The 115,343-nt window shown below is 71.8% G+C and carries 74 protein-coding genes (2 of these 74 only partly in view); 40 read left to right on the forward strand and 34 right to left on the reverse strand.

Translation table 11 applies throughout. The annotated features are described in order from the left end of the window. From WMF28_RS13940 to WMF28_RS13955, 4 genes are all read left to right on the forward strand, one after another. Positions 1–1,552, forward strand: partial view of a hypothetical protein gene (locus WMF28_RS13940; protein ID WP_437602688.1) — the 3' portion only. It extends 71 nt beyond the left edge of the window; the window shows 1,552 of its 1,623 coding nt (coding positions 72–1,623); its start codon lies off the left edge, out of view; the stop codon is at positions 1,550–1,552. A 9-nt stretch (positions 1,553–1,561) separates the two neighbouring features. Beyond that, positions 1,562–2,422: a hypothetical protein gene (locus tag WMF28_RS13945; RefSeq protein ID WP_437602689.1), complete on the forward strand. Its 861-nt coding sequence runs from the start codon at positions 1,562–1,564 to the stop codon at positions 2,420–2,422. 132 nt (positions 2,423–2,554) lie between these two features. Beyond that, on the forward strand, positions 2,555–4,585 hold the full coding sequence (locus WMF28_RS13950) for a DUF2169 domain-containing protein (RefSeq protein ID WP_437602692.1): 2,031 nt from the start codon (positions 2,555–2,557) through the stop codon (positions 4,583–4,585). Positions 4,586–4,736: 151 nt separating this feature from the next. After that, positions 4,737–6,197, forward strand: coding sequence for a serine/threonine-protein kinase (locus WMF28_RS13955; protein WP_437602694.1), 1,461 nt, complete (start codon positions 4,737–4,739; stop codon positions 6,195–6,197). A 448-nt stretch (positions 6,198–6,645) separates the two neighbouring features. Here WMF28_RS13955 and WMF28_RS13960 read toward each other — a convergent pair whose 3' ends face one another. Together WMF28_RS13960 and WMF28_RS13965 are read right to left on the reverse strand one after the other, a co-directional pair. Continuing rightward, entirely contained in the window at positions 6,646–7,455 is an 810-nt protein-coding gene (locus WMF28_RS13960; protein ID WP_437602695.1) for a fumarylacetoacetate hydrolase family protein, read from the reverse strand. A 109-nt stretch (positions 7,456–7,564) separates the two neighbouring features. Continuing rightward, complete coding sequence (locus tag WMF28_RS13965) at positions 7,565–8,149, reverse strand: class I SAM-dependent methyltransferase (protein ID WP_437602697.1); 585 nt, start codon at positions 8,147–8,149, stop codon at positions 7,565–7,567. 156 nt (positions 8,150–8,305) lie between these two features. Between WMF28_RS13965 and WMF28_RS13970 the strand changes: the two genes are divergently transcribed. After that, positions 8,306–8,998, forward strand: coding sequence for a DUF2293 domain-containing protein (locus WMF28_RS13970; RefSeq protein ID WP_437602698.1), 693 nt, complete (start codon positions 8,306–8,308; stop codon positions 8,996–8,998). Here WMF28_RS13970 and WMF28_RS13975 read toward each other — a convergent pair. After that, on the reverse strand, positions 8,995–9,591 hold the full coding sequence (locus WMF28_RS13975; RefSeq protein WP_437602699.1) for an HAD-IA family hydrolase: 597 nt from the start codon (positions 9,589–9,591) through the stop codon (positions 8,995–8,997). The two genes, WMF28_RS13970 and WMF28_RS13975, sit on opposite strands and share 4 nt — an antisense overlap. A gap of 316 nt (positions 9,592–9,907) precedes the next feature. On the opposite strand from WMF28_RS13975, the gene WMF28_RS13980 reads away from it, so the two are divergent. Next, entirely contained in the window at positions 9,908–11,116 is a 1,209-nt protein-coding gene (locus WMF28_RS13980) for a vWA domain-containing protein (RefSeq protein ID WP_437602700.1), read from the forward strand. Positions 11,117–11,206: 90 nt separating this feature from the next. Here WMF28_RS13980 and WMF28_RS13985 read toward each other — a convergent pair whose 3' ends face one another. The 6 genes from WMF28_RS13985 to WMF28_RS14010 form a co-directional block, all read right to left on the reverse strand. Continuing rightward, positions 11,207–12,262 carry an LNS2 domain-containing protein gene (locus WMF28_RS13985; RefSeq protein ID WP_437602701.1) on the reverse strand — a complete coding sequence of 352 codons (1,056 nt, stop codon included), beginning with the start codon at positions 12,260–12,262 and terminating at the stop codon, positions 11,207–11,209. An 85-nt stretch (positions 12,263–12,347) separates the two neighbouring features. After that, positions 12,348–13,520: an acyl-CoA dehydrogenase family protein gene (locus WMF28_RS13990; RefSeq protein WP_437602702.1), complete on the reverse strand. Its 1,173-nt coding sequence runs from the start codon at positions 13,518–13,520 to the stop codon at positions 12,348–12,350. Between the two features lie 223 nt (positions 13,521–13,743). After that, a complete protein-coding gene (locus WMF28_RS13995) occupies positions 13,744–15,249 on the reverse strand; it encodes a serpin family protein (protein WP_437602703.1) in 1,506 nt (501 codons plus the stop codon). A 102-nt stretch (positions 15,250–15,351) separates the two neighbouring features. Continuing rightward, positions 15,352–16,263 (reverse strand): hypothetical protein, encoded by a 912-nt coding sequence (locus WMF28_RS14000; protein ID WP_437602704.1) that lies wholly within the window; start codon positions 16,261–16,263, stop codon positions 15,352–15,354. 317 nt (positions 16,264–16,580) lie between these two features. Further along, a complete protein-coding gene (locus WMF28_RS14005; protein WP_437602705.1) occupies positions 16,581–17,288 on the reverse strand; it encodes a hypothetical protein in 708 nt (235 codons plus the stop codon). A gap of 163 nt (positions 17,289–17,451) precedes the next feature. Beyond that, positions 17,452–19,110, reverse strand: coding sequence for an aminotransferase class I/II-fold pyridoxal phosphate-dependent enzyme (locus WMF28_RS14010; protein ID WP_437602707.1), 1,659 nt, complete (start codon positions 19,108–19,110; stop codon positions 17,452–17,454). A 378-nt stretch (positions 19,111–19,488) separates the two neighbouring features. On the opposite strand from WMF28_RS14010, the gene WMF28_RS14015 reads away from it, so the two are divergent. The 4 genes from WMF28_RS14015 to WMF28_RS14030 all read left to right on the forward strand — a co-directional run bounded on the left by WMF28_RS14015 (position 19,489) and on the right by WMF28_RS14030 (position 24,176). Continuing rightward, the gene (locus tag WMF28_RS14015; RefSeq protein WP_437602708.1) at positions 19,489–20,850 is read left to right on the forward strand and encodes a sigma-54-dependent transcriptional regulator; all 1,362 of its coding nucleotides are present in this window, start codon (positions 19,489–19,491) and stop codon (positions 20,848–20,850) included. Between the two features lie 189 nt (positions 20,851–21,039). Next, entirely contained in the window at positions 21,040–22,359 is a 1,320-nt protein-coding gene (locus tag WMF28_RS14020; RefSeq protein WP_437491012.1) for a PhoH family protein, read from the forward strand. A 165-nt stretch (positions 22,360–22,524) separates the two neighbouring features. Further along, positions 22,525–23,580, forward strand: coding sequence for a tyrosine/phenylalanine carboxypeptidase domain-containing protein (locus tag WMF28_RS14025; protein WP_437602710.1), 1,056 nt, complete (start codon positions 22,525–22,527; stop codon positions 23,578–23,580). Between the two features lie 383 nt (positions 23,581–23,963). Next, a complete protein-coding gene (locus WMF28_RS14030) occupies positions 23,964–24,176 on the forward strand; it encodes a hypothetical protein (RefSeq protein WP_437602711.1) in 213 nt (70 codons plus the stop codon). Between the two features lie 136 nt (positions 24,177–24,312). On the opposite strand, the gene WMF28_RS14035 is transcribed toward WMF28_RS14030, so the two are convergent. From WMF28_RS14035 to WMF28_RS14050, 4 genes are all read right to left on the reverse strand, one after another. Further along, positions 24,313–26,373, reverse strand: coding sequence for a RecQ family ATP-dependent DNA helicase (locus WMF28_RS14035; protein WP_437602712.1), 2,061 nt, complete (start codon positions 26,371–26,373; stop codon positions 24,313–24,315). Positions 26,374–26,491: 118 nt separating this feature from the next. Then, positions 26,492–27,184 (reverse strand): oxidoreductase, encoded by a 693-nt coding sequence (locus tag WMF28_RS14040; RefSeq protein ID WP_437602714.1) that lies wholly within the window; start codon positions 27,182–27,184, stop codon positions 26,492–26,494. A gap of 347 nt (positions 27,185–27,531) precedes the next feature. Beyond that, positions 27,532–28,050, reverse strand: a complete 519-nt coding sequence (locus WMF28_RS14045) for an NUDIX hydrolase (protein ID WP_437602715.1) — start codon at positions 28,048–28,050, stop codon at positions 27,532–27,534. A 528-nt stretch (positions 28,051–28,578) separates the two neighbouring features. Further along, the gene (locus WMF28_RS14050; protein ID WP_437602717.1) at positions 28,579–29,193 is read right to left on the reverse strand and encodes an FxsA family protein; all 615 of its coding nucleotides are present in this window, start codon (positions 29,191–29,193) and stop codon (positions 28,579–28,581) included. Here WMF28_RS14050 and WMF28_RS14055 point away from each other — a divergent pair. From WMF28_RS14055 to WMF28_RS14070, 4 genes are all read left to right on the forward strand, one after another. Then, a complete protein-coding gene (locus WMF28_RS14055) occupies positions 29,192–29,338 on the forward strand; it encodes a hypothetical protein (protein WP_437602718.1) in 147 nt (48 codons plus the stop codon). The genes WMF28_RS14050 and WMF28_RS14055 overlap by 2 nt on opposite strands. A gap of 34 nt (positions 29,339–29,372) precedes the next feature. Continuing rightward, the gene (locus WMF28_RS14060; RefSeq protein ID WP_437602719.1) at positions 29,373–30,923 is read left to right on the forward strand and encodes a lysine 5,6-aminomutase subunit alpha; all 1,551 of its coding nucleotides are present in this window, start codon (positions 29,373–29,375) and stop codon (positions 30,921–30,923) included. 1,243 nt (positions 30,924–32,166) lie between these two features. After that, entirely contained in the window at positions 32,167–32,418 is a 252-nt protein-coding gene (locus WMF28_RS14065) for a hypothetical protein (protein ID WP_437602720.1), read from the forward strand. 316 nt (positions 32,419–32,734) lie between these two features. Then, complete coding sequence (locus WMF28_RS14070; RefSeq protein ID WP_437602721.1) at positions 32,735–33,469, forward strand: OAM dimerization domain-containing protein; 735 nt, start codon at positions 32,735–32,737, stop codon at positions 33,467–33,469. A gap of 3 nt (positions 33,470–33,472) precedes the next feature. On the opposite strand, the gene WMF28_RS14075 is transcribed toward WMF28_RS14070, so the two are convergent. Beyond that, positions 33,473–34,318, reverse strand: a complete 846-nt coding sequence (locus tag WMF28_RS14075) for a J domain-containing protein (protein ID WP_437602722.1) — start codon at positions 34,316–34,318, stop codon at positions 33,473–33,475. A 247-nt stretch (positions 34,319–34,565) separates the two neighbouring features. Between WMF28_RS14075 and WMF28_RS14080 the strand changes: the two genes are divergently transcribed. The 7 genes from WMF28_RS14080 to WMF28_RS14110 all read left to right on the forward strand — a co-directional run bounded on the left by WMF28_RS14080 (position 34,566) and on the right by WMF28_RS14110 (position 42,502). Continuing rightward, complete coding sequence (locus tag WMF28_RS14080) at positions 34,566–35,411, forward strand: SDR family NAD(P)-dependent oxidoreductase (protein WP_437491041.1); 846 nt, start codon at positions 34,566–34,568, stop codon at positions 35,409–35,411. A gap of 328 nt (positions 35,412–35,739) precedes the next feature. Beyond that, complete coding sequence (locus WMF28_RS14085) at positions 35,740–37,491, forward strand: hypothetical protein (RefSeq protein ID WP_437602723.1); 1,752 nt, start codon at positions 35,740–35,742, stop codon at positions 37,489–37,491. 44 nt (positions 37,492–37,535) lie between these two features. Continuing rightward, positions 37,536–38,039, forward strand: coding sequence for a T3SS (YopN, CesT) and YbjN peptide-binding chaperone 1 (locus WMF28_RS14090; RefSeq protein WP_129575366.1), 504 nt, complete (start codon positions 37,536–37,538; stop codon positions 38,037–38,039). A 19-nt stretch (positions 38,040–38,058) separates the two neighbouring features. Next, positions 38,059–39,297, forward strand: a complete 1,239-nt coding sequence (locus tag WMF28_RS14095; RefSeq protein WP_437602724.1) for a hypothetical protein — start codon at positions 38,059–38,061, stop codon at positions 39,295–39,297. A 164-nt stretch (positions 39,298–39,461) separates the two neighbouring features. Then, positions 39,462–40,343 carry a hypothetical protein gene (locus WMF28_RS14100; protein WP_437602725.1) on the forward strand — a complete coding sequence of 294 codons (882 nt, stop codon included), beginning with the start codon at positions 39,462–39,464 and terminating at the stop codon, positions 40,341–40,343. A gap of 385 nt (positions 40,344–40,728) precedes the next feature. Next, positions 40,729–41,724 (forward strand): heme o synthase, encoded by a 996-nt coding sequence (gene cyoE, locus WMF28_RS14105; protein ID WP_437604256.1) that lies wholly within the window; start codon positions 40,729–40,731, stop codon positions 41,722–41,724. A gap of 61 nt (positions 41,725–41,785) precedes the next feature. Further along, positions 41,786–42,502: an SCO family protein gene (locus WMF28_RS14110; protein WP_437602727.1), complete on the forward strand. Its 717-nt coding sequence runs from the start codon at positions 41,786–41,788 to the stop codon at positions 42,500–42,502. A 16-nt stretch (positions 42,503–42,518) separates the two neighbouring features. Here WMF28_RS14110 and WMF28_RS14115 read toward each other — a convergent pair whose 3' ends face one another. Together WMF28_RS14115 and WMF28_RS14120 are read right to left on the reverse strand one after the other, a co-directional pair. After that, positions 42,519–46,967, reverse strand: coding sequence for a sigma 54-interacting transcriptional regulator (locus tag WMF28_RS14115; RefSeq protein WP_437602729.1), 4,449 nt, complete (start codon positions 46,965–46,967; stop codon positions 42,519–42,521). Between the two features lie 59 nt (positions 46,968–47,026). Beyond that, positions 47,027–47,791 (reverse strand): DUF3105 domain-containing protein, encoded by a 765-nt coding sequence (locus WMF28_RS14120; protein ID WP_437602730.1) that lies wholly within the window; start codon positions 47,789–47,791, stop codon positions 47,027–47,029. Positions 47,792–47,868: 77 nt separating this feature from the next. Here WMF28_RS14120 and WMF28_RS14125 point away from each other — a divergent pair, with 77 nt between their 5' ends. Next, positions 47,869–48,765 carry a diguanylate cyclase gene (locus WMF28_RS14125; RefSeq protein ID WP_437602732.1) on the forward strand — a complete coding sequence of 299 codons (897 nt, stop codon included), beginning with the start codon at positions 47,869–47,871 and terminating at the stop codon, positions 48,763–48,765. A 16-nt stretch (positions 48,766–48,781) separates the two neighbouring features. Here WMF28_RS14125 and WMF28_RS14130 read toward each other — a convergent pair whose 3' ends face one another. From WMF28_RS14130 to WMF28_RS14170, 9 genes are all read right to left on the reverse strand, one after another. Further along, the gene (locus WMF28_RS14130; RefSeq protein WP_437602734.1) at positions 48,782–49,993 is read right to left on the reverse strand and encodes an Ig-like domain-containing protein; all 1,212 of its coding nucleotides are present in this window, start codon (positions 49,991–49,993) and stop codon (positions 48,782–48,784) included. 50 nt (positions 49,994–50,043) lie between these two features. After that, a complete protein-coding gene (locus WMF28_RS14135; RefSeq protein WP_020735484.1) occupies positions 50,044–50,298 on the reverse strand; it encodes a hypothetical protein in 255 nt (84 codons plus the stop codon). 108 nt (positions 50,299–50,406) lie between these two features. Next, positions 50,407–51,849 (reverse strand): cytochrome c3 family protein, encoded by a 1,443-nt coding sequence (locus WMF28_RS14140; protein ID WP_437602736.1) that lies wholly within the window; start codon positions 51,847–51,849, stop codon positions 50,407–50,409. An 11-nt stretch (positions 51,850–51,860) separates the two neighbouring features. Beyond that, positions 51,861–53,603, reverse strand: a complete 1,743-nt coding sequence (locus WMF28_RS14145) for a hypothetical protein (RefSeq protein WP_437602737.1) — start codon at positions 53,601–53,603, stop codon at positions 51,861–51,863. A 162-nt stretch (positions 53,604–53,765) separates the two neighbouring features. After that, positions 53,766–54,530: a HEAT repeat domain-containing protein gene (locus tag WMF28_RS14150; protein ID WP_437602739.1), complete on the reverse strand. Its 765-nt coding sequence runs from the start codon at positions 54,528–54,530 to the stop codon at positions 53,766–53,768. A 162-nt stretch (positions 54,531–54,692) separates the two neighbouring features. After that, positions 54,693–55,388 (reverse strand): hypothetical protein, encoded by a 696-nt coding sequence (locus WMF28_RS14155; RefSeq protein ID WP_437602741.1) that lies wholly within the window; start codon positions 55,386–55,388, stop codon positions 54,693–54,695. 244 nt (positions 55,389–55,632) lie between these two features. Next, positions 55,633–56,328, reverse strand: coding sequence for an outer membrane beta-barrel domain-containing protein (locus WMF28_RS14160; RefSeq protein ID WP_437602742.1), 696 nt, complete (start codon positions 56,326–56,328; stop codon positions 55,633–55,635). Positions 56,329–57,031: 703 nt separating this feature from the next. Continuing rightward, positions 57,032–58,375: a signal recognition particle-docking protein FtsY gene (ftsY, locus tag WMF28_RS14165; protein ID WP_437602743.1), complete on the reverse strand. Its 1,344-nt coding sequence runs from the start codon at positions 58,373–58,375 to the stop codon at positions 57,032–57,034. Between the two features lie 143 nt (positions 58,376–58,518). Continuing rightward, positions 58,519–60,294 (reverse strand): carboxypeptidase-like regulatory domain-containing protein, encoded by a 1,776-nt coding sequence (locus WMF28_RS14170; protein ID WP_437602745.1) that lies wholly within the window; start codon positions 60,292–60,294, stop codon positions 58,519–58,521. Between the two features lie 508 nt (positions 60,295–60,802). Here WMF28_RS14170 and WMF28_RS14175 point away from each other — a divergent pair. Continuing rightward, a complete protein-coding gene (locus WMF28_RS14175) occupies positions 60,803–61,570 on the forward strand; it encodes a HEAT repeat domain-containing protein (protein WP_437602747.1) in 768 nt (255 codons plus the stop codon). Positions 61,571–61,646: 76 nt separating this feature from the next. Next, positions 61,647–62,513, forward strand: coding sequence for a HAMP domain-containing protein (locus WMF28_RS14180; RefSeq protein ID WP_437602749.1), 867 nt, complete (start codon positions 61,647–61,649; stop codon positions 62,511–62,513). Between the two features lie 162 nt (positions 62,514–62,675). Here WMF28_RS14180 and WMF28_RS14185 read toward each other — a convergent pair whose 3' ends face one another. The 3 genes from WMF28_RS14185 to WMF28_RS14195 form a co-directional block, all read right to left on the reverse strand. Continuing rightward, positions 62,676–63,041, reverse strand: a complete 366-nt coding sequence (locus WMF28_RS14185; RefSeq protein ID WP_437602750.1) for a YraN family protein — start codon at positions 63,039–63,041, stop codon at positions 62,676–62,678. A gap of 286 nt (positions 63,042–63,327) precedes the next feature. Continuing rightward, on the reverse strand, positions 63,328–64,203 hold the full coding sequence (locus tag WMF28_RS14190; RefSeq protein ID WP_437602751.1) for a hypothetical protein: 876 nt from the start codon (positions 64,201–64,203) through the stop codon (positions 63,328–63,330). A gap of 116 nt (positions 64,204–64,319) precedes the next feature. Then, positions 64,320–64,529, reverse strand: a complete 210-nt coding sequence (locus WMF28_RS14195) for a hypothetical protein (protein ID WP_437602752.1) — start codon at positions 64,527–64,529, stop codon at positions 64,320–64,322. A 341-nt stretch (positions 64,530–64,870) separates the two neighbouring features. Between WMF28_RS14195 and WMF28_RS14200 the strand changes: the two genes are divergently transcribed. The 8 genes from WMF28_RS14200 (at position 64,871) to WMF28_RS14235 (ending at position 89,509) form a co-directional block, all read left to right on the forward strand. Continuing rightward, the gene (locus WMF28_RS14200) at positions 64,871–66,517 is read left to right on the forward strand and encodes a tetratricopeptide repeat protein (RefSeq protein WP_437602753.1); all 1,647 of its coding nucleotides are present in this window, start codon (positions 64,871–64,873) and stop codon (positions 66,515–66,517) included. 91 nt (positions 66,518–66,608) lie between these two features. Further along, positions 66,609–70,445 carry a hypothetical protein gene (locus WMF28_RS14205; protein WP_437602754.1) on the forward strand — a complete coding sequence of 1,279 codons (3,837 nt, stop codon included), beginning with the start codon at positions 66,609–66,611 and terminating at the stop codon, positions 70,443–70,445. 29 nt (positions 70,446–70,474) lie between these two features. Beyond that, positions 70,475–71,926 (forward strand): tetratricopeptide repeat protein, encoded by a 1,452-nt coding sequence (locus WMF28_RS14210; protein ID WP_437602755.1) that lies wholly within the window; start codon positions 70,475–70,477, stop codon positions 71,924–71,926. Positions 71,927–72,325: 399 nt separating this feature from the next. Continuing rightward, entirely contained in the window at positions 72,326–72,571 is a 246-nt protein-coding gene (locus WMF28_RS14215; protein ID WP_437602756.1) for a hypothetical protein, read from the forward strand. Positions 72,572–72,660: 89 nt separating this feature from the next. After that, positions 72,661–74,700, forward strand: coding sequence for an AgmX/PglI C-terminal domain-containing protein (locus tag WMF28_RS14220; RefSeq protein ID WP_437602757.1), 2,040 nt, complete (start codon positions 72,661–72,663; stop codon positions 74,698–74,700). Between the two features lie 477 nt (positions 74,701–75,177). Continuing rightward, positions 75,178–76,086 carry a tetratricopeptide repeat protein gene (locus WMF28_RS14225; protein WP_437602758.1) on the forward strand — a complete coding sequence of 303 codons (909 nt, stop codon included), beginning with the start codon at positions 75,178–75,180 and terminating at the stop codon, positions 76,084–76,086. 77 nt (positions 76,087–76,163) lie between these two features. Then, positions 76,164–87,701 (forward strand): tetratricopeptide repeat protein, encoded by an 11,538-nt coding sequence (locus tag WMF28_RS14230; RefSeq protein ID WP_437602759.1) that lies wholly within the window; start codon positions 76,164–76,166, stop codon positions 87,699–87,701. 197 nt (positions 87,702–87,898) lie between these two features. Further along, a complete protein-coding gene (locus tag WMF28_RS14235; RefSeq protein ID WP_437602760.1) occupies positions 87,899–89,509 on the forward strand; it encodes a protein kinase domain-containing protein in 1,611 nt (536 codons plus the stop codon). 174 nt (positions 89,510–89,683) lie between these two features. On the opposite strand, the gene WMF28_RS14240 is transcribed toward WMF28_RS14235, so the two are convergent. Then, on the reverse strand, positions 89,684–93,574 hold the full coding sequence (locus WMF28_RS14240) for a serine/threonine-protein kinase (RefSeq protein ID WP_437602761.1): 3,891 nt from the start codon (positions 93,572–93,574) through the stop codon (positions 89,684–89,686). Between the two features lie 317 nt (positions 93,575–93,891). Here WMF28_RS14240 and WMF28_RS14245 point away from each other — a divergent pair, with 317 nt between their 5' ends. The 3 genes from WMF28_RS14245 to WMF28_RS14255 all read left to right on the forward strand — a co-directional run bounded on the left by WMF28_RS14245 (position 93,892) and on the right by WMF28_RS14255 (position 98,134). After that, entirely contained in the window at positions 93,892–95,430 is a 1,539-nt protein-coding gene (locus WMF28_RS14245; protein WP_437602762.1) for a hypothetical protein, read from the forward strand. Beyond that, positions 95,427–96,335: a hypothetical protein gene (locus tag WMF28_RS14250; RefSeq protein WP_437602763.1), complete on the forward strand. Its 909-nt coding sequence runs from the start codon at positions 95,427–95,429 to the stop codon at positions 96,333–96,335. The genes WMF28_RS14245 and WMF28_RS14250 overlap by 4 nt, the downstream gene beginning before the upstream one ends. 128 nt (positions 96,336–96,463) lie before the next feature. Continuing rightward, complete coding sequence (locus WMF28_RS14255) at positions 96,464–98,134, forward strand: hypothetical protein (protein WP_437602764.1); 1,671 nt, start codon at positions 96,464–96,466, stop codon at positions 98,132–98,134. Positions 98,135–98,288: 154 nt separating this feature from the next. Here WMF28_RS14255 and WMF28_RS14260 read toward each other — a convergent pair whose 3' ends face one another. The 3 genes from WMF28_RS14260 to WMF28_RS14270 form a co-directional block, all read right to left on the reverse strand. Further along, a complete protein-coding gene (locus tag WMF28_RS14260) occupies positions 98,289–100,733 on the reverse strand; it encodes a hypothetical protein (protein WP_437602765.1) in 2,445 nt (814 codons plus the stop codon). A gap of 107 nt (positions 100,734–100,840) precedes the next feature. Further along, positions 100,841–101,455 carry a hypothetical protein gene (locus WMF28_RS14265; protein ID WP_437602766.1) on the reverse strand — a complete coding sequence of 205 codons (615 nt, stop codon included), beginning with the start codon at positions 101,453–101,455 and terminating at the stop codon, positions 100,841–100,843. A 14-nt stretch (positions 101,456–101,469) separates the two neighbouring features. Next, positions 101,470–102,852 (reverse strand): hypothetical protein, encoded by a 1,383-nt coding sequence (locus WMF28_RS14270; protein WP_437602767.1) that lies wholly within the window; start codon positions 102,850–102,852, stop codon positions 101,470–101,472. 354 nt (positions 102,853–103,206) lie between these two features. Between WMF28_RS14270 and WMF28_RS14275 the strand changes: the two genes are divergently transcribed. The 3 genes from WMF28_RS14275 to WMF28_RS14285 all read left to right on the forward strand — a co-directional run bounded on the left by WMF28_RS14275 (position 103,207) and on the right by WMF28_RS14285 (position 108,198). Then, positions 103,207–104,832 (forward strand): DUF1592 domain-containing protein, encoded by a 1,626-nt coding sequence (locus tag WMF28_RS14275; protein ID WP_437602768.1) that lies wholly within the window; start codon positions 103,207–103,209, stop codon positions 104,830–104,832. Beyond that, positions 104,829–106,193, forward strand: a complete 1,365-nt coding sequence (locus WMF28_RS14280; RefSeq protein ID WP_437602769.1) for a DUF1552 domain-containing protein — start codon at positions 104,829–104,831, stop codon at positions 106,191–106,193. Before WMF28_RS14275 ends, WMF28_RS14280 begins: the two co-directional genes overlap by 4 nt. A gap of 199 nt (positions 106,194–106,392) precedes the next feature. Further along, positions 106,393–108,198 (forward strand): L,D-transpeptidase, encoded by a 1,806-nt coding sequence (locus WMF28_RS14285; protein WP_437602770.1) that lies wholly within the window; start codon positions 106,393–106,395, stop codon positions 108,196–108,198. Between the two features lie 159 nt (positions 108,199–108,357). On the opposite strand, the gene WMF28_RS14290 is transcribed toward WMF28_RS14285, so the two are convergent. Beyond that, positions 108,358–109,077: a hypothetical protein gene (locus WMF28_RS14290; RefSeq protein ID WP_437602771.1), complete on the reverse strand. Its 720-nt coding sequence runs from the start codon at positions 109,075–109,077 to the stop codon at positions 108,358–108,360. Here WMF28_RS14290 and WMF28_RS14295 point away from each other — a divergent pair. Both WMF28_RS14295 and WMF28_RS14300 read left to right on the forward strand, forming a co-directional pair. Further along, a complete protein-coding gene (locus WMF28_RS14295; RefSeq protein WP_437602772.1) occupies positions 109,060–109,920 on the forward strand; it encodes a hypothetical protein in 861 nt (286 codons plus the stop codon). The two genes, WMF28_RS14290 and WMF28_RS14295, sit on opposite strands and share 18 nt — an antisense overlap. Positions 109,921–110,186: 266 nt before the next feature. After that, positions 110,187–113,795, forward strand: coding sequence for a protein kinase domain-containing protein (locus WMF28_RS14300; protein WP_437602773.1), 3,609 nt, complete (start codon positions 110,187–110,189; stop codon positions 113,793–113,795). Between the two features lie 39 nt (positions 113,796–113,834). On the opposite strand, the gene WMF28_RS14305 is transcribed toward WMF28_RS14300, so the two are convergent. After that, positions 113,835–115,343, reverse strand: the 3' portion of a protein-coding gene (locus tag WMF28_RS14305; protein ID WP_437602774.1) for a PAS domain S-box protein. Its footprint extends 495 nt past the window's final position; only the last 1,509 of its 2,004 coding nucleotides appear in the window; its start codon lies off the right edge, out of view — the gene reads right to left on this strand; it ends in the stop codon at positions 113,835–113,837.

Here is a 115,343-nt window from a genome sequence, read left to right on the forward strand (position 1 = left end):
GCCGCCGGGGACGACCCGAGCGGCTGGAGTCAGGCCCGGCTACACGAGCCTGGATAACCAGGGACGCGTCTACATCAATCGCGATCTCGACGGGCGCTGGGCGAGGAATACGCAGCTCATCGAGATCACCGCCGAGGTGACGAGCCCCGACGGCGAGCTCCCGGAAGGCGCGCGGATCCGCTGGAGCGCGCGCGATCCGGACGACCCGTCCAACGAGCGGCCGGAGGTGCACCCGGACTGGGGCCCCACCCTCGACGAGAACGATTACGACGCCGCGGGAGGGTACGTGGGGCCTGTCGAAGGGGACAACGAGGGGACGCCGGACAGGAGCCCGAGCTGGGAAGAGGTGGAGGGCTACCCGCTGTCCGACGTCGCGGAGACCAGCGCGAGCACGGCAATCGTGGGGGGGCGGAGCACGATCCGGCGGCACATGACCGATATCGCCGGAGACAACCTGATCGTCCGCGCCGAGATCGAGGCCGAGGGCCTTGCGGAAGCCGCCGCCGACGAGACCGGGATCATGACGCTCTGGCGCCGGATCGACGTCGAGTACATAAGGATGGAGAGCGCGCCCGCGCTGCCGCTCGCGAAGGTGCCGAGGCACTTCGAGCTGGTCTTCACCCAGCTCGACTTCTCCGAAGAGCGGGTGATCCAGGACCTGCAGCACCTCTCGCTCGACGCGAGCACGCTCGGCGAGCAGGCGTCCCGCTTCGTGAGCGAGATCTTCTCCCACGCCGGGGAGCCGGGCTGGTTCTGCCTGATCGCCGCGCTGGAGCCGCACCCTCTGCCCGAGCTCCAGGGCGCGCTGCTGTTCACCGGGGCTGTGACGATCCTGGACGGCGGGCAGGGAGAGAGGCGCAGAGAGTACGTGGAGATCCCGGGCGAGCACCCGGACGCGAGCTACGTCACGTTCCGCTGGAATGGCGAGCAGATCGGATTTTCGGTCGCGATCGCGTCCGTCCTGTCCGACCCGCCGCGAACCCAGCTCTGGCTCGATCCGCACGACATCCAGGACCGGTTCACCGCGGGCGACGGGTCCGTGGCGCATGCGTACAGGGACCGCCTCTTCTTCTTCCCTCGCGCCCGCCGCAGGGGCGCGGCGTGGGAGCCCCCGGGCTATGGCATCCCCGCGCGCGTCGAGGCCGTCGTGCGGGGGCCGGGCGCCGTCTACACCGCCGGCATGAGCCCCACGATCGACCTCGGAACGGCGAGATACTTCGCCGGCAGGACGATCCTCTTCACCCATCACAGGGCGTGGTGGGACCCCGAGCGCGGGCAGCCCCGGCGCGGATACGAGCAAGGCACGCTCCACACCATCGTTCACGAGCTCACGCACGCGTTCGGGATGCCGCACAAGTGCGGCTACTTCGATTACCTGACGCCGCGGCGGACCACGTGCTGCATGAACTACCGCTCCCACTGGATGATCGACGCCGACCAGCAGCTCATCCCGGGGACCGCCGGGCTGGTCGGCGAAGACCTGTGCGGGCGCCACGTGAAGGAGACCCGGCGCGTGCGCCTCGAGAAGAACAGAGGACTGCGATGGAGATGAGAGGCTGTCATGTCGGATAATCCTGCGTGCAACGAGGGAGAGCCCGCCGGCCCGCCTGGCCTGGCGCTGCGCTCGATCGATCACGACCGCCGCTATGTGCTCGGCTTTCCCCTGCACGTGGCCATCACGGTGTGCGCCGATCGCCCCGGCGCCTGCATCAGGCGGCTGCCGCGCGCGAGCTGGGCAGGCAACGCCGGCGCGGTCGGCGTTCGCCTCACGAGGGCGGGCTCGGGCGAGGAGCTCGTGAGGACCGAGCCTTCTCCGGTCGTGGTCCGCGAGCTCGGCACGCCGGTGTTCCTGCTATCGCCGGGGACGTGCCGGCGCATGCTCATCGACGTCTCCTCGCACCTGCCCTCGGGTCTCGAGCCAGGGCATTACACGCTGGTGATCGTCTACGAGGGGCCGCCCGACCGCGTGGAGAGCCCGCCGGTGTCGATCGAGCTCGCGGCGCCGGATCTCGAGGAGCAGCGCGCGCTGCAGCGCCTCGCGCCCGAGCTCGCCCGCACAGGCTCCTGGGGCCGCTGGACGAGCCTGCCCCCGGACGGCGGCGCGCCGGTCGACGCCCGCGTGGATCCGGGCGATCCGCTCCGCTTCAACCGCGTCCTGCGCTTCCTGATGTACGGGCCGGAGTCGCTCTGCGACGTGGACCCGGCCGTGCTCGACGTGCTCGACGGCGTCTACGCGCCGGAGGCCCACGCGCTCCGCGCCGAGCTCCACGCCGCGCGGGGAGACGCGGCGCGCTTCGCGGAGCAGGCGGAGCTCATCCGGAGCACCTACCCGGGGCTCGCCTGGTGGATCGAGCGGATCGAGGCGGGGCAGAGCGAGATCGGCTTCGTCCGGGAATGCCGGGCGAGGACGCGCGGCGGGTGAGCGGCGGCGCGGCGCGCGCCGTCATCGCCGTGCGCCGCGCCGGGCGGGCCGCGAGGGCGCTGGCTCCACGAGCGGATCACGGGATTGCAACACGTCCGTCACCACCCGCGAGGTACTCCTCGTCGCGAAGCAATGCGTGACGACGAGGCGAGCCATGGCCGGCAGCAGCTGCCCGAGCGCGCGAGCGTGAGCGCGCTCCCCCCCGACGTCGTGACGGCGCTCCCCGGCGCCGAGGCCGCCGCCGTCTCCTGGCGCACGCAGGGCCGGCGGTACATCACGATCGTCGTCAAGGCGAGCTTCGCGTTCACGCCCGGCGCGGCCATGTGGCGGACGGCGCCGCAGGAGATCCTCCGCGCCGAGGTCCATCACGGCAAGAACCCCGCGCGGAGCGTGCGGTTCACCGGCGACCTCGCGCCCTACCTGGGCCGCGCCGACGTCCTCTTCACGGGCGACGCGCATGCTCCTGACGGCGCGCAGGTCCTGTCCTTGCCGGTGCGGATCGCGGTCTTCGGCGCGAGCGGCTGCGCGCTCGACAAACGCCTCCTGGTCCGCGACGGTAAGCCGTTCCAGCGGATGCCGCTCGTCTACGAGAAGGCGGTACGCGGCGCGAACGGGTGTGAGAACCCGTTCGGCGTCGACCCGAACGGCGGCGAGGCCATCCTCGTCGATCCAGAGGACCCGGCGCGGCCCGCGGGGTTCGGCCCGATCGCGCGCGCCTGGCCCGCGCGCAAGCGGCTGCTCGGCAAGACCCGGCGCGAGACGCTCGAGGGCCCGAACGCGGAGATCCCCGCAGGCTTCGACTGGTCGTACTTCCAGGCGGCGCCCCCGGACCAGCGGATCGATTTCCTGCGCGGCGACGAGTGGATCGTGATCGAGAACCTGCACCCGGCCGCTCCGCGGCTGGAGATGCGCCTGCCGAGGGCGCGCGGGGTCGCGCGGATCGAAGGGCTCGCCGCCTCCGGTGCGACAGGGGGCGAGACCCTCGCGCTGAGCGCCGACACGCTCCGCATCGACGGCGCCGAGCAGCGCTGCACGGTCGTGTGGCGTCAGATCATCCCCGTCCCCGGCGAGGACGCCCTCGCTGCCGTGCGGATCGCCGCCGGCGTCGCGATCGACGGCGAGGAGGTCGCGTGGCCCGATCTGCGCCTCGGGCGAGCCCGGCGCGTCGAGGCCGCGCAGCCGCCCGCTCCCCGGAACGGTCCGGAAGGGACCGTGCTGATGGCGGACGCGCCCGATGCCTGCGGCCCGGCGGGCCAGCGGGCGGGGGATCCGGGACGCACGATCCACCTCTCGGACGAGGACATCGAGCTCATCGACCTGCCGCAGGGCCCGTCGCCCCTGGAGACGCTCGCGCTCTCCGAGGAGCAGGGCGAGGCGGCGGTGCGCGCGCCGGCGCTGCCGTTCGCGCTCGCGCCGGGAGCGGCGCGGCAGAGCCGGCCGGGGCTCACGCCACAGCAGCGCGACGTCGCCGCCGCCGCGAGCCTGACGCTCGCCCTGTCGGACGCGGACGAGGCGCGCGCCGGCGAGCGGCCCGCGATCCCGTTCTTCATCCCCCCGATGCCGGCGCCGCGCCTCGCGCCGGAGGCGCCGATCCCCGGCGCCCCATGGTCCGGCGAGCGCGCCTCGCCGGCGCCCGGCCTGTCCGCGGGGCTCGCGACCCTCGCGCTGGACGAGGCCTCGCCTCCGCTCGGCGACGGCGACGAGGTGAGCCTCGAGCGGTGCGCTGCCGTCGCGGCGGAGCTCGAGGAGAGGCCGATCCCCCGCGCCGAGGTGCTCAGGGCGCACGGCCTCTCCGTGGCGCGCTGGGACGAGGCCGAGCGACGATGGCGCGAGTCGATGGCGGAAGAGGTCAGGCGCCGCGGACGAGCGCTCCGCGACAGGTTCGACAGGGCCTACGTCGCCGCGTGGGAGGCCATCCGCGGCGCCCTGAGCGCGGCCGACTACGCCCGGCTGCTCGTCGCGGCCGAGCGCAACGGGGCCACCGCCGCGCTCGATGAGCGCGCGATCCGGCGCACCGTGTGGGCGCGGATGAGGCGGCTCTGGGCCAGGCGGCTCGCCGACGATCCGCGCCTCCGATCCCGCGTCGAGGCCGAGCTCGCGAGGCTGCGCGAGGCGCCGCGGCAGCGCGCGCAGGGCGGCGCCCCGTCGGCCCACGCCGTCTGAACGCACGCCGTCTTCACCACATCGTCCCGCCCGGCGGCGATCGCTTCCCAGGCCTTCACGCCGCGCTCGGGAGGTGCGCGGCGCACCGTGCCCCTTGACCGCGGCGCGCGGGGTTCCGAACATCCTCGGTGGTGCAAGCGATGGTTCGGCCATGATCGACGCGTCGACGCTGGGTAAGGAGCTCGCGGGTCGGTACAGCGTGGAGGGGCTGCTCGGCGTGGGCTCGATGGGCGCCGTGTTCCGCGCGCGCCACCTCGCGCTCGCGCGGGTCGTGGCGATCAAGGTGCTCACGGGGCACGCGGACCCGAACGCAGGGGAGCGGATGCTGCGCGAGGCGCGCATCTCGGCGCTCATCAAGTCGCCGCACGTGGTGAGCTGTCACGACTTCGGCTTCCTCTCGAACCGCTCGCCGTTCATGGTGATGGAGTACGTGGGCGGCCCATCGCTGGCCGCGCGGCTGCAGAGCGGGCCGCTGCCGCTCGACGATCTGCGGCGCTACATGCTCCACGCGGCGCGGGGGATGGCCGCCGCGACGGAGCTCGGGGTGATGCACCGCGATCTGAAGCCGTCGAACATGCTGATCGCGCCGTCCGGAGAGCTGAAGGTCGCCGACTTCGGCCTCGCGCGCCTGACCGCCACGACGGGGCCCACGGCCCTGCGCGAGCAGCCCCTCACGGCGATGGGGACCGTGCTCGGGACGCCGTTCTACATGGCGCCCGAGCAGGCGTGGAGCCCGCAGGAGAGCGACACGCGGGCGGATATCTACAGCTACGGCGCGTCATTTTACCACGCGGCCACGGGGCAGCGGCCGTTCGAGGAGCAGGAGCTCTTGCCGCTGCTGCTCGCGCACCGGCAGGACATCCCGACCCGGCCGCGGGCGCTCCGGCCCGAGCTCGACGAGGACGTGCAGGCCATCCTGGAGCGCTGCCTGGCCAAGGACCCGAAGGACCGCTTCCAGTCCTTCGAGGAGATCGAGGCCGCGCTCATGGGCCCGCAGAGCACGCGCTGGGGCGACCCGCACGATCTGACGCTCCGCATGTACCTGGAGCAGTACCAGCGCGTCCGCCCCGTGCTCCTGGCGGGCGGCCCGGTCGGGCCCGTGACCGCCTTCCAGTTCCACGGGGACAGGACGCTGGCGATCGTGCGCGCGAACATCGCGGGCGTGTCGGCCGACGCGCTCGTGAGCGCGGACGACGGGCAGCTCACGATGTCCGCCGGCGTGGCGATGGCGCTGAACCACGCGAGCGGCGGCGTGTGCCACCTGGAGACGCGCAAGTACCTGCCCGTGCGTCACGGCGGGGTGGTCGTCAGCTCCGCCGGCAGGCTGAGCGCGCGGTTCGTCTTCCACGCGATCACGCTCGACTGGGATCACGTGGCGACCTACCGGCCGACCCGCGATCTCATCGTGCGGCTCCTCGAAGGGTGCTTCTACCACGCCAACACGATGAAGCTCCGGAGCATGGCGCTGCCCCTGCTCGGGGCCGGGCGGGCGGGCTTCTCACCCGCCGAGTGCCTGGACACGATGGTCGAGTTCCTCGTGAAGGCGATGCTCCTCGGCGGCACCGGGCTCTCGCACGTGACCATCGTGCTCCGGGACGGGCAACCGTTCTGAGGCTTCTTTCGGCGCGGCGGGGCCTCGGGCGGCCGCGCCGGGGGCGGCGCCGACGCCGAAGGCCAGGAGCGCGATGGGGTGCCATGGCCAGGAGTTCGCAGTCGCAGGGGATGTCATCGGTGACCTCGGGGATCTGCTGCGGCGCGCGCGGCCCCCTGGCAGGGGGCGCTCCGGCGACCGCAACGACGGTGGCTTATGAAGGCGTTCGCCTGCGGGTCTCTGCACAGGGCCTGCCACGCCGGGCAGCGGGAGCGCTGGCCCGTCCAGCCGCTGATCACCGCCGTGAACGCGGGGAAGCGGGCGCTCGCTCGATGGCGGAACGCCGCAGGGGCGGCGGGCGGCTGAGTCGATCAGGCATCACGCACCGTCGCCGAGCTCCGGGCAGCGGCCGGCCGAGCGTCGGGGCCTCGCGGGCCTGGAGAGCGACGCCGAGGGGCTGCTCGGTCGCTCAGCGGTCGCCGGCGCCGTTGCCCTGCGCCGCCACGGACAGGCGCAGCGCCCCGAGCCCGCGCGCCCCGGCCGTGGCGCCGACGATGTCGATGACGAGCTCGTCGCCGGGCACGAGCGGCCCCACGCCCTGGGGCGTCCCGGTCGCGATGACGTCGCCGGGCTCCAGCGTCATCACCTGGCTGATGTACGCGACCAGCGTGGGCACGCTCCAGAGCATCTGCGCCGTCATCTCGTCCTGCCGCACCTGGGAGTTCACGACGGCCCGCACGCGGAGCGCCGCCGGGTCGAGCTCCGTCTCGATCCACGGCCCGACCGGGCAGAACGTGTCGAACCCCTTGCCCCGCGTGAACTGCACGTCCTTCCGCTGCAGATCCCTCGCGGTGATGTCGCCCAGGCACGTGTAACCGAACACGTGATCCCCCGCCTGCTCCGGCCGCACCGCCTTGCAGCGGCGGCCGATGATCACGCCGAGCTCCGCCTCGTGCTCGACCCGCTGGCTCTCCGGCGGGAGCACGATGGACTGGCCCGGACCGATGAGCGCCGAGGGCGGCTTGAGGAAGAGGAGCGGCTCGACCGGGACGTCGTTGCCGAGCTCCTGCGCGTGCGCGGCGTAATTGCGCCCCACACACACGATCTTCGTGGGGGCCACGGGGCAGGCGAGGTCCACCTCGGTCCACGCCACGGCCTCGCCGGTGGCCTTGCCGCCGAGCCAGGGTGGTGCGTCGAGGACGAGCGCAGCTGCGCCATCGAGGCGGGCGAAGAAGGCGGGGCGATCCTGATCCGGAGGCGCGAGTCGGGCGAAGCGCATGGCGGGAGCAAAGCGCGTTCATCGCGTCGCAGCAAGCCCGCGCGACGCGCCATCGCGCGCCGCGCCGTCACGGACAGGCGCCGCGCCATCGCGCCCGGGCGCCGCGCCGTCACGGACGAGGCGCCGCGGCGCCCCGCCGCCGTGCGACGAGGCGGGCCTCGTGACGCCCTTCCTCCAGCCACCCTTCGTCGTAGCGGACCACCTCGAGCGCCTCGCCGAGGAGCCCGGGGAGCTCGCCGTCCTCGAGCAGCCAGCGCGCGCTCGGGCGCGCGTGCCGCAGCAGGTTCGACCGCGTCGGATGCACCACGACGAGGTGGCCGCCCGGGGCGAGCTCCGCCGCGCAGGCCGCGAGCCTGCGCTCGAGGAAATAGAAGATCAGGATCAGGTCCCAGGGACCGCCGGGGAGCGGATCGCGCTCCACGTCGAGCGCGACCGTGCGCAGCGCGAGCCCCTCCCTCGCCGCGGCGCCTCGCGCGACGCCGAGCCCGACCTCGGAGATGTCGGCCAGGGTCACGTCGAGCCCGCGCCGCGCGAGCCACAGGGCGTGCCGCCCGGCGCCGCCCGCCAGATCGAGCGCGCGCCCGCGCCTGGGCAGCAGCGGCTCGAGCGCGGTGAGCACCGCCGAGGGCTCGCCTGGATCGTCGCCGCCCTCGCGGTAGCGGGCGTCCCACCTGGTGCGATCGTCGTCCGACACGCTGGCCTCCTGTCCCGTTGACCGCGCCGGGGCGGAAGGGCGGGCCCCTCGCAGGCGACGAGCCTACCATCGCCCTGTTCGGCGGTTCCAGCGCGGCGCGGGCGACGGCGGCTGGACACGCGGGATGACCTGGCCTACCACGCCGGCCGCGCCGCCATGCCCGAGTGCCTGACCCTGGCCCCGACCGAGGATCCCCGCCGCTTCCGCGCGCCCGACGGCGCGCTGCTCTCGCCCCCCGAGGGGTGGGCGTGCCTGCCCCCGGGCGACGCCGGGCTCACCCGCCGGGTGAAGCTCGCGGGCCCGTCCTGGATGGTGGTCGAGAAGCGCGGGCGAAAGACGTTCTCCCGGGGCCTCTGGGCGCCGGCCGCCGCCATCGAGGCCGCCCGCGCCGCGCTCGAGGCGGAGCGCAGCACGCCCGCCTACGCGAAGAAGCGGGAGGCGGACGCCCGGCGACGGGAGCGCGACCAGGAAGAGTACGTGCGCGAGTTCGAGGCCGAGGTCGCGGCGTTCCTCCGGTTCTCGCCGCGCTACGCGGCGCTCGCGCGGACGCTCGCGACCCGCGTGACGGCGCACGCGACCCCCGTGGGCAGCGGCACCGTCGCGCGCACGGAGCGGATCCCGGTCGCGCGGCGCGCCGAGTCGGCGGTGATCGCCTGGATGCGGCACCAGACCACGGCCTACGACTCGATGTCCATCGCGCGCGTGAAGGGGATGCGCCGCGAGGTGCGGCGCGACCTCGCGCAGATCTCGCGCGCGATCCTCGACCTGCATCGCGGCGACGCGCCGCACGTCAGCGCATCGTGCCCGCTCTGCGGCGCCCTGGCCGGCGCGGCGGAAGAGCGGGCCTAGCGCCCTTCCTCGTCGAGCAAGCCCTCGCCGACGAGCCGGGCGCGCAGCCCCGCGGCCCCGTCGAAGAGGTGCGCGCGCATCCCGACCGCGGCCGCCGCGTCGCAGTTCTCCGCGCGATCGTCGACGAACAGGCACTCGCCCGCGTCGACCCCGATGCGGCTTACCAGGAGATCGAAGAACTCGCGCGCCGGCTTGCGTACGCGCAGGTGATGGCTCGAATAGACACCCTCGAACAGGGCGTCGAGCGCGAACGTCTCGCGCAGCTCCTCCACCCACACGGGGTAGTTGCTCGCCACGAACCGGAGCGCGCGGCCCCGGAGCGCCTCGACGACCTCCCGGACGCCGGGCAAGAAGCGATATCCCGCGCGGCGCACGCGGTTGAACGCGTCGATATCGAACGAGACGCCCTCGGCGCCCTCGCGGAAGAACCGGCGGGCGAACTCGGCCTCATCGATCTCGCCCGTCTCGAACGCGGGCCAGCACGCGCGGTCGCGGTGCCTGGCGACCTCGGCGGGCGCGGCGGCCCGGATCGCCGCGGCGAGCGCCTCGCGGTACGGGTCGTAGAGGACGGTATCCATCAGATCGAAACACACCGCGCGGACCATACGGTGTGGAGCGTAGCACCGGCGAGCGCGCGTGTGAGCGGGCAGATCACACCGGCGCACAGGCTTTGCGGTCACACGGGTGAGTTGTGCTCTCAGCGCGTTGAGAGCGACGCGAGCGACGCGACTGACACGGTATTTGAGAAACCATGTCTCGCAATGAGCATAGTTCTGGCTTATACTATTCATGGGTGGCGAGGTCTCTGGAGCCCGGTTCGGCGGTGCGTCGGCTCCTGAGGTCTCAGTTGCTAGTTTGCTTCTCTCTACCGGCGCACGGCGCCGGCACTTGCTTGTAAGGAGTCAGGCCATGAGATTGCCTGCGATGGCCATTGCCTTGTCCATGGTGACTGCGTTCGGTGCGGCGTGCGGCGGCGGCTCGAGCGCCGACGGCGAGGGCACCTCCCAGAGCGGCTCGGGGGCCGCGAACAGCTCGGGGGATGGGAGCGGAGGCGCCGGCAACGGGTTCGGCGCGGGGAGCGGTCTGAACGCGGGCGGCAGCATCGACTCGGGCGGCCCCAGCGGCGCCGGCGGCTCGACCGGCGCCGGCGACGCCTGCGCCACGCACACGGCCAAGGCCGAGCTCCAGCCCGTGTACCTGGCGGTCGCGTTCGATGTGTCTGGCAGCATGGGCGCGAACGATCGGCCCTCGCACAGCAAGGAGCTCAAGTGGGATCCCGTCGTCAGCGCGACAAAGCAGTTCTTCGCGGATCCTGCGTCGGCAGGGCTCACCGCCTCGCTCACGTTCTTCCCCGGCCGCGAGCGGCGGCGCATGTGCTCGGCCCGCACCTATCAGACGCCGGATGTCGAGATGACGCCGCTGCCCTCCGAGGCGTTCGCCGAAGCGATCGACGAGGTCACTCCGGCGAACGACGACGACTGGCGCATGGGCACGCCGACGGCGTTCGTGGTCGAAGGGACGATCTCGTTCATCCAGGCGCAGCGCCGGGGGGACCCCGGGAAGTACGCGCTCGTGCTCGTGACCGACGGCTACCCGCAGCTGTGCGATGAGGCCGACTCGATCGAGGCCGTCGTCGAGCGCGTCGAGGGGGCGCGCGGGGACAACATCCCGACCTACGTGATCGGGGTGGCGAACCCGCCGGACGACGGGCCGGGGAACGTCGACAACCTGCGCGACATCGCCGTGGCCGGCGGCACGGGGGAGGCGTTCATCATCGAGACCGGCAGCCCCGACGCGACGGCGACCGCGTTCAGGGCGGCCATCGATCAGATCCGCGGCGCCGCTGTGTCGTGCACGGTCGCGATCCCGCCGGCCCCCGAGGGCAGGGCGTTCGACAAGCAGCGGGTGCGCGTGACGTACACGAGCGGAGCGGGCCAGCCGAAGGCCCTCGCGTACGATCAGGCGTGCGCGAGCGACGAGGCCTGGCGCTACGACGACCCCGCGAACCCGGCGCAGATCGAGCTCTGCGAGAGCGTGTGCAACGCGATGCAGTCCGATCCCCAGGCGGCCCTGGCGGTCGACTTCACCTGTGACGACGTGATCGATGTCCCGCTGTGATCGGCGGCGGGGGCGCCGCCTGGAGAGGGCGCGCCCCCGCGGTCGAGGCGCCGCCGCGCAGGGCGCGCCCCCGCGGCGCGAGCGCCTCCCTCAGGGCGCGCAGGCGGCAGGTGGGCTGAAGAGCGCCGGGACGAGCGCCCGGTAGTCGTCGTGGGGCACGCCGCCGCCGAGGTCGCCGCCGAGCTTGTGATAATAGCTTCGTGAAGGGGCGATCCCCGCGGCCGTGTAGGTCGTGACGTCGCTCGGCATGTTGCCGAAGCCGAAGGACGGCACGATGCCCGTCCGCGCCTTGAGCCATCCGAGCTCGATCGTCTTGTAATCGGCCGCCGCCCGGCCCATGGCGCCGGTGACGCCGATGGTTGTGTGGAGGATGCCCGGCGGGAAGCCCTGCTGCCTCAGCCAGGCTCGCGTGCTGCCCACGAGCCACTCGGGGCGCGCGGTCACGTAGAAGAGGTAAATCCCGCTGTCGGCGAGGGCGCGCATCGCCTCGGCCGCGCCGGGGTGGGCGGCCGGCGGGGCGCCGCCGAAGAGCTCGCCGACCACCGCCGCCTCGCTCGACGTGAGCGTCCCGTCGACGTCGGTGACGGCCACCCGCGCGCCGGGCGGGAGGACCTCGATGAACAGATCCGCGCTCGTGCCGTCGCCGACCACGGCGAGGTGGACACGATGCCGGCCGACCTCGAGGCGCCGCCCCGCGGTGAGATCGAGATAGACGCGCCCGCCGGTGTCCGGGATGCCCTCGGCGGTCGGGTGCGGGTGGTCATCGTCGCTCGTCCGGAAGGTGCCGAGCCTCTCCCATGGGCCGCTGCAGCCGCGGAGGAGATAGGCCTCGACGTCCTCGTCCTCGAGATCGTCGTCCTGAGGGCCGTAAGCGAGCTTCGCGATGGCCCACTGCGGCCCTTCGGGGCGCGCGAAGAGGTCGCGCCCGCGGTGGCGCGGCCACCCGCTCGCGACGAGGCGCGAGCGCGTGTGCCTGAACCCGCGCGGCAGGGCGGCCGGCGGCGGCGCGTCGCAGGCCGGGCGAGGCGGGCAGGCGCCCTCCCTGAGCTGCGGCGGCGCGGGCGCCGAGGCCGGCCGCGGGGCGCCGGCGCAGGCGAGGAACGACAGGGCGGCGAGGACCAGCGGGGCGAGCGGAGCGGAGCGCAAGGCGCGACCACCTATACCGCGGCGGCGGCGCGGCGTGACCCGGTCGCGACGCGGCGGCGGGCGCGGCGCCCCGGGTCGGGGCGTCTCAGGTCCAGAAGCCGGTCGGCTGGCCGAGGAGCGCGGCGCCGGCCTGGCCGAGCCACCCCTCCGCGGCCGCGGCGTGCTGAGAGAGGGTGTGGATGTCCCGGAACCGCCGTTGCACGGACGAGGCGTTCCGGGCGACGCCGCCCCCGCCGGCTTGATAGCAGGCGTCCACGGCCCGGGCCGCCACCTCCGTCACCCAGGCCAGGGCGCCGGAGATCCGCGGCGTCATCGCCAGGACGGCGCCGGGGTTGTTCACGCACGCGGCCCAGAGCTCGTCCCCCGTGTCGCGCAGCAGGGCGCGGGCGGCGCGCACGCTCGTCTCGGCGCGGCCGAGGTGCACCTGGAACACCGGGGAGTCCGCGAGCTGCGCGCGCGCATACAGCCGCTTCTTGCCCGAGCTCGCGAGCGTCACGACATCGTCGAGCGCCCCCTGGGCGATGCCCACCGCCACGGCCCCCATGTGGAGCACGAAGTGCAGGACCGGCGCGACGAACCCAGGGGCGGCCACCGACGACTGGCCCTGGAAGATATCGAAGCTGTGCTCCGCGGGACAGAACAGCCCTTCCGTCATGATGTCGTGGCTGCCCGTGCCGCGCAGGCCGAGCACGGACCAGGTGTCGAGGATGCGCACCTCGCTCGCGGGGAACAGCATCCCGCGCATCTCTGGCACCTCGCGCGTCTCGCTCGCCGGGCCCATCCGCGGGCGGCCGCCGTCCAGGATCACGCAGTTCCCGAACAGCCAGCTGGCGTGCTCGCAGCCGCTCGCGAAGCTCCAGCGCCCGGTGACGCGGTAGCCGCCCTCGGTCGCGTGGGCCTCGCCCTGCGCGTTGAAGCCGCCGCCGATGATCACGTCCGGCCCGGCGGAGTAGACCGCGTCGAAGCGCTCGCGCGGCAGGAGCGCGAAGAGGTGCGGGCTCTCCGAGCCGATCATCACCGTCCAGCCGGTGGCCCCGTCCGCCCGGGCGAGCGTCTCCAGGACGTCCATCCCCGTGCGCAGATCGACCTCGTGGCCGCCGTGGCTCCTCGGCAGGAACATCCGGAAGCATCCCGCCGCCTTGAGCTGCCCGAGCAGGTCCGCCGGGAGGCGCCGCGCCTCCTCGATCTCCGCGCTCCGCGCGGCGATCGAGGGGGCCAGGTCACGGACGGCATGCAGCACCGCGTCTTCGTTCTTCATCGCTCGCTCCTTGACATCGAGGGTTGGCGGAGCCGGTGAGGGCCCCGGCAAAACGGCTCATCGTACCGCGGTTCTCCAGCGCAGCGCGGACATTCGGCTCCGTCCGCGGGCCTGCGCGCGAGCTTGCATCGCGCGGTGGAGCGAGGGGATCGGGGGGATGGATGCCCACATCGATGCCTGTGGAATCGAGCTCACCCCCCGGCGCTCGGGGAGGACGGCCGGGTCATCGCGGATCGGTCACGCGGCCCATGAACAGCACCGCGCCCGTCGCCACGTCGCGGATCAGGAACGCGAACGGGTGATCCGCGCGGAACACCGGAGACGGCGCCGGGGCCGACCGCGTGGCCATGGCGACGCCTGTCGCCGCGGCGGCCTCGGTCCCTTCCTCGTTGACCTCCACGAACGCCTTGTGGCGGACCTGGGAGATGAAGAGCGGCTCCGCCCTCGTGATCCCCGAGAAATCGGCCTTCGCATCGTCGAACGCGAGCGGCATTCCCAGCTCCGCCAGGGTCTTCGAGAGCTCGAACTCCGCGGTCATCTTGAAGCGCGGGAGCGCCACGTCGACCCGCGTCGGCCGGAGCGCCTCCACGTACCCCTTGAGCTGCCCGGCCGACAGGCGCTGCTCCACCCTGGGCAGCCCGTCCGCCTGCGCGGGCAGGATGACGACCATGGCCAGCGGTCGATCGGGGTCCTGCGCCTCGTAGGCGAGCTCCAGCACCGACGCATCGGCGGCCTGCCCGAAGCGCGCCTGGAGGGTCTTGCGCATCATCGGCACCGCCGGCGCGGTGCCGGGCTTCACCGTGAACGGCTCGTTCTTCGTCGCCTGCTTGTCGAAGGGCGTCGCCCATCTCCCCTTGAAGTAGATGGCGTTCGTGAGGACGAGCCGCGTGAGCGGCGTGATGCTGCCCGCCGGCATCAGGTCCTTGATCTTCGCGTTCGTCTGCTGCTCGACCCATCGATTGATGCGCCCGCGCGCCGGCTCGCTCCCGCCCTTGAAGTCGACGAGCTCGATCCCCGCGCCGTAGTGCTGCTGGGTGGTGCTCTGGAACGCCGGATCGAGCGGCAGCCCGGCCTGGCCCCACAGCCGGTTGGCGATCCGGAGCTCGGGCCCCTTGGGGCCGGCCGTCTGCGTGAGCTCCTTGACGAGCCCGCCGAACGCGGGGTGCAGCGCCCCGGGCGGGAGGGTGAACTCGAGCGCCTTCGCCATCTGGGCCGCCGTCTCGCCCCGGGCGCCGGCGTAGGTCATGGCCAGCGCGGTCGAGATGCTCGCCGGCGAGAAGAAGAGCTTGCCTGTCGTGGCGGCGAGCTTGCCGTAGAGCCGCTGCGCGAACGCGGCGTTGGCGTCGGCGAAGCCCGCGCCCGACGGCTGCGCGCCCGGCGGCTGCGCGGCCGGCTGGTCCGGGCGCGAGGGCGCCGCGGGCGGCTCTTGCCCGGGCGGCTGGGTCGGCTGGGGGATAGGCCGGGTCGGCGCCGGGCCGGCGGGCGACCTCTCGCCGGGACAGACGTGCTCCCAGCGGCACGCTCCGCCCCCGGCGCGCATGCACTGCGTTGCGCCCGTGGAGCCGTCGTCGCAGATGCGGGCGATCATCGCGAGCGGGCCGCAGTCGGCGGGCTGGCATGCGGAGGCGCCCGGGTCCGGCGAGGCCGGCGGGACGCGGTCCTGGGCCTGGCACCCGAGTCCGAGCAGCGTGCACAGCGCGGTCGTGATGAACGAGATCCGTTGGGCCATGGCGCTCCGGTACCAGCGCGCCAGGCCGATGGGAAGACCGACCGAGAGGGCGACAGGGCGTGTGCGCGCCTCGCTCCGGCCGGCGGCTCCGCGCGGCGCGCCTCAGAAGCTGTGGATGAACGTGAACCGGCCAGCGATCTTGTCGTTGAGCTGGCTCTCCGCCTGCGTCTCGTAGCCGAGGTAGAGGAGCAGCTTGTTCCCCGTGCCGTAGTTCAGCCCGATCACGCCGCCGATCTGCAGGCTGGCGAGGCCGGTGTTGTCGACGGCCCCCTCGTCCACACCGACCGTCGTCGGATCGTCCACGGCGGTCACGACCTCGTTGAGGTCGATCGAGAGCTCGAGGTGCGGGCCGATGCCGAAGTCGTCGGTCGGATAGAAGAGGAGAAAGTCCCGCGAGTAGAGGTAGTTCTGGACGCTCTCGTTGAACATGCTGGAGAACGACCCCAGGATCCACGACTCGAAGTAAATGGGCTTCGCATCGATGTAGGTAAACAGCTGCGGAGCGACAAGCGCCGCTGGCTGTTGCGTCACGAAGTTGAACGCGAAGCCCACCATCGGGTTGATGGTGACCGGACCCATCGTGAAGGCGGGACCGATGTCGAACTCTGCGGTTCCCAGCGTGGTGACATAGATGTCGCTCGAGAGGCTGATGGGGCCGAGCTGGTGCGAGGCGCCGGCCCAGACCTGGAGACCGACGTTGTCTGCATCGAACCGGAACCAGCTCGGGATCTGGCTCGGCTCCGCCGCCGGCTCTCCGACCGGCTCGGTGGTGCCCGGCGCCGGCGTGACGGGCGCCGGCGTGACGGGCGCCGGCGTGATGGGCGCTGCTTGGCCTGCTGTCGCCGCGTCGCCTGTCGTCGCAGTCGGCTCCACCGGGGGCGCCGGCGCGGTGGTCTCCGGCGGGGCCGCCGCTGCGCCCGGATCAGCCGGGGGGGGCGCGGGATCCTGAGCCCAGGCGGCCGGCGACGCGAGCAACCCCACGACGCAGGCGAGGGCCGAGCAACATTTTCCCATACCGTTCTCCATCATCGAACTGCCTCCTCTGCGCAACATGACCTCTGCGCAACATGACGTGAAATCCACATGAAACGTGAGAGCAACACGGAAAGTAACGGCAGCGGGATGACAGTAACGTAGTGGTGAGCGCTTAGGCAAAGCCGATGTGCATGGCCGTGAGAGATCGACGCCGCGCCTGCGATCCGCGGCGGCGCGCACGCCGCGACCCGCCGCCGAGGCAGTGTGCGTGCCGGCAACACCGCAGCGCCGGCGGCGCTGTGCGCTCGCCCCCCGGAGGGCTGTGCGCTCGCCCCCCGGAGGGGGGATGTCCCGGCTCAGAGGGGGATGTACTGGATGCCAGCGGCCGCCCCGAGCGACGCGATCGCGGCGGCGCCGACGAGGAGCAGCGTCGTGACGAGCAGCGTCCCTTCGATCTCATCCGTGACGAGGTCGTCCACCCCCTGAGCGAGCTCGTCGCGCGCCTTGAGCAGGTCGATACCCCCCTTCTGGTTGGCCTCGTTCCGGAAGCGCGCCAGCGTCAGCGTCTCGATGGTTCCGAGCAGCCGCGCCTCGATCTGGCGCCGCAGGAACCCCCGCACGCCGCCCCCTTGCGGCGCGGCCTGCACCCGGTGAATCACCGCGAGCCGCAGCCGCTTCGCCGCCTCGTTGACCGGCACGCCCTCCACCGCCTGCGCCACGCGCCCGCCGCGCGCGCCCACCTCGGCCTGCTCGGAGAGGCCGAGCAGCCGATCGAACACCGCGGTCACGAGCATCCCTCCGAGCCGCTTCGACCGCACGACCTGCAGGATGCCGGCGCCGAGCGCCCGCTTCCACGACAGCGTGAAGCCGAGCACGGCGCACAGCGCGAGCGCCGCGACGGCCGCGAGCGTCCCGCGCAGCGCCGAGCCGTCGGCCGCGATGGCGTACGAGGACGCGGCGAGGACGACGGCCAGGAGCGACATCGCCAAGCCGGTCAGGAAGAAGGAGCGGATCGCAGGCCCCAGCGCCGCCGCGACCCCTTGCATGAACGGCCGAAGATCCATGATCGCTCATGTCACCACGGCCGTGGTCCGGCGAAAATGCCGAAGCGAGCGGCGCCGCTCACCGGAGGTGGTCGCGGCAGAGGTGGTCGCGGCAGAGGTGGTCGCGGCAGAGCCGGTTCCGGAAGCGGCCGGCGGCCGGCGAGCCCGACGGCGCGGCTCCGGCTCAGATCACGCCGAACTTCTTCCCGACCTTCTCGAACGCCTCGAGCGCGCGATCGAGGTGCTTGCGCTCGTGGGTCGCCATGTAGCTCGTGCGGAGCACCTGCTGCTTGGGCGGGACGCCCGGCGTGATGAACGGGTTCACGTAGAGCGCGTAGTCGTCGAGGAGCGACTTCCACATCATGACGGTCTTGAGGTCGTCGCGGATGTAGATGGGGATGACGGCCGTCTCGGTCTTGCCGAGCTCGAAGCCGAGCTTCTGCAGCTCCGTGCGCATGTAGGTGAAGTTCTCGCGGAGCTTCTCCTGGCGCCACGGCTCCTCCTGCATGACGTCGAGCGCGGCCATGGCGGCGGCGACGCAGGGCGGCGCCGCGCTCGCCGCGAAGAGGAAGCTGTAGGCGAAATGCTGAATATAATCGAGTACTTTTCGCTCTCCGACGAGCCAGCCGCCGATCGAGGCGAGCGACTTCGAGAACGTGCCGCCGATGAGGTCGACCTCCTTGTCGAGGCCGAAGTGCGCGGCGGTGCCGCGGCCGCCCGGGCCGATGACGCCGAGGGCGTGCGCGTCGTCGACGAGGAGCCGCGCCTTGTGCTTCTTCACCACCTCGACGATCCCGGGCAGGCTCGCGATCTCGCCCTGCGCGCTGAAGACGCCGTCGGTGATCACGAGCGCGCCCTCGGTGTCGGCGATCTCGGAGAGCGCGCTGTCGAGCGACGCGGGGTCGCTGTGCTTGTAGCGCACCATCCGGGCGCCGGACGCCTGCGCGAGCCGCACGCCGTCGTAGATCGACGCGTGATCGTCCTTGTCGATCATCGCGACGCTCCGCTTGTTGCTGAGGAGCGCCGAGATCGTCGCGATGTTCACCTGATAGCCCGTCGTGAACACGAGCCCGGCCTCCTTGCCGTGGTAGGCGGCGAGCTTCTCCTCGAGCTCGTTGTGGAGGCGCATCGACCCGTTCACGAGCCGCGAGCCGGTCATGCTCGTGCCGTACTTGTCGATGGCGTTCCGCGCGGCCTCTCGCACCTTCGGGTGGGTCGTCAGCCCGAGGTAGTTGTTCGAGCCGAGCATCGTCACGGTCCGCCCCTCGAGCTGCGCCTCGGGGCCGTTGTTGAAGTCGAGCGGGCGGAAGAAGGGGTAGACGCCCATGGCGCGGGCGTTGTCCGCGGTCATGAACTTGTACGCCTTCTCGAACACGTCGCGCCCGCCGATCCGCGAGAGCGACGTCCGCGCCGCCATCTGGGTCGCGAGCTGCTGCTCGGCCGCCGCCGCCACGTAGGTGCCCGCGCCGTTCGCGGGGGCGCCGTTCACGTGCGGGCGGGCGGCGGCCCGCTCGGGCGCGGCGCTCGCCGTCGTCTCCACGGCCGACAGCCCCGCGCCGCCCGAGGCGGGCGCGGCGGGCCGCGGCGACGCCGCGCGGGCCGGCGCCGCCACGTGGACGCCGGCCTCGTCGTCGAGCGCCGGATCGAGGTTCGGGAGCGCGTGCCCGTTCAGCAGGATGTCCCACGCCTCCGCGGCCAGCTCCCGGGCGGCGCGCAGGCGGTTCTTCGCATCCATGACCCCGGTGGCGAGCCGCATCACGCGATCGTTGCTGACGACACGGACGACCCTGCCCGACGAGGCGAGCTTCTTTGCTTGGTCGACCAGACGATCCTTCATGCTCATGCCCTGGCTCCTCACGCGATCGTATTAAGGGACGCGGTCCTGCCCGCGAAGGCCGCTCCGGCGTGTCGTGTCGGGCCGCGCGCGGCCCTGCTCGCTCCCGGTGCGCGTCGCGCCGCTAAAGCAGCCTGCGCGACCTGCGTCAACGGATACCACCGCGGGCGCGCGCCGCGCAGCACGGCCGCCGCGCAGGCGCGATCCGCGTCGCGCACCGGCCTTCGCGCGGTGCGCGGCAGCCTTCGCAGAGTCCGCCTGCCCGGCGGCGCGACGCGCCCTGCAACCGAGGCCGCCTTCCCGGCGAATGGCCGCGATGCGGCATGCGGCGAGATGCAACTCGTTGCGGAGTGGTGCGCGCCGGTGTAGGAAAAGTTTTCAGGGTCTATGCGCCGTGTCCTAGTCGTCGACGACGAAGAAAACCTGCGACTCGTGGTGCGCACGTTCCTCAAGCGGGACGGCTATGAGGTCGAGGCGGTCTCGAGCGGCGAGGAAGCGCTCGCGATGGTCGAGACGTTCGGGCCCGACGTGATCCTCACCGACGTCCGGATGCCCAGGATGGGCGGCCTCGATCTCCTGGCGACGCTCAAGGCGAAGGGGAACGATGCCACGGTCATCGTGATGAGCGCCTACGGCAACATCGACATGGCCATCGAGGCGATGAAGGCGGGCGCCTACGACTACATCCAGAAGCCGTTCAAGGCGGAGGAGGTGCTGCTCACGCTCCGCAAGGCCGAGGAGCGGGAGTCGCTCCGCCGCGAGAACCGCGCCCTGCGCCAGGAGATCCGGCGGGAGAACCTCTTCGAGGAGATCCTCGCGAAGAGCCCGCCGATGCAGGTGATCTTCAAGACGATCGCGAAGGTCGCCGACTACAAGACCACGGCGCTCATCACGGGCGAGAGCGGCGTCGGCAAGGAGCTCGTGGCCCGGGCGATCCACAGGAGGTCCGGCCGCCGGGGCGGGCCGTTCGTCGCGGTCAACTGCGGCGCCATCCCGGAGAACCTCCTGGAGAGCGAGCTCTTCGGGTACAAGCGGGGCGCGTTCACCGACGCGGTGAACGACAGGGCGGGGCTGTTCGAGCAGGCGAACCACGGCACGCTGCTGCTCGACGAGATCGGCGAGCTGCCGCTGCCGCTGCAGGTGAAGCTGCTCCGGGTGCTCCAGGAGGAGACGATCCGCCGCCTGGGCGACAACAAGGACCTCAAGGTCGACGTCCGCATCCTCGCCGCGACGCACCGCGATCTGCTGGCCGAGACGCAGGCCGGCCGGTTCCGCGAGGACCTCTTCTACCGGATCAACGTGCTCCCGATCGCGATCCCGCCGCTCCGGGAGCGGCGGGAGGACATCCCGATCCTCATGGATCACTTCCTCGCGAGGAACAACGCGCGGTTCGGCATCAACATCCGCGGCTTCGAGCCCGAGGCGCGCCGGCTGCTCCTGGAGTACCGGTGGCCGGGCAACGTCCGGGAGCTGGAGAACACCGTCGAGCGCGCCATGGTGCTCTGCGAGGGCGAGCGCATCGGCGAGGCCGACCTGCCCGAGCGGATCCGCGAGGCGCGCGACCCGATCCAGATGCAGCTGACGAGCGGCGAGCTGTCGATCAAGAAGACGTCGCGCGTCATCGAGGAGATCCTCATCCGGCGCGCGCTCCAGAAGACGAAGGGCAACCGGACCAAGGCGGCCGAGGTGCTGGAGATCAGCCACCGGGCGCTGCTTTACAAGATCAAGGACTACCGGATCGATCTGTGATCGCGGCGGGCCGCCTGGAACAAGGCGTGGACGGCGTGGGCGATGTTCCAGATCCGGCCGAGTCGAAGCCCGGTGTCTCTCCCGATGTCCGGGCTCCTGCCGATCAGCGGGTGACGGCATCCTCGGGCGGGCGACTCAACACTCCCTTGCGCCCGTCGCCGCAGGCGGCTACGCCGTCGCGCTCCCCCCATGAAGAAGAACTACGTTCTCGACGCGAACATCGTGCTCCACGATCCCCACGCGATCTTCAAGTTCGAAGACAACGACGTCATCATCCCGATCTACGCGATCGAGGAGATCGACCAGTTCAAGCGGGAGGGCTCCGAGCGCGGGCGCAACGCGAGGACCATCGCCCGGCTGCTCGATGAGGTCCGCGGCGCCGGCACGCTCGCGACCGGCGTGCTCCTGGAGAACGGCGGCACGCTGCGCATCGCGATCCCGGAGCGGCGGCCGGAGCTGCTCGTGGGGCTGGAGTCGGGCTCGCAGGACAGCGCCATCCTGCAGACGGCGATCGACATCCGCGACCGGCACAAGGATCGGCCGACCATCTTCGTGACGATGGACACGAACCTCCGGATCCGCGCCGACGCGCTCGGGATCCCGGCGGAGACGTACGAGAACGAGCGGGTGCACGACCCCGCCGTCGGGCAGGCGGTCGTCGAGCTCGAGGTGCCCGGCGCCGAGGTCGACGCCTTCTTCCAGAGCGGCGTCCTCACCGGTGCCAACTTGGCGGATCTATTGCCAAATTCGGCGGTGCTCCTCCGCGACGCCGGCGCGCCGAGCCACACGGCGCTCGGCCGCTTCGACGCGGCGCGCGGGCAGATCGTCGCGCTCCGCGTCGGGCGGGAGGGGGTGATGGGGGTCCGGCCGCGCAACAAGGAGCAGGCCTTCGCGCTCGATCTCCTGCTCGACGATTCGGTGCGGCTGATCACGCTCATCGGCAAGGCGGGGACGGGCAAGACGCTCCTGGCGCTCGCGGCGGCGCTCAAGCGGACGACGGAGGACAACGCCTACACCCGGCTTCTCGTGAGCCGGCCGATCATGCCGCTCGGGCGCGATCTGGGCTTCCTTCCGGGCGACGTGGACGAGAAGCTGAACCCGTGGATGCAGCCGATCTTCGACAACCTCGAGTTCCTGTTCTCGAACGGCGGCGCGAAGCCTGGGCGCGACGCGCGCGGCTTCGTGGAGCTCCTGGAGAGCGGGCGGATCCAGGTCGAGCCGCTGACCTACATCCGCGGGCGCAGCCTGCCGCACCAGTACCTCATCGTGGACGAGGCCCAGAACCTCACCCCGCACGAGGTGAAGACCATCATCACGCGGTGCGGCGAGGGGACAAAGATCGTGCTGACGGGCGATCCCCAGCAGATCGACAACCCCTACGTGGACCACGCGTCGAACGGCCTCCTCGTTGTGGCCGAGCGTTTCCGGCGCGAGCGCATCGCGGGGCACGTGGTGCTCGCCAAGGGCGAGCGCAGCGAGCTCGCGGAGCTCGCGGCGAACCTGCTCTGAGGCGCGCGGCACGGGGCGCGGGGCGCGTTCGCGAGGGGAGCGGGACGGGGGTGAGCCGGGTGGGGGCGAGCGGGACGGGGGCGAGCGAGGTGGCGACGAGCGCGAGAGGAGCGGAGCGTCGTGGCGCGGCGTCCTCGGGCTAGATCGGCGGGGCCGCCGGCCTGGGTGCCGGACGCGGATCGGCTCCTCGGCGCCGCGGCGCGGCGGATCCGCGTCGTCGGATCGAGCACGCCGGTGAACCTCGTCGAGGAGCTCGCGCGGCTCGCCGCCGCGTGGGGGAGGGGCGACGGGGAGCTCCCGCGGTTCACCTACGCGCCCGCGCAGGATCACGGCGATCTCCGGAAGGCGATGGACACGGCGGCCGAGCGGCTCGCGGGGCAGGGGGAGCTCGGCGTGGTCTACGCCGGCCGCGCCGTCGAGCTCGCCGCCGAGGCCGCGATCTGCGAGGCCGCGGGCGGGGCGGGGTGCTGGGCCGCCGCGCGCCGCCGTTACGCGGCGCGCGACGCGTACGACGAGCAGGCGGACGCGCTCGCCGCGACCTGGGTCGAGCAGGAGGCGGGCGCGGCGGCGGGCGACGAGGATCGGGTGCGGAGCGACGATGCGCGCTCGCCCCGGTCGCTCGTGTCGCGGATGCGGCGCGAGATCGGGGCGCGGCGCCTGCCTGTCCGGGTCGTGATCGCCGACATCGCGCCGCTCGCCGCGACGGGCGACGGCGTGATCCAGATCGCGCGGGGGCGCATGCTCACGCGCGACGACGTGGAGCGCACCGTGCTCCACGAGATCGAGGGGCACGCGGCGCCCGGCGTGCGCGCCGCGGCGCTCCCGCTCGGGATCTTCGCGATCGGGACGGCCAACGGCGGCGACGATCAGGAGGGCTGGGCGCTCGCGCGCGAGCGCGCCGAGGGATACCTGGTCGGCGCCCGCCGGATCGAGCTCGGGCTGCGCCACCTCGCCGCCCGGAGCGTCGAGCGCGGCGCCGGCTTCGTCGAGACGGCGCGGCTGCTCGAGGCGCGCGGCGCGTGCTCCACCGCCGACGCCCTGCGCATCGCGGCGCGCGTCCACCGGGGGGGCGGCCTGGCGCGGGAGGTCGTCTACCTGCCGGCGCTGCTGCGGGTCCAGGCGATGCTCCTCGATCAGCCGGCGCTCGGCCCGGTGCTCGCCTCGGGCAGGGTCTCCGTGGGGGCGGCGGCGTCGCTTGCGTCCTGGGCGCGGGTGAGCTGATCCACCGGGCGCGGGGGCGCTGATCCACCGTGGTTGCCCGGTTCGACCGTGGCTGCCCGGTTCGAGCGCGAGGACGGGAAGCCGGGAAGAAAAGTCGGATCGTCCCCTGAACTTCTTAGCTTCCCGCCAGACCGATCCGATGAAATGGAGACACCGCCGGTCGGGCGAGGAGCGGAGAGGGAGCGGAGAGGGAGTGGAGAGAAAGGGGGCTGCGTGAAGGGAAGGATCACTTCGGCCGTGCGAGCACGGCATGGAACGCGCTTGTCGTGTCCGCCGGCGAGCACGGCGTCTCGCGCGCGGGGGCGCGCCCGGGTCGACCGCGCGGCGCGCCGGGGCGGCTCCGGGGGCGCGCGGCGCGGACGGACCAGCGGGCGGAGGGGGGCATGAACTCGAAGAAGATCATGGAGAGGGATTCCAGGCGCCCGCCGAGGGGGGGCGAGGCCCCGGCGGTGATCCTCAAGGACGACCTCCACGTCGTGGATCTCGGCGCCGGTGTGATGCTCGACGTGTTCATCAACGTCGAGGGCCGGCTCACGACCTTCGTCAGCCTGGATGGCCAGCTCATCGGGGAGCTCCGCGTCGCAGGTCACGCGTGAAGAGCGCGCACGATCGCGCCGGGAGGCGTGGAGACGGGGTGAGTCGACTCGAGCGCTCTCCCCGCCTCCACGTCTCCCGGGCGCCCGTCTGCCGGCCGCTCCAGCGATCTGCCGCGCCCGAGCTCGCCTCGGGCGATCAGGGGATCGAGAACTCCCGCACCACGCGGAGGATGCCCTCGCCGTAGCTCGAGATCTTCGCCTGCCCCATGCCGCGCGCGAGCGCGAGGTCGTCGAGCGACACGGGCCGGATCCGGGCGATCTCCCGGAGCGTCCGGTCGTGCGCGATGACGTAGGCGGGCAGCGACTTCTCCTTGGCGAGCGCGGCCCGGTGGGAGCGGAGCGCCTCGAACAGCGGAACATCCCGCTCCTCCAGCTCGGCCCCGGGCGCCTCCTGCGCGGGCGAGGCGGCTCCGGGAGCGGTCGGATCGAGGGGCGCCGCGCGGCGCAGCGGTCTGCGGCGCGCGGCGGGGAGCGGGAGCCGCACCCGGGTGGGCACCTCTCCACGCATCACGCGCCAGCCCGCCGGCGTGATCAGGGGGACGGGGAACTCGCCCGTCGTGAGGTCGATCCAGGCGCTGGCGAGCAGGACGCGCAGGATCGACATGGCCTCGTCGTGGCTCTTCCCCTCGAGGACGCCGAAGGTGGAGAGCCGATCGAGCCCCATGCGGCGGACGCGCTCGTTCGACTCGCCGATGAGCATCGACGCGATCGCCTGCATCCCGGCGCCGCCCTTCACCCGCGCGACGCCGGCGAGCGCGCGGCGCACGAGATCGTTGTCGCGGGCGAGCGCCGCCGGGTCGCTCGCCTCGAGGGCGTCGACCTCGAGGCAGACGTCGCAGTGGCCGCAGCCGCCGAGCGACTCGGCCTCGTCGCCGAAGTAGCGGAGGATGAAGTCGTGCCGGCACGTCGCGGCGTCGAGGTAGCGGAGCAGCTCGCGGAAGAGCCCCCACGCGCGCGCGGCGTCGTCGGCGTTCGCCTCGGCGCCGCCGTCGCCGAGCTGGCAGAGCCGGCGGCGCAGCGCGATGTCCGCGGGCGCGAACAAGAGGAGGCCGCGGGCCGGGTCGCCGTCGCGGCCGGCGCGGCCGACCTCCTGGTAATAGGCCTCGATCGACGACGGCGGCTGGGCGTGCACGACGAGGCGCACGTCGGGGCGGTCGATGCCCATGCCGAAGGCGTTCGTGGCCACGACCACCGAGAGGCTGCGATCGGCGAACCCGGCCGACAGGCGCGCGCGCGACTCGGGGGCGAGGCCGGCGTGGTAGGCCTCGGCGTTCCAGCCGGCGTCGCGGAGCGCCTCGGCGAGGCGCTCCGCCCCCTTGCGGGTGGCGGCGTAGACGATGCCCGCGCCGCGGGGCCGCCCGGGGTCGCCGAGGGCGTCCAGGAGCGCGCGCGCCGTGCGGCGACCGGCCTCGCGCGGGCCGTCCACCGCGGCGACCTGCAGGTGGAGGTTGGGCCGGGCGAAGCCGCGCAGGATGACCTTGGGCGGCGGCCCTTCGGGCCCGTGCCCGCCCGCGGCGCCGCCGTCGTCGCCGTCGGACGGGCGCAGCGGCCAGCCGAGCCGCCGGATGATCTCGTCGCGCGCGTCGGGGGTCGCGGTCGCGGTGCAGGCGAGGACCCGGGGCGGGTGGAGCCGCGCGATCGCGGCGCCGATGCGCAGGTAGTCGGGCCGGAAGTCGTGCCCCCACTGGACGATGCAGTGCGCCTCGTCGACGGCGACCAGCGAGAGCCGGCTCGCGGCGAGCGCCTCGAGGAAGCCGTCGAGGGCGAGGCGCTCGGGCGCGGCGTAGACGAGCTTGTACTCGCCGCGGCGGAGGGCGCCGAGGCGCCGGCCGTTCTCCTCGCGCGAGAGGCTGGAGGCGATGAACGTCGCGGGGATGCCCCGCGCCTCGAGCGCGCGCACCTGATCTTCCATCAGGGAGATGAGCGGGCTCAGGACGAGCGTCGTGCCGGGCAGGGCGACGGCCGGGAGCTGGTAGCAGAGCGACTTGCCGCCGCCGGTCGGCGCGACGACGAGGACGCGGCCCGCGCCCCCGAGCAGGGCGTCGATCGCCTCGCGCTGCCACGGCCGGAACGCGGCGATGCCGAACCGGTCCGCGAGCACGGCGTCGATCGACGGGGGCGGGTCTTCCGGGGGGCGCAGCAGGGAGGAGGCGAGGCGCTCGGTCACGGTCGGCAAGGGGGGCTCGGCGAAGACCATGGTGGCGGCGTCGAGCGAGCGCCGTGCCCGCCGCGAGCCGTAGCACTTCCGCGCGCTTGCGTCGCGCCGGGGGTGGCGGCGCCATGGCGGCGCGGGGGTCGCCCAGCGGGCCGGCCGATCAGGCCTGGACGACGCCGATGCCCTTGGCGAGCGTTTCCATGTCGTCGAAGTGATAGACGTGGCGGCCGGGGCTGCCCTTGAGCGCGGCCGCGACCATCGCGCCGGCGACGGTCCTCGCGTCGATCGGGCGGTACCTGCGGAGGCCGCCCTTCATCGTGAAGCGGAGCGTCTGCGCCGCCGCGACGCCGATGGCCTCGCCCTTCCTGACCTCGCCCCGCTCTCCGAGGAGCAGGCTCGGGCGCAGGACGTGGACCGACGCGAAGCTCGCGCCCGAGAGCTCCTGCTCGAGCTCGCCCTTCACGCGCAGGTAGAAGCTTGTCGAGCGCGGATCGGCGCCCACGGAGGAGACCAGGATGAGCTGCTTCACCCCCGCCTTCTCGGCGAGCCTGGCGACGGTGATCGGGTAACGATAGTCGATCTGGTGGAAGGCCTCTTCGGAGCCGGCCTTGGCGATGGTCGTCCCGAGCGCACAGAACACGTCGGTCACGCCGGCGAAGTCCGCGCCGTCCAGCTGCTCGAAGTCGACGATGCGCTGGGAGAGCCGCGGATCCTCGATCGGGGCCGGGCGGCGTAGCAGGGCGACGACCCGCGCGTACGCGGGCTGCTGCACGAGGAGGCGCAGGCAGTGGCCGCCGACCAGGCCCGTTCCTCCCACGATGAGAGCTGTCTTGTCGACCGTCATGGATTCCATGTTCCTGCGGAATCACCCGCGGAGAGCGCCGCCGCCGGGATCCGCAGCCGTACCCCGCAGAATAGCCCAAGCGGCGCGCGAACCCTAGTGGCCGGCTGCGCGCGCCCGGAGCGGGCGGCCGGTGCGGACCGCCCACGGTTCCTTCACCGGTGTGTGCGGGCTCTACATCGCCGTGGCCGGTCGCCCTCTGCCGGGGTGGACTGCCCACCAGGACGGAACACGCCGAGGAGATGCGCTGGCGTACGCTGGGTGGCGTCGGCGCGGTGACGCGCAGAGGGCCCGAGGGGCGCGGTGACGCGCAGAGGGCCCGAGGGGCGCGGGGCCGGCGAGGCCCCGCGGCGCGCTGCTCACGTCAGCGGGGCGGGGGCGGCCTTCTGCGCGAGCCTCGCGCGCTGGGCGTGGAAGGCCTCGATCGCCATCGGGATGACCTGCTCCCGATGCTTGGGCACCATGTCGTTCGGCAGCTGCTCGACGGGCCACCAGGCGCCGGTGGCCGGGACCTCGGCGAGCTTCGCCTGGTGGACCCGGGAGAGCATCCAGCCGCGCGCGGCGGCCGAGAAGTAGTCGCCGACGAACGTGAAGTCGGAGATCGTCATCCCGACCCGATGGAGGACGTGCTCGGGCTGCTCGCCCGGCGACAGGACGCTCCCGGGGCAGCACCACTGTCCGGGGCCCGACTCCGACGCTCCTCGCCGGGTCAAGAGCACCTCGAGCGCGCCAGAGTCCGCGTTCCTTCGGAGGCACACGGCGTCCGCGGCGAGGTGGATGGGGAGCCGGGAGATGGCGTTGATGAGCGAGCTGCCGAGCGGCTCCCTTGGATCGATGTGCCCGAGCAGCCAGCCGGCCATGGTCCGGATGAGCCTCATCGCGGCACCCTCCGCGAGGGCGCGCCGTGCGACCGCTGGCTCATCGCCGCGCGAGGCGCGCGCAGGCGAGCGCGGCGGTGCTGTTCAGGGCTGGACGTCGTACCAGAGCCGTTCTTCGTGCCGCTATCCGAGCGGCGCGGTTCGTTCGATGGGATCGCGTGTCGAGTTGGATCTAGCATAGGGGGTTGCTGCGTTGGTTGCTTGTGCGTTGTCGCGTCACGTTGTGCGGGTTCAGATCTTCATCTCGTCTCTCCTGAGATGTCGGACCACGCCGACGACGTTCAGAAGTCTATAATATCCTTTGTTTCTTTATCGTTTCATTCACGCAGCCCGCGCGTGAATCGTCCTCTCGCGTTGTTGTTTGCGTTGTTGTTTGCGTTGTTGCTTGCGTTGTTGCTTGCGTTGTTGCTTGCGTGTTTCGCCGGCCCCTCACGCGGGTGTTCTGGCGTCGAGCGCGAGAGTCGTCGGTGCCCGGAGGGCGCGGGCGAGCGCGCATGGGCTCGCCGAAACACAGATGTCACCGGGATGTCAGGGGGGCAGTCGCCGCGTCTGCTGCGCTGGCCCGCCGCGCTCGTCGTCCTCGGTCACCTCCGCCTCGACGTCGATGACCGGGCCTGACGCCGGCCACGCCGGTCGCTCGCGGGGCGCGCCGGGGCGCTGCGCGGTGCGCCCGCCGAACGGCCCGCCGCCGAAGTCGATGACCCTCATGGTGAAGAACGCCCCGTTGCCCGGGCCGCCCCCGCCGAGGCCGGCGGCGCTCGCCGCGGCCGCGGCGCTCGCCGCGGCCACCCGCCGCTCGAACCGCTCGCGCACGGCCGCGGCGAGCCGGCGGCGCACGGGCGGGACCAGGAGCAGGAGCCCGGCCACATCGGTCAGCACCCCCGGCGTGACGAGCAGCGCCGCGCCGAGGAGCACGAGCAGGCCTCCGGCGAGCCCCTCGTCCGGGACGCGGCCCTCGGCCATCGCGCCCCGCCAGGAAGCGAGCACCTTGAGCCCCTCGTGCTTCGCGAGCGCGACCCCGAGGATCGCCGTTCCGAGCGCGAGCGCCACGGTCGGCCAGAAGCCGATGACGTCGCCGATCGACAGGAGCAGCCAGAACTCCAGGATCGGGACCGCCGTGAAGAGCAGGATGAGCTTGCCCATGACCCCTCGTCTAGCGCCGCCCGTCGCGCCGCGCACGTGCAGGACCGCGCGCCGCGCGCTGCCGCGTGCCGCCGTGCGCCGCCGCCGGCCGGCCGCGGCCGGCTGCTCCGCCGCGGATCCCGCGCCGGAGTACCGGCCGCGGTGAGAGTGCGCTAAGACCGCCTGCCCCGGAGAAATCCATGACGACTGTCCCCGTGGAGCAGGAAAAAGTGGAGGCGTGCCGCGCGTTTGCCGCCGACATCGCCGACGAGGTGCAGCGCTTCATCGACCGCCACACAACGGTCGGCGTCGAGCGCACCGTGGCCCGCGCCTACGGCGTGGTCGGCGCCGACGCGGAGGGGACGCCGCTCGCCAACGCGCTCGTCGATCGCATCCACAAGGCGGGGCAGGTCGGCCGCGGGGTCGCGTACCACCTCGGCCGGGCGCTCTGCGAGGGCGCCGCCTCGGTGCAGGAGGCCGCCGAGATGCTGGCGTTCAGCGAGGCGGTCGACTTCGGCCCGGGCCCGTCCGTGGCCGAGGCGCGCGGCGCGATCGAGGCGGCGACGCGGGAGGCGATCGCCCGGATCGACAGCGCCCGCGACGAGCGCGAGGCCAACAAGGCGGCGCACCGGGTCGGCACGGCGCCGCTCAAGTACGTCATCGTCGCGACCGGCAACATCTACGACGACGCCGTCCAGGCCAAGGCCGCCGGCTTCGCCGGCGCCGACATCGTCGCCGTGATCCGCGCGACCGCCCAGTCGCTCCTCGACTACGTCCCGGAGGGGCCGACCACCGAGGGGTACGGCGGCACGTACGCGACCCAGGAGAACTTCAGGATCATCCGCCGCGCCGCCGACGAGGCGACCCGCGACACCGGCACCTACCTCGCGCAGACGAACTACTCGTCCGGCCTGTGCATGAGCGAGATCGCCTGGATGGCGGCGGTCGAGCGGCTCGACATGCTGCTCAACGACGCGATGTACGGGATCTTGTTCCGCGACATCAACATGCAGCGGACGTTCATCGATCAGTACTTCTCCCGCAGGATCATCGCGCGGAGCGGCATCGTCATCAACACGGGAGAGGACAACTACCTCACGACCGCCGACGCCGTCGAGAAGGCCCATACGGTGCTCGCGTCGCAGTTCATCAACGAGGCGTTCGCCCGGCGCGCGGGCCTCCGTGAGGAGCTGATGGGCCTCGGCCACGCCTTCGAGATCAACCCCTGGCTCGAGGACAGCCTCCTCTTCGAGCTCGCCCAGGCCCAGCTCGTCCGGCAGATCTTCGATCGGCACCCGATCAAGTGGATGCCGCCCACGAAATTCAAGACAGGCGACATCTTCCACAGCCACGTCCATGACGCCATGTTCAACCTGGTCGGGATCACGACCGGCCAGTCGATCGCGCTGCTCGGGATGTTCAGCGAGGCCGTCCACACGCCGCTCCTCATGGACCGGTATCTCTCGCTGAAGAGCGCCCGTTACATCTTCACGGCGGCGCGGCACCTCGGCGACGAGATCCAGTGGAAGCCGGGCGGCATCGTCGAGTCGCGCGCCCGCGAGGTCCTCGACAAGGCGCACGCGCTCCTGCGCGAGGTCGAGCGGGAGACCCTCTGGGACGCGATCGGGCGCGGCGCGTTCGGCGACGTCAAGCGCACGCGCACCGGAGGGAAGGGGTACTCGGGGGTCGTGGCCCGGCACCCGGACTACCTGAATCCGATCCTCGAGGTGCTGGAGCGATCGTCGTCGTAGTCCATGGCCCGGAGGGCCGGCGTGCGACCCCGCGCGATCGGGTACGATGCCCGGCCGGACGGGGGCCGACCCCCGGAAAATCGGGCAGGAGGCCAGGCAGGAGGGGGCAACCCCCGGAGGATCAGGCAGCCCGACTTGCCGCAGTCGTGCTCGCCCGGCGGCCGCGGCGGCAGGCTGCCAGCGCGGCGGTGAGCCCTCGTTCGCCTTGAAATCGCCCTCTCTGGCGCCCTGGCGCCCGCTTCAAGGCTTGAAATGGCCAACTCGGCCGCCCAGCCGGCGCTTTCAAGGCTTGAAATGGCCAACTCGGCCGCCCGGCCGGCGCTTTCAAGGCTTGATCTGCCCCGCTGGCCCACCGAGTCGGCCGTCTCACGCCTTGAAATAGCCGACTCGGCCCCCGAGTCGCCCGCTGCAACGCTTGCATCAAGCGTTGCAGCGGGCCGCAGGCGATGTGCCCGACCGCGGCGGTGAGCTTCGTGATCCGCCGGCGCGCGAGGGAGCTCGGCGCCATGCCGTGATGCCGTGCAAGAGGAGGCGGAGCATTCCGGACGAACCACCAGAATTGCCTGACAGTTGAGCTGTTTTCCTCGTTCTCTACCAGGCCAAGGCGGCTTGACCGCATGGAGCCTCACACGTAGTGTGAGGTGCGCCGCCGGAGGCGACGAACACGCCGTTCAATCCGCCTTCCGGCTGGGATGGACGCTGCATCTCGCCGGGCACCGTGCCGTCATCGCGGGTAGGATCGATCTGGATCGGGCCGGTGAGCGAGTCGTCCTGCGAGCCCAGCGTTTTCGATGCACCCCCGGTCCCGGAGGGGCCTTCCCAGGTCGCGGTCGCGTGTGCCGGCAGCGTGATCGATAACTACCACCACTGCGGGAAGTCGGACACGGAAGCGAACCGCCAAGGCGCCAAGGGCGCCAAGAAACCAGGGAAATGAGAGGGGAAAACGCCGGGACGGCACGTCCTCTCTCTCCTTGGCGACCTTGGCGCCATGGCGGTTTTTCTGCCGATCCGGGGCAACTTCCCGCAGTAGTGCTACTGCCCGAGCTTCGTTGATTCGTGCATGGTGAACCAGCAGGAGGCCCATGTGCCCCCGGAGTGGCGCTACTGCACTATCGCGCTAGTCCCAGGTGTCCGGGACTGCGAGGCGCCTGCCTCACCGGGCGATCCACCGCAGTTCTCGGAGAGGTTCCTCTTCTATGAACGCGATTTGTCCGACCCTCGAAACTGCGAGCCGTGCAGCTGCGTGACCACGACACCGGGCCGGTGCGAGGTGCGGGTGAGCGCCTATGCGGACCGCGCGTGCAGCGACAGCGCGCTCATCGGGACCGCGGAGGTGGCCGGCGGCGAGGGGGACGCCTGCTTGCACGTCGAGCCCGGGCCGGCGCTCGGCAGCCTCAGCGCGGAATGGGAAGTGAGCGAGTTGCCAGACTGCACGCCGTTCGGCGGGGCACCGCACCCGATCACCGTCTGCTGCCTGCCGGAGCCCGAAGAATGACGATGCGGTGTGTGGCGGCGCCGGGAGCGTTCTCCTCCCGGCGGGGATGAGCCTGAGCGCCTCCGTCTTCGGCCGGTGGAGCTTCAAAGACGACGCGACGGAAGCTCGAGTGATCACGCGCATCAGCTGGGCGGAAATGCCTGATTTCGTCAGGAGAGCCCTGGAATACGGTGGCGCTTCGGATCGCCGATGACCTATCGGCCGCGGCGCCGCGGACGAGCTCCCGCGCGGTTGCCAGGACAAACACGCGAGTCCCGCCTGCCGGCGGCGAGGCGCAGTACCGGACCGCCGCGGAGTGATGTACACCATGGGCTCCATGACACAGCGAAACATCCTGCGTGCGTATGGCGATCGCGAGGGCGACGGGATGGTCCAGATGTCGTTCACCCTGCGCATCCTGCCGGGCGACCGGGCGCGCGAGGCGGCGAAGCGCTTCGCCGAGGCGCACGGCCTGCGCGATCCGCTGGTCACGGCCATGGAGCAGGTCAGCCGGGAGCACACCTATTTCGTCGTCTACGGCCACTCCCAGCACGGTGTCGACACCTCGGACATCGAGGTGGAGGAGCTCGCGGCCCAGCCGCTCACGCGCGACCAGATCGAGGAGCAGGCGAAGAAGCTCGGCCGCAAGATCGTCGTCGTGGGCGCCTGCACCGGCAGCGACGCGCACACCGTGGGTATCGACGCGATCCTGAACTACAAGGGCTTTGCCGGAGAGAAGGGCCTCGAGAGCTTCAAGTGCTTCGACGCCCACAACCTCGGCGCGCAGGTCGAGAACGCCGAGCTCTGCGAGAAGGCCAAGGCGCTCGGCGCCGACGCCATCCTCGTGTCGCAGGTGATCACGCAGCGGAACTGCCACAAGGAGAACGCGGCGGCGCTCGTCGAGCTGGCGGCGCGCCAGGGCTTCCGGGACAAGGTGATCCTGCTCCTCGGCGGTCCGCGCATCGACAACAACCTCGCCGTCGAGCTCGGCTTCGACGCCGGCTTCGGCCCCGGCACGAAGCCGATCACCGTGGCGTCGTTCCTTGTCGAGCGCCTGGTGGGCAGGGTCTAGCGATCAGGCGACGAGCAGGTGGTAGGCGGCCGAGAGCTCGGCGAACTGCGCGGTGCGCTGGGCGCGCTCGCCGGGCTGCGCGGCGCCGCGGTCGGGGTGCAGGACCGCGGCCAGGCGGCGGAAGGTGCGGCGGATCTCGGCCTCGGTCGCGCCCTCGCGCAGACCGAGCACCTCGAGCGCCCGGCGGCGCGGCTCGTCCAGCCGGACGGCGCGCGGGGACGCGCTCGACGGCGCGCCGCGCGGGGGCGCGCTCGACGGTGCGCCGCGCGGGGGCGCGCTCGACGGCGCGCCGCGCGGGGGCGCGCTCGACGGCCCGCCGCGCGCGCCGCCCGCGACGCGCCGGTGACGGTCGCGCGCGCGCGGGCGGCCGTGGAGGAAATCGCTCGGCGCGAGCGGGCCGGTCTGTCGGAGCGCCCCGGCGAGCGGCCTCGCCGTGTGAAAGCAGATGGTCGCCTCCTCGATGGCGAAGAGCGCCTCGAGGCGGGCGCGGAGCTGGATCTGGAGCGCGCGCTCGACCGCGCTCTCCGGGATGAGCCCCGCGGCCACGAGCACCTCGCCGGTCCGGCGCCCCCGGTGCGCGGCGACGAGCGCGGCGAGCCGCTGGATCGACGGCTCGGGCGCCGAGCCCTCCCGCGCGAGGATCTCGCCGAGGCGGGGCACCCGGAGCGGCGTCTCGACGGCCGTCACCAGGCCGGAGAAGAGCTGGATCCGGTGCTGGCGACCGGGCACCGTGGAGCCGCTCGGCGTCCTGAGCTCGCAGAGCTCCAGGAGCCCGGTGGTCCTCTCGCGGTGCAGCGCGCCGAGCAGGTCTCCCAGGGTCGACGTGGAAAGGCGGCTGGGCAGTTGCATCGAATGCGGCGTTATCATCGCCGCGCGCGATCGGGCAAAGAAGCCGCGCCCGCGCGCGGGCAGGCGGCGAGCGCGCGCGGACGCGGCCGGAAGGGCGCGCGCGGGCAGGCGGGCAGGCAGGCAGGCAGACGAGCGCGCGCCCCCTGGCACGCACGAATGTGCGCCCGGATCGCGGCCCGCTGTGCGAAGCTCCGCCCGAAAACGGCCCGGCGCGGCGCGCCGGCGCGCGGATCAGGAGGAATCTGCGATGGGCTTGCTCGACGGAAAGGTCGCGATCATCACGGGAGCCGGCGGCGGGATCGGCCGCGAGGAAGCGCTGCTCTTCGCCCGGGAGGGCGCGAAGGTCGTCGTCAACGACCTCGGCGGCGCGCGCGACGGATCGGGCTCGAGCGACGCCTTGGCGGCGCAGGTCACCGAGGAGATCCGGGCCGCGGGCGGGCAGGCCGCGCCGAGCTTCGACAACGTGGCGACCCCCGAGGGCGCGGCGAGGATCGTGAAGACCGCCGTCGACGCGTTCGGCAGGGTCGACATCCTTGTGAACAACGCGGGGATCCTCCGCGACAAGACGCTCCTCAAGATGGATGAGGGGATGTGGGACGCCGTCATCACCGTTCACCTGAAGGGGACGTTCCTGTGCACGCAGGCCGCCGCGAAGCAGATGGTCGCGCAGGGCGAGGGAGGGCGGATCGTCAACACCACGAGCGTCTCGGGGATGCTCGGCAACTTCGGACAGGCCAACTACGCGGCTGCCAAGGCCGGCATCTACGGGCTCACCCGCACCGCCGCGATCGAGCTGCAGAAGCAGCGGATCACCGTCAATGCGGTCGCGCCCATCGCCAAGACCCGCATGACCGAGGATCTGCCCATGTTCCAGTCGGCCGGCGACACCCTCACGCCGGCGCACGTCGCGCCCGCGGCGCTGTTCCTCGCCTCCAACCTGTGCGCCGACCGGACGGGCAACGTCCTCGCCGTCGCCGGTGCGCAGATGTACATTTACAAGGTCGTTCAGAGCCCCGGAAAGTTCAAGGACGAGGGCGCTGTCTGGACGGCGCAGGAGATCGCCGATCACTGGGACGCGATCAACAAGCTCTGATCGCAGCGCCGGCGAGGGCGCCGCGTCGACGGCCGGCGGCGCCGCCTCGAGCGCGCCGCCCAGGGCTGCTCCCAGCGGGCCGCGCGCTTCACGTGGCGCGCGGCGGACGCGGCAGAAGCGAGGGCTCGGCGCGCGGCGACCGTTGCTGCGCTGATCCCCGGATGCTAGGTTCGAGGCGCTTTCGGGGTGCGATTGGCGCATCGACGTACTGTTCGAGCAGGTCGTTCACGCGGAGTCTGGAGGTGCCACCGGTGACCGTCGTTCGCTGCTGTTCCGGCTGCGCCTCCTCGCGCGGTACGGCCTCTGCAGCGCGGAGGCGCTGAGCACCATGTCGCGCGACGCCCACATCCCGCTCGCCCTGTGGATCTGCGCGGCGATCGTGGCGCACATGGCGGGCGGCGGGGGCGCGGTCGAGGTGGCGCAGGTCATCGAGGATCGGGCGCAGCTCCGCCGGATGGTCCACGCGGTGCGGGAGGGCCTCCGTCCGGGCGATACGACGTTCGAGGTGCTGACCGACGGCATGGCGACGACGCCGCCTCCCGCCCCGCTTGCGCCGCCGGAGCGATCGCCGGACGGCGACCCGGACAAGGACGCGCCGACCGATCCGCAGCAGGAGCCCGAGCCGGCCAAGGCGGAGAAGAAGAAGCCGCCGAAGCCCGAGCCGCCGCGCCAGGCGAAGGCGCCTCCGCCCGCGCCGCCGAAGCCGGAGCCGCCCAAGGAAGAGGTGGCCAAGGTCGTGCCGGTCCAGCCGGTGCCGCCGCCGCCGCTGCCGCCGGCGGATCGGCGGATCGCCGTCCGCCAGCACGTCGAGAAGGACCAGGAGGACAACCCCGAGGCGGACCGGATCGCGGACGACGCCAACAAGGTCGCCGAGGAGACCATGGCGCAGATCCGCTCGAAGGATCAGGACGATCCCACGCCGACGCCCGGGAGCCCGACCGGCCCGAGGGGGCCGAAGGACACGGTCGGCGACAGCGACCACGATCACAGCGGCCACAGCGAGGAGCGCGCCGGCAACGAGAAGAACGCGCCCGGCGAGAAGAACCCCGACAGCGAGAGCGCGGAGCACCACAGCCCGGCGTCCCCGGCGCAGGCAGCGCAGGCCTCTCGAGCGGCGCCGCCCGCGAGCGTCCCGGGCGCGAGCGGCGGCGGTCGCGTGGCGCAGGCGCCCCCCGGCGTGCCGGCGCCGGAGAAGGGCGCCGCGGGCGGCTCCGGGCCGGCGTCGCCCGAGGTCGTCGACAACCCGCGCGCGGGCTACACCCTCAACCCGGCGAACCCGGGCGGCGACGGCAAGAGCCGCGTCGCCGGAAAGAAGGCGACGCCGCAGCCCTACCAGAGCCCGGTCCGCGTCGGCTCGATCGGCCTCGGCGCTCCAGGGCTCCCCGGCGGGCCCAACCTCAACCTGAACATGGCCGGCGTGCAGGCGGCCGTGGGCAACGAGAAGCTCAGGGCGGAACGGGCTTCGGACGGCGCGTCCCGCAAGAGCGCGCACCGGGGCTCGTGGGAGACGACGGACAAGTGGAAGAAGTGGCGCGCCGCGATCGAGAACTACGACCCCTCGGTCAAGCCTGGCAACCAGACGTCCCTCAACGCCGCGCGGGTGCCGTTCGCGACGTACATCAACATGATCCACAACCGGCTCCACCCGATCTTCGCGGAGGAGTTCCTGGCGTCGCTCGAGAGCCTGCACTCGGGGCACGCGTTCAACCAGAACCGGGTGACGCACCTGGAGATCGTGCTGAACAAGGACAGCGGCAGCATCGTGCGCCTCGGGGTCACGAGGCCGAGCGGGATGACGGCGTTCGACATGGTCGCGCTCAACTCGGTGCACCGCGCGTCACCGTTCGGAAAGGCGCCGGACGCGATCGTCTCGCCCGACGGCAACGTGTACCTGCACTGGGAGTTCCACCGGGATCCGTACGACGCGTGCTCCACCCGCAACGCGCGGCCCTTCCTGCTGAAGGCGCCGTCCGATGCCGCCCCGGTCGAGCCGGCGCCGGTGCGCAGGGCGCCGCGGCCCGTCCCGGGCGACGAGCAGATGCGGGCGCCGCCTGGACCGCTGCTCCCGCTCCGGCGTTAGGTCCCGGCTCTGCACAGGGACCGCGGCGATGTATTCTCGGCGGCATGTCGAAGGATTCCGACGCGGCCGTTCAAGTGACCATCGCGCGCATCGAGGCGGCGCTCGCGGATTCCCCGGCGTTCACCCGGATCGAGCCGCAGTTCTACGTCGTCCGCCAGGGGACCGCGTACGTGTACCTTCATGTCCTGCCCTGGGCGCCGGATCGCGCGCTCGTGCGCCTCGTCGCGCAGCTCGCCCGCGGCGTCGAGATGACGCCGGATCTCGCGATGAAGCTGCTCCGCCTGAACGCGCGCATCCGCTTCGGCGCCTTCGGCTACGTCGCGCAGGGTTCGTGTGTGGTCATCGTTCACACGCTCCTCGGCGGCGAGACGCTCGACGCCGACGAGATCCTTGTCGCCCTCCGGGACCTGTCGGTGCTCGCCGATGAGTACGACGACCGCATCGTCGAGGAGGCCGGCGGTCAGCGGATGCAGGACCTGATCGACGCCTCGGCGACCGCTGCGGTCTTCACCGATCTCGACGCCCCCCGCGCCTGGGACAAGGGCTGAGCGACGGGCGCTCTTCTTCATGCTCCTCAACATCGATCTTCCCCCCGAAGCCCCTCCTCCCTCCGCCGCACCGGACGCCGCCGGCTCGCCCCGTCGCGAGGACGGCGGCGACGCTCCGCCCGCCGAACGGCGGTCGTCCGCCGCCGAGCGCCCGCCGCTCGCCGGCCTGCCCGTGCTCCGGCTGATCCGGCCGCTCGCCGTGCTCGCCCTGCTCGCGATGCTCCTCGGCCGCATGCTCGCGCCCGCGATGGTCGGCCTGGCGGTGGGCATCGAGCGCGCCGCGCACGCGGTCGAGCTCGCCGGCGCCGGCGCGTCGCAGCTCTTCGCGATCGGCGCGATCGTGGTCGCGATGGCGCTGATCGGCGCGGTCGTGCGGAGCCGCGTCCCGTACGCGCTGAGGATCGCGGCGATCGTCGCGGGCAGCTTCGTCATCCTCGTCGTCCTGCACGCGACCGCGGGGCGCGTGCCCGACCTCTTCGCCGCGCTGATCGGCGTGAGCGCGGCGATCCTCGCGCTCGGCAGCGCCTGGGAGGCGCTCCGCGTCCCGTTCATGCGGCCGGTCGCGGCGGCGCTCGGGCTCGTCGGCGCCTCCGCGCTCGTGCGGCTCACCGGCGTCCTCCTCGCCGTCGTGGCGAACGACCGCGGCTCGAAGGCGCTCGCCAGCGCGACGAGCTCCGTGGCGACGGCCGCGTTCGCGCTCGACGCGCTGGCCGTCCTCGTGGCGACGGTCGCGCTCGGCGCGCGCCGCGAGGCGCGACCGCGCGACGCCGAGCAGCCGCGGCCGCGCCTCGTCAGCCCGCTCTCGCTCGCGGCGCTCGCCTCGTCGCTGCTCGTCACCCGCGCGGCGCTCGCGGGCGCCGCCGACGACGCGTCGATGCTCGAGGCGCTCATCCGCCGCGCGCTCGACCGGCTGCTCACGCGCCCCGCTCCGGTCGTGCCGCTCTCGATGCAGCTGTTCGCCGCCGCGCTCTCGGTGGTGGTCGTCGCGCTCGCGCTCATCGCGCCGCCGCGGCTGCCGGTCCTGGGCGGCGCGCTCGCGCTGCTGCTCGTCGCGCGCAGCGCCCCGGAGGTGCCGCTCAACGCGCTGTCGCTGGTGATCGCCGCCCTCTGCGTCGCGCTCGCCGCGCGCGACGAGCGCGGCTTCTGGGCGGCCGTGCTCGCGACCGAGCGCGAGGGCGCCGCGAGCGCCTCCCGGGCGCCGGAAAACCGGACATCACCGGGGGCGCGTCAGGTTGACGCGAGCGACGACACTCGTTAAGCACGCCCTCGCCGCGCGGACGATCCGCGCGCAGCGTTCCACCTGCTGCTCGCCGCCGGGGCGCGGTGCGGGAGCCATCCGGTCCCGCCGGTCTCTCCTTCACCGGACCCGGCGGGGCGCGACCCAGGCTCGCGAGGCGCGCCGCGGGGCACGGGAGAGTCCTCATGCATCGTCGCGATCTCGTCTCGCTGTCCGCTCTCGCGCTCGCCGCGCTGACGCTCGGCGCCGGGTGCCCCGAGGAGCCCGCGAGGCCCGCCGGCGGCACGGCGGCGACGTCCACGGCCGTCGCGCCGGCGGCCTCGGCCGAGAAGCCCAGCGCGGCGCCGCAGGCGGCTGATGCGCCGAAGACGACGGGACAGGCGGCCGCGCCCGAGGGCAAGGGGACGATCAAGGGGGTCGTCAAGCTCACCGGCAAGCCGGTCGAGATGAAGGTCCCGGCCGCGCGCAAGGACGCCCCGATCTGCCAGGACAAGGACGTCGTGTACAACGCCGTCGTCGTCAACGACGGCAAGCTCAAGGACACCTTCGTCCGCATCACGGTCGGGGGCGTGCAGGGCAGCTGGAAGGCGCCCGATGCCCACGCCGTGATCGACCAGAAGGACTGCATGTATGAGCCGCGCGTCCAGGGCGTGGTCTCCGGGCAGCAGGTCGACATCAAGAACAGCGACCGGACGCTGCACAACGTGCACTCCTACAAGGGCTCTGAGACGCTGTTCAACCAGGCGCAGCCGAGGGGCGCCGATCCGCTCACGAAGACGTGGAACGACGGCATCATCAAGCTCACCTGCGACATCCACCCGTGGATGCGCGGCTTTGTCGTGGTGACGGATCACCCGTTCTTTGCCGTGAGCGGCGATGACGGCTCCTTCACGATCGAGAAGGTCCCTGCCGGCAAGTACAAGCTCGAGGCGTGGCACTCCCACTATGGGCTGAAGACGGCCGATGTCACGGTCGCGGACGACGAGCCCGCCCAGGTCACGTTCACGTACGCCGGCACCGAGCCTGAGCCGGCGGAAAACAAGGACGAGCTCAAGGGCCTTTGGTGAGGTCCCTGGCGGCGCCAGCCGCAGGCGGCGGCGCGCCCGGGGCCGCTCGGCCGGCGGCGAGCAGCGCGGAGGAACGACCCTCCCTGCCGCGCTCGACGCGAAGAAGCTCGCTCGACGTGAAGAAGAAGGCGGACGGGCGCGCCGCGACGGTTGCCGCACGGCGACTCGTGCCCTAAAGGGAAGCGGCGACAACGGACGAACTCGACTCCCCGAGCCGCGTTGCGCGCGCTAGTGTCCCGGCCCAGATGCTGTTCTCCCCCGCCACCCGCGCTCAGGCGATGACGTCGTTTTCCGGCCTGGCTATCCCGCCTACAGGGGTCTCTGGAGATGTCGCGCGGGCGCGCGGCGCGAGCGCCGGTCACGGCGGCGAGGTGCGCGCGTGACCATGAGCGCCGAGCAGGCCACGGAGCGGGCCCCGGTCCCTTACATCCGCCAGGCCGAGCCTTCTGGAGGCGACGATTGCGCGCTTCCCACGAGCGCGCGCCCGCTGCTCCAGGTAGCGGCCGATCTCGTGAGCCTCACCAAGCCGCGCATCACGAGGATGGTGGCCGCCACGATGCTCGGCGGCATGTGGGTGGCGAGCCGCTACCTCGGCGTCGGGCTGGGCGGACAGGCGGTCGACGGCGCGGCCGTGCCTGTGACCCAGCTCGCGCTGGCGCTGCTCGGGACGGTCCTCGTCGTGTCGGGCGCCAATGTGCTCAACATGTACATCGAGCGCGACACCGATCGGCTGATGGATCGGACGCGGAGCCGCCCCTTGCCGGCGCGGCGGCTCGCGCCGGAGGTGGCGCTCTGGTTCGGGATCGCGCTCTCGGCCACGTCGCTTCTGCTGCTGTTCCTCGGGGTGAACGCCGTCACGGGCGCGCTCGCCGCGCTGGCGCTGCTCAGCTACGTGCTCGTCTACACCCCGCTCAAGCGCAGGACGACGCTCTCGCTGCCGATCGGGGCGATCCCCGGCGCCATCCCGCCGCTGCTCGGGTGGACGAGCGTCACCGGGCAGATCGATGCGCCCGGCTTCATGCTCTTCGCGGTCATGTTTCTCTGGCAGATCCCGCATTTCCTGGCGATCGCGCTCTTCCGTCAGGACGAGTACCGGCGCGCAGGGCTCAAGGTGCTGCCCCTGGAGAAGGGAGATCGCACAACGCGGCTCCACATCGTCGGCTATCTCGCGCTGCTCGTGCTGGCCTCGGTGCTCCTCTTCCCGCTCGGCGTGGCGGGCCCCGTCTACCTCGGCGCCGCGGTCCTGCTCGGCGGTGCCTTCTTCGGGCTCGGCGTCAGCGGCCTCCGGCCGGGCACCGGCGCCCCCTGGGCACGACGGGTCTTCTTCGCCTCGATGGTGTATCTGGTGCTCCTCTTCGCCGCGCTGATGATCGGCGCCTGAGCGGCGCCCCGCCGCCTTGACGCGCCAGGGAGCGGCCCTTAAGCGTCCTCGGATGGTTTCAATGGAGCCGACGCGCCCGGCGAACGGCGCTCCTCCGACCGCGGAACCGACCGACGAGCTGCTTCCGGAAGGCCGCGGCCCCGCGCCGGGGCCTCGGCGCGGGGCGCTCATCGGCAGGCCGCTCTTCTGGATCGCGCTCGTCGCGCTGGTCGGGCTCGTCGTGCCCTTCCTCGTCGGCCGCGCGGTCCGCGGCCACGCCGCGGAGCCGCCCGCGATCCGCATCCCCCTGCCGGCCTTCGAGCTGACGGATCAGCGGGGCCAGCGGTTCGGCCTGGAGCAGCTCCGGGGCCGGGTGTGGATCGCCGACTTCATCTTCACGACCTGCCCGACCGTCTGTCCCAAGCTCACGCAGCGCATGAAGGAAATCGACCAGCGAGGGCGCGATCTCGGTGACGCGCTGCACCTCGTGACGTTCACCGTCGACCCGGAGAACGACACGCCGGAGGTGCTCGCGGCCTACGCGGCGTCGCAGGAGCTCCCGCTCGAGCGCTGGACGTTCCTGACAGGCCCTCTCGATCAGATAGAGTCGACGATCCTCAAGGGCTTCAAGATCGCGATGGGAAAGACGGAGTCGAGCCCTGGCATCTTCAGCATCTTCCATGGCGAGCGCCTGGTGCTGGTCGACCAGGAGGGCGTGATCCGCGGCTATTACGAGGCGAACGACGAGGGGATCCCCGCGATCCTGCGCGACGCCGGCGCCCTCGTGAAGCAGCGGTGACGCGCTCGGGCTCGCCTCACGCCTCGATCGCGAGCCGCTTGATCATCTTCTGCAGGCCGAACCTCGACAGTCCGAGCAGCTTGGCCGCCTGCGTCTGGTTGCCGCGCGTGCGCTCCAGCGCGTCGCGCACGAGCTCCGTCTCCAGCGCGTCGATCCTCCCGCGGACGTTGAGGCCGAGCTCGCGCGGCGCCGCGCCGCCGCCCTGCGCGATCTCGGGCGACAGGTGCTCCCGATCGATGGTCCCATCGCAGAGCACGATCGCCCGCCGGATCTCGTTCTCCAGCTGGCGCACGTTGCCGGGCCACCCGTGGGTCGAGAGCCGATCCATCGCCCCGCGCGTGACCCGGACCGGTCCGCGGCCGTGCTTGGAGACGAGGTGCTGGACGATGAGCGGCACGTCGGTGGCGCGCTCGCGCAGCGGCGGCACCCGGATCGTGATGATGTTCAGCCGGTAGAAGAGATCCTCGCGGAAGGCGCGGGCGCGGACGAGCGCCTCCAGATCGCGGTGGGTCGCGGCGATGACGCGCACGTCGACCTTGCGCGTGCGCTCCGAGCCGAGCGGCCGCACGAGGCCGTCCTCGAGGACGCGCAGCAGCTTCGTCTGCATGGCGAAGCTCATCTCGCCGATCTCGTCGAGGAACAGCGTCCCCCGGTCCGCCACCTCGAAGAGCCCGGCGCGCGGCCGATCCGCGCCCGTGAACGCGCCGCGCACGTGCCCGAAGAGCGCCGACTCGAGCAGCCCCTCGGGGATCGCGCCGCAGTTCTCGCTCACGAACGGGTGCGCCGCGCGCGGGCCGTTGTGGTGGATGGCCCGCGCCACGAGCTCCTTGCCGCTGCCGGACTCGCCGCAGACGAGCACCGGCACCTCGGACGCGGTCACGCGGTCGACGAGGCGCAGCATCGCGTGCACGGGCTCGCTCTCGCCGATGATGGCGTCGTACCGGTAGCGCGTGTCCCGGCCCCCACGCGCCCTGGCGAGCTCGATCGCCGCCGCGTCGAGCTCCGCCTCGCGGCGCGCGAGCTCCTCGGCGAGCCGCGACGACGCGCGCTCCGCGCGGCGAGCGGCGCGGCGCAGCTGCACCTGCGCGCGCGCGTCGGCGATCGCCAGCGCCGCGACCGACGCGATGGTGCGCGCCCACCGGAGCTCCTGCGCCCCGAACGCGCCGCGGCGCACGCGATCGTCGAGGTAGACGACGCCGAGCGCCTCGCCGCGCGCGATGAGCGGCACGGCCAGCACGCTCCGGAGCTTCAGCGCGTGCACGCTGCGGTGCACGCTCGGCAGCTCCCCCGCGGCGTCGACGGCGACCACCGGCTCGCGCGCCTCCAGGGCGCGGCGCGCGAGCGTCTCGGACAGCGCGAGCTGCTCCGCGCCGAGGCGGGAGCGCGCCAGATTGCGCGCGGCCCGCGGGACGAGGCGCCCGTTCGGGGCGCGCAGGAGCAGGAGCCCCCGCTCGACCCCCGTCCACAGCACGAGCGCGTCGACGACCCGATCGAGCAGCGGCGTGAGCCGCTCGCGTTCGCCGAGCGCGCCGACGAGCGCCTCCAGATCGCGCGCCTGCTCGGGGCCGAGGCCGCTCTCCGGCAGCGCCCGCGCGCGGGCGACCCACGGCAGCGACCGGACCGCGCCGGAGAGCCCCGGCGAGGCGGAGGAGGCGCCTGCCGAGCCCGCGTCCGCGTTGCGCCTGCAGAGCTCGCGCGCGGCCTCGGAGAGCGCCGCGAACACCCGGTGCGCGACGTCCGTCTGCCCGGTCTGGACCGCGAGCGCGTGCGCCGCGGCGAGCGCCGGGCCGCGCGACGCGATCGGCGCGCGGGCGCCCGAGAGCGAGGCGAGCGCGGCGAGGACGCGGTCGCTGCGGCCGCCGTGGGTCGCCGAGCGCGCCGCGCCGCCCTGTCCGTAGTCCTCGGCGGGCGCGTCGCCGACGTCGTCCGTGGCGCGCGCCGCGCGCGCCCCCCACCAGTCGAGCCGCGAAGCTGCGGCGAGATCCGGGCCGCTCGCGAGCTCGTCGAGCTCCTCGACGCGGGCGCCATCGAGCTCGCCCGCGCCGTGGCGCAGGCGCCGCGCGGCCGCCCGGAGCGCGTCGTCCGCCGAGCCGCCGGCGAGGAGCGCCGCGGCGCGCTCCGCCGCCGCGCGCGCGTCGAGCCGCGAGCCCGCCTCCGCGCTCGCAACGCCGTCCCCGCGCGTGGCGGCCACGTCCGCGATCGCCCAGAGCGCGTAGGCCTCCGCCTTCGTGTCGCCCGCGTCGCGGGCCCGGGCGATGGCGTCTTCGGCCATCTGGCGGGTCTCGTGCGCGAGGCCCGCGGTGGCGTAGGCGGCCGCGCACGCGAGCAGCGCGCGCGCCCCCTGGGCTGGCCGGCCGAGGTGCTCCCAGAGCAGCGCCGCGCGGGTCGATGTCGCGATCGCGCCGTCGAGATCGCCGAGATCCACCGCCGCCGCCGCCTCGCCGGTCCGGTAGGTCGCCTCCTCGACCACGGCCCCGGCGCGGACGGCGTAGTCGACCGCGGCGCTGAACGACGCGTGCGCGCGCTCCGGATCGCTCGCGTGCCACGCATAGCCGCGCACCGCGGCCATCCGCGCGAGCTCCTCGACGGAGCCCGCGAGCGCCTCGCCGCGCGCCACCTCGGACAGCGCCCGCGCGGCGTCGCCGCGCAGCACCGCGATCAGCGCGCGCACCTCGCAGAGGGGCGCGGTGACCGCCTCCCCGGCGAGCGCCTCGGCCGCGCCCAGCGTCCCCGCGTCGATCGCGATGCGCGCGAGCACCGCGGCCGCGCGCCCGTCCGGGTCTGCGCCGGCGTCGATGGCGGCGCGGGCGCGTTCCTCGGCGAGGACGAGATCCCCGGCGCGCCGCAGGACCTCCGCGGCGAGCGCCGCGGCCTCCGTCGCGTCCCGCACGGACGCGCGCAGCATCAGGCTCCGCGCGCGGCCGAGATCGCCGTGCAGCCGGAGCGCGTTCGCCGCGGCGACGACCAGGCTGGCGGGCGCGTCGTCGCGCTGCTCGATCGCCTCGATCGCGAGCGGATCCGGCGGCACGCGCGCGATCGCGAGCGCCAGCTCCGCCGCCTCGGCCGCGCCCATGGCCTGCGCCGCGGCGGCGCCCTCGCTGGCGGCGCCGCGGTCGCGCGTCGCCGCGGTCGCCCGCCGTCGCGCGCCGCCCCCCTGCGCGGCCGCCTCGACGTCCGCGAACGTCCAGGCCCGCGGCGGGATCTGCCGCGCCAGGGCGACGAGCGCGTCCGCCAGCGCGCGCTCCGGCGCCGCCGCGAGGGTCGTCATCGGCCACGCCGCGGCGCTCGTCCCCACGAGCGCGGTGAGCCACCGCGCGACGCGGTCCGGGCCGAGCCGCCCCAGCCACGCCGCCTCGCCCTGCCGCGAGCCCGCGCGCGCCGCGCCGTCGCCCGCGCCGGGCTCCGCGCCGGAGAGCGCGCGCGCCCGCTGGACCACCGCGAACGCGTCCGCGAGCCAGGAGGCCACGTCGTCGCGCACCCCGGTCGCCGTCTCGAGCTCGTGTCGCCGCAGGCGCAGGTAGGCGGCGCGCACGCGGCGCGCGTCGCGGTCTTGCCGATCGCGCGCCGCGCCCGGCGCCCCGGGATCGTCGTCCGCGCGCCGCGCCGCTCTCCCGGCGCTCGGATCGCGCGCCGGCTGCGCGCCGGCGAGCGCGGCGCGGGCCGACTCGGTGACCCACGCCGAGGACGGCCGCGCGGCGGGGCAGGGCGACAGGAGGGCCCTGCAGATCGCGTCGAGCGTGGGCCCGGCCGCGCTCCCCGCGGCCACCGCGGCGCGCGCCGCCCCGATGGGATCGTCCGCGGCCTCCACGCCGGGGAGCGCGATCTCGGCGAGCAGCGTCCCCAGCGCGAGCAGGTCCCTCGCCCGCGCGTCCCCGAGCTCCGCGTCGCGGCGCGCGAGGTACCTGAGCGTCGCCCCTTCCACGGCGGTCTCGTGGATCGAGCAGGCGAGCCCCAGGTCGATCATCCCGATCCGCCCCTCCGGCGTCAGGATCAGGTTCTCCGGCTTGAGATCCCCGTGGGCCAGGCCGATGCCGTGCAGGTCGCCGAGCGCCTCGCCCGCGTCGCGCGCGACGGCGAGCGCCAGCGCCGCGCGCTCGCCCGGAGGCAGCTCGCGTACGGCCTCGGCGACGGCGCGCCCCTCGATCCAGCGCATCGCCACGAACGCGCGCCGCTCCTCGCCGGGGGCGCCCTCGACGCGCGCGACGCCGTCGCGCGCCGACAGCCACCCGACATCGACGAGCTCCGGCAGGCGCGGCGAGAGCGCGAGCGCCGCGTGCAACGCCTCGCGGGCGAGCGCCCGCAGCGCGGCCGCGCGCTCCTCCCCGGACGCGCCGCGGTCGCGTCGCTCGATCTTGAGCGCCACAACGCCGCCGCGCTCCTGATCGACGGCCCTCCAGACCTCGGCCGACCCGCCCGACCCCGCGACATCCAGCAGCCGGAAGCGCTCTGCCAACCGAGGTGTCACGGTCGACGGCTCGCTCATTCCAGGAATGCTCCCGGGCTGCGAGCCACCTGTCAACCGGGTTACGGTCCTGGCGGACCGCCGCCGGCTGCGTCGGGCGTGTCGCCCGCGCCCTCGTCGGGCGGCATGTCGTCACCGCAGCTCGGCGCGCCGCCGTCCGGCAGATCGACGTCGACGGCCGACGCGTTGCTGCACGTGTCTTCCCGACCCTTGCCGTAGTGGTCTGCCACGAAGCGCGCGAGCGACGGCTTGTCGAGGCACGTCGCGGTGTACGTGGCGCCCCAGGCCGCGGCGGCGATGGGGGTGTCCAGCGCGCTGTCGGGCGTCATCACGAGGCGCGCCTCGGGCCCTCCGGGCAGCGTGAGGCATCTCGGATCCGAGGCGGCCTCGGTCCGCACCTCGTCGAGCATCGCCTCCACCTCCGCGCAGCCCGACGGCGGGCACCGGTAGGCGAGGACGATCGCGCCGTGCTCGAGGTTGTGCACGTAGAGCTCCCGCGGGACCTCGGCCTCGTAGCGCTTGTACTCGGCCCAGAGGGCCCAGTGATCTCCGCCGCTCGGCGGGTTTGTCTCGTACTGGACGGGCGTGCACACCGGCAGGTGCTGCGCGGAGGTCACGCGGATCCCCGTCTGGACGACGACCTTGCACTCGGCCTCGCCCGGGAGGGGCGGGGCGTCCGGGAAGCGCGAGACGATCTCGGGCTGCGGCGGCGCGGCGTCCGTCTCGTCGATCGGGGGCGCGCTCTGACCACACCCGCTCAGGAGAGCGGAGAGCGCGGCGGCCGCCATGGCGGCCACACACATCTGCGCGAAACCGCAGCGTTTCATGGTTGAAGCCTACCATGTCCGATGCGCGACGTGCGTTGCCCCGGAACGCCGGCTCTGGTGTACTTGGGTCCTCCCGCGTGGCGAAGCAAGAGAACGATCACCGGCAGACGCTCGTCACCTGCACGTCCATCGCCCCGCCGGCGCTTCCGGTGGAGCCTGGCACCGCGTGCCTGGTCGTGATCTACGGCACGGAGCTCGGGCGCCGCATCGCGCTCGGCACCGGGGCGATCGAGTGCGGGCGTGCGATACAGACCGAGATCCCGCTCGACGACGAGGCGGTCAGCCGCCGCCACGCGCGCATCTCCTGGAACGGGATGGGCTACGTCGTCCGCGATCTCGGCTCGACCAACGGCACCTACGTGAACGACGTCTCGGTCGACGAGCGCGTCCTCAAGGACGGCGATCAGGTCAAGATCGGCCGGACGATCTTCAAGTTCATCCAGGGGGGGAACGTCGAGCTCTCGTACCACGAAGAGATCTACCGCCTGATGACCTTCGACGGGCTCACGCAGGTCCACAACAAGCGCTCCTTCGAGGTCGCGCTCGAGCGGGAGGTGTCGCGCGCGTGCCGTTACCATCGCCACCTCGCGCTCATCATGTTCGACATCGATCACTTCAAGAGCATCAACGACACCCGGGGGCACCTCACGGGCGACGCCGTGCTCCGCCAGATGGCCGCGCTCGCCGCCGCGAACGTCCGCCGCGACGACGTCCTCGCGCGCGTCGGCGGCGAGGAGTTCGCGCTGCTCGTCCCGGAGCTTGCCGTGGACGGCGCGCGCGTCGTCGCCGAGAAGCTGCGCGCGCTCGTGGAGCGCACGCCGTTCCGCTTCGAGGACGGCGAGATCGCCGTCACCGCGAGCTTCGGGGTCGCCGGCATCACGCCGGACGCGCCCGTCTCGCCCATGGAGCTCTACCGCCGCGCCGACGAGCGGCTCTACCATGCGAAGAAGGGCGGGCGGAATCGGGTGATGTGACGGCGCGCGGGCGCGGTCAGGGCGGGGGAGGGACGGAGCAATCGCGCGGCTCGGCGCCGTCGAGGATCCACGCGGACAGGATATCCATCCCGTCCACGTACATCGTGACGTTCGGGTCGTTTGCCGTCTGGGGGTGGAACCAGAACAAGGGGCCTGGCTGCGGGGGCGGCATGGGCATCCCCATCACGAAGGCGGCGCGCAGCCGCTCCGTCTCCTCCCGGAGTTTCTCGGCCTGGTCGGCGGGCAAGGCGGGGTCGAGCGCGCTCTGCCCGACGATCATCTTGTAGAGGAGGTAGCTGTTCCCCGGGTTTCCCGGGTCGATGAGCGGCATGGCCCTGCCGAAGCGCTGCGGGGCCGTCTCCGCCACGTGCGCGCGCTCGCCCATCTGGGTCTGGTGCGCGGCGTGCCCGATCGCGGTCTCGTAGAGCGGGTCGGGCTTCGTGTACTTCAAAATCGCCTTCCCTGGGATCAGTTCCAGCGGTTCCAGCTTCGCCACGCTCAGGTTCAGCCCAGCGGCGGCGTTCCCGTCGCTGTGGCATTGCACGCAGGAGTAGAGGAGGCTCGCTGCGCCCTTCACGCAGGCGTGGCACGCCGGATCGAGCGGGTCGTTCTCCGGAGTGGCCGGATCGTCCTGGCAATCTGGCGTGCGCCCGATGCACTCGAGGTCTCGCTGGCAGTAGAAGTCGCCGCTCGGCTGGCGCTCCGGCATCGCCTGGGGCGGGTTGGTCGCCGCGACGGTGAACTCGACGCGCACGTTAGCGGCCAGGGGCGCGCCGTCGAACGCGCGGATGCCCGCCGGAGCCGCCTCATCCACGGGCCCGAGGACCGTGAGAGCATACCGGGTCCCCGGGAGGAGGCCCGACATGCCTTCGACCTGACGGAAGATGACCTCGCGCTGGACCGGGTTGTACGTCGGCGCCAGCGCGATCGGGTTCACGCAGTCCGCGAACGTCCGGACCTGCGTGGCCAGATCGCCCGAGACGCACAGCGACCCGGGCCCCACAACGCCGCTCACCGAGCCGGGCAGCAGGAAGCGATCGAACTTCAGCACGAAGCTCGCGGTCGACAGCACTTGGGTGGCGCCGCTCGGATCGAGCGGGGTGCGGACGGGCTGGTAGTTCTGGTCGAGGCCGGTCGTGGCCCGCGCCTCGATCAGGTGGACAGGGGGGGCGTCGATCGGCTGGTAGGAGGCTTCCCCCACGTCGCAGCCGGCCGTCGCGAGGGCCACGTGGAGGAAGAAGGGGAGGGAAGCGATGCGCGCCGCGCGGGCCGGCCTGCTCAGCTTTCGGCGTAGAGCGAGAGCTGCTCGCGGACGACCTTCTCGTTCACCCCGCTCTGGATGTGTTCCTTGAGACAGTCGGCCAGCGTGATCAGCATGTCGTCGACCCCTTTCTCCTCGATGAGCTTCGACAAAAGTTGGCGTGCCTCCCGTCCGTCGTCTTCGCGGAGGAAGCCCCGCACTGTCTCCAGCGTGATTTCCCCCTGGAAATCGAGATAGAGGTTGTCGATCAGGTACTTGATCAGCTCCTTCACGCCCGTTCTCCTTGGCGTTCGCGGCGATCGTTAGGGAAGCCGCGCGCACCTCGCTATACCCGTCGCCGGAAGGCCAGGGCAAGGAATATACTGACCGATTTTGACTTTTCATTGGCAACGCTGGAGGAACCTGTCGCTCGACTGATGGCACACCAGGCACGGGCGCGGGTTCCGAGAGAACGCGGTCTTGCACTTGCTCTCGAACCCGAGCGGATGCGGGTTCAGCCCTTGCCCGCCCGAGATCCCGCGGGTCGCGTGGCAGGTCGCGCAGTCCCGCTCCGTGTGGCAGGAAACGCACGCATTCAGGTTTCGCTCTGCTTCCCAGGCGTGGTGCTTCGCGCTGCGCGGCGCGGTTGTCCACTCCGCCGGCGGGGGATGGAAGCGGCGCCCTGAGGGCCGCGTGGCGCTCGGCGCGTCGCGCGCCACGCCCGTCCGGCGGTGGCAGTCCGCACAGAACGTTTGCTCCTGATGGCAGCTCACGCAGCGCGGATTGTCCTGCCGGGCCGCCTGCGGGTGCATCGAGAGGAAGTCGTTCGGGTGGACGTTGCGCGGACGGATCTTCCCGTCATGGCAGTCGGTGCAGTAGTTCGTGCTGTGGCATGTCCCGCAGAAGGCGCTGTCGTTCGCGGCGACCTGCTTGTGCCGCTCGAGCCAGTCGGGGGTGTGTCCCGCGTTGTGCAGCCACTGGGGCGGCAGCAGATCGCCCGTGGCGAACTCGGTCATGAGCCGCCCGTCGGGGCGCGTCAGGTGGCAGACGTCGCAGTCGCTCTTCGCGTCGCCCTGGGCTGCGCCGCTCATGTTGTGGCACGAGAAGCAGCCTGCCATGCGCGGCAGCTGCTCGCGGGTGGCGAGCTCGAGTCGATCGACCCGGCCGTGGCACTGGCTGCACTTGATGTTCCGGCTCACGTGCTTCTCGTGCGGGAACCGGAGGTTCGCGTGCGGCAGCACGAGCGGCGCCACCTTTCCGCCGCTGCCCGCGTCGTCGCCGATGTGGCAGTAGACGCACTGTCCGTTCTCGTTCGTCCCCGCCTTCACCTGGGTGAGGTCGGAGTGATCGACGTCGTGGCAGTTGTCGCAGGTCTGCGCCGGACTCGGCAGCAGCCGGTCGGTCACTGCGCCGCTCGTGTAGGCCCCTGCGTGGCACGACTTGCACGTCTGCTTGAGCCCCTTGACGTGCTTCTTGTGGTTGAAGCGGATCGTCAGCGTCTGCGGGGGATAGATCTCGTCGCTCGGGGTCGGGGTCGCGCTCGTTCCGGGCGGCATCCAGGCCAGCGGCACCTCCGCGTCGTCGGGCATCGGGTAGAGGCCCGACCTGTACCCGCTCGGCGGCGGATGCGCGCCCTTCTCTCCTTCGGCGTCCTCCTCGGCGTCCTCGGCCGCATCCGCGCTGTCGTCGTCGGCCGTCGCCGGCGGCTTCGGCTGGGCGGCGGCCTCGGGACCCACGATCGCGAGCGCCAGCGCGCCCAGGCACGCGATGATGGCGACCCACCCCGGGACGAGCCTCGGGTCATCCCGCCGGGCGCCGCGCCGGCCATCCTGTCTTGCGTCCATGCGATCCTCGCTCACGGCGCCACCCGCAGGTTCACGAGGCCGACGACGCGGAAGCGCTGGCCCACCAGCCGGTTCATGTCGTGCTCCCACTCGAGCTTGAAGTCTGCGAACTCACCCGGCCGGTACCCGGCCCCAAGGACGTACCCGAACGACGTCGCGTCCCGGTCCGGCCTGAGCGGATCCGCCCAGTTGTACAGCGACACCCGCGCTCCGAGCGCGTAGCGCTGCCCGCTCAGCCGCCTCTCCCCCGACAGATCGGCCCCTGTCCGGCGCCCGCGCTCTCCCGTCTGCAGCATCCCGCGGAGCTCGACCGACGTCGTGCGCGTGCGGTAGCGGCCCGCGAGGTTGGCGAGCACGTCGGTCGTGATCGTCGTGGCGCGGTTCTTCTCATCACGCGCGTAGTCCTCGAGGTCGCTGTCGGTCGACGGATCGAGCGTCGTCGTCCCGACGCAATCCGGCCCGAGCTGCGCTTCCCGGCACTGGCCGGCGCCGAACTCCTCCGGGTTCCCCTCGGCGATCCACATCCGCGTGCCGCCCCAGGCGGCGACATCGACCTCGCGGGTGATGTCGACCGCCGCCCGTCCGGTGATCGTGGTGATGGGATCGTGGGTGAACCAGTTCCAGATCGAGTCGGCGTCGAACGTGGGAACGAAGTAGTCGACGTCCGCGCCCAGCGTGACGCGGCTCCCCGCGTAGACCTCCAGGCCGCCGAAGAACGAGCCGACGAGCTGGTTGTAGAGGTCGTAGGTCACCCCGCCCTTGAGCCCGCCGACCGCCGGCACGTTGACGTCGGCCGCGTACCCGAGCCGGTCCTGCGAGATGCGCGCCCCGTCGGTCGTCTGGACGTTCCCGTCGCGATCCGGGAACTGCTGGGTGATCGAGGGCCCCGTGTTGTAGACGCGCCGGTAGGTCAGCCGGCCGTGGACGAAGCTCGGACCGGCGCTCTCCAGCGCGACGCCGAACGCCGGGGCGATCTGGGCCTCCTGGTACGACGGGTAGTCGGCCGCGCTCCCGGGCAGCGTCCGGTCGTCGCCGAAGCCCCGATGGTTGCCGCGCCAGATCCCCTGCTGCTCGAAGCGCGATGTGGAGAGCGGCAGGCCGCCGCGCTGCTCGAGCCCGCCGTACGCCTCGATCTGGACGTAGTAGGGCGTCGTCACGCGGAGGAGCGCGCCATCGAACGACCACCATCCGAGCACGTCGCTCACGTACTGGCGGCCGACGCGGAAGCCGAGCCATCCGCTGGCGACGTTCCGACCTTCGACGTACGCGTACATCAGATCGAGCGGCGCCTCGCGCAGCCCCGGGATGTAGCGTGAGCCGCCGGCGATGCTGTAGTCGGTCTCGCCGCGCTGCTGCGCGCCTTCGAGGTGGCCGTTCACCCCGAAGTCCGCGTCCAGCCGGAGCCGCACGGTCGCCGAGTAGTCCGCCTCGCCTGGGACAAAGTCGCCCTGGAGGTTGTAGACGGCGAGCCCCAGCGTCTGCAGGAGACGCCGTCGCTCGATGTTCGTGGCTCCCCAGGGGCTCGCGACCTCGTAGGCCTGAACGCCGGTGCTCGACTCGACCTGGAAGTCGGCTGCAGCTGCCCCGCGCGGGGCGAGCGCGAAGGGCAGCAGGCCGGCAGCGGCCAGCGCGCGCGACAGCGAGGCGCGTCGCGCTCTCCGTCTGCGCGTTCCAAGACACGCCCCGGCAAAGCAGGGGCATGGCTCACGACGTCGTGACGGGAGCTCCGCCATCGACGAGCGGTGCTCAGTCACGGAATCTACGCTCGCTTTCCGCTGGTGCGGGCCGGTCTACGCGGCCCGTGCTCTCAGCTGCCGCCGAGGCCTGAACAAGCATGGCGCGGAGTTTCGTCCACGCGCGGCAACGCTGTCAACCCGATCGCAGGGCGAACAGCCTTGTCGCAAAAGCACGCCCGGTCAGCTGTATCCAGCGCCCTTCCGGAGCTTGCCGTCCGAGCCCACGCTGAAGCCGTTCGAGTCCTGGAGCGCCTGGTTCGCGCTGCTCCGCAGCTCTGCCGGCACCGTCCAGCCGCGGGTCAGCAGCCCCTCGGCCACCTTGTTCTTCACCCGGACCGACTCCTCGGCCGCGAGCATCTTCACCAGCGCAGGCACGCTCGCCTCGTCGCCCTGGGAAAAGATGGTCTGCACGGCGTGGAACCGGACCGTCTCGTTGACGTCGTCGAGGAACCGCTCCACCGCGACCCGCACGTCGTCGTCCTTGAGCTCGCCCAGCGCGACGATGATCTGCTGCTTCGGCTCGACGTTGCGCGCATACTCCGTGTCGCACCGATCGAGCAGCCGGACGAGCTCGACGCGATAGTCCGCGTCATCGAGCAGCGCCCGCAGGATCTTGAGCGGCCAGGTGAGGGTCTCGGCCTTGAGGCAGAACTCGGCAACGGCCGGCACCGCGTCCTTGCCGGCCTCGACGATGCCCCGGAACGCCAGATCCTTCTCTTCCTGATCCGTGATCGAGGGGTCGATCGAGAACGTGAAGCGCCTGAGGAGCGCCGCCGCTGCGTCGGCGCTCTTCATCGCTGCGAGCGTCTGGATGGCGTCGAGGCGGTCGTAGGCCTGAGCGCGCTTGTCCGCGACGACCTTGGCCGGACCGGCCACCTTCTTGTTGTCGGAGGGGGTGCCGCCGGCCGGCGGAGTGCTTTTGCGGAGAAAATCGAAAATACCCAACGCTGACCTCTGGTGGCTGTCCCGCCGCCGCGGTCCGAGCTGCCCGGCGATCTCCGCCGGGCTCCACTGCCGAGGGCAGAGCCTGCTGCTCCCGGCACTGGAGGCTCCCCGTCCGAGCTACCCCGGACGAGCCGGCTCGGTCATCCGAGCCGGCGAAGCCGTCTACTCCGTCGTCTTGATGGCGGTGGGGAATTGAATGCTCAGGCTCACGGTGACCATGCTGGTGAAGTGGAATTCGCGGTCCTTGTCGTCCACCTTGTTGTCAGGGAACGCCTCATCCGTGCCGGCCCCGTGGTTGTCGAAGCCCGAAGTATTCCACTCGAACGGCAGGGCGCGCCACTCCGCGCCGAAGCCGATGAAGTCCGACGGATAGAAATTCAAGCCGAGGCCGAACGTCGGCGCGAGGGCCATGCGGCTCTCGAGCCCGAAGGTCTCCGCGCAGTTCGCTGTGCACTGCTTGCGCTCCTTCACCCCGATCGCCGCGAGCCCGGCGAAGAAGTTCACGTCGGTGTCCACGAAGAGCTCGGCGAACAGCGCCAGCTTGCCGCGGAAGGGCACGACCGTGACCTGCGGCGCCGCGACCCACTGGATCTGGGCTAGCTGGTCCTCCGTGAGCTGGCCTCGTGTCAGGTTGACCCTGGTCAGCTGGCACGCCTTCGTGAACGGCCGGTCGGCGCAGCTGCGGCTGTCGATCGCGACGCGCTGGAGCTCGTCCGTCAGCCCGGCGTTGTACTGGAACCCGTACCCGCCCCAGGCTCCGATGCCGAGCCAGTCGGTGAGGTGGTAGGTGAGGCGCAGCCCCGGCATGATCGTTCGCCGGTACTCGTCCAGCAGCGTGAACGACGCGCCTGGAGCCACCTCAAACCGTCCCTCGCGATGGAGCCGGAGCTTCCGCACGGCGGGTGCACCGGCCAGAGGGCCGGTCAGCTGAATCTCCTGCGCCTCGGCGGGCGCAGCCGTCATCAGAAGTGCACAGCCGGTAAGCCCTGCCACCACGGTGCAAAGGCTTTGGACGAATCGACGCATCATGCCTGTCCCCGTCTTTGGCTGAATCATCCCATGTCTCGCGCTCGGCGTCTGCGCGTCCCCACGTCCAAAGGCCTTACTTCGGCAGCCGGTATTCCCAGGAGAACGGCAGGAACACCGAGAACCCGACCTGGGCCTGCACGTTGTTGGTGAAGCTCTTCTCATCGGCCAGCCACGTGCTCTTGTCCTGGAGTCTGTCCTTGTCGACGCTGGGGTTCTCGAGCTCGTCGAAGAAGATGTAGTCGCTGACCTCGGCCATGGCCGCGAACCAGCGGTTGAAGAAGATGCGGATGCCCCCGCCGACGTGGAAGGCGAGCTTCGGCTTCCAGTCGAAGGTGCGGTTGTCCGGATCGACGACGGCCATGGGCCGCGTCGAGATCGCGCCGACACCGCCCAGTACGAAGAAGTCGTAGTGGAAGATGAAGTCGCTGAACCCGGCGAACTTGCCGTACGCGGGGACGTACGTGAAGTTCGCGTTCGCGTTCCACTGATACTCGGTGATCGGCTCACCGACACGCGCCGCCCTGCTCGTCTGGAAGTTGAAGTCCGACGGTGTGTTGAGGCCGGCGTACCAGTTGCCGTTGACCCCGATCGCGAGGACGTTGGTGAGGTACCAGTTGACCGCGAGCCCCGGACCGTTGTGACCGACGAACTGGTCGTTCATCGTCAGCCCGAAGTACGGGTTCACCTCGAAGCGGTGATAGCGCAGCGCGTAGATCTGCTGCACTGCGTAGGTCTCTGGCCTGAGCACCTTCGCCGCTTCCTTGTCCAAGTCGATCGTGGGACACGCCGTCGGATCGATCTTGCAGATGTCCCCAAGCCCCGCCTCCTCATCGCCTTCGGCCGGAACCGCAGGTCCCTCCGCCGGCTCCGTGCCCTCGGCAGGAGTCTCTGGCTCGTCGAGGTTAATTTCCTTGGGTTGCTCCTTTGGCTGAGCCGACGCCGTAAGCGGCACCGCGACCAACGCAGCCGCAACGAGAAGCCCCACGCGAGCCTGGTTCATCGCCATCCCTTCCGAAGTCCGTGCGATGTGAGCGATCGATCGCCCAGGTAGAACAGCTTCCTAACTACGCGAATTCATTAATTAATTCGGTCAACCGCCAAGCCCGACGGACTATATCACGGCGAAAATAAAAGGATCAACAACCAAATCCTTTTGCCCTGGGCGACCGCCGAGCCCCCCACGGCGCGCGCCCGGGTGGACTCGCGCCGATCGGCAATTTCGCTGCACAATCACCGCGGACCCGGATCCGCCGGTGTGCTTGCTCTGGGGGTTCACGATGGCGGTTCCTGACGGCTCAGCGGGTGCGGGCGAGGCGGCCCGAGAGATCGGACCATCGCCCATTTCTTTGACCGATGTCGAGGGGAGTGATTGGGAGGTGAGGGCAGATCGCTCGCCGCGGCGCCTGGTCTGCTCGGGCCTCGTCTGGCCTGGCCGCGCGCGAGGCTCCGCGCGCTGAGAGGCGCCGCGCTCGTCAGGCGGCCGCGTCTTCGGCGCCGCTCGCGCGGCCGAGCATCGCCTCCACGAACTCGTCGGGCTCGAACTCGCGGAGGTCCTCCGCGCGCTCGCCGATGCCGACGTAGCGGACGGGCAGCCCGTGCTCGGCGCAGATGCCGAGGATGACGCCGCCCTTCGCGGTGCCGTCGAGCTTCGTCAACACGATGCCGGTGATGGGCAGCGCCTCCTTGAAGAGCGCGGCCTGCTGCATGGCGTTCTGTCCGTTCGTGGCGTCGAGCACCAGCAGCGTCTCGTGAGGCGCCCCCTCGAGCGCCTTGTTCATCGTGCGCGCGACCCGGGCCAGCTCCTCCATGAGGTTCGTCTTCGTGTGCAGCCTGCCCGCGGTGTCGGCGAGCACGACGTCGGCGCCCGTGTCCTTCGCCTTCTGGATCGCGTCGAAGATCACCGCGCCCGGGTTCGCCCCGTCCTTGCCGCGCACGACCTCGCAGCCGACGCGCTTGCCCCAGACGTTGAGCTGCTGCACTGCCGCCGCGCGGAACGTGTCGCCCGCGGCGAGCACCACCGTCCGGCCCTCGGCCTTGAGCTGCGTCGCGAGCTTGCCGATCGTTGTCGTCTTGCCCACGCCGTTCACGCCGACCACCATCACCACGGTGGGCTGCGTCTTCAGCGAGAGCCCGCCGCCGGCGCCGACGCGCAGGATCCGCTTCGCGTGCTCGCGGAGCGCGTCCCAGACCTTGTCGGTGTCGGCGAGCTCGTTCCGGCTGAGCGCCGAGCGGATCTCGTCGAGGAGGAGCTCTGACGTCTTCACGCCGACGTCCGAGGTGAGCAGCACCTCTTCGATCTGCTCGACGACGTTGGGATCGATCTCCTTCTTGCCGGCGAACAGCGCCTTGAGCCGGCCGAAGAACCCCTCGCTCTCCCGAACCTTCGCGAGGCCCTTGCGGAGCCCCTCGATGTCGCGCTTGCGCGCGCCCGGGGGCGTCGTCTCCCGCGCCGGCCTGGCGAGGGCCGGCTTGGCCGGCGCCTCGACCACGGGCGCCTCCGCGACCGCGGACGCGGGCAGCGCCGCCTCGTCCGCGGGCGGTGGTACGGCGGGCACCTCGACAGGGAAGGGCGTCGCCGCGGGCGGCTCGTCCTGCGGCGCGGGCTCCTTCGCCTTCGCCGGAGGCGCTTCTTCCGCCGGAGGCTTCTTCTGGACACGCGGCTTGTCGGAGGGCTTGGCGGTGGGCTGCTTCGCCTTCTCCGGGAGCTTCTTCGGTTGGGGGGGCGCTTCGATCTCGGGCGGCGCCGCCTTCTTCGTGACGAAGTAGACGATCGCCGCCACCACGACGAGGCCGACGATAATTAGGGCGATTTCCACGTTGGCGTTCTCCGGCGAGGGAGCCGACTATATGGGACGTACCCCATACGTCAACGTGCGCTCGCGCGGTCGGCCGATCCGGCCAGCGAAACGGCAGGTCGGCGCGGCGGCAGGGTCGCCGCCGCGCGCCCCGAGCGCTCGGCTCACGGAGCGAGCTGGGAGATGCCGGGCTTCGGCTCCGACGCGCCGAGGTCCTGCTCGAGCCGCTCGTCGACGGCATCGGGCCCGAAGGCGGCGTGCTCGATCCGGGTCGCCCACGCCTCGACCTCGTGCTGCTGGACCCTGCTCGCCACGCGGCGCACGTGTCCGGGCGTCGGCTCCGGCGGCCCCTCGAACGGCGCGCCCTGCCGCCGCGCCCAGCGGACGAGGCGATCGAGGACGGCGCGGCGGCGCGTGACCAGCGCGATGCCCAGCTTGCTCGGCGGCGGGAGCGCCTGCTCGTAGCTGCTGTGCGTCGGCGCGCGCGCGACGAGCTTGGCGTCGCTCCGGTACGGCGCCTCGATCGAGAACTCGCCGGCGTCGTCGGTCACGGCGCGCGCGATGACGCCGCTGTCGTCGAAGGCGGGCACGACGATCGTGAGCTCGGCCCGCGCGATGGGCGTGCCGTCGTGCGCGTCGGCGACGGCGCCGCGCCAGCCGGTGGCGTCGTCGATCGGCCCCACGATCCGCACGCCCGCGCGGCCGGGCGGCGCGGCGGGCTTCTCGTCGCCAGCGCGCGCCTCCGCGCGCTTCGGAGCCCGCCGCCAGCCGCCGAGCACCCAGCCCGCGATCGCGAGGACGGCGGCGCCGAGCGCGAGCTGCCGCCACACCCCGGGGCCCGCGACGGGCACGTCGATCGCGAGCTCTGCGCCGGGGATCCACCATGGAGCGGCGGGCACGTAGCGGAGCGACAGCGGCACGGTCCCCTCGCGCTCGGCGATGAACGCGGCGATCACCCGCGCCTTGCCGGAGATCACCCCCGCGGTGCCCACGGGCTCGCCCGCGCGCAGCGCCTCGACGACGCCGCCCTCGACGGGGCCGCCGGACGAGCGCACCTCGACGTCGATCGGCACGCCGTCCTGCGCGCGCGCCGGCTCGACCGGGTGGGAGAGCGCGAGCGTGACCTGGGCGTACCGGACGACGCCCTGGCCGACGCTCGCCTTCGCGAGCGCGGCGGTCCCGCCGAAGCGCGCGCGCAGCACGCCCTGCCCGGCGCCACCGAGGCCCTCGGTCGCGAGCTCGAAGCGCGCGCGCCCGTCGCCGCCGGTCGGCGCCTCCGCGAGCCTCGTGCCGCGCTCGTCCTCGAGCACGACGGGGAGCCGCTCGCGCTCGAACGTCGCGCCGCTCGCGGCGCCTCGCGCGCCGCTGCGATCGATCCGGAGCGCCACGGTGACGTTGACGGTCGGGCGATCCAGATCGATCGCGTCCACCGGCGGATCGAACCGGAGGATCACCGGCGCGAGCGGGGCCGCGTGCGTCTCGATCGGGATCTTCGCCTCCGCCGGCTCGTAGAGCTTCCCTCCGGGGAAGCGGACGCGCAGCGTCGCGTTCGCGAGCGGCGCCCGCCCGCGGAGGCAGAACCCGCCCCGCTCGTCGGTCGAGATCGCGTACCCCCCGTGCGAGGCGCGGTGCTCGCGGCCGCGCGCCGCGCCGTCGGCCGCGCACCTCTCCGCCGTCGGCAGGTCCACGGGCGCTCCGCCGCCCGTGACGGCGTCGATGGAGAGCGGCGCCTCCGCGACCGGGCTCCGCGCGTCGTCGATGACGCTGCCGCGCACGACGAACCCGTCGGGCTCGGTCCACGCGACGGCGTCGATCTGCGCGCTTCCCCGGACATGGATGCGGAGCGGCGCACCTTGCGTCTGCGCGCGCGCCGGGAGCGCCGCGACGAGCGCGGTGGCCGCGAGGAGCGCCCCCTGTAGGCATCGTCTCAAGCCACGCATCTCCCGAACGCCTCCGGCGAGCTCCTCGTCATGGTCGCGCATTATTCGCCACGCGGGCAGCGCCCGGGCAAGGGGAAGCCGAGCCGCGGCAGCGCTGCGCTCGAGCCCGCCCGGGCGCGCGCGGACGAGACGAGGCGGCGTGGGCGAGCGCGGACGTGAGCGGACGTGAGCGGACATGCACGTGACACGTCGCCCGAGCGCCGGGGAAGCGTCGGGTAGACAGGTAGACGGGTAGATAAGTGGATGATGATGTCGTGTTCGCCCTGGAGCCCAACATGTCTCACGTCTTGAAGCCCCGCGAGGAGGCCGCGTCAAACCGTCCAGTTCGGTGGCAACGAGGAGCGAGCGAATGCAAGGCAAAAGTGCGAGCGTGTGCGCACCAAATTTCGAGTGCAGGCCCGCCGATCCGATCGCCACGGCCGCGATGCGCTCGTGTATCGTCGGACGTGGAATGCGTCGGCCCTTTCCTGCGCTCGTGTTGCTGGTTTTGACGCTTGTACTCTCTCTGATGCCCACGAGGAGCTACGCGGATCAGCGCACGAGCCACCTCGCCGAGCAGCTCAAGAGCAACGACGACTACCGTGTCCGGACGCAGGCGGCGCTCGCGCTCGGCGCGTCGGCGGACGACGCCGCCACGAAGCCGCTCTGCGACGCCCTGACGGACGCCAACACGTCCGTCAGGGTCGCGGCGGCCGCGGCGCTCGGCAGGCTCGGCAAGCCCGCGGGGCTCGCGTGCCTGCAGCGGGCCGAGGGCAGGGAGCAGAGCGCGGCCGTCAAGTCGCAGATGCAGAAGTCGATCGCGACGCTGTCCTCGGGTGGCGGGGGCGGTCCGGGGGCGCCGCCTCCGCCGGGCGCCGACACGAAGTACTACGTGGCCATCGAGATCACGAACAAGAGCGGCCGCCCCGAGTCCGAGATCGAGCCGCTCGTGCGCGCCGCGATCCAGTCGAAGATCCTCGCGAAGGCCGGCTACGCGGTCGCCCCCAAGGGCGAGACGCTCGCCCAGGGCAAGAAGATTCTGAACGGCAAGAAGAAGATGAAGGGCTTCTACCTCCTCGCCACGGTCGAGCCCGCCATGTACCAGGGCGGCAACCTCACGCAGGTGGTCCGCATCAGCATGTGGACTTATCCGTCCAAGGCGCTCCAGGGCGAGTTCGCGCCCAAGCTCACGCAGAGCGGCACCCCGAACAAAGACGTCCAGAGCGAGAACATCCTGATGAAGATGTGCGTCGAGAACGCGGTCGAGACCTTCCACAAGATCGTCGCCTCGCTGTGACGCACCATCGCGGCTCGATATTGGCTTTCCCCGTGCGTCACGACCCTTGTCATCTCCAGCCAGCTTCGAGGATCCCATGAGCGACGCTTCCAGCACGGCCCCGCAGACCTCCGCGCCGGAGGTCAGAGCGCGCTACCAGCGGAGCGCGCGGAACTACCTGCTCGATCAGAAATTCCAGCTGAAATACACGGGGTTCCTCGTGGGGATCAGCCTCGTCCTCTCCGTGGCGCTCGGGATGCTCCTCTGGAACGCCAGCTCGAAGATCATCGAGCAGAGCCGCGGCGCCGTGCAGCAGGGGCAGGAGACGGTCCGTCAGGGGCAGGAGACCGTCAAGCGCGGCCAGGAGGTGCTCGTCCAGAGCCGTCGCGTCAGCGAGGTCGTCGCGATGAACATCGCGAAGGAGTACAAGGACGACCCCGAGCTCGCGAAGACGTTCGGTGAGGCGGCGCAGCGCGACGAGATCAAGCTCAAGGACGAGCAGGCGCGGCTCGAGCGCGACGCGGCGACGCTGCAGCAGCACGCCAAGGCGCTCGAGCGGCAGGCCGCCGACGTCGCGGACAACCAGCAGATGCTGCTCCGCCTCATCGTCGCGCTGCTGTCGTTGCTCGTCCTCGGCGTCGGCGTCGCCGGCATCGTCTTCACGCACAAGATCGCCGGCCCGATCTTCAAGATGAAGCGGCTGCTCCGTCAGGTCGGCGAGGGCAAGCTCATCGTGCGCGAGCGGTTGCGGAAGGGCGACGAGCTCCAGCACTTCTTCGAGGCGTTCGAGAAGATGGTCGAGGATCTGCGGACACGTCAGCAGGCCAAGATCGAGAAGATGGACGCCATCCTCGCGAAGCTCGAGGCCGACGCGCGCGCGCAGAAGGTCACCGAGATCGACCCCGACGGCCTCGCGCAGCTGAAGCGCCTCCGCGCCGAGATGCAGGAGCAGATCGAGGCGTGACCGCGACCGCGCGCCGCTCCAGCGGCTGCGCACCCCCTCGAGCAGCCCCTGCAGCAGCTCGAGATCAACCCAAAATCAACCCGAATTTACGAACCTGAGCGAGCCAGGCGATCGCGTGGCCGCGTCGTCCTCTCCCCGACCACGGCGTCGCCGCGCTCCGCGCTAGAAGGCCGCTTTGATGTGCTCGATCGCTGCTTCTCCGTTCGGGAGGAACGTCACCGACGCGGCGTCGAAGCGCATCCGCTCCACGCCGCGCACGCGCGAGAAGCGGGCGCGCCAGAGCTGCTCTCCGGCGCGCCGCACGCGGGCGCGCTTGCCCGCGTCGATGCTGTCGAGGGCGCGAACGTACGAGCCGGCGCCGCGCGTCCGCACCTCGACGATCGCGATGACCGGGCCGTCCCGCGCGATCACGTCGATCTCCAGGCGGCCGACCCGCGCGTTGCGCGCGACGATCTCCATTCCCTGCGCCGCGAGGTAGGCGACAACGGCGTCTTCCGCGCGCACCCCGAGCGCTCTCCGCGCGTCCACCGGCGGAGCGGCAGCGGGCGTGAGCGCCGCGCGCCTCGGCGACGCCTCGCCCCGGGCGCCGCGCCGCGCGGAGCCCCCGGCGCGCGCGTCTCCACCGCTGCCGGCATCGTCCGTCGCATGGGCCGTCGGCGCTCCGGCGCGCGCTGCGCGTTCCGGGCGCGCCGTGCGCCCGGGCCGCAGGCCGTCGTGTGAGGCTGAATCGTCGCTGGAGGGGAGGGAGCCGCCGGCCTGATCGACCGGCGCACGTCGAGGGCTGCGCGAGGCGCCGCGGCCCGTCACCCGATGCCTAGAAGCCTTCGCACTGGTCCGAGTTGACGCGGCCGGGCACGTCGCCGCACGCCTGCTCGCCCTCGAACTGCGAGCCCTGCTTGATGCAGTACTTGCCGGTGATGTTCGGGTCCCCGAGCCCGACGTTCGGGCGGATCTCGGAGCAGGTGAAGCCCTGCGGGCACTCGCAGAAGTTGAAGTTCGGGTCGTCCGGCTCTCCGTCGGCCACGCCGCACCGGCAGGAGCAGTACACCGCCTGCTCCGCGTTCCGTTGCGAGTTGCCGGCGCACTGGCCGCAGACGGGCGACGCGACGGGATCCTCGGTCCCCGGCACGCAGCAGGGCTTCCCCTGGTTCTCCGCCGCGGACTTGGTCGGGTCCTGGCATAGGGTCTTGCCTTCGTCGGACTTGGGCATGCCGTCGTGGCAGATGTGGAGCGTGCAGACCCCGTCACCGCCGCAGGTCCACTCCGTCGTGGGGCAATCCGTGTCGGCGGTGCACCTGCAGAAGGCGCCCGCCGCATCGCAGTTGCCGCTGAGGCACTGCGCCTTGCCGCCGTCCGGCTCTGTCGGATCGCAGTCGGGAGCGTACGTCCCCGACGGCTTGCAGTCGGTGCATCCGGCCGCGTTGGGTTTACAGGTCGGAGGCGCCTCCTGGCCCATCGGGCAGCTCACGCGCCCCTGGAAGTGGTTCACCAGGCAGATCCGCGTCTGGCATTGGAAGGACCGCGATTCGATGTTCTCTTCCGTCACCTTGAAGCCCGCGAACTGCGGATCGTACTCGTCTTCGGGCAGGCACGGGTCGCCCACGCCGCCGCTTTCACACGCGGAGGGCAGGCTCGCCATAGCGACGACGCTGAGCAGGCCGAGCAGGCCGGACAGAATGGAACGGGTCATCAGAACGTGCTCCTTCGGCGGCGGTGCGCGCCATCGCCTCGGCTGAGGCGCGCGGACGGGAGGCAAGAAAACGCTCAAGTCGAGGTGCTCAAAGGCACAACGTCAGCGGTTGGACCCTAGACGAAGCGCGCCTTGAGCGTCAACAGCCGGATGGGGCGCGCCCCGACGAGGTCGGGGCCGTGCCCGGCGCACAGCGTTCGACCCCGCGCCCGCCCGTCCCTTGGCAGCCGGCGGCCACGCCTCCGCCGCGCGGCGCCGCCGTGGCGCTCGGGTGAGGGGAGCGGCCGCTCATCCTTGAGGAAGCGGTCGCGCTTCCGTTCGAACATTCCACCCTCAACTCCTACGCAGTGCGCAACCCCAAGGTCGACGCGGCGCCCGGTGTCTGAGGCCGGGAATGTAGAGCAGGCCCACAGCCGGCATCGCTTGACAAGCCGCGTGCCGCAATCCTACCATCCCCCGCCACACGCAAGTATCCGTTGATTCTCATTGAACTTTTTGGTTCTCGACCGAGCTGCCTCGGGGGTCTACGGCGCGCGCTTCCGGTGTGTGGAGCCGCGAACGGGGCGAAGGGGCCACGATTTTACGTCGCCGAAAGCGAGGAACGACGATGCGGAACCGGGTGGCGAGTATCTGCCTTGTAGCTTCTGCCCTCTTGCTATCCCCCGCCGTGGGGCATGCGCAGGCCGGCAAGGGTAAGCCCGTCGCGGCTGAAAAGGCGGACGCCAAGGGCAGCACGAAGCCCAACAAAGAGATCAACCTCGACGACGATGCGGGCCCCGTGACCGCGGGCCAGATGACGGAGGAGGCGGCGCAGGCGAAGCGGCTGTTCGACGGCGAACGGTGGAGCGACGCCGCGCGGCAGCTGAAGCGCGTCGTCGACGGCGACACCGGCGACGACGAGGGCAACCGGCAGATCGCGCAGTACCACCTCGCGATCGCGCTGTACCGGCTGCAGTTCTACCAGGCGAGCTATGCGATCTTCTCGCAGGTCGCCGACAAGCCGAGCCACATCAAGTTCAACGAGACGCTGCTCTGGCTGTCCAAGCTCGCGACGCAGCTCCCCGAGCCGGCGGACATCATCGAGCGCGTCGGCAAGTACAAGACCGAGCAGATCGCGCGCTTCAACAACCCCCAGCAGCGCGACCTCTACTGGCAGCTCAACTACCTGCTCGGCCGCTACAAGTACCGGAACCGGAACTACGAGGAGGCCATCGCCCTCTTCGCCAAGGTCGACCCCAACAGCAAGTACTACGTCCAGTCCCAGTTCTTCAGCGGCATCTCGTACGTGCAGCTGCGCAAGTCGGTGCCCGCGGTCAAGTCGTTCCAGCGCATCGTCCAGGCGATCGACGAGGGCGTCGAGGGCCTCGAGGACGAGGCGCGCATGCGCGACCTCGCGTTCCTCTCGATGGCGCGGACCTACTACTCGGCCTCTGTTCGCCTGGACGACAACAACGTCCCGACGATCGACGCTGCGAAGCTCTCGGCCGCCGTCAAGTACTGGAACCGCGTCGACGTCGCGAGCGAGTACTGGCTGGACAGCCTCTTCGAGGGGTCCTGGGCGTACTTCATGGCCGGGCTGTACCCGCAGGCGCTCGGCAACATCCACACGATCGAGGCGCCCTACTTCCCGAACTCGTTCTATCCCGAGGCCGACATCCTGAAGGCGGTCGTCTCGTTCACGATCTGCCAGTACGGCGACGCGACCACGATCGTCGCGAAGATGCAGAAGAAGTACGAGCCGATCAAGAAGGAGCTCGAGGCGATCCTGAACCGGTTCCAGGGGGAAGGGAACGAGGAGCGCTTCTTCCAGTTCCTGAAGGACGTGAGCGCCGGCAAGGCGAACCTGTCGCCGACGGTCCGTCCGATCGTCGAGAACGCGCTCTCGGACCGGCAGCTGCGCCGCAACATGGAGTACGTGCGCGTGCTCGACGAGGAGGCGGAGCGGTTCAAGAAGGCGCCCGCCAACTTCCGCAACTCTCCGGCGGGCAGCGAGGTGACCGACGCCCTCGACTTCGCGAGGAGCCTCGCGGTCCGGAACGCCGGCACGCTCGGCCGGGAGCGCTACCAGCGCAACCTCGACGAGCTCAACGAGCACCTCCGCGACTCGTCGAAGATCCTCATCGACATCACCGCGGCCGAGAGGAACAAGCTCGACCAGCAGGTCGTCAGCGGTCAGCTGTCGAAGGAGGACGCGCTCACGTACGGCGTCGTCAAGCCCGACGATGAGCACGTGCTGTGGCCGTTCGACGGCGAGTACTGGCGCGACGAGCTGGGCTTCTACCGGCAGGTCGTGACCTCGAAGTGCAGCAAGTGAGAGATTTCTTAAGGGTTCGCCTCGCGGCACGAGACCGCGGGGCAGACAGCGCTTCCTCACGGGGGTCCGTGGCGGAGGGACGGAGATGGAGATGAAGCAGTCGAAGTTCGATGTACTGCATGCGCTCCGCGCAGCGGCGGGCACGCTGGCCGTGGCGGCGTGCGCCGTCACGACGAGCCCCGCGTCGGCGGCGGACGCGTGCATCACACAGCCGGCGAAAGATGCGATCGCCGCCTGTCCGGGCGGCAAGCTCCAGGTGTCGGCGGGCAAGAAGCCGCAGGTCAGCTTCAAGTCGGCCCCCACGGGCGTTCAGCTGAAGAAGCGCGACGACCTGACGAAGCCGACCAACCCGACGGCTTCGCAGGCCTCGGCGCAGCGCGACGAGCGGCGGAACCGCCTCGCCCCCAAGGTAAGGAGCCTGCTGATCACCGAGATCCAGGGCCTCGAGGGCCTGTACCGCTCGACGCCGAAGAACGCGCCGGATCGACCGAAGCTGATGCGGCGGCTCGCCGAAGGCTACGTCGAGCTCGAGTCGGCGGCGTTCCGCGACAAGACCGAGGGGCAGATCAAGGCGGACGAGGCCAAGCGGAAGAACCCGAAGGCGGTCGCCGCGATCCGGGCCGAGGTCGGCAAGGCCGACAAGATCCTCGCCGCCGCGCGGAAGAGCGCGATCAAGTACTACACGCAGCTCAAGACGCAGTACCCGAAGTACTGCCAGAGCACCAACGCGTCCGACCCCGCGAAGAGCACGGGCTGCACGGACGAGGTCCTCTATTACCTCGCCTACGAGTACGAGCAGGCGCAGCAGCTCGAGGACGCGCGCAAGGTCTACTTCGAGCTCATCAAGAACTGGCCGAACTCGAAGTACATCCCGAACGCGTACCTCGCGTTCGGTGAGCTCTTCTTCAACGAGGCGCAGGGCGACCCGTCCAAGTGGGACCTGGCCGAGCAGTCGTACGTCAAGGTCACCCAGTACCCGGCGCCCGAGAACAAGGTCTGGGGCTACGCCCACTACAAGCTCGGGTACGTCTACTGGAACAAGGGCGACTTCGCCCGCGCCATCAGCGAGTTCAAGAAGACGATCGAGTACGGGCAGCAGTTCCAGCAGATGCCGAACGCGGCGCAGCTCGCGATCTCGGCGCGGCGAGACATCATCCCCGTCTACGCGCTGGCGGGCGATCCGCGGAAGTCCCATGACTTCCTCCGGCCGCTCAGCGGCGACTCGAGCGGCAGCTCCGAGAAGACGTTCAAGATGATGGACGACCTCGGGCAGAACTACCTCGACACCGGTCATTACAAGGAGGGCATCGAGCTCTACACCGACCTGATGACCCGCGATCGGGGCCCGAAGTTCTGCGTCTACCAGGGGCACATCGCCGAGGCGACGCTCGCCATGAAGTCTGGCAACAAGGACCAGATCGTGGACGTGCTCGGGCGCCAGCTCGACGTGCACAACAAGTTCCAGGGCGACGGGCACCCGGCGGACGCCAAGCTGAAGTGCTCCAACATCACCGCCGGCCTGATGACCGAGACGGCGATGGCCTGGCACCTCGAGGCGGTGGGCTCGGGCGGCGTGCGCGGCACCAGCGACAAGAAGACGATGCAGCTGGCGGCGCAGCTCTACGACAAGGTCGTCAACAACTTCAAGCAGGAGCAGTTCGCCAAGTTCGAGTTCCCCCGCATCCTGAAGGAGGACTGGCCGAACATCTTCAAGATCAAGTACGCGATGGCCGACCTTCTGTACTTCCAGAAGGACTGGGCCAAGTGCGGCCCCGCCTTCGACTCGGTCGTGGCGGAGGATCCGAACGGCCCGCAGGCGCCGGAGGCCGCGTACGCCTCGGTGCTCTGTTACCAGAACATCTACACCGAGACCCACAAGGACGGCTCCCACTTGAAGGGGGCCGGCAACCTCCCCGATCCGAGCACGGGCAAGAAGGGCGAGAAGGACAAGAAGGCGGACAAGGCGAAGTTCCAGCCGAAGGACTTCACCGACAGCCAGAAGGGCATGATCACCGCCTTCAACCGCTACGTCTGCTACATCAAGCCCGCCGCGAACGACAAGGATGCGCAGGAGCAGTACGTCGAGGTGAAGTACGCGCGCGGCCGCACGTACTTCGAGGCGCAGCACTGGGAGGAGGCCGCGCTCGCGTTCCGCGACGTTGCGCTGAACCACGCCGACAAGGAAGTCGGCATCTACGCGTCCCAGCTCTACCTCGAGTCGCTCAACGTCCTCGGCGCGAACATGGACCCGCCGCGTCCGTCTTGTTACGACGACATGGCCGCGGACGTGCCCAAGTTCATCGATCTCTACTGCAAGGGCGGCAAGGAGAAGGAGAACGCCGAGCAGTGCGGCATCCTGATCCGCATCCAGCGCGACATCGAGCGCCTGCGTGCCCAGAAGCTCGTCGAGGCGGCGGACGCCGCCGGCGGCGTCGAGGCCCTCAAGAACTACGAGAAGGCCGCCGTCGCGTACATGGACATGTGGAAGAAGTACGGCGAGGCCGCGTGCGAGGCGAGGCAGCCCGCGTGCGACAAGAGCGAGGAGGTCCTCTACAACGCCGCGAAGGCGTTCCAGGCCGCTCGCCTCATCGCCAAGTCGATCTCGGCGCGCAAGATTCTGCTCGATCCGAGGTACAACCTCCACAACACCGAGCTGGCGAAGACGTCGATCTACGAGATCGGCGGCAACTACCAGGCGATCGCGGTCTATGACGAGGCGGCGAACTGGTACGAGCGCTACGCCCGCGAGAACCCGAAGGGGGACAAGGCCGCGGAGGCGCTCCAGGACGCGGTCGTGTTGCGGCTCGGCCTCGGCCAGGAAGACCAGGCGATCAAGGACGCCGACCTCTTCAACAAGAACTACGGCAGGGCGAAGCCGACGCAGACCGCGCAGATCGCGTTCGCGATTGGCGCGCACTACATCGACCGCGAGGACTGGGACCAGGCGCGCAGGCGGCTGTCGACGGCGATGCCGCAGATCGACCGCAACGCGACGTTCGACGTCCAGGTGCAGGCGCACGCGATGTACGCGCGCGTCCTGCTACAGACGAAGAGCGTGACCCCGGCGAACGGCGAGTACAACAAGGTCCGCGGCTACTGGAAGGACCCCGCGGCCGCGCTGAAGAAGCTCAACGCGATCGGCGGCGAGGAGCCGGAGCAGCTGCGCCGGCTCGGCAAGGTGCTGACCGCGGTGGGCGAGGCCTACTTCCACTTCGCGGAGCAGAAGCGGAAGGACGTCGATAAGATCAAGTTCCCCGAGTACAAGGGCGCCGGGAACCGCGAGGACGTCCTCAAGCACATCAACACCAAGGTCGCCGACTGGGTGAAGAAGAAGCGCCCGGCGATCGAGGCGGCCGACGCGGAGTACCAGAAGATCCTCAAGCTGGAGCCGACGCCCCCGCCGAAGTGGGTCATCGCCGCCGGTGCGCGCGTCGGTCAGATGTGGGGCAAGTTCGTCGCCGAGTTCCGGGCCGCTCCCATTCCGAAGGAGTGGAAGGGGCACGGCCTGGTGCCGGGCACCGACGTCTCGTACGACGAGATCCGAGGCGAGTACTACTCGCGCCTGGATGAGGCGAGCGAGCCGCAGAAGCAGATGGCGAAGGGCGCGTTCAAGACCTGCCTCGACCTGTCGGTGAAGTACCAGTACTTCGACGATTACTCGCGCACCTGCGAGGTGTGGCTCTCGAAGAATTACGGCGCCGAGTACCACCTCATCGACGAATTCCGCGGCTCTCCGTCGCGGGTCAACTCCGGCTTGAGCGATCGTCCGGCACCGCTGAACCTCGACGGGACCCCCTTCCGAGAAGCGCTGACCGCGACCGACAAGCCGGCTGCGACCAAGGAAGAGGGTGAGGACAAGAAGGCGGCGCCCGGCGGCTCGAAGGAAGGCTCGGCGCTCGATCGGGCCACGACCCGACCCAGGAAGTGATGGAGCGAAATATGAGAAGCATCACCTCATTGGCAGCGGTTGCGGTGCTCCTGCTGGCCGCGACGGGTTGTGGCGGCGGGAGCGTCAGCGGTACGTCTCGCGCGGCGAAGGACCCGACGACCGGCAAGGAGCTCACCGACAGCAAGGGCAACGCCGTGTCGGTCAAGGCGGCCAACAAGTTCAAGACCGCCATGGACACCATGGTCCAGCACGACAAGGTTGGGGACTGGAGCGAGGCGACTTGCAGCTCGACGGCCCAGCTGTTCCTGGACGCGGCGGACGAGCAAGGGGACGCGATGTTCGCCGAGGCCATCTACAACGCGGGGCTCGCGTACCAGCGTTGCAAGAAGGACTCTGAGGCGAAGAAGCACTTCCAGCAGGCGCTCCAGAAGAACCCGAAGTTCCACCCGGCGCGGGTCCAGGTGGCGCTCTACAACCTGGCGGAATCGGGCGAGAAAAACATCGACGCGGCGATCAGCGAGATGCGCCAGGCCGCCGTCGTCGATGCGCAGTACAAGAACGTCGAGGCGCTCGTGCACCTCGCGCTCCTGTACATGAAGCGCGGCAACCAGGTCGCCGACAGCGACGGCCCCAACGATTTCCAGCGCGCGAAGCGGTACATCCAGAGCGCGCTGGCCGTCGACGACGCCTTCATGCCCGCGTTCAACCAGCTCGCCATCTACTACCTGGAGACGGCGAAGCAGAAGGCGGGCCGGAGGTCGGGCAAGGCGGTCGCGGCCAGCGTCAGCAAGCAGAAGAAGATCGACACGCAGGCGCTGGAGCTCGCCGCGCTGGTCTGCTCTCAGGCCATCCGCAAGAACCCGAACTACGCGCCGATCCACAACACCGCTGGCATGATCCAGGTCGAGCTCGCGAACCTGAACGGCGCCGTGCAGGAGTTCAACCTCGCGAGGAAGCTCGACCCGACCTTCTACGAAGCGCAGATGAACTACGCGGCGGTGAACCTCCAGTTCCGCGGGTTCCAGCAGGCAGAGGAGGCTTACCGCGCGGCCTTGAAGATGCGTCCGAACGACTACGACGCACACCTGGGGCTCGCGCTCGCCCTGCGCGGTCAGATCGACGACGCGAACTTCGACAAACTGGTGGCGGCCGCCAGCGCCGAGCTTGACTCCGCCAAGAAGCTCGCCCCCGAGCGTCCCGAGACCTACTACAACGAGGCGATCCTGACCCAGGAGTACAAGGCGAAATCGGGCGGCAAGTCCGCCGAGGGCGCCCTCCAGTCGGCGAAGGGGCTGTTCGGCCAGTTCATCCAGAAGGCGGGCTCCAATGCCGAGTTCGTCGACGCGGTGAAGCGCTCGAAGGAGCGCATGGAGGAGATCGACCAGATCATCGCCTTCAACAAGCAGACCGAGGCCGAGCGCAAGGCGGCCGAGGCTGACATGAAGACGAAGGAAGCCGAGCAGGAGGCCGCTGCCGGGAACGAGGGCGAAGGGGGAGAAGGGGCGACTCCGGCGCCCTAGGCAGAAGGAGCCTTGTCCCAGGCGCCGTCTGACGCACGTCGCGAGCGGCCCGAGCCCCAGGGAGAGCAAGCCAGGGATACTGCAATATTCCGAGTGAGCTCAACCGGCGTCCCGGGCCGTGTAGCGGTGCGTCAGACAGTGCTCCGAGCCCCCCTCTCTCGCTGCACGTAACACGCTGCACGTAAGGAGAGGGGGGTTCGTCGTTTCTTCGCAACGCTCTGGGAACCTTGGGTTGATTCGGTTGTCGAGGTGAGTGTGGGTCGTGCTCTCCGACGCCTCGATGGCATGCGAAGCTGGTTGACCGGCCGCCGCGTCCGGCGGTACAATGGCACTGTAACCGCGTCGAAACATTGTGAGGAGGCTGGAATGAGAGGGTTGACCCGATTGGGTGCGGGAGTCGTGGCTGCCGTTCTTACGAGCGTGGTCGCCTCATCGGCGTTCGCGCAGGCCGCTCCGGGCGGCGCCGGCGCTGGGAAGAAGGATGAGGGCTACGGGTACGAGTTCTCCGACGATCCGCTGAACGCCGGTGGATTCGGCCCCAACGACGCCACCATCCGCGTGCGACCCGGCCCCGTCCGGACGACGCTGATCCGGCCCCGCACCTCGTTCGTTCCGGAGATGCTCAAGTCGGTCGAGAACCTCTGATGTGTCGGGCAGGTTGGCGCCTGCCCTATCGATTTATCCCCCGGTGCCGGGGGCGTGCGCCGCGGGGCGTATAGGGAAGGCTGGCGGAGATGGAAGGCAAGCAAAGGGTCGCTCTCACATTTGCGCTCTACCAAAACGAAGCGCTCGTCCGTCGAGAGACGATCACGCAGGACATCGTCAAGGTAGGCAAGGACGCGAAGAGCCATCTGCGTGTCGATGACGAGCTTGCCTCGCGCATGCACGCGGTCATCGAGGTCGCCTCCCCGCAGGACATCACGCTCATCGATCTCGGCAACGAGCCGGGGACGATGGTGAACGGGGCGCGCGTCAACAAGTGCAAGATCAGCCCAGGCGATCAGCTCCAGATCGGCGGGACGAAGATCATGCTGGAGCGCGCCGAGCCGGTGGCGGTGGCCGCGGCAGCGGGCCCTGCGAAGCCGGTCCCCGCGAACCCGTTCGCCGCCGCGCCACCGTCGAACCCGTTCGCGGCCGCGCCGTCGAACCCGTTCGCGGCCGCGCCGTCGAACCCGTTCGCCGCGACCGCTACGAGCGGGGCAGACCCGTTTGCCTACAACAACCCGTTCGCGCAGTCGGCGCCCGCCGTCGACGAGGTGCCCCCGGACGCGCCGGAGGGCTCGTACACGTACACGCTCGTGAAGAACGGGCCGGACGTGCCGAACGAGGAAGTCGAGGTCCCGGCGGCCTCCGTCGAGATCATGATTTTGTGGGATGCCGCGGTGCTTCACGTCGCGCACCTCACGCCGCCGCGCTCCTTCTACGTGGGTGAGGAGGAGAGCAAGAACTTCAAGTGCGACTACTTCATCCCCTCGGAGAAGCTCGGCACCACGCGGGCGCCCATCGTCCTCGCCGACCGCACGGGCTCGGTCTCCGTGGTGCTCCTTCCCCGCGCCACCGGCACGATCGATATCCCGGGGACGCCGAAGATGACGGTGCAGCAGGCGATCGACCAGGGCCGCGCGCAGCCTTGCTCCGAGCTGTCGGGCGCCTACCAGATGGCGCTTCCGTCCGGCGCGAAGGCGAAGGTCGAGATCGACGGCATCGCCTTCCAGGTGTCCGCCGTGAACGCAGGCAAGGCTGTGGCCGGCCACTTCCAGATGGACTCACAGAGCCTGCTGTACACGGGCCTCTCCATGGCGGTGCACCTCGGGCTGCTCGCGGCGATGGCCTTCTTCATGCCGCCGCTGGGCGACACGGGAGAGGACGGGATCTCGGCGGACCAGCAGTTCCTTATCCAGCAGTACCTCGCGGCGGCCGCCGAGAAGGAGATGGAGGAGAAGGAGACCGAGCAGGTCGCCGAGAACGCGGCGGACAACAAGGAGGGTGGCACCGGTACGCGCGCCAAGGGTGAAGAGGGTTCGATGGGTAACCCGAACACCAAGGCCACCGGCAACCGCTACGGCGTCCAGGGCCCCGCGGACAACGCCGATCCGCACATCGCCCGCCAGGCCGCGCTGCGCGACGCCGCGGAGTTCGGCATGATCGGCCTGCTGAACGCCGGCGCCGGCGGCGACCCGAACGCCCCGACCGCGCCGTGGGGGCGCGACGATTCGCTGGGCAACGATGCGCTGAGCGCCCGCGGCAACATGTGGGGCGATCAGATCGGCGACTCGTTCGGCGCGGGCGGCCTCGGCCTCTCCGGCATCGGCGAGGGCGGCGGCGGGCGCGGCGAGGGTATCGGCCTCGGCTCGATCGGGACCATCGGTCACGGCGCCGGCACCGGCACGGGCCAGGGCTTCGGCTCCGGCCACGGCCGCCTCGGCGGGTCGCATCGCACCAAGCCGCCGCAGGTGCGCATGGGTGCGACGAGCGTGAGCGGCCGTCTGCCGCCCGAGGTCATTCAGCGTATCGTTCGCCAGAATTTCGGCCGATTCCGGCTTTGCTACGAGAACGGCCTCAGGAACAACCCGAATCTGCAGGGCCGCGTCGCGGTGCGCTTCGTCATCGGGCGCGACGGCGCGGTCTCCAACGTCGGTAACGGCGGCTCGGACTTGCCGGACAACGGCGTGGTCTCGTGCGTGGTGCGGGCGTTCTACGGCCTGTCGTTCCCGCAACCCGAGGGCGGTATCGTCACCGTCGTCTACCCGATCATGCTCAGCCCCGGCGGCTGAGCTCGCCTCGCCGGTCGGCTCTCGCGAGCGCCCCGCACGCACTGTGCGGGGCGTTTGCCATTTCGGGAGCCGGGTGCGGCAGGCGCCGGGCACCGCTCGGCGTCGCCGGCGCTCGCCGCGCTGCGGTCGTGGGGGGCCAACGTCGGCGTGCGTCATCGCGGGGGAGGGGACGGGGGCTCGCCGGAAGGCGCTGCCGGCCGGCGCATGACCGGGGTCGAAGCCCTGGACTTCCGCGGTAGCCTCCGCCTATTCTCGCGACGCCGCGCGAGGTTGAACGCGCGCCACCTCAGGACGCTTGTGACGGTGCCACACGGAACGGCGCAGCCCGTCTCCGGATTGCTGATGGAGCGGCGTAGCCGGCTCCGGGAACTGTTGGAGGAGCGGCGGAGCCGACTCCGGGAACCGTTGGAGAGGGGCGGCGTGACCCCGCGGACACTTGGACGCCGGCAGAGCCGATCCCATTCGAAAGGTGAGCAGATGAAGCTTGGGGCATTCTTGATGGTTGGGCTGGTCGCGGCGAGCGCGGCGGGGCTGGGCTGCTCCCGGCATCGGCAGGAGGCCGTCATCCTGGCGAATCAGGCCGACAAGGAGGTCGCCGTGAACCCCGAGGGGGCGGCCAACAAGTACGAGCAAGCGACCAAGCTCGACCCCACGAACCACCGCATCTTCTTCAAGCTGGCGATGGCGCACAAGAAGAGAGATGCGTGGGATAAGGTCGCATCCACGCTGGCTCGCGCCACGCAGATCGCTCCGAATTTCGCCAACTACTGGTTCGAGCGAGGCTGGGCGCTCGAGCAGCAGGCGAAGAAGAAGACGATCTCCTACGAAGAGGCCAAAGAGCCCTACCAGAAGTGTATCGAGAACGATCCCAACTTCGCGGACTGCTACTCGCAGCTCGGGAACGTCTACCTCTGGACGGACGACGAGCAGAAGGCGCTCGAGAACCTCACCAAGGCGATCGAGCACAACCCGAGCGAGATCCGTTACTACGCGGCGCTCGCCGACCTGTACACCCGTCTCGGTTACACGAAGGAGGCGGAGCAGGTGCTCAAGGAGGCGAAGTCGCTCGCGAAGCCGGGGGACAAGTACCTCTTCGGCGTCCACAGCCTGCTCGCGTCGGTCTACCAGGAGCGCGGGTCCACGGCGGAGATGGTGACCGAGCTCGAGGCCGCTCGAGCGGTTGCCCCGGCGGATGGTCCGGAGTCGGTACAGATCCTCTGGAGTCTCGGGAGCACCTACGCGACCCTGGATCCGCCGCGCAAGCAGGAGGCGATCCAGATGCTCAAGGGGTTCACTACGCGCGCCTGCAAGGGATCGAGGGCGGCGAGCTTCAAGACCGAGTGCGAGACGGCGAACACGCTCGTCGCGCGGCTCGGTGGCCAGTAGCCGTGATGCCGCGCGTGGCGCGGGACACGTAAGGCGTTTCAATCCGTTCGAAGGTCGGGGCCGAGGGTCGATAATCAATGGATCTTGCGCAGCGTCTCAATCATCTCGAGTCGGTTCATGACTGGCAAGGGCTCGTCGAGGAGCTCGAGAAGGGGATTGCGGCCGAAGGGGACGCGACCCGGAAGGCGGCATATCACCTGAAGCTCGGGCGGCTGCTCGAGGAGAAGTTCCTTCAGGCCGTCAAGGCGCTGAAGCACTTCCAGGACGCGTACAAGCTGAATCCAGCGCTGCTCGAGGCGCTGGAGTCGGCTCGTTCCATCTACTGGGACCTCGGCAAGACCAACATGGTCCAGAAGCTCCTGGAGCTCGAGCTGAGGAACGCCCCCGAAGGGACATCGGCCGCGGAGCTCCTCGTCGAGCTCGGCGACGTGCTCTGCGACGCGGGCGACTTCGAGCGAGCGACGGCGACGTACGCGCGCGCGCTCGGCGCCTCGGGCGGGACGAGCGAGGAGGCGCGCGCCTGCCTCGGCGACATGCAGGTCGATCAGTCGTCGTGGGCCGCGCACATGGCGGAGCTGGTCGACGCGGCCGACACCGGCGCGACCACGAGCGAGCGCAAGCGGCTGCTGCTGCGCGCGGCGCGCCTCGCGAAGCGCTTCGATCGCGGCCAGCTCGAGGGCCTGCTCCGGCGGGCGTACGAGACGGCGCCCTCCGACAAGCAAGCCGCGGCGATGTTCGAGGGGCTGCTCGCCGAGGAGGAGCGGCCGCAGGCGATCGTCGAGACGCAGCGTGGCATCCTCGAGTCGCGCGCCGGCGTGGCGCGCGGCGAGGCGGCGTTCAAGTTCGGCGTCCGCTGGGCCACGCGGCACCAGAACGTCGAGATCGGCTCGAAGCTCCTGGAGGAATCGCTCCGGTACGACCCCTCGAACGAGGCGGCGTTCGCCTACCTGCGCGAGCTCTGGGGGACGAAGGAAGGCAACTGGGAGCGCGTCGCGGCGCTGGCGGAGAGCGCTGCGAACCAGAACGGCAACTCCCCGTTCATGATCGCTCAGGCGGGCGGCATCGCCTGGCGGCAGCTCGGCAACCTCATCCGGGCAAGGAGCTGGTTCGAGCGGCTCTCGGCGGTCGCACCGACGCACCCGAGCGTCAGTGCGTTCGAGGCGCAGATCGGCGAACGTCTCACGGCCGCCGCGCCTGTTGCGACGCCTGCGCCGGTCGCCATCGCGCCGGTCGAGCGGGCGGCGGACGTCACGCCGCTCCCCGTGAGCACGCCGGCGCCCGTGAGCACGCCGGCGCCCGTGAGCGCGGCTGCGCCCGTGAGCGCGCAGGCTCCGGTCAGCGCGCAGGCTCCGGTCAGCGCGCAGGCTCCGGTCAGCGCGCAGGCTCCGGTCAGCGCGACTTCCCCCCTGAGCGGCAGGGCGAGCACGCCTGCGGACGTTCCGGTCGATGGCGCGTCGGACGACGACGGCAACGCGAGGTCCTCGGTCGTCAGCGCAGAGCCGGCGTCGCCGCGGCGCGCTCCCGCCGAGAGCAGGCCTGCCGATTCCGAGGTCGGCCGGCGGCCGACCGCGCCGCCGCCCCCGGCCGCCGAGGTCGCGGGCCGCGTCGAGGAGCTCAAGGCGAAGGCCCAGAAGCAGGAGCAGGCCAAGCGGTACAACGAGTACGTCAAGACGCTGATCGAGATCGCCGAGGCGGTCTCGGATCCCGCCGAGAAGATCGAGAACTACGCGAAGGCGGCGGAGCTCTACTCGGGCAAGTTCTCGAACGCGGCCGAGGCGGTGAAGTGCTACGAGGCGATCCTCGCGATCGACGGCGAGCACGCGCAGGCGATCGATTTCCTCCGCCAGAGCTACGAGAAGCGGCGCGACTGGGAGAAGCTCATCGGGCTGCTCCGCCGCGAGGCCGCCGCGCTCCCGGAGGGCGGCGAGCGCGCCGCGAAGTACCTCGAGATCGCGAAGCTCGCGTCGGAGCGGGTGAAGAAGGTCGACTTCTGCATCGAGCTCTGGGACGAGGTCCTCGCGAACGATCCGGAGAACCCGGAGGCGCTGAACGCGCTGGCGGGGCTCTACGAGAAGAACAAGGACTACCAGGCGTTCGCGCGGGTGCTTCAGAAGCAGGTCGACACGACCTTCGACAGCACCCAGAAGCTCGCGCTCCTCAGCAAGCTCGCGCAGCTCTACGGCGAGCGCCTCAAGGACGACGAGGCCGCGGTCAAGGCCTGGCAAGAGGTGATCGCGCTGAACCCCCAGGACCGCAAGGCGCAGGAGGCGCTCAAGAAGGCGTACCTCCAGCTCCAGCGCTGGGACGACCTCGAGGTGTTCTACGCCGAGAGCGGCAAGTGGGACGAGTTCATCCGCGTCCTCGAGTCGCAGGAGGCGAAGGAGACCGACGACGCGGCCAAGATCAGCCTGCTGCTCAAGATCGCCGAGCTCTGGATGGTCCAGAAGCAGAAGGCGGATCGCTCGGCGCGCGCCTACGAGAAGGTGCTCTCGATCGACGTCGCGCACCTCGCCGCGGCCGAGGCGCTGATCCCGATCTACACGCACGCGAACAACTCGAAGGGGCTCGCCGGCGCCATCGAGGTGAAGCTCTCGCACGACCAGGACGATGTCTCCCGGCTCGATCTCTACCGGCAGGTCGCGGCGCTCTACGAGACGCGCCTGAAGGAGCCGCAGAAGGCGTTCGAGCGCTATCTCTCGGCCTTCCAGATCGCGCCGCAGGACGAGCAGTGCATCGATGACGTCGAGCGGGCCGCGCGCTCCACCGAGGGCTGGGACGCCCTCATCGACGCCTACTCGACGGCGATCGCGCGCGGCGAGAGCGAGGGGGACATCGCGCTCGGGGTCGATCTCCGGCTCCGGCTCGGGCGCGTGCTGCTCGATGAGGTGAAGCGCATCGACGAGGCGCTCTCGCAGTTCCGCGCCGTGTACGAGGCGGACGGCGAGAATCAGGCCGCGATCAGCGCGCTGGAGCGGCTGTACCGCGAGACGGGCCGCTTCGGCGAGCTGCTCGGCATCTACGAGAAGAAGCTCGGCATCGTCACCGAGCCCGAGGAGCGCAAGCAGATCCTCTACGCCATCGCCGAGCTCTACGAGGGCGAGCTGCGCGACGCCGTGCAGGCGATCGCGACGTACCGCCAGGTGCTCGACGACGAGCCGACGGACCCGCAGGCGCTCGCGGCGCTCGACAAGCTCTACCGCGAGCAGCAGGACTGGGAGTCCTACGTCGACGTGCTCCGCAAGCGGATCGACTCCCCGCTCGACGAGGAGGCGCTCATCGACCTCAAGTTCCGGCTCGGGAGCACCCTCGAGAAGCACCTGAACGATGCGGCCGGAGCGCTCGAGAACTACAAGGAAATCCTGATCCTCGATCCGGGCAACGACGCGGCGCGCCTCGCGCTGGAGGCGCTGCTCACGAACGAGTCGCTGCGGGCCGAGGCGGCGGCCATCCTGCAGGAGATCTACGAGGGGCGCGGCGACTGGGAGAAGCTGATCCAGGCGCTCGAGATCCTCGCGGCGGCCGAGGGCGACACGGCGACGCGCGTCTCGCTGCTCCGGAAGGTGGCGCGGACGGCCGCCGAGAGCCTGAGCGATCTGAACCGCGCCTTCGACGCGCAGTCGCGGGCGCTCAAGGACGACCCGTCGCACGCCGAGACGCGGGCGGAGCTCGAGTCGCTCGCCGCCCAGGCGGGCGCCTGGGACCGGCTCGACGTCATCTTCAGCGAGATCGCCGATTCGCTGAGCGACACCCGGCTGAGCCGCGAGTACTGGATGCGGCTCGCGAGCACCCACGAGCGGCTCGGCAAGGTCGAGGAGGCGGCGAACGGCTACCTCCGCGTGCTCTCCATCGATCCCGCCGACTCGGAGTCGCTGGAGGCGATGGACGCGCTCTACCGGCGCACCGAGCGCTGGGGCGATCTCATCGGCGTCTACCGGCGCCGCATCGAGCTCGTGCACGAGCCCGCCGAGCGCGAGGGCCTCTACGCGCAGATGGCCGAGGTCTACGAGCAGCGCCTCGGGCAGCCGGAGGAGGCGATCGCCGCCTACCGCGAGGTCCTCTCCATCGACGACACGAGCCTTGTGGCGCTCTCGGCGCTCGACGGGCTCTTCAGCCGCCAGGGCATGTGGGAGGAGCTGGCGGACAACCTCGAGGCGCAGCTCAACATCGCCGCAGAGGAGGAGGCGCAGATCCGGCTGATGCTCCGGCTCGCCGCGCTGCGCGAGTCGCGGATGCGGCTCGTCGATTCGGCGATCGACATCTACCGGCAGGTGCTCGAGCGCGAGCCGACCAACGTCGAGGCGCTCGCGGCCCTCGAGCGCCTCGGCAAGCTCCCCGAGCACGAGGTCGCGATCGCGGAGATCCTCGAGCCGCTGTACCGCCAGTCGGGCGACTACCAGAAGCTCATCGGGGTGCACGAGGTGCAGGTGCGCCGCAGCGACGACGTGACCCGTCGCGTCGAGCTGCTCCACCAGATCGCCGTGCTCTACGAGGACGCGGGCGCCGATCTCAGCTCGGCCTTCGACACCTACGCGCGGGCGCTGAGCCAGGATCCGGCCTCGGAGTCGACGCAGGAGGGGCTCGATCGGCTCGCGCGCGCGACCGGTCGCTTCGCCGACCTGGCGCGCGTGTTCGAGACGCTGGCGGCGCAGCAGACCGACGCGGAGCTCGCGAGCACGCTCTACACGATGAGCGCGCGCATTTACGAGGGTGACCTCGGCGACATGGACAGCGCCGTCGGGCACTACCGGCGCGTGCTCGAGATCGATCTGCGCAACCTGCACGCGGCCGAGTCGCTCGAGCGGCTGTTCCGGACCTCGGAGCGGTACAACGAGCTGTCGCAGATCCTCCAGCAGAAGGCGGAGATCCTCGACGACCTGAGCGAGAAGAAGCTCGCCCTGTTCCAGGCCGCGAGCATCGAGGAGGAGGTGCTCGATCGGCACGACCAGGCGATCGCGGTCTACGGCAAGGTGCTCGATCTCGACGCCGAGGATCTGCGGGCGATCGACGCGCTGACCAAGCTCTACCTCAGCCTCTCGCGCTGGCAGGAGCTGCTCTCGGTCTACGCGAAGAAGGCCGATCTCGTCCTCGACTCGAACGAGAAGAAGCGCATCTACTACCAGATCGGCGCGGTGTACGAGCGCGAGCTCGGCAACGTCGCGAGCGCGATCGACACGTACCAGCGGGTGCTCGAGATCGATCCGGACGACCTGCAGGCGCTCGGGCGGCTCGACGTCCTCTACCAGACCTCGCAGAACTGGCTCGAGCTGCTCAGCGTGCTCCAGCACGAGGCGGAGATCACCGCGGACCCGGCCGAGGGCATCAGCTACCAGTACCGGATCGCGGAGCTCTACGAGAAGCACCTCGACGACGTCTCCCGGGCGATCGAGCTCTACCGCGATCTCCTCCAGCAGATGCCCGACCACGAGCCGACGCTCCGCGCGCTCGAGCAGATCAAGGACGGCAGCCGCGATCCGCTCGGCGCCGCGCTGGTGCTCGAGCCGATCTACGACGCGTCCGGCGAGTGGCAGAGGCTGATCAGCGTGCTCGAGGTCCGGGTCAGGGTGGCCGAGGACCCGTACGAGAAGGTGGATCTGCTCCACCGCGTCGCGCGCCTCTCGGAGGAGATGCTGAGCGACCACGTGACCGCCTTCGAGACGTACGCGCGGGCGGTGACGTTCGACATCGGCAACGAGGAGTCGCTCGCGAACCTCGAGCGGCTCGCGATGATGGTGAACCGCTGGCCCCAGGTCGCCGCGCTCTACGATACGGAGCTCGGCCGGCTCGACGAGGAGCCGTCGCGCTTCGTCGAGCTCGGGCTCCGGCTCGCGCAGATCTTCGAGACGCAGCTCGACGACATCGACAGCGCCGTCGCGCGCTACCGGCGCGTGCTCGACGTCGAGCCGGAGAACCAGACCGCGATCGCGTCGCTCGACCGCCTGTTCACGGCGACGGAGCGGTGGAGCGACCTCGTGACGATCCTCTCGCGCGAGTCGGAGGTCGCCCAGTCGCCCGACGAGATCCTCGAGTTCAAGTACCGGCTCGGCGTGGTCTACCAGACGCGGCTCAACGACCTGCCGGCGGCCATCGCGGCGTACCGCGAGGTGCTCACCGCAGCGCCCGAGCACTCGCCCACGCTCGAGGCCCTCGAGGGGCTCTTCGCGGCCGGGATCAAGCAGATCGAGATCGGCGCGATCCTGGAGCCGCTCTACCAGGCGGCGGCGGAGTGGGAGAAGCTCGGCGGGGTGCTCGAGGCGGAGCTCACCCACCTCACCCAGGAGCCGGATCGGCTGTCGATGTACTACCGGCTCGGCGAGCTCCAGGAGGAGCGCCTCATCTCGCCGGACGGGGCCCTCGCCGTCTTCATCCGGGCGCTGAAGGAGTACCCGGGCGACGAGAAGACGATCGAGGAGGTCGAGCGGCTCGCCGGCTCGGTCGACGGCGGCTGGGAGCTGCTCGCCAACGCCTACGCCGACGTGCTGGGCATCCACGCCGACAAGGACGTGCAGACCAGCATCGGCAAGCGGCTCGCGCGGGTCTTCGAGACCGACCTCAGCGACGTCGCCAAGGCCGAGGAGACGTACCGGTACGTGCTCGGCATCGAGCCGCTCGAGGCCGAGGCGCTCTCGAACCTCGACCGGATCTACACGCAGCTCGAGCAGTACCCGGAGCTCGCGAGCGTCCTCGAGCAGCGGGTGCGCGCGACCGAGGATCGCCCGGAGCTCGTCGACCTGTACCTCCGGCTCGGCCAGACGTACGAGGAGCGGCTCGGGCAGCTCGACGACGCCATCCGCGCCTTCCGGCGCATCTTCGACGAGCTCGAGACGACGAACGAGCAGGCGATCAGCGCCCTCGAGCGCATCTACACGACCAAGGGGGCCTGGACCCAGCTCAAGGTCGTGCTGGAGCGCGAGCTCGAGAACGCGATGGGCGACAGCCAGGAGGCCGACATCCGCGCCAAGATGGCGCACCTGCTCGCCGATCGGCTGAACGACGTCCAGGGCGCGGTCGAGACGTGGAAGCGCGTCCTCGACCTCCGCGGCGAGGATCCGGAGGCGCTCGGGGCCCTGTCCAACCTGTACGAGCGGGTCGGGCAGTGGGCCGAGCTCTGCGACGTGCTCGAGCGACACTACGACATCGCGCTCGACGACGAGTCGCGCGTCGCGGTGCTCCTCCGCCGCGCCAAGCTGTTCCACGAGCAGCTCGGCCGCGACGACTCCTCGCTCGACGACTACCAGCGCGTGCTCGACATCGACTACGCGAACCTCGAGGCGCTCTACGCCATCGCGGCGATCTGGCGGCTCCGCAACGAGCCCGAGCAGATCGTGACCTCGCTCCACCAGACGGTGGATCGGGCGAGGGACGTGCTGCCGGCCGAGAACGTGATCGCGCTCTACCGCGAGCTCGGGACGACCTACCAGCACGTCCTCGGGCAGGCGTACGACGCCATCGACGCCTGGAGGAAGCTGCTCGAGGTCGACCCGAAGGACTTCGAGGCGATGGCCGCCCTGGAGAACCTGCTCCGGGCCGAGGGGCGCTGGGTCGAGGTCATCGACGTGAAGATGGGCCGAGCGGCGGCCTACGAGTCGCCGGCGGACAAGGTACGCGAGTACCTCGAGGTGGCGCAGATCTGGGAGCACCAGGTCGAGGAGAAGGACCGGGGCACGCTCGCGTACGAGAAGGTCCTGGAGCTCGACCCGACGCACGACCAGGCCTTCGCGGCGCTCGAGGAGCTCCACGACGCGGCCCGGCGCAGCGAGCCGCTCATCGAGCTCTACCTCGCGCGGCTCGAGTCGCGCGAGGAGGTCCACGAGAAGACCGACATCCTCCGCAAGGTGGCCCGGGTCTTCGAGGAGCAGCTCGAGGACAGGCCCCAGGCCTTCGACGCGCTGCTCACGGCGTTCGAGATGGACTTCTCCGACATGGAGACGGTCCGGTACCTCGAGCGCATGGCGCAGGCGACGAACCGCTGGCCCGAGCTCGTGCAGACGGTGAACGGGTGGCTGCAGCAGCAGACGTCCCCGGTCCAGAAGATCACGCTCTGCCTGCGGCTCGCCAAGTGGTACTCGGAGGACCTCGGTCACCCCGAGTACGCCCAGCCGTACTACCAGCAGATCTACGCGTACGACCCGAACAACGTCGCTGTGCTGCGCCAGATGGCGAACTTCTTCAAGAAGACCGGCCAGTGGCAGCGGCAGGGCGAGATGCTGACGAACGCCCTCAACGTCGCGGTGATCGACGTCGACCGGAAGGAGATCCTGACCGAGCTCGGCGAGGTCCTCGAGAAGCACATGGGCGAGGTCGAGCAGGGGCTCAGCTTCTACAGGCGCGCCCTCGACGTCGATCCGCTGCACCTCGCGGCCCTCGAGGCGCTGGAGCGGATCTACACGGATCGCGACCAGTCGAACGATCTCGTCGACGTCCTGCTCCGCAAGGCGCGGGCCGTCAGCGAGCCCGACGTCGTCGCGTCCGTGAAGCTGCGCACCGCCGGCCTCTACGAGACCAAGCTCGGCCTGATCGACAAGGCAGGCGCGGTCTACCGCGAGGTGCTGGAGATCGACGCGTCGAACCTCCTCGCGATGCGGGGGCTCGAGCGCGTGTACACGACCACGCAGCAGTGGCCGGATCTCGTGCGCGTCCTCGAGATGCAGCTCGACGTGGTCACCACCGAGCGCGAGCGCATCGACGTGCTGATGAAGATCGCGACCCTCCAGGAGGAGCAGTTCCTGAAGCCCGATCTGTCGGCCGCGCGGCTCGAGCAGGTGGTCGAGATCGACCCGACGCACGAGCCCGCGCTCGAGGCCCTGGAGCGCTGCTATCGCCGGCTCCGGCAGTGGCACGATCTCATCAACACGTACGATCGGCACATCAACGCCGCGGAGGATCGCCAGAAGAAGATCGAGCTCTGGTCCCACACGGCGAAGGTCTACGCCGAGGAGATCGAGGACCTCGATCGCGCGATCGACGCCTACCTGAACATCGTCGAGATCCAGGACACGCACATCCCGTCCCTGGAGTCGCTGGCCAAGCTCTACGAGAAGCAGGACAACTCGGCGAAGGCCATCGAGTACATGACGCGCGTCGCGGACCTGACCGCCGACGGCAAGCAGCGCGTCGAGATGTACTTCCGGATCGGCCGGCAGCTCGACGAGAAGCTCGGCGAGCGGACGCTGGCGCAGGAGCGCTTCGAGATGGCGCTCGATCTCGATCCCACCCACGTGCCGTCCTTGGCGGCGCTGCGGGTGATCGCGATCGACGCGGCCGACTGGGATCGCGCGGCGCGCTACCTCGAGCAGGAGCAGATGAACACCGACGCGCCCCGCGCCAAGGCGCGGCTGCTCGTCGAGCTCGGCAAGCTCCGCGACGACATGCTCGGCGAGCACACGCTCGCGGTGCAGGCGTACGAGATGGCGCTCCAGAGCGACCCCGACAACGAGGACGCCGCGATGCCACTCCTCAACGAGTACGTCTCGACGGAGCGGTGGGCCCAGGCCGAGCCGCTCGCTGAGATGCTCGTCAGGAAGAGCGGCAAGCGCGACCGGTCAGAGCAGCACAGGCTGCAGCGGACCTTCGGCAGGGTCCTCGATCGGCTCGGCAAGGACGAGGCGGCGCTCAAGGCGTACACGGCCGCGCACAACCTCGATCTGACCGACCAGGAGACGATCCGTGGCCTCGCGGACGTGAGCTTCAAGCTCGGCGACTGGGCGAGCGCGCTGACGAACTACCAGAAGGTGCTCACGAGCCTCGACGAGGTCGAGACCGAGGAGCGCGCCACCGTCTACTACAAGCTCGGCTGCATCAAGCAGGCGCAGGGGCAGTCGAAGCAGGCGGTCAACAACTTCGAGAAGGCGCTCGGGGCCGACCCCGCGCACCGGCCGACGCTCGAGGCGATGGTCTCCGTCTACGACGCGCTCAAGGACTACAAGCAGGTCTGCCACTACAAGCGGCTGATCCTCGACAACATCATGGACGGCCTCGAGCGGTTCAAGATGTTGAACGAGATCGGGGACATCTGGGTCGAGAAGGAGAACAACACCTCGAAGGGCGTGGAGGCCCTGGAGGAGGCGCTCGATCTCGAGCCGCAGAACCACGTCCTGCTCCACAAGCTGCTCCAGCTCTACCAGCGCACGGGGCAGTGGGAGCAGATGGTCGACTGCCTCCAGCGGATCGCGGAGCTCGAGACGCAGCCGGATCGCAAGAGCCGCTACCTCTACACGATGGCGCAGATCTACCGCGACAAGCTGGAGGACCCGGCGCGCGCGGTGGAGCTGTTCAACGACACGCTGGACCTGAACCCGCACTCCCTCGAGGCCTTCGAGCGCATCAACAAGATCCTCACGGCGCAGAAGGAGTGGAAGCAGCTCGAGCGGGCGTACCGCAAGATGCTGCACCGGGTCGCCGGCAAGGGGAACACGGACCTCGAGTACAGCCTCTGGCACGCGCTCGGGCTCATCTACCGCGACCGGCTCGGCGACCGGACGGCCGCGGTCGAGACGTTCCGCATGGCGTCGCGGCTCAAGCCCGAGGACGCGACCGAGCACCTGATCCTGGCGGAGCTCTACGAGCAGTCGGAGCAGTTCGATCTGGCGACCGGCGAGTTCCAGGCGATGGTCAAGATCGACCCGATGAAGATCGACCCGTACAAGCGGCTCTACCGCCTGTACGTGGACGGCAAGCGCTACGACCAGGCCTGGTGCGTCGCGGCGGCGCTCGCGTTCCTCCGCAAGGCCGATCCGGACGAGCAGCAGTACTTCGAGGACTACCGCCCGCAGGGGCTGATCGCGGCGAAGAGCCGGCTCGACAACGAGCAGTGGATCAGGAACCTGTTCCACGAGGAGGAGAACCTCTACGTCGGCAAGATCTTCGAGATGATCGCGGGGGCCGCGCTCAGGGCGAAGATCGAGACGCTGAAGCAGAGGAGGGAGCTGCCGGTCCTCGATCAGCGGTTCCTGCAGGATCCGGCGACCTCGACGGTGACGTTCGCCCGGACCTTCGGCTGGGCGGCCAACGTCCTCGGCCTCCCGGCGCCGCGGCTCTACGTGCGGAGCGACGTGCCCGGCGCGCTCGTCGCGGTGGCGAACGAGCAGCCGGCGTCCGTCGCGGGGCAGACCGTCCTGACAGGGTTCTCGCCGCAGGACCTCACGTTCATCGTGGGCAAGCACCTCGCGATGTACCGTGGCGAGCACTACATCAAGACGCTGTTCCCGACGGTCACCGAGCTGACGGTGCTCCTCTTCGCCGGGATCAAGCTCGTCGCGCCCGACACGCAGGTGCCGCAGGACATCGAGAAGCAGATCATGGCCACCGCGCAGACGCTCCGCGGCTTCATGCAGCCGATGCAGCTCGAGGGGCTCCGCATGGTGGTCAAGAAGTTCCTCGCGGAGGGTGCGAAGGCGAACATCAAGCGGTGGGTCCAGTGCGTCGACATCACCGCGGCGCGCACCGGCCTGCTCCTCTCGGGCGATCTCGAGATCGCGAAGAAGATCATCGCCGCCGAGCCGCAGCAGCCCGGGGATCTCCCGCCCCAGGACAAGCTCAAGGAGCTGATCATCTTCTCGACCAGCGATCAGTATTTCGCGCTGCGTCAGGCGCTCGGCATCGCCATCGGCGAGGGGTGAGCGCGCGCGACTGCGGGTCCTAAGTAGCTGAATTTACTTCATAATCGGAGATCTGGGGCCGGGAGCCGTCCGCTTCCGGCCCCAGATCTCGCCGGCGTCCTCGGGAGGCACATCTCCATGAGTCTGCTTGACGAGTCAGCAATCCTTACGAACGATCGGGTGCTGTGACCTCGTCATCGATGATCGTCCGGCTCCCCGTGCAGTCCGCGAGAGGCTTCGGGAGATACAGGCTGATCGCAAAGCTGGGGCAGGGAGGGATGGCCGAGGTCTTCCTCGCTGCGCATCGCGGCCCGCTCGGTTTCGAGAAGCTGGTCGTGATCAAGCGGCTCAGGCCGGGCATCGCGACCGAGCCCGAGGTCAACGCGATGTTCCTCGACGAGGCGAGGCTCGCGGCGCGGCTGAACCACCCGAACGTCGTGCAGACGTACGAGTGCGGTCAGATCGACGACCAGTACTACATCGTGATGGAGTACCTGGAGGGGCACTCGCTCGATCGGATCTGCCGGAAGATCGACCCCTCACGTCATCGCGCGGTCTACCTGGCGATCCTCTCGGACGCGCTCGCCGGGCTGCACTACGCGCACGACCTCATGGACTTCAACGGGCAGCCGCTCCATGTGGTCCACCGCGACATCAGCCCGCACAACATCTTCGTCACCTACGACGGGCAGGCGAAGGTCGTCGACTTCGGCATCGCCAAGTGGGCGACGCGCGACGCGGACACGAGCACCGGCGTCGTGAAGGGGAAGATCCGGTACATGGCGCCGGAGCAGGCCCTCGCGACGATGGTGGACCGCCGCGCCGACGTCTTCTCGATGGGCCTCATCTTCTGGGAGCTCGTCGTGGGCGAGCGCTTCTGGGGAGATCTCTCCGACGTGCAGATCCTCCAGCGGCTCACGTTCGGCGAGATCCCGCAGCTGCGCGAGCGGTGGCCCGCGGCGCCCGAAGCGCTCGAGCGGATCTGCTCGCGCGCCCTCGCGATGGCGCCCGACGACCGGTACGCGACGGCGGCCCTGATGCGCGAGGACGTCGAGGCCTACCTCGCGACGATGGGCCGGCGCCCCTCGTCGGCCGAGATCGGCCGCCTCATCGGCGAGACGTTCGCGAACCGCCGGGCCGAGGTGCGGTCCGCGATCAGCGACCAGCTCGGGCGGCTCCACGCGGTCGCGGGCGAGGGCGCGGAGGAGTTCGAGGTCCTGCCGGTGCTCGAGGAGCGCGCCGCGGTGCCGTGGTCCCAGCGCATGCCGATGTCGCAGATGTCGCAGCAGTTCTCCGCGCCGGTGGCGGACCCGATGCTGGGCGACGACAGCTCGCGCGAGGACAGCATCTCGGACCGCCAGACGATCCCGACGATCATGGTCGCCAACGCCAGGTCGACCCGGCGCAAGGCGCTGTGGAGCGCGGGGATCGCCGTGCTCTCGGTGCTGCTGATCGGCGGCGCCTGGGCGGTCATCTCGATGTTTCCCTGGACGTCGTCGGAGCCGGATCCTCTTCCGGCCGACACGTCCGGCCCCGGGCCGACGCCCACCTTCACTCCGCCCGTCGTCGCCAATCTCATCGAGCTCCGGATCATCGCCACGCCGCTCGACGCGAAGATCTACCTCGATGATGTCGAGCTCCCCAGCAACCCGTTCTTCGCGCGCTTCAGCCGGGATGGCACCGGACACCGCATCCGGGTCGCGGCCGACGGGTACACCCCGGAGGCGCGCTTCGTGGTGTTCACGCGTGACGAGGTGCTGACCATCAACCTCCGCCCGGTGCAGTCGACGTCCCCCAAGCAGGGCGGCGGCGCCGCGCCCCGGAAGTGACGGGCGGGGCCGCCGGCTCGCCGTAGCCGCCGGGGGGCGGCGAGGGCTGCCGCGAAGCGGACGCCGGGGTTGGGGCGGAGCCCCGAGGAAACGACACCAGGGCCGCCCGGGCGAAGCCGCCGCGGAGCGGCGCAGACGTCCGGCCAACCCTGGCCGGACGTCTGGCGGGCGGAGCTAGAGCTTGCCGCTCATCATCGCCTCGAGCGGCGGCGGTACGCAGCCGTAGGCCTCGGCGGCCGCGAGCAGCGCCGAGTTCTGCGGCAGGTTGAGCAGGAACGAGCTCGCGTAGGGCGTCCCCTCCAGGCCCTTCAGCCGGCGCAGGAGCGGCGGCATCGCGCGCTCCATCGCGTCCCGCGCGCCCTCCAGGTCGCCCATGTCCACGCAGGCGTCGTGGAGCGCGAGGTAGATGGGCGCCTCGTTGAGCAGGCTCGGCGCGCCCGCCTCGACCAGCGCCGCCGCCTCGCGCGCGATCTCGCGGGCCTGCTCGGCGTTGCCGAAGCGGCGCTCCGCCTCGGCGCAGAACCCGAGCGCCACGGGGAGGACGTCGCGGTTCTCCGTGACGCGGTAGGCCTCCGTCGCCTTCTTCAGCAGCGAGCGCGCCCGCGCGAGGCCCGACGAATCGAAGCGCAGGAGCTCGCAGCCCCGGTAGAACAGGATGCCGAGCGTCACCCGGTCGCGCACGACCCAGATGCTCCCCGCGGCCTCGTCCGCGCTCGCGCGCGGCTCCGCGAGCGCGGCGTCGAGCTGCGGCTCGGGGCCGAACGTCGCCGCCCAGCAGAGCAGGATCATCTGCCCGTGCCGCGCCGCCCCGGAGCTGCCGATCGCCTGCGCCCTCGCGATGCCCCCCTCGATCTCCTGGAGCGCCTCCGCCCGCGCGCCGATGGTCGTGAGCGCGAAGCCGACGTTCATCGTCAGCATCGCCTCGCGCTCCTGGAGCCCCGCGCGGCGCGCCGCCCGCGCCGCGTTCCGGCGCGCCTCCAGCGCCGCGGCGGGCTCGCCGCGCGTCTGGTGGGCGACCGCGCGCGTCTGCCAGGCGTCGACCGCCGCCCAGACGAGGCCCCGCCGCGCCGCGAGGTCGAGCAGGTGCGCGGCCTCCTGCTCCGCCATCGCGAGCTGCCCGGCGAACGCGTGGACGTGCGCCAGCGTGGCCGAGCACTGCGCCTCCTCCTCGACCCGATCGATCGACCGAGCGCGGTCGCGCAGCGCCGTCAGGCGCCCCTCCAGGTCCATCCCGGAGCCGCAAGCGTGGTCGTAGCGGGCCCGCGCGGTGAGCGTGCGCAGCTCGCTCGCCTCGTCGTGGACGTTCTCCCACATCGCCCGGATCGCCGAGTCGCGCTCGGGCGAGCGCGCGTCGAGCCGCGAGTACGCCTCCTCGAGCAGGACCGCGCGCGAGAACCCGGTCGGCTTGTCGGGGGAGAACACGAGCGCGCGATCGGCCATGGTGACCGCGTCCCGGAGCGAGTTCGTCGCCAGGGCGCGCCGCGCGGCGGCCTCCCAGCGGATCGCGGCCTCCTCGTGCTCGCCGCCGAGGTCGAAGTGCTGCGCCACCGTCGCGCTGTCCTCGCCGTGCCGGTCGAGCCAGCGCGCCGCGGCGGCGTGCAGCTTCTGGCGGAGCTCGTCGCCGACCGAGGCGTACGCGACGTCGCGGACGAGCGCGTGCTTGAACAGGAACTCGCGCGCGGCCGGGACGCGCGACGCGGGCTGCTCGACGATGAGCTCCGCGGCGATGAGCTTCTTCAGCGCGATCTCGGGCTCGACCACGCCGACCTCGGCGAGGCCCACGTCCCAGACGGACAGGCCGAAGACGCTCATGCGCACCACCGCCTCGCGCGTGGGCTCGTCGAGCGCGTCGAGGCTCACCTGGATGGCCGCCTCGATGGTCGGCGCCGTGGCCGCGTCCTTGCCGGAGGCGATGACCCGCGCGAGCTCCTCGGCGAAGAGCGGCGAGCCGGCCGCCTGCTGCGCGACCCGGTCGAGCGTCGCGTCGTCGACGGGCCGCGCGGCCGCGGCGGCGCTGAAGACGGCGCGCGCGATCTCGCGCGTGGCCCGGCGCGCGATGGGGCGCAGCTCCACGCGCACGTGGTCGCGGCCGGTGAAGCGCTGGCCCTGGTCGCGCCAGAACGCCGGGCGCACCATGAGCATGACGAAGAGCGCCCGGCCCGCCGCCCGCCCGAGGAGGTGATCGAGCCACGCGACGCTCTCCGGGTCGGCCCACTGCACGTCCTCGACGAGCAGCGCGCACGGCTCGATCGAGGCCGCGCCGACGGCGATGTCGGTCATCGAGAGGTACAGCGCGTCGCGCGCGCCGCGCAGGTCGACCCCGTCGGGGAACGGCTGGTTCGCGAGGAGGCGCGCGAGGAGCCCGCCGTCGCCGTGGGGCATGCGCCGCGCGCGCACCGCGTCGTCGGCCTGCTCCAGCGACGCGCCCTTCGGCAGCCCCGTGAGGACGCGCAGCGCGTCGGTGGCCACGCCGAGCGCCTGCGCCCGGCCGAACGACTCGCAGCGCAGCTGGACGAGCCGGGGCGGATCCGGCCGGTCCGCGATGCGCGCGGCGAACTCGCGCGCGAGCCGGCTCTTGCCGATGCCCGGCGGCCCCGAGATGCTCACCACGACCGGCGTCCGCTCCTCCACGCAACGGTCGAACGCGGCGACGGTGGTGAGGAGCTCGGCGTCCCGCCCCACGAAGGGCGTCTGCGCGTCGGGCCGCTTCGGCGCGCGCGAGAGCACCCGCACGGCGCCGCTGTCCTGGATCTCGCCCAGGAAGCGCCCGCGGGACAGCTCCACCGTGGTCGCGTCCGCGAGGACCCGGCCGAGGCCCGCCTCGCGCGCGAGCGCGACCGCGCGGTCGACGACCTCGCCGGCCGATCGCGTCCGGTCGACGCGCATGCGGCCGGAGGCGACGCCGACGCGGCCGCCGCGGTCGCCGAGCGCGAGCCCGAGCTCCAGGGCCCGCGACGCCTCGTCGCCGTGGGCCTGCCGCACGCCGAGGTGGGCGGCGATCGAGTCGGCGCCGAGCGGCAGCGCGTCGGCCCCGCGGCGCCGCAGCGCCTCGAGCTCGCGCTGTCGCTCCTCGCCGGTGGCCACGTGCAGCGCCACGATGGTGGTCACGAGCCGCGTGCCCATCACGCCCGGCGGGTTGTCGCTCACGCGCAGCGGGGAAGGGGTGGGCAGGTGCGGCTCGCGGACGAGCGCCGCGAGCTTCTCCGCCACCTCGCGCGCAGAGCTCGGCCGGAGCTGCCGGTCGGCGAGCAGCAGCGCGTGGATCAGCTCGTCGAGCGCCGGGACCACGTCGAGCAGGAACTCCGACAGCCGCGGCGCGGGCGTGGTCGCCAGGCGCACGAGGGTCGCCATCGAGGTCGGCCCCATGTGCGGCGGCCGGCCGGCGACCAGCTCGAACAGCGTCGCGCCGAGCGAGTAGAGATCGCTGCGCGCGTCCACCGTCGCGTCGCCGCGCGCCTGCTCCGGCGAGATGTAGGCCGGCGTGCCGACGAGGCCGCCCGCGTCGGTCGTGAGCACGAGCTCCTTCGACGCCGCCACCCCGAAGTCGACGAGCTTGACCCGGATCTCGGCGTCCGGCGGTCCGCGCAAGAGGAGGATGTTCGACGGCTTGATGTCGCGGTGGACGACGCCCGCGTCGTGCGCGGCCGCGAGCGCGCTCGCCACCTGGCGCCCGACCTCGATCCCGTCGCGGAGCGAGAGCGGGGAGCGCCGCTGGCGCGACGCCAGGTCCTCCCCGTCGAGCCACTCCATCGCGATGAACGTCGCCCCCTCCTCGATCCGCCGCCCCTCCCCGTCCGTCGTGCTCGAATCCAGCGTCCCGAACGCCACGACCCGCACGATCCCTGGATGATCGAGCTCCGAGAGGATCTGTCCCTCGCGGGAGAGCCGGGCCTGGCTCTCGGCGTCGACGCCGAGCGCGGTGATCAGCTTCAGCGCGACGTACCGCTCGGTCTGCACGTCGAACGCGCGGTGGACGGTGCCAATCCCGCCGCGGCCGACCTCGCGCTCGATGTGGAATCGGCCTGCGATGAGCGGCCTTGCGGACTCGATGCGCGCGGTGTTCATGCGCTGGCCAACGTGATGCGTGGGATGGGCGCCGGGGGCGCCCGGCGCGGCGGGGAGGCGATCTCATGGCGCCGGGGCGGGTGGGCCTGCGGTGTTCCGACAAGGCGCATTGGCCAAGGAGACTACGCTGTCGTCCATGGTAGTTCCAGCGTCGCGGTCGCGCTGCGCGCGGTTCCGCGGCCGCGCCGTGCGCCGTACGCGACCGCCCGAGCCGTTCGCCGCGTCGCGCTCTCGCGTCGCCGCGCCGCGCCGCGCTTGACGGATCCGAATGCGCTTCTTACGGTCTGCGGCTCTGCGCTAACGTCGGGAGCCAATCGATGCTCGATCGCGTCGCCGTTCACCAGACCCGGCTGCGCACGCCCGGCCTCGGGCTGGATGCCAAGGGCGTCGCGCTCGGGGCCAAGGGGCTCGTCCTCCTGCCGTCGATCGATCGGCTCGTCGCCTTCCTGGCGCTCTACACGCGGCAGGGCTCGCTCGGCGACATCATCCGCTCGCTCGTCGTCGAGATCGTGCGATCGAAGCTGGGCGCCCGGGAGGTCACCCTCGTGTTCGCCGCGGAGAGCAGCGACCGGCTCGACCGCGTCGCCGAGATCGCGCGGCTCGCCGGCGGCTACTGCTTCACCGGGACGAGCCGGCACTTCGTCCAGTACCGCGACGCCGCCGCGCCGTTCGGGTACGACATCCCGCAGATCCTGCCCAGCGACGCGGCGCTCTCGCTCTACCACAACGCCTTTTCGCAGACCTACGAGGTCGAGCGGCGCCTCGACGTGCGCGGGCTGCTGCTCCGGCTCGAGCCGCACCTCGATCCGGCCGCCGGACGCGAGCCTGGGCCCCGCTGGCTCCTCGCGGAGTCGGGGCTCGGCCCTGCGCTGATCCGCTACCTGTCCCGGAGCAGCGTCGAGGCCGAGGTGGGCCTGTGCGAGTGGCCGCCGGAGTCGAGCTTCGACGACGCCCCGGTCCTCCGGTACCTCTTCCGTGTACCGGCCATCCCCGGCCGGATGGTCCCGCTGCTCACGAGCACGCCGGGCCTCGGGTACTTCGTCCCGGTCGCGCCGGGCGCCGCGGTGGAGGTCGGGTTCCGGCATCCGGTCAACCTCCGCGCCTGCCCGGTGTTCAGCGAGGCGGGCCTCGTGCTCTTCCGCGGCAAGGGCCGCGAGGCGCTGGAGATCGCGAAGCTGCCGGCGATGGGGGACGTCTCGGCGTTCGCCCGGGTCGAGCTCAGCCGCGAGCCCGCGGTGGCGCGGGCGACGCCGGAGGGCGACGCCCTGCGCCCGGCGTCGGTGGTGCTGTCGCTCCGCCTCGTCCCGAGCTCCGAGCCGTGGCGGACGGTCACCGCCTCGTGGATCCGGCCGGAGGAGATGCAGCTGTTGCGGCACGTCGCCTACGCGCTCGGCCCCGAGACCCTGCGCCGCGCCCGCATCGCCTTCACCGCCGCCGGCGCCTTTCTCCGTCACCCGACCGGCATCGAGGGGATCCCGGTCGGCGAGTTCTTCCGGGAGGTCCACCCGGGCCTCTACATCCCCGCCGGCTACGACGCGGTCCCCGCGGTCGCGCCCAGCGTGCTGTTCCGCGCGATGGGCGCCCCCGCCGGGCAGGCGCTGTTCATCGGGCGCGACGGTCGGGCGATCGGCGTGCCCGAGGAGGCGTTCGTCTCCCTGGAGACGGCGCTCCTCGAGGCGCAGCAGTGGTCGCCGGTGGCCGCGCGGTCCGCGGGCCTCACGGCCGCGCTGGCGACCGAGCTGCCCGAGGTCGTCCTCGGCGGCGTCGGCATCCGGCCTCTGCGCGACCTCGCCCCGCCCGACGGGAGCGCCGAGCCGAGGGCGCTCCCGCCGGGCACCGGTCGGACACCTCAATGACGGAGCCCGAAGCGATCGCCGAGCGCCTCTCCGAGCTCCAGGCGAACGTGCTCGCCCCGCTCGTCCTCGGCGGCCCTCTCCATCCGGTGCGCCCCTTCGGCGTCCGGCTCGCGCTCCTCGTCGGCGACGGCGCGCCGGCGCTCGATCGCGACCTCGGCTCGCGCGTCGATCTGGTACGCGTCCGCGTCGCCCGCCTCGTCGCTCCGGTCGACGTGCTCCCGGAGCTCACCTCCGCCGACTGGGCGCTGCTGGCCGCGCTGAACGATCTGCTCCAGCTCACGAACCACGAGCTCGCCGGCGTCCTGACGCGGAGCCGCTACCCCCGCCTGCTCGCGAGCGTGCGCGATCTCTGCGAGCTCGTGCCCGCGCCGGCGGACGTCGCGACAGCGCTCTCGCGGCACGCGACGTTCGCGCGCGTGCTCGACTGTTTTCGCACGGACGCGCTCGTCGCCTGGTGGACGGGCCGCGCGAGCTTTCGCGGCCAGCGCCCGCCCGCGCGGCTGCTCCGGTGGCGGCAGCTGCGCAACGTCGAGGTCGAGACCCGCCGCGTCGGCCTGGCCGACATGGGCCATGACATCCCGGGGCTCGCCCCGCCGGACTTCACCGACGCGGTCGCCCTCTGGATGACGCGCACGCCGCTCACGGATCTCGCGACCGCCACCCGGAAGAGCCCGCCGTTCGCGTGGTCGTCCTCGACGCTCGCGATCGTCGCGACCCCCCCTGGCCGGAGCCTCGCGTACCGCGTCCTCCTGCGCCAGCCCCACGACCTCGCCGTCGCGGCGCTCGCCCGCGCCGCCAGGGAGGTCCCGCCGCGGTTCGGTCAGGCCCTGGCGATCGCCGAGTCGTTCGCGAGCGAGGTCGCCGCCGGGATCAAGCTGCTCGACGAGCGCTCCGGGGCCGCGTGAGCCGCGTCCGCCGCGCGCCTCCGTCGCCGCGCGCCTCCATCGCGCGCCGCGCGGTTTTGATCGGTTCGACCGGGGCGTGATACGCTCGGGCCCCCTCTTCACGAGCCTCGCCTGGAGCGACGATCCGTTTGAACCGGCAAGACGCTGAGCCCTCCGAGAACCGGCTTTCTTTTCCCTGGCGCTCCTTCCGCCGCGGCCTCTTCCGGGAGGCGGTCGGGCGCGCGCGGCGCCCGTGGGCACGCATCGCCGGTGCTGCGCTGGCGCTGGCGCTGGCGGTGAGCCCGGGCGTCGCGTTCGCCCAGGCGGCGGCGCTGCTCGACGAGGGCAAGGCGCTGATGAAGAAGGGCAAGCTCGCGGAGGCGTGCCCCAAGATCGAGGAGAGCTACCGGCTGAGCCCGCGATCGGCCACGCTCCTCGCGCTCGCCACCTGCCACGAGAAGCAGGGCAAGCTCGCGACCGCCTGGTCCGAGTACATCGATCTCGGCGCCGCGGCCCGCAAGGAGGGCAACAAGCGCCTCGAGGCCGACGCCAAGGCGCGGGGAGCGAGGCTCGAGCCGCGGCTCCCGCGGCTCACGGTGAATGTGTCGCGGCCTGCCGCCGTCGAGGGGCTCGAGGTGACGCTCGATGGGGCGCCGCTCGACAGCTCGATCTGGGGCCAGGCCCGGCCGATCGACCCCGGTGCGCACAAGGTGAGCGCGAGCGCCCCCGGCAGAAAGACGTGGGAGGGCTCGGTCTCGATCAAGCGGGGCGAACGGAAGGCCGTGGCGGTTCCGGCGCTGGCCAAGGACGGCTCGGCGGCGCCAGAGCCCGCGCAGGCGGAGGCGGCGCCCGCGAGGGAGGCGGCAGCGCCGGCGGCCGCGGCGCCGGAGAAGGGCGCGGCCGGGCCAGGGAAGGGCGCGCCAGCGCCGGGGCCAGGAAAGGGCACCGCGGGGACCGGGAAGGGCGCGGCGGCCGGGGCAGGGAAGGGCGCGGCGGCCGGGGCAGGGAAGGGCGCGGCGGCCGGGGCAGGGAAGGGCGCGGCGGCCGGGGCAGGGAAGGGCGCGGCGGCGCCGGAGCAGGCCGCTGCGGACCCGGAGGCGTCCGCGCAGCCCGAGGCGCCTCCCTCGGCCGAGGCGCCGGAGTCGACCCAGGGCCCCTCGCCGGGACATTCCGGGAGCTTCGTGCTCGAGGTCGGCGCGGCCGGCGGCCCGCTGGTCGGGCTGATGGACTCCGGCAGCTTCGGCGATCTGAGCGCCTATTCGTACAGCTACAACATCCCGGAGGGGGAGCTCATCGCGCCCTGCAACGACGACGTCTGCCACGCCAGCTTCGACCCGGCATTCGGGCCGTTCGCCGGTGGTCAGGCCTTCGTCGGGGTCGCGCTCTCCGAGCAGCTGCACCTCGGCGCCCGGGCGCTCGGCGGCTACCGGTTCGGCGGCGGCTACCTGCTCGTCGGCGGCCCGTCCGCCTCGATGCGCTTCGGGCGTCTCTGGCTCGGCCTCACGGGGCTCGTCGGCATGGTGGGGCAGGAAGCGAAGGTCACCGGCGTGAAGGGGGAGATCCCCTCCGAGTTCGTCGACCTCAACTACGGCCGGAGCGAGGTCGACGTGACCGCGCGCGAGGGCAGCCTCCCCGAGACCGCGCTCGTCGAGACGCTCGCGTTCGGCGGCAGCGTCGAGGTGTCGCTCGTGCTCGCGGATCTGCCGAGCTCGAGCTGGACGTCGGGGGCGCTCCTGCTGAGCGCCTGGCCGACGTTCATCAAGGGGCTCGACGGCTTCGTGATCGCCGCGCCGGTGGGCCTCGGTTACCGCTTCTATTGAGCGGCGCCGCACGCCGGCGGGCGTCCCCCCACGCGGCGCTGCACGCCGGCGGGCGTCCCCCCACGCGGCGCTGCACGCCGGCGGGCGTCCCCCCACGCGGCGCTGCACGCCGGCGGGCGTCCCCCCACGCGGACCGCGACCACCAGCCGCTCGGCTATCCCGCCTTCTCCGCGCGCCGCCGCCGGGCGCGCCGCGGCTCGCTCCGGGCGCCGTCGCCGTGGGTGGACGGCTCGGGCTGCGGCGCGAACCCGATCGCCGCGAGCTCCTTCTCGCCGATCACGTCGCCCTTGGCCACGAGCGCCGCGCGGAGGAGGACGGCGCCCATCTCGGCGTCGTTGCCGGGCCACGGATGGTCGAGCACGGCCTGCAGCGCGCGCAGATCGAGGCCGAACGGCCGGCCCCGCAGCCGGACGCCGATGCGCGCGAGGTGGTCCAGCGAGAGCGCCCGGAGGTCCTCGCCGCGCGACGACAGCGAGGGCAGCGCGACCGCCCGGTCGCCGAGCCGGTCGGCGAGCCGCTCGCTCATCTGGCCGGTCGCCACCAGCGCGTCGACCGTCTGAGGCACCGCCACGACGAGCTTCACGTCGTCCGGCAGCGCCGCGCCGAGGTAGCTCTGCACCTCGGCCGGCAACGCCTGGGCGTCGAGGACGAGCAGCGTCCCCCCCTTCGCCGCCTCGATCGGCGAGCTGTCCGGATCGCGCCACAGGGCGAGCGCGGGCGGCGTCTCCTCGGAGCCCGAGGACCCGGCGCCGCCCGCGCGCTCCGAGGAGGCGCCCCGCGCCTGCGCGAACGCCTGCGCGAACCCCTCGGGGACAGGCGCCGCGCCGTCGACGATCGCCAGCGGGCCGCCCGCCCGCGCCGACGACAGGTGGACGACGGCGCCCCACGCCACCGCGTCGATCCCGGGCGCCGTCAGCAGCGTGACCGGGCCGCCCGCCGCGCCGAGCCGCTCCAGCTGCTCGATCGCCGCGCGCGCAGCGGGGCTGTAGGCCGCGGCCCGCGCCGGCCGCGCGAGCAGCGCCGCGATCGCGCGGAACCGCCCCGCGCCCTGCGTCACGGCGCGCGTGAGCCGCCTCACTTCGCCCGCGCGCGCCTCGGCCTCGCGGCGGGCGGCGACCTCACGGCCGCGCGACCCCGACAGCATCGCCGACACAGCGATCACCGCGCCGAGCCGGTCGGCGACCGCGCGCAGGCCGCTCACCTCCTCCAGCGTCATCGGCGACGCGCGCCGGCCCCGCGGGATCGCGAGCGCCCCGATGGGCCCCTCCGCGTCGTTCACCAGGGCGACCACGCCGATGTCGCGCTCGGCAAGCCAGGCGAGCAGCGGGCGCACCTCCGGACGCCGGACCTCGACCGCCTCGGCCGCCTCGACGCGCAGGACGCGCTCCGGCTCGATCTGAGCGAGCTCGATGAGGCGCGGCGGCACCTCCGCAGGCGCGGTGTGCGCGTAACCCGCGCGATCGACGGTCACCCGCTCGGGCGGCGAGAGCAGGTACAGCGCCGGCGGAGCCTGCCCGGCGGTGCCCGCGTCGGACGCGTCGCGCAGGGCGGCGAGCGCCGTCTCCAGCGCCGCCTCCGGCTCCGGGTTCATGGCCGCGCGCGTCGCGGCGTCGAAGGCGCCGAGCCAGCGCGCCCCCTCCGGCGCGAACCGGCGCGCGAGCGCCGGCGCGGCGAGCCCCGCGAGGGCGCAGAGCGCGCACGCGCCGAACACGGCGACGCCGACGGAGGACGGCGGCGCGCCGCGGAGCCCGAGATCGCCGCGCGGCGCCTCGTGCACCGCGTAGACCGCGAGGAGCGCCGGCGGGGTCGCGAGCGTCGCGATCGCGAGCGTGCGACGGAGCGCGCGCGAGACCTGCGCGGCGTCCGCGGCCACCGTGCAGAACGCGACGCAGACCGCCGCGACGGCGCTCGTGACGGGCAGGATCGACTCGGGCGGCGCGACGCCGACGAAGGCCGCCGCGAGGCCGACAGCCAGCGCGGTCGCCGAGAGCAGCAGCGCGGCCTCGACCCGGTCGGCGACGCCGAGCTCGATCCGCCGCGCGATGCGGACGCGCGCGATCGCCACGAGCATCACCGTGAGCGAGCCGAGCGACGCCGCGGACGTCGCGTAGGGCACGAGCAGCGGATCGAGGTCCGCCGCGCGCTCGGGCGCCATCGCCGAGACGGCGGGCAGGGCGACCGCGACGGTCCAGAAGAGCGAGGCGAACGCCGCGGCGTCGAGGCGCCGCGTGCTGGGCGGCGGCTCGAGCAGGCCGCCGAGGCCCGCGATGCGCGCGAGCCCGACCAGGGCGGCCATCGCCGCGGCCGCGGCGCCGAGGTTGCCGAGCGCGATCAGCGCGAGCCCGGTGGGGCCGCTCCGCGCGGCGGCGAGCATCGCGGCGCCGGTGAGGCAGACGGCGGCGGCGCTGCGGGCGGCCGGCTCGATCCGGTCCTCGCCGCGCGGCGGCCGCTCGACCCACCGGAAGCCGAGCGCGAGCAGCGCCGGCAGCCCGAGCAGGGCGAGCCACGCGGGCCCGTGGCCGCCGGACGCCCGGAGCGCGGCGAAGGCCGTGTAGGCGACGGCCGCCGCGGCGATCCAGAACGAGCGCCGGCGCAGCATTGCGGCGAGCGTAGCGTCTGGCCGAGGGGGCGCCAACGAGGCGGGCACGTCGATGGAGCGACGCACCGCCCGCGCCGCCGCCCGCGGCGTTCCGCTCCCTCAGCTCCTCACGGTTGGAGCGTCATGATCCAGTCGCGCACGCACGCGATCTGCTCTTCCATGAGCGCCGCTTGGTTCAACGGCATCCGGTTACCGCATTTATTGGCGGCCGTGATCTTCGTGTAGATCGAGCTCATGTCCGGCTGACCCGGCACGAGCACCGAGCCGCCGCACGACCCGGACGGCTGGTTCTTGAGCATCGTCTCGAACCCCGCCGTCAGGGCGAGGCCCGAGGCCCTCGTGGTCGCGTTGTGGCAGTTTGTGCCGCCGCACGTGCCGACGATCAGCGCCGGAACGTCGCCGCAATCCGGCCCGCCGCCGGTGGTCGCGGTGGTGGCCGCCGCCTCGCCGCCGGTGGTCGCGGTGGTGGCCGCCGCCTCGCCGCCGGTGGTCGCGGTGGTGGCGCTTGTGGCGCCGCCGCCGCCGCTGGTCGCGCCGGTCGTCGCAGCGGCCTCGCCGGTGCCCTGGCCATCGCCGGCGCCGGCCCCGTCGCCGCCGGCGGCGTACTCGTCCTTGAAGTCGTCGTCGAGGGTCCCCGCGCAGCTGGCGAGCAGCGCGGCGCCGCTCATCAGCGCGGCAGCTGCGAGCGCGGCGCGCCCGTGAAAGGAAGCGATGAACGTCACGTACTACCTCACTCTCAGTGGATGTAAGCCCCGGCGAGCCGGATTCCAAGGTACTGGTCGGTGGCCCCGCCCGCGGCGTAGGCGTCGGTGAGCTCGGGCTGGAACGACGAGAAGAACCGGGCGTACTCGAGGAGCAGCCGCGCCTCGATCCCTGTCGCGACGGGGATGAGGACCCCGGCCGTCGCGCCGATGCCCTGCACGCTTGCCCCGGTGAACCGGTCGTAGACCGGGCCGGACGAGAGCGGCATCAGGTAATCGGCGCCCAGGGCCAGCGCGACCGGGCCGACCGGCACGCGCGCGTCGAGGCCGACCCGGAAGATCGTGTAGGAGACGTTCGGAACCGTGTTGGCGAGCGCCCCCTGCGCGTCGATCTCGAAGGTCAGGAACCGGAGCCCGGCCGAGATCCCGAGCACCGACGACTCGCCGATCGACAGCCGCTGCCGCAGCCCGAGGTTGATGCGCTGGTAGGTCGTGCTGATCGGGTCGCCGTCGCCCACCGCCGAGTTGAGGCCGAGCGCCTGCGCGTACCCGGCGGTGATCCCGAGGCCCTTGAGCACCGAGATGTCCGTCCCCGCGAGCGGGTACAGCTCTCCGGAGAGCGACAGCGCCGGCTGACCGAAGACGCCGTAGGGCCGGAGGTTCTGCGAGAGGGGATCGGAGTAGTCGAACCAGCGGCCGACGAACTCGAGGCCGAGCTCGACCGAGAAGAGCGCCGAGCGGACGTCGTTGCGCGTGCGCTTCGCGCCCCCGTCGTCCTTCTCGTCCTCGTCTGCCTTCTTCTCGCCGTCGCCGTCGCCGTCGCCGCCCTCGCCGCCGTCGCCGTCGTCCTTCTTGTCCTCCTCGACGGCGGGCGGGGGCGCGATCTGCGCCAGCGTCGGGCCGAGCAGATCTTCCAGCGCCCTCTTGCGCTCGTCCCTCGAGCCGCCCAGCGGCACCGCGCTGTCCACCTCGAGGTCGCCGGCGTTCTGGTCCACGTAGACGAGGTGGACCTCTTTCTTCTTCTTCTTGTTCGTCCGCGAGACGCCGTAGATCACCCCCTCGACCTTCGCGGCCTTGCCTGCCTTGCGAATGCGGTCGAGGGCCTTCTTCCGCTGGGCCTTGCTCACCAGGGCGTCCCCGACGGGCTTGGTCTGGCCGGCGCCCTTCAGCGACTTCGAGAACGCGGCGGGCTCGACGACCTCCAGCGTCTCCGGAACGAAGGAGAGAATGTCGTCGCGGATGGCATCCGCGTTGGGCCCCTCGATGTGAACCGCGATCGACGTCGACGCCTTGGGGGCGGCGAGCACGACGGGCGAACCCGCGAACGTGGCTACGGTCGCGGCGGAGAGCCCGAGGAGGATCCTCCCGCAGAGGCTCAAAGAGAGAGACAGCGTGGTGAACCGGGTGCGCTTGCGCACGGGCCTTTGGGGGAAGGTTGCGGCGTCAACTGAAGCTTGCACGCGCGCGAGCCTACAGGCGATGTCATGACAGAATCCAGCGTCTTTCGAGGGGCTCAGCATTCTTTCGAGCGACACGCAGTGTCGGTAGGAGACTCCGCTACAACCGGATTCCGAAGGCTCGCCGCGTCGCGGCCCGGCTTTCGCGACTGGCTTCAATGGAGTAAGAAAAGTCGTCGCACGATGCGCGGCGCCGCAACGCAACGCGACGCAAACCAGCGCGTCCCAGGCAGGGGGCAGATGGATCGGTCAAGAGGACGGCATCCCCGCGCGAAGCGCGGCCCCGGTGGCTGGCTGGGGCCCGCGACGATCGTCGTGACGGCGGCAGCCGCCTGCTCCGGCAGGCCCGTCGCCGGAACGGCGGACGAGCCTACGCGCTGCGCGGAGATCCGGCCGGGCGCCTCGCCGCTCCGTCGGATGACGCGCTTCGAGTACAATAACACGATCCGGGATCTCCTCGGCGATGACAGCGCGCCGGCCGACGCCTTCGTGATCGAGGAGGAGGCGCTCGGGTTCAACAACCAGGCGGCGGCGCTCGGCGTCACCGCGCTCCTCGGCGAGCAGCTCATGAAGGCCTCCGAGAAGATCGCGGAGCGCGCCGTCCGGGATCTCGAGAGGCTCCTCGAGGGGTGCGACCCGGCGGTGCAAGGGCCCGAGGTGTGCGCCGACGAGCTCATCGCGCGTTTCGGCAAGCGCGCGTTCCGCCGGCCCCTCGCGCCGCTGGAAGGCGAGCGGTTCGCGCGGCTCTTCGCCTGGGGGAACGACGAGCACGGCTTCTCGACCGGCGTCGAGCTCGTGATCCAGGGGATGCTCCAGTCGCCGCACTTCCTCTACCGTGTCGAGCTCGGCATGCCGGACCCGGTAGGGGACGGCGTGGTGCCGCTCTCCGATCACGAGATCGCCTCGCGGCTCTCGTACCTGCTCTGGGGCTCGATGCCCGATGACGCGCTGTTCGTCGCGGCCGACGCGGGCGAGCTCCGCACCGCCGAGCAGATCGCCGCGCACGCCCGCCGCCTGCTCGAGGAGCCGCGCGCCCGCGCCGCGGTCGCGAACTTCCATGCGCAATGGCTGCAGCTGTCGAACATCGACACCCTCACCAAGGACACGGCGGTCTACCCGGGCTTCCACGCCGGGCTCCCGGCGCTCTTCCGGGCGGAGACCGAGGCGTTCCTCGAGCACGTCGTGTTCGAGGACGCGGCCGGCGACGTGGCGACCCTGCTGACGGCGCCTTACTCGCTGATGAACGCCGAGCTCCGCGCGTTCTACGGGCTCCCGGCCCCGGCGGGCGGCGCCGGGGCGCCGGGCGAGCTCGCGATCGTGCCGCTCGATCCGGCGCAGCGCGCCGGCTTCCTCACCCACGCGAGCCTGCTCTCGGTGCTCGCGAAGCCGAACCAGTCCTCGCCCGTTCACCGCGGCAAGTTCGTCCGCGAGCGGCTGCTCTGTCAGACCTTGCCGCCTCCGCCGCCCGACATCGACATCCAGCCACCCGAGGTGCGGGGCGGGATCCCGACCCGCAGGCGGTTCGAGCGCCACGCGGAGGACCCGAGCTGCTCGAGCTGCCACCGGCTCATGGATCCGATCGGCTTCGGGTTCGAGCGCTACGACGGGATCGGCCTCTACCGCGAGGTCGACGAGGGCGTCCAGGTCGACGCGAGCGGCGAGATCGCCGGGAGCCGCGGCACGGATGGACCCTTCGACGGGGCGGTGGAGCTCGCGCACCGCCTCGCCGAGAGCGACGAGGTGCGCCAGTGCGTCGCGACGCAGTGGTTCCGCTTCGGCCATGGCCGCGCCGAGCAGGCGGAGGACGAGTGCAGCATGAACCAGATCCAGGAGGCGTTCGCCGAGGGCGGGTACAGCATCAAGGCGCTGCTCGTGGCGCTGACCCAGACGGACGCGTTCCGCTACCGCCGCAGGGGGCCGGGCGCGTGGGGTGAGCCGTGAGCGGCGCCGCGCGGCATCGCGCGTCGAGGAGGCGCCTCGACCGACGCACCTTCCTGCGCGGGGCCGGAGGGCTCGCCCTCGCGCTGCCCTTCCTCGACGCGATGGCCGGCTCGGCGAGCGCCGTCGATTTCCCGAAGCGGTTCGTCGTCTTCTTCACGGGCCTCGGCACGGTCAAGAACGCCTGGCAGCCGATCGGGACCGAGACGTCGTTCGAGCTCGGTGAGATCCTCGCCCCGCTCTCGCCCTACCGGGACAAGCTGCTCGTCATCGAGGGCATCGACATGGAGTCCGCCCACCACGGGCCGGGCGACTCCCACCAGCAGGGCATCGGACAGGCCCTCACCGGCACGGAGCTCCAGGAGGGGACGCTCTTCCCGTACGCCTGCGATCCGGCCGCGCGCGTCGGCTGGGGCGGCGGCATCTCGGTCGACCAGTTCCTCGCCGCGAAGCTCGGCGAGCGCACGAAGCTCTCGTCGCTCGAGCTCGGCGTCCAGGTCCAGTACGCCAACGTCTCGTCGCGCGTCTCGTACCTCGGCCCGGGCCAGCCGGTCCCGCCCGAGGACGACCCGCGCGCGGCGTTCGACCGGCTCTTCCTGGATCTCAGCGCCGACCCGGCGGACCTCGAGCGGCGGCGCGCCCTGCGCCGCCGGGTGCTCGGCAGCGTCATGGAGGACTACGGCTCCCTCGCGAGGACGCTGGGCGGCGAGGATCGACAGAAGCTGGAGCAGCACCTCGACGCGGTGAGCGAGATCGAGAAGCGCCTCGACGCGCCGGGGCTCCTCGGCGGCGCGTGCGCGCTGCCGGAGCTGGGCGAGCCGCTCGACGTCTACGCGAACGACGACTTCCCTGCGATCGGGAGGCTGCAGGCCGACCAGCTCGCGATGGCGCTCGCCTGCGATCTCACGCGGGTCGCGTCCATCCAGTGGAGCGCGACGCAGGCCGGGAAGGTGTTCACCTGGCTGGGCCAGTCGGACACGCACCACGCGCTCTCGCACTCGAGCCTGGGCGACGCGGACAAGCAGCGGCAGCTCATCGACATCGGGCGCTGGCAAGCGGAGCAGCTCGCGTACCTCCTCGGGAAGCTCGACGCGGTCCAGGAGGGCACGGGCACGCTCCTCGACAACACGCTCGTCCTCTGGTGCACCGACATCGCGCAGGGGCAGAGCCACGCGCGGCGCGACATGCCGTACGTGATCGCCGGCGGCGCCGGCGGGGCGCTCCGGACCGGGAGGTACCTGCGCTACGAAGGCGACCCCCACAACAATCTGCTCGTGACGCTGTGCAACGCGATGGGCGTGGACGTGTCGACGTTCGGCAACCCCGCGTACTGCACGGGTCCGCTGCCGGGCCTCCTGGCCTGAGCGCCGGGCGGGTGTTTTGGGCTTTTCGTCGCGCCCCGTTTTTGGCAAGTAGGCCCGCATGGGCGGCCTGCTGTCTTCCGGGAAGCCTCGCTGTGCGTCGCGGTCGATGCGCGCGGCGCGCCTCGTTCTTCGTCTCGCTCGTCTCGCTCGTCTCGCTCGTCTCGCTCGTCTCGCGCGCGCCGCGGCGCTCACGGGGGCGGTGTGCGGGGCGGGCGCGTGCAAGAAGCCCGCGGACGCGCCGGCGGACGCCGTGGCCGACGACGCGGGCGCGGAGGCGGCCGCCGCGGCGCTCACGGCCGCCGCGGGGGAGCCGGCGCCCGCGGTGACGGCGTGGCCGCCGAGCGACAAGCCGCTGCTCGGGATCACCGGCTTCGTGGCGACCGTCTACAAGGAGCCACGCGACACGTCGAAGAAGCTCGGCTACCTGCGCGTCGGCTCCAGGGTGCCCCGCGCCGCCGAGCCCGCCGGCACCGCCGGCTGCCCGGGCGGCTGGTACGCGATCGAGCCCAGCGGCTTCCTCTGCGTCGGCCAGGACGCGACGCTCGATCTCGACGACCCCCTCCTGAAGGCCGCCGGCCCCGGGCCGAACCTGAGGGCCGCGCTCCCGTACCGGTACGCCTTCGTCCGCGCCGTGCTGCCGCTCTACCTGCGCGTGCCCACCGCCGAAGAGCAGCGCAAATCCGAGTTCAAGCTCGACGAGCACCTCTCGTGGTTCGAGGAGAACAAGGCGACCGTGCAGCGGGTCATCCTCGGCGCGAACGACGTGGCGATCGACGCGCGCGGCGTGCCGCTGCCAGGCAAGCGGATCGGCGAGCTCGGCCTCGGGAAGAACTCGCTCGAGCTCGGCGAGGGCGCCCTGCTCGGCGCGGAGGGGGACAGCGACCCGATCCCGTTCTGGCTGGAGGGCGGCAAGCGCCTCATCCGCAACATCAGCGACTTCAAGGTGCCGGACTACGCGGTCTTCGCCGATCGCGCGCGGCGCTTCACCGGCCTGTCGCTGATCGGGTCGTTCCCGACCGGACCGGAGTCGCTGAACCGGCGGTTCGCGATCACGACCGATCTCCGGCTCGCGCCCGCCACGAAGATCAAGCCCGACACGGGCTCTCCCTGGCACGGCGTCGAGCTGAACGAGCAGCTCACGCTGCCGCTCGCGTTCGTCCGGGCGCGGAACGCTCGCGACGTCCAGATCCAGGGGGACAAGGCCACGCCGGGCAAGGAGCTCCCGTTCCGCGACGTCGTCCCGCTGACCGGGCGGATGCGCCGGATCGAAGGGGTGAAGTACTACCGCACGAAGGATCAGCGGTACGTGAGCCAGCTGGACGTCGGGCTCGCGGTCGCCCCGTCCGTGTGGCCCCAGGTCGCCGAGAAGGGCGAGAAGTGGATCGAGGTCTCGATCACGCACCAGACGCTCGTGCTCTGGGAGGGCAAGCGCCCCATCTACGCCACGCTGGTCTCGACAGGCCAGGCGGGGGTGGCCGACCCCAAGACCACGACCGCCACGGTGCGCGGCACCTTCCGGATGCGCAACAAGCACATCACGGCGACGATGGACTCGAACGAGTCGTCGAGCGTCGGCGGCCGCGCGGACACGACCGCCGACGCGCCCTCCGCGTCGCGCGGCGCGAAGCCGGACAAGGGCGGCTCGTCGAAGGAGCGCTCGTCGAAGAAGCCGGGCGCGAGCGCGGCGGCGAAGCCCGAGGCGGGCCAGAAGGCGGCCCCCCGCAAGGGCGACGGGGAGTACGGCGTCACGCGGCGCCGCGGCGAGGGGACCTACGCCCTCAAGGACGTGCCGTACATCCAGTACTTCGCGAGCGGCTACGCGCTCCACGCCGCATACTGGCACGACGTCTTCGGCACGCCGCGCAGCCACGGCTGCATCAACCTGTCGCCCGTCGACGCCCACCGGGTGTTCCTGTGGACCGAGCCCCCCGTGCCGCCGGGGTGGCACGCCATCAACACAGGCGAAGAGCTGGGCGAGGGTACCACCATCATCATCCATGAGTGAGGCGGTCACCCGCTTCGGATACGGGCCCATCTCGACGTTTTCGGTGCTCGGCGTACAGAAGTACGCCTCCGCGCCGAAAACGCCGATCTGGGCCCGTCTCCTGTGCGGGTGACCGCCGCGGGGCGCCGTCGGGATTAAGAGGGAGGGATGGGGGACGGCTTAGCGGCGGGGCGGGGCGGTGTGGAGGAGGTCGTCCAGGGCGTCGTCGGCGGAGGGGGTGAGGGTGTCGAGGAGCGCGGCGAGGTGGTCGTGCTGCTCGGGGGTGAAGGGGGGCATGCCGAAGCGGGCGCGCACGCCGGAGAGGCGTAGGGTGAGGCCGGCGCCGTGCTGGTAGCCGGCGATCCAGGGGCCGCGGGCGAGCTCGTCGCAGATGTGACGGAGGCGCGCCTCGAAGGCGGGGCGATCGGTGAGCGCGGCGGTGGGGGAGGGGGCGCGCCGGTCGAAATGATGGAGCGAGGCGGCGGCCTCGGTGGGCGCGCCGGCGATGGCCGTGAGGCCGGCGCGGAGGTCGTCGAGGAGGGGCGCGAGGCCGGTCCGGCGCACGAGCGCGCCGTCGAGACACATCTCCCAGAGCACGTGGGCGAACAGCGCCAGCCGCGGCGCGCCGAGCGCGGCGCCGCGCAGCGCCTCGGAGAGGCGGCGCTCCCCCTCCACGAAGACGGGGGCGGCGTGGAACCAGCGGTCGAGGGCGACGTGGTGATCGATGCCGGCCAGCACCTCGGCGAGGCAGGTCGTCGGGGCGTCGGGGCGCTCGGGCGCGCGCGCGGGCTTCACGCGCCGGTCCGCCATGCGCCAGAGGTCAGGGAGCATCGCGCCCGCGCCGGCGGCGACCGAGCCGAGGTCGCGCGCGGCGAGGTGCCGATGAAGCAGGAAGTTCATGCGTTCAGGATGGCGCCGCCGCCCGCGGCGGTCGACGGTGAACGGATGCAGCGCGGTCTCCCTCGCCTCTCGCTCTTCGAGTGGAACGATTCGCCGTGGTCTCCCGGTCCGCTGCGCGAGCTCATCATCGAGTCGCTGAGCCGGACGATCCGGTGGGGCGGCATGCTGCGCGGCCTGATCGCGCCGTTCCGGCGCTTCCTCGCCGCCTCGGGGGCGACAGAGGTCATCGAGCTCGGCGCAGGCGCGGCCGGGCCGTCGGAGGTGCTCATCGACGAGCTCCTCCGCGCGGGCGCGACGCCGCCGCGCTTCGTGCTCACCGATGTCCTGCCGCAGCCGGAAGCGTGGGCGGCAGCCGCCGCGCGGCACCCGTCGCTCGTCGCCTTCGAGCCCTCGCCGGTGGACGCGACGCGCATCCCGCGGGCGCTCGCCGAGGGCCGCGCGCGGCTGATGATCAACGCCTTCCACCATTTCTCTCCCGCGCTCGCGCGGGCGATCCTGGCGGACGCGGCGCGCGGCTCGTCCGGCATCTTCCTGTCCGAGGGGTTCGAGCGGAACCCGCTGGGGTTCTTGCCCATGGTGCCGGTCGGCGTCGCCGCGCTCGCCGCGAACCCGCTGCTCACGCGCCGATCCCGGGCCGCCAAGGCGTGGCTCACGTGGGCGACGCCGATCGCCGCGGCGGCCAGCGTGTGGGACGGCGTGGTGAGCACGCTCCGCGTCTACACCGAGGCCGAGCTGCGGGAGATGGTCGCCCCGCTCGGCGGCTCGTTCCGGTGGGAGTACGGCACCTATGAATTCCCGCTCTGTGGCAAGGGCTATTACTTCTTCGGCGTCCCGGCGGCGTGAGCTGCGCGAGCCCTGGCCCCGTGGTCGATCTCAACACGAGGGGGGTGAGGTGCTCACCTTCACGGGCGACGAGGATCTCTTCACCTTCATCACCCGCTGATCTTCTCGGACGCCGTGCCAGCCACACCGCCGTCCATCTCCCCACCGTCACTGCCCCCGCGTAGCCCCTCCTCGCCGGCCCCAGCGGTCCGGGCCCGCGACTTGCGCCGGCCGTTGCCTCTGCCTCTCTTGCTCGTGGTTCGTCGCAGCAGGTAGCCTAGGTAACGATGCAGGCCAGCGACCCGTTCGGCTGGGTGGGGTCGATCATCGACGGTCAGTTCGCTGTCGAGGCGCTGGCGGGCGAGGGTGCGTTCGGCGTCGTCTACCGGGCCCGGCACCTCGGCTTCGACGCGCCGGTCGCCGTCAAATGCCTCAAGATCCCGACGGGCCTGGGCCCTGAGCCGCAGGACGCCTTCCTCGCCAAGTTCCGCGAGGAGGCGCGCCTGCTCCACCAGCTCTCGCGCCGGACGATGGGCATCGTCCAGGCGCTCGACATCGGCGCTGCGGCCGCGCCGAAGGGGCCCTGGACGCCGTACATCGTCATGGAGTGGCTGGAGGGCGAGACGCTCGAGCACGATCTCAGGCGCCGCCGCGCCGAGAACCTGCCGCCGAGGAGCCTCGCCGAGGCGATCAAGCTCCTCGCGCCGGTCGCCTCCGCGCTCGCCGTCGCCCACGACGAGAACGTGTCCCACCGGGACGTGAAGCCGGCCAACCTGTTCCTGCTCGGCGACCGCATGAAGGTGCTCGATTTCGGCCTCGCCAAGGTCTTCTCCGAGACGCCGACGTTCGCCGAGGCGCTCGTCCAGACGGGACGAACGTTCCGCGCCTTCACGCCGCAGTACGGCGCGCCGGAGCAGTTCAGCCCGCGGTTCGGCGCCACGGGGCCATGGACCGACGTCTATGCGATGGCCCTCATCCTCGTCGAGGTCGCCAGCGGTCAGCCCGCCCTCTCCGGCAGCGACGTGATCCAGCTCTTCGTCGCGTCGAGCGACGAGTCGATCCGGCCGAGCTTCCGCGCCCGCGGGGTGAACGCGAGCGCCGACGTCGATGCGGTCCTCGGCCGCGCGCTCGCGATCAACCCCGCGCAGCGGTTCCACAACCTCGGCGAGATGTGGTCCGCCCTGGAGGCCGCCCAGCGCTCCAGCGTCGTCGTTGTGGCGCGCGACACCCTGCGCGCGCCCGGGTTCGGCCCGGACGGCGGCGCCGCGGACGACGACGCCGACAACGACCCCGACGGGCTGCTCGACTTCGCCGCCGTCCACCTGCCGCCGCTGCCTCCGCCGCCCGCGCTCTCGATCCCGCCGCCGTCGCGGCCGCCGGCGTCGCGGCCGCAGCGGCGGCCGCCGGAGAGCAGCGGGGGCCGGGGGAGCGTCAGCCCGGATCGGAGCGCGCCGAGGGGCCGGGCCGGCGTCCCGTTCGAGGGCGGAGAGCACCGGGTCTGCACCGTCCTGTTCGCCGATCTGTCCGAGGCGAACGCGCTCTCGTCGCGGCTCGATCCCGAGGACGTCAAGGACGTGGTCGATCGCTGCTACCAGGCGCTCGCGGAGCACGTCGAACAGATGCACGGGATCGTCGAGCGGCCCATCGGCGGGCGCGTCATGGCCGTCTTCGGCGTCCCGCGCTCGACCGACTGCGACGCGGAGCGGGCGATCGTCGCGGCGCTCGGCGCGCAGGCCGCGATCCCGCGCCTCACGCTGCCGCGCGCGGCGCGCTCGTTCCGCCTCTCGGTGCGGATCGGGATCTCGACGGGGCGGGTGTTCGTCGGCGCCGCGAGCTCGGCGCGCCAGGATCTCGCGGTCCTCGGCGACGCGGTGGACGTCGCCGCGCGCCTGCAACAGCTCGCGCCGCGCGGCGCGATCGTGATCGGCCGCGACACCCACCGCCTCGTCCTCGGGCGCTTCCGGGTCGAGCCCATCGAGGCGAGCGCGGACTCCGGCGCGGTCCGGGCGGCGCCGGCGTCGCCGGAGCCCGCCGCTCGCGGCGCGGCGCTGCCGATCTACCGCGTGCTCGGCGAGGCCCCGCTCCACCGCGCGTTCGCGCCGGCCGAGTTCCACGGGCTCGCGACGCGGCTCGTCGGGCGCGGCGCGGAGATGCAGCGCCTGCGCGATCTCGTCGAGACCGCCTTCCACGAGCGGCGGCCGCGCCTCGTCACGCTGGTCGGCGCGCCCGGCGTGGGCCGGACACGGATGCTCGCCGAGCTCATCGCGGGCCTCGGCGACGGGCCGGCGTTCGGCGCGCCCTCGTCCGAGCGCGGCGCCGCGTCCTCCCCGTCCGAGGGGCTGATCGTCCTCTCGGCGCAGTGCTCGGCGCTCGCGCGGGAGACGAGCTACGGGCTGGCCGGCGCGCTGCTCCGCCGCTGGTTCGGGATCCACGAGGCCGACCCGGCCCAGGTCATCCTGCGCAAGCTGCGCCGGGGCCTGCGCTGGCTCCGCCTGCGCACCGCGCGCGCCCGCGCCCGCGCCGAGCAGGAGGCCGCCGGCGCGGGGACCCGCGCTGCGCTCGGGGGCGCGTCGCCCATGGTGACCCGCGCGTCGACCATCCCCCTGCGAGGGCCGGTCAGCTCGACCGTGAGCGGGCGCAGGGCAGCCGGCGCGGTGCGGTACGAGGACGACGACGAGCTCGATCCATCCCCGTCGCTGGCGAGGTCGAGCGGATCGAGCGACCTCGAGGACATCCTCGCCCGGCTGGCGGCCATCCTGGGCGCGCGGCCTGCGCCTGCCGGGCTCCTCGAGGCCGCGGCGCGCGGCAGCGTGCTGGCGAAGCGCAGGATCGCCGCCGCGCTCGCGCAGCTCGTCACCTTCGCGCTCGAGCGGACGCCGATGGTGATCGTGTGCGACGACCTCCAGTGGGCCGACGACGCCACGCTCGACCTCATCGAGGAGCTCGTGGCGCACGCCGAGGGGCTGCCGCTCTGCGCGGTGTGCGCCGCGAGCCCCGAGCTCTACGAGCGCCGCCCGGACTGGGGCATCGCGAAGGAAGCCTACGTCCGCGTCGACGCGCTCCCGCTCGCGCGGCGGCACGCGGAGGAGATGATCCGGGATCGGCTCCGCGGCGTCTCGGAGCTCGACCCGGAGCTCGTGCGCGCGCTCGCCGAGCGCGCCGAGGGCAACCCGCGCACCGTCGAGGAGATGCTCCAGCTCCTCGTGGACGCCGGCGCGATCGAGGTGCAGGACGGCGCCTGGCGCGTGCGCGAGGACGCGATCGGCACGCTGAGCCTGCCGCCGTCGGTGCACGGCGTCGTCCAGGCGCGCCTCGATCGCCTCGACGCCGACGCGCGCGGGCTCCTCGCCCAGGCGGCCGTCGTGGGCCGGACCTTCTGGGAGGGCGCGGTGGAGCGCCTCCGGAACGACGCCCCGCAGGCGCGCTCGCCGATGTCGAGCGAGCGCATCCTCGCCGAGCTCCAGGATCTCGACCCGCCGTTCTCGGTGCGGCACGGCGCCGGCGCCTCCACCGCCGAGCTGCTCGCGCGCCTGTGCGATCGCCAGCTGATCCGGCTCCGCACCCCCGCGTCGTTCCCCGGCGAGCGCGAGTACGTGTTCGCGGAGCACGCCACGTGCGAGGTCGCCTACGAGATGCTGAGCCTCAAGATCCGGCGGCGGATCCACCTGCTCGTCGCGGACTGGCTCGAGCACCGCGCCCCGGACGCGGTGGCGCGCGACGAGGGCGCGGCCCTCCTCGCGCACCACTACGATCGGGGCGGCGATCTGCGGGCAGCCGCGGCGGCGTACGACCGCGCCGTGGCGTACGCCGCGGCGATCGGCGAGGGCGCCGAGGCGGCGCGCCACGCGGCGCGGGCCCGTGAGCTTTACGACGAGCTCGCGGCCGACGAAGCGTAGACGCGCGCGGCGCGGGTTCGGGGCGGAGCCCCGAGGGAGCTACCGCGCCTTGCGCTGCACCTTCGGCAGGCGCGCGCCGGATACGCGCAGCGCGTGGCGCAGGGCGTCCTCCAGCTCGCCGAAGGTCTCGAAGGTCCGCGCGTCGCTGCCGAGCTCCACGATCGCCTGCGCGACCCGGGGGGAGATGCCCGAGATGAGGCAGCGGCTGCCGAGCAGGCTCGCGGCCCGGGCCACCTGGAACAGGTGGTCGACGGTCGGCGCGTCCACGTCCTCCACGCCGGTCAGGTCGAGCACGGCGAAGTGGGCCTGCGTGCGGACGACCTCCCCGAGCAGCTTCTCCATGATCTGCGTGGCCCGGCCGCTGTCGAGCGCGCCGATGATCGGCAGCACGAGGACGCCCTCCCACGCCTGGATGATGGGCGTCGACAGCGCGCGGATCGCCTCCTGCTGCTGGCGCAGGACGCTCGCGGTCCGCTCGCGCTCGGCGTTCTCCTCGGCGAGCATCCGGTTCTTGCCTTCCAGCTCCTCGGCGTACGCCTCGAGGCGCTCGATCGACTGGCGCAGCTGGTCTTCGAGCCGCTTGCGGTCGGTGGTGTCCCGCATCGTCACGGCCACGCCGTCCTGGATCGGCACGACCTGGTGGTGCACCCAGGCGCCCGGGCGCGCCGGCTGGGTGGGCGGCGCGGGCAGGAAAATCTCCTCCGCGAGCGGCGTTCCTTTCCGGATGACGCGAAGGCACTTCTCGAGGAGGACGCCGGCCTCGACCGAGTGATCGAGCTCCGAGAGGCGCTGGCCGAGGAGCTGCTCGCGCTGCATCGACAGCATCGCCGCGGCGCGCGCGTTGAGGCCCGTGATCACGAGGTCGGCGATCTCCTCGCCCTCGTCGCGCCGGCACCTCATCGTGAGGAACGCGTCCATGCTGGCCTCGACGGCCGCGTGGAACCGCGCTTCGCTCTCCCGGCGCAGCTCCTCGGCGCGCCGGCGCTCGGTGATGTTCTCCGCCACGATGAGCACGTTCGTGACCTCGTCGGCGCCCCGGATCGGGCTGACGTGGTTCGCGTACCACGCTCGCCCGCCGTTCATCCCGACGCCGACCACCTCGTAGTGCGCCCGGTCGCCCGTCCGGAGCACGGTCTCCAGCGCCTCCTTCACGGTGGCGTGGTACTCCGGCGACGTGAAATCGTGGAGGCTCCGGCCGACGAGGCTCTCCTGATCGATCCCCAGAGGAGTCCGGTTCACGGAGACGATCCGCGCGTCCTTGTCGACGACGGTCAGGACGTGCGGGATGCCCTCGTAGAGCGCACGCAGCTTCTCTTCGGACTCGCGGAGCGCCAGCTCGGCGCTCTTGCGCCGCGTCACGTCGCGGGCGACGAAGTAGACGAGCCCCTCGTCGAGCGCGAGCATCGCGTTCCACTCGAGCCACCGGTACGAGCCGTCCTTGCAGAGGAAGCGGTTCTCGTAGGTGAGCGTCTGCGCGCCGGTCGAGAACGTATCGGTCTCCGAGAGGGTGCGCGCCCTGTCTTCGGGGTGGATGAACTCGACGTACGG

This window comes from Sorangium sp. So ce590 (genome assembly GCF_051521365.1).
GTDB lineage: Bacteria > Myxococcota_A > Polyangia > Polyangiales > Polyangiaceae > Sorangium.

Bases quoted from the DNA above. Each gene is read 5' to 3' on its own strand.
- WMF28_RS13945 (WP_437602689.1), top strand. From the start codon at position 1,562: ATGTCGGATAATCCTGCGTGCAACGAGGGAGAGCCCGCCGGCCCGCCT.
- WMF28_RS13950 (WP_437602692.1), top strand. From the start codon at position 2,555: ATGCGTGACGACGAGGCGAGCCATGGCCGGCAGCAGCTGCCCGAGCGC.
- WMF28_RS13955 (WP_437602694.1), top strand. From the start codon at position 4,737: ATGATCGACGCGTCGACGCTGGGTAAGGAGCTCGCGGGTCGGTACAGC.
- WMF28_RS13960 (WP_437602695.1), bottom strand. From the start codon at position 7,455: ATGCGCTTCGCCCGACTCGCGCCTCCGGATCAGGATCGCCCCGCCTTC.
- WMF28_RS13970 (WP_437602698.1), top strand. From the start codon at position 8,306: ATGCCCGAGTGCCTGACCCTGGCCCCGACCGAGGATCCCCGCCGCTTC.
- WMF28_RS13980 (WP_437602700.1), top strand. From the start codon at position 9,908: ATGAGATTGCCTGCGATGGCCATTGCCTTGTCCATGGTGACTGCGTTC.
- WMF28_RS13990 (WP_437602702.1), bottom strand. From the start codon at position 13,520: ATGAAGAACGAAGACGCGGTGCTGCATGCCGTCCGTGACCTGGCCCCC.
- WMF28_RS13995 (WP_437602703.1), bottom strand. From the start codon at position 15,249: ATGGCCCAACGGATCTCGTTCATCACGACCGCGCTGTGCACGCTGCTC.
- WMF28_RS14000 (WP_437602704.1), bottom strand. From the start codon at position 16,263: ATGGGAAAATGTTGCTCGGCCCTCGCCTGCGTCGTGGGGTTGCTCGCG.
- WMF28_RS14005 (WP_437602705.1), bottom strand. From the start codon at position 17,288: ATGGATCTTCGGCCGTTCATGCAAGGGGTCGCGGCGGCGCTGGGGCCT.
- WMF28_RS14010 (WP_437602707.1), bottom strand. From the start codon at position 19,110: ATGAGCATGAAGGATCGTCTGGTCGACCAAGCAAAGAAGCTCGCCTCG.
- WMF28_RS14015 (WP_437602708.1), top strand. From the start codon at position 19,489: ATGCGCCGTGTCCTAGTCGTCGACGACGAAGAAAACCTGCGACTCGTG.
- WMF28_RS14020 (WP_437491012.1), top strand. From the start codon at position 21,040: ATGAAGAAGAACTACGTTCTCGACGCGAACATCGTGCTCCACGATCCC.
- WMF28_RS14030 (WP_437602711.1), top strand. From the start codon at position 23,964: ATGAACTCGAAGAAGATCATGGAGAGGGATTCCAGGCGCCCGCCGAGG.
- WMF28_RS14035 (WP_437602712.1), bottom strand. From the start codon at position 26,373: ATGGTCTTCGCCGAGCCCCCCTTGCCGACCGTGACCGAGCGCCTCGCC.
- WMF28_RS14040 (WP_437602714.1), bottom strand. From the start codon at position 27,184: ATGGAATCCATGACGGTCGACAAGACAGCTCTCATCGTGGGAGGAACG.
- WMF28_RS14045 (WP_437602715.1), bottom strand. From the start codon at position 28,050: ATGAGGCTCATCCGGACCATGGCCGGCTGGCTGCTCGGGCACATCGAT.
- WMF28_RS14055 (WP_437602718.1), top strand. From the start codon at position 29,192: ATGACCCCTCGTCTAGCGCCGCCCGTCGCGCCGCGCACGTGCAGGACC.
- WMF28_RS14050 (WP_437602717.1), bottom strand. From the start codon at position 29,193: ATGGGCAAGCTCATCCTGCTCTTCACGGCGGTCCCGATCCTGGAGTTC.
- WMF28_RS14060 (WP_437602719.1), top strand. From the start codon at position 29,373: ATGACGACTGTCCCCGTGGAGCAGGAAAAAGTGGAGGCGTGCCGCGCG.
- WMF28_RS14070 (WP_437602721.1), top strand. From the start codon at position 32,735: ATGACACAGCGAAACATCCTGCGTGCGTATGGCGATCGCGAGGGCGAC.
- WMF28_RS14075 (WP_437602722.1), bottom strand. From the start codon at position 34,318: ATGCAACTGCCCAGCCGCCTTTCCACGTCGACCCTGGGAGACCTGCTC.
- WMF28_RS14080 (WP_437491041.1), top strand. From the start codon at position 34,566: ATGGGCTTGCTCGACGGAAAGGTCGCGATCATCACGGGAGCCGGCGGC.
- WMF28_RS14085 (WP_437602723.1), top strand. From the start codon at position 35,740: ATGTCGCGCGACGCCCACATCCCGCTCGCCCTGTGGATCTGCGCGGCG.
- WMF28_RS14090 (WP_129575366.1), top strand. From the start codon at position 37,536: ATGTCGAAGGATTCCGACGCGGCCGTTCAAGTGACCATCGCGCGCATC.
- WMF28_RS14095 (WP_437602724.1), top strand. From the start codon at position 38,059: ATGCTCCTCAACATCGATCTTCCCCCCGAAGCCCCTCCTCCCTCCGCC.
- WMF28_RS14100 (WP_437602725.1), top strand. From the start codon at position 39,462: ATGCATCGTCGCGATCTCGTCTCGCTGTCCGCTCTCGCGCTCGCCGCG.
- cyoE (WP_437604256.1), top strand. From the start codon at position 40,729: ATGAGCGCCGAGCAGGCCACGGAGCGGGCCCCGGTCCCTTACATCCGC.
- WMF28_RS14110 (WP_437602727.1), top strand. From the start codon at position 41,786: ATGGAGCCGACGCGCCCGGCGAACGGCGCTCCTCCGACCGCGGAACCG.
- WMF28_RS14120 (WP_437602730.1), bottom strand. From the start codon at position 47,791: ATGAAACGCTGCGGTTTCGCGCAGATGTGTGTGGCCGCCATGGCGGCC.
- WMF28_RS14140 (WP_437602736.1), bottom strand. From the start codon at position 51,849: ATGGACGCAAGACAGGATGGCCGGCGCGGCGCCCGGCGGGATGACCCG.
- WMF28_RS14170 (WP_437602745.1), bottom strand. From the start codon at position 60,294: ATGCGTGGCTTGAGACGATGCCTACAGGGGGCGCTCCTCGCGGCCACC.
- WMF28_RS14175 (WP_437602747.1), top strand. From the start codon at position 60,803: ATGCCCACGAGGAGCTACGCGGATCAGCGCACGAGCCACCTCGCCGAG.
- WMF28_RS14180 (WP_437602749.1), top strand. From the start codon at position 61,647: ATGAGCGACGCTTCCAGCACGGCCCCGCAGACCTCCGCGCCGGAGGTC.
- WMF28_RS14190 (WP_437602751.1), bottom strand. From the start codon at position 64,203: ATGACCCGTTCCATTCTGTCCGGCCTGCTCGGCCTGCTCAGCGTCGTC.
- WMF28_RS14195 (WP_437602752.1), bottom strand. From the start codon at position 64,529: ATGTTCGAACGGAAGCGCGACCGCTTCCTCAAGGATGAGCGGCCGCTC.
- WMF28_RS14205 (WP_437602754.1), top strand. From the start codon at position 66,609: ATGAAGCAGTCGAAGTTCGATGTACTGCATGCGCTCCGCGCAGCGGCG.
- WMF28_RS14220 (WP_437602757.1), top strand. From the start codon at position 72,661: ATGGAAGGCAAGCAAAGGGTCGCTCTCACATTTGCGCTCTACCAAAAC.
- WMF28_RS14225 (WP_437602758.1), top strand. From the start codon at position 75,178: ATGAAGCTTGGGGCATTCTTGATGGTTGGGCTGGTCGCGGCGAGCGCG.
- WMF28_RS14230 (WP_437602759.1), top strand. From the start codon at position 76,164: ATGGATCTTGCGCAGCGTCTCAATCATCTCGAGTCGGTTCATGACTGG.
- WMF28_RS14240 (WP_437602761.1), bottom strand. From the start codon at position 93,574: ATGAACACCGCGCGCATCGAGTCCGCAAGGCCGCTCATCGCAGGCCGA.
- WMF28_RS14245 (WP_437602762.1), top strand. From the start codon at position 93,892: ATGCTCGATCGCGTCGCCGTTCACCAGACCCGGCTGCGCACGCCCGGC.
- WMF28_RS14250 (WP_437602763.1), top strand. From the start codon at position 95,427: ATGACGGAGCCCGAAGCGATCGCCGAGCGCCTCTCCGAGCTCCAGGCG.
- WMF28_RS14260 (WP_437602765.1), bottom strand. From the start codon at position 100,733: ATGCTGCGCCGGCGCTCGTTCTGGATCGCCGCGGCGGCCGTCGCCTAC.
- WMF28_RS14295 (WP_437602772.1), top strand. From the start codon at position 109,060: ATGAAGCAGGAAGTTCATGCGTTCAGGATGGCGCCGCCGCCCGCGGCG.
- WMF28_RS14290 (WP_437602771.1), bottom strand. From the start codon at position 109,077: ATGAACTTCCTGCTTCATCGGCACCTCGCCGCGCGCGACCTCGGCTCG.
- WMF28_RS14300 (WP_437602773.1), top strand. From the start codon at position 110,187: ATGCAGGCCAGCGACCCGTTCGGCTGGGTGGGGTCGATCATCGACGGT.